This window comes from Flavobacterium chilense (assembly GCF_001602525.1).
In the GTDB taxonomy this organism is placed as follows: domain Bacteria; phylum Bacteroidota; class Bacteroidia; order Flavobacteriales; family Flavobacteriaceae; genus Flavobacterium; species Flavobacterium chilense.
In genome coordinates, this window is record NZ_LSYT01000013.1 from 1 (window position 1) to 115,343 (window position 115,343).

Annotated in this window: 86 protein-coding genes, 6 tRNA genes and 1 pseudogene (1 of these 93 running past the window's edge); 62 read left to right on the top strand and 31 right to left on the bottom strand. The window is 33.4% G+C overall.

Annotated elements, in window-relative coordinates; genetic code table 11:
• The coding region (locus A4F88_RS23230; protein ID WP_156062677.1) for a T9SS type B sorting domain-containing protein at nucleotides 1-1,434 on the top strand (1,434 nt) is incomplete at its 5' end.
• 153 nt (nucleotides 1,435-1,587) lie between these two features.
• On the opposite strand, the gene A4F88_RS23235 is transcribed toward A4F88_RS23230, so the two are convergent.
• The 4 genes from A4F88_RS23235 to A4F88_RS23250 all read right to left on the bottom strand — a co-directional run bounded on the left by A4F88_RS23235 (nucleotide 1,588) and on the right by A4F88_RS23250 (nucleotide 6,424).
• Nucleotides 1,588-2,604, bottom strand: a complete 1,017-nt coding sequence (locus tag A4F88_RS23235; protein WP_068845269.1) for a helix-turn-helix domain-containing protein — start codon at nucleotides 2,602-2,604, stop codon at nucleotides 1,588-1,590.
• Nucleotides 2,605-2,667: 63 nt separating this feature from the next.
• Nucleotides 2,668-3,648 (bottom strand): helix-turn-helix domain-containing protein, encoded by a 981-nt coding sequence (locus A4F88_RS23240; RefSeq protein ID WP_068845271.1) that lies wholly within the window; start codon nucleotides 3,646-3,648, stop codon nucleotides 2,668-2,670.
• Nucleotides 3,649-3,997: 349 nt separating this feature from the next.
• Nucleotides 3,998-5,326 (bottom strand): sigma-54-dependent transcriptional regulator, encoded by a 1,329-nt coding sequence (locus A4F88_RS23245; protein ID WP_068845273.1) that lies wholly within the window; start codon nucleotides 5,324-5,326, stop codon nucleotides 3,998-4,000.
• Nucleotides 5,327-5,332: 6 nt separating this feature from the next.
• Nucleotides 5,333-6,424 (bottom strand): sensor histidine kinase, encoded by a 1,092-nt coding sequence (locus tag A4F88_RS23250; RefSeq protein WP_068845275.1) that lies wholly within the window; start codon nucleotides 6,422-6,424, stop codon nucleotides 5,333-5,335.
• Between the two features lie 452 nt (nucleotides 6,425-6,876).
• On the opposite strand from A4F88_RS23250, the gene A4F88_RS23255 reads away from it, so the two are divergent.
• Both A4F88_RS23255 and A4F88_RS23260 read left to right on the top strand, forming a co-directional pair.
• Nucleotides 6,877-7,410: a YcxB family protein gene (locus tag A4F88_RS23255; protein WP_068845277.1), complete on the top strand. Its 534-nt coding sequence runs from the start codon at nucleotides 6,877-6,879 to the stop codon at nucleotides 7,408-7,410.
• Between the two features lie 46 nt (nucleotides 7,411-7,456).
• Nucleotides 7,457-7,909: a hypothetical protein gene (locus tag A4F88_RS23260; protein ID WP_068845279.1), complete on the top strand. Its 453-nt coding sequence runs from the start codon at nucleotides 7,457-7,459 to the stop codon at nucleotides 7,907-7,909.
• A gap of 236 nt (nucleotides 7,910-8,145) precedes the next feature.
• Here the strand turns inward: A4F88_RS23260 and A4F88_RS23265 are convergent, their stop codons facing one another.
• Both A4F88_RS23265 and A4F88_RS23270 read right to left on the bottom strand, forming a co-directional pair.
• The gene (locus A4F88_RS23265; protein ID WP_068845281.1) at nucleotides 8,146-9,240 is read right to left on the bottom strand and encodes a Ppx/GppA phosphatase family protein; all 1,095 of its coding nucleotides are present in this window, start codon (nucleotides 9,238-9,240) and stop codon (nucleotides 8,146-8,148) included.
• Nucleotides 9,241-9,582: 342 nt separating this feature from the next.
• Nucleotides 9,583-9,654, bottom strand: a tRNA-Glu gene (locus A4F88_RS23270).
• A gap of 483 nt (nucleotides 9,655-10,137) precedes the next feature.
• On the opposite strand from A4F88_RS23270, the gene A4F88_RS23275 reads away from it, so the two are divergent.
• Entirely contained in the window at nucleotides 10,138-12,150 is a 2,013-nt protein-coding gene (locus tag A4F88_RS23275) for a M13 family metallopeptidase (RefSeq protein WP_068845283.1), read from the top strand.
• Between the two features lie 143 nt (nucleotides 12,151-12,293).
• Here the strand turns inward: A4F88_RS23275 and A4F88_RS23280 are convergent, their stop codons facing one another.
• Together A4F88_RS23280 and A4F88_RS23285 are read right to left on the bottom strand one after the other, a co-directional pair.
• Nucleotides 12,294-12,773: a hypothetical protein gene (locus tag A4F88_RS23280; RefSeq protein WP_068845285.1), complete on the bottom strand. Its 480-nt coding sequence runs from the start codon at nucleotides 12,771-12,773 to the stop codon at nucleotides 12,294-12,296.
• A 231-nt stretch (nucleotides 12,774-13,004) separates the two neighbouring features.
• Nucleotides 13,005-13,412, bottom strand: coding sequence for a helix-turn-helix domain-containing protein (locus tag A4F88_RS23285; RefSeq protein ID WP_068845462.1), 408 nt, complete (start codon nucleotides 13,410-13,412; stop codon nucleotides 13,005-13,007).
• 299 nt (nucleotides 13,413-13,711) lie between these two features.
• Between A4F88_RS23285 and A4F88_RS23290 the strand changes: the two genes are divergently transcribed.
• The 3 genes from A4F88_RS23290 to A4F88_RS23300 all read left to right on the top strand — a co-directional run bounded on the left by A4F88_RS23290 (nucleotide 13,712) and on the right by A4F88_RS23300 (nucleotide 16,095).
• Nucleotides 13,712-14,257, top strand: coding sequence for a lysozyme inhibitor LprI family protein (locus A4F88_RS23290; RefSeq protein WP_068845287.1), 546 nt, complete (start codon nucleotides 13,712-13,714; stop codon nucleotides 14,255-14,257).
• 141 nt (nucleotides 14,258-14,398) lie between these two features.
• Nucleotides 14,399-15,094 (top strand): hypothetical protein, encoded by a 696-nt coding sequence (locus tag A4F88_RS23295; RefSeq protein WP_068845289.1) that lies wholly within the window; start codon nucleotides 14,399-14,401, stop codon nucleotides 15,092-15,094.
• Nucleotides 15,091-16,095: an ADP-ribosylglycohydrolase family protein gene (locus A4F88_RS23300; protein WP_082815842.1), complete on the top strand. Its 1,005-nt coding sequence runs from the start codon at nucleotides 15,091-15,093 to the stop codon at nucleotides 16,093-16,095. The genes A4F88_RS23295 and A4F88_RS23300 overlap by 4 nt, the downstream gene beginning before the upstream one ends.
• 220 nt (nucleotides 16,096-16,315) lie before the next feature.
• Here the strand turns inward: A4F88_RS23300 and A4F88_RS23305 are convergent, their stop codons facing one another.
• Together A4F88_RS23305 and A4F88_RS23310 are read right to left on the bottom strand one after the other, a co-directional pair.
• Nucleotides 16,316-16,672 (bottom strand): hypothetical protein, encoded by a 357-nt coding sequence (locus A4F88_RS23305; protein WP_068845292.1) that lies wholly within the window; start codon nucleotides 16,670-16,672, stop codon nucleotides 16,316-16,318.
• 129 nt (nucleotides 16,673-16,801) lie between these two features.
• Nucleotides 16,802-16,874, bottom strand: a tRNA-Met gene (locus A4F88_RS23310).
• Between the two features lie 116 nt (nucleotides 16,875-16,990).
• Between A4F88_RS23310 and era the strand changes: the two genes are divergently transcribed.
• The 3 genes from era to A4F88_RS23325 all read left to right on the top strand — a co-directional run bounded on the left by era (nucleotide 16,991) and on the right by A4F88_RS23325 (nucleotide 22,433).
• Complete coding sequence (era, locus tag A4F88_RS23315; protein ID WP_068845468.1) at nucleotides 16,991-17,872, top strand: GTPase Era; 882 nt, start codon at nucleotides 16,991-16,993, stop codon at nucleotides 17,870-17,872.
• A gap of 340 nt (nucleotides 17,873-18,212) precedes the next feature.
• A complete protein-coding gene (gene der / locus A4F88_RS23320; RefSeq protein WP_068845294.1) occupies nucleotides 18,213-19,520 on the top strand; it encodes a ribosome biogenesis GTPase Der in 1,308 nt (435 codons plus the stop codon).
• A 78-nt stretch (nucleotides 19,521-19,598) separates the two neighbouring features.
• Nucleotides 19,599-22,433 (top strand): outer membrane beta-barrel protein, encoded by a 2,835-nt coding sequence (locus tag A4F88_RS23325; RefSeq protein WP_317041613.1) that lies wholly within the window; start codon nucleotides 19,599-19,601, stop codon nucleotides 22,431-22,433.
• Between the two features lie 171 nt (nucleotides 22,434-22,604).
• Here the strand turns inward: A4F88_RS23325 and A4F88_RS23330 are convergent, their stop codons facing one another.
• From A4F88_RS23330 to A4F88_RS23360, 7 genes are all read right to left on the bottom strand, one after another.
• The gene (locus A4F88_RS23330; RefSeq protein ID WP_068845298.1) at nucleotides 22,605-25,151 is read right to left on the bottom strand and encodes a TonB-dependent receptor; all 2,547 of its coding nucleotides are present in this window, start codon (nucleotides 25,149-25,151) and stop codon (nucleotides 22,605-22,607) included.
• A 249-nt stretch (nucleotides 25,152-25,400) separates the two neighbouring features.
• The gene (locus A4F88_RS23335; protein WP_041517419.1) at nucleotides 25,401-25,814 is read right to left on the bottom strand and encodes an RrF2 family transcriptional regulator; all 414 of its coding nucleotides are present in this window, start codon (nucleotides 25,812-25,814) and stop codon (nucleotides 25,401-25,403) included.
• An 84-nt stretch (nucleotides 25,815-25,898) separates the two neighbouring features.
• Nucleotides 25,899-26,732: a TPM domain-containing protein gene (locus tag A4F88_RS23340; RefSeq protein WP_068845300.1), complete on the bottom strand. Its 834-nt coding sequence runs from the start codon at nucleotides 26,730-26,732 to the stop codon at nucleotides 25,899-25,901.
• A gap of 3 nt (nucleotides 26,733-26,735) precedes the next feature.
• The gene (locus tag A4F88_RS23345; RefSeq protein WP_068845302.1) at nucleotides 26,736-27,173 is read right to left on the bottom strand and encodes a TPM domain-containing protein; all 438 of its coding nucleotides are present in this window, start codon (nucleotides 27,171-27,173) and stop codon (nucleotides 26,736-26,738) included.
• A 42-nt stretch (nucleotides 27,174-27,215) separates the two neighbouring features.
• The gene (locus A4F88_RS23350; protein WP_068845305.1) at nucleotides 27,216-27,800 is read right to left on the bottom strand and encodes a LemA family protein; all 585 of its coding nucleotides are present in this window, start codon (nucleotides 27,798-27,800) and stop codon (nucleotides 27,216-27,218) included.
• Between the two features lie 33 nt (nucleotides 27,801-27,833).
• Nucleotides 27,834-28,166: a MerR family transcriptional regulator gene (locus A4F88_RS23355; RefSeq protein ID WP_041517414.1), complete on the bottom strand. Its 333-nt coding sequence runs from the start codon at nucleotides 28,164-28,166 to the stop codon at nucleotides 27,834-27,836.
• A 48-nt stretch (nucleotides 28,167-28,214) separates the two neighbouring features.
• Nucleotides 28,215-29,192: a peptidoglycan DD-metalloendopeptidase family protein gene (locus A4F88_RS23360; RefSeq protein ID WP_068845307.1), complete on the bottom strand. Its 978-nt coding sequence runs from the start codon at nucleotides 29,190-29,192 to the stop codon at nucleotides 28,215-28,217.
• A 256-nt stretch (nucleotides 29,193-29,448) separates the two neighbouring features.
• Between A4F88_RS23360 and alaS the strand changes: the two genes are divergently transcribed.
• Complete coding sequence (alaS, locus tag A4F88_RS23365) at nucleotides 29,449-32,079, top strand: alanine--tRNA ligase (protein WP_068845309.1); 2,631 nt, start codon at nucleotides 29,449-29,451, stop codon at nucleotides 32,077-32,079.
• Nucleotides 32,080-32,336: 257 nt separating this feature from the next.
• On the opposite strand, the gene A4F88_RS23370 is transcribed toward alaS, so the two are convergent.
• The gene (locus tag A4F88_RS23370; RefSeq protein ID WP_068845311.1) at nucleotides 32,337-34,082 is read right to left on the bottom strand and encodes an ABC transporter ATP-binding protein; all 1,746 of its coding nucleotides are present in this window, start codon (nucleotides 34,080-34,082) and stop codon (nucleotides 32,337-32,339) included.
• A 375-nt stretch (nucleotides 34,083-34,457) separates the two neighbouring features.
• Between A4F88_RS23370 and A4F88_RS23375 the strand changes: the two genes are divergently transcribed.
• From A4F88_RS23375 to A4F88_RS23400, 6 genes are all read left to right on the top strand, one after another.
• Nucleotides 34,458-35,231 (top strand): hypothetical protein, encoded by a 774-nt coding sequence (locus A4F88_RS23375; protein ID WP_068845313.1) that lies wholly within the window; start codon nucleotides 34,458-34,460, stop codon nucleotides 35,229-35,231.
• Nucleotides 35,232-35,337: 106 nt separating this feature from the next.
• Nucleotides 35,338-36,309, top strand: a complete 972-nt coding sequence (locus tag A4F88_RS23380; protein WP_068845315.1) for a GSCFA domain-containing protein — start codon at nucleotides 35,338-35,340, stop codon at nucleotides 36,307-36,309.
• Nucleotides 36,310-36,535: 226 nt separating this feature from the next.
• Nucleotides 36,536-41,626: a translocation/assembly module TamB domain-containing protein gene (locus A4F88_RS23385; protein ID WP_068845317.1), complete on the top strand. Its 5,091-nt coding sequence runs from the start codon at nucleotides 36,536-36,538 to the stop codon at nucleotides 41,624-41,626.
• Entirely contained in the window at nucleotides 41,610-43,928 is a 2,319-nt protein-coding gene (gene tamL, locus A4F88_RS23390; protein ID WP_068845319.1) for a translocation and assembly module lipoprotein TamL, read from the top strand. The genes A4F88_RS23385 and tamL overlap by 17 nt, the downstream gene beginning before the upstream one ends.
• Nucleotides 43,929-44,132: 204 nt before the next feature.
• Nucleotides 44,133-44,762, top strand: a complete 630-nt coding sequence (locus A4F88_RS23395; RefSeq protein WP_068845321.1) for a DUF4230 domain-containing protein — start codon at nucleotides 44,133-44,135, stop codon at nucleotides 44,760-44,762.
• A gap of 128 nt (nucleotides 44,763-44,890) precedes the next feature.
• Complete coding sequence (locus A4F88_RS23400) at nucleotides 44,891-45,400, top strand: hypothetical protein (RefSeq protein ID WP_143155083.1); 510 nt, start codon at nucleotides 44,891-44,893, stop codon at nucleotides 45,398-45,400.
• A gap of 140 nt (nucleotides 45,401-45,540) precedes the next feature.
• Here A4F88_RS23400 and A4F88_RS23405 read toward each other — a convergent pair whose 3' ends face one another.
• A complete protein-coding gene (locus tag A4F88_RS23405; RefSeq protein ID WP_068845324.1) occupies nucleotides 45,541-47,298 on the bottom strand; it encodes an aromatic amino acid hydroxylase in 1,758 nt (585 codons plus the stop codon).
• Between the two features lie 202 nt (nucleotides 47,299-47,500).
• Nucleotides 47,501-47,911 (bottom strand): group III truncated hemoglobin, encoded by a 411-nt coding sequence (locus tag A4F88_RS23410; RefSeq protein WP_068845326.1) that lies wholly within the window; start codon nucleotides 47,909-47,911, stop codon nucleotides 47,501-47,503.
• Between the two features lie 393 nt (nucleotides 47,912-48,304).
• Here A4F88_RS23410 and A4F88_RS23415 point away from each other — a divergent pair, with 393 nt between their 5' ends.
• On the top strand, nucleotides 48,305-50,710 hold the full coding sequence (locus A4F88_RS23415) for an RICIN domain-containing protein (protein WP_162268809.1): 2,406 nt from the start codon (nucleotides 48,305-48,307) through the stop codon (nucleotides 50,708-50,710).
• 88 nt (nucleotides 50,711-50,798) lie between these two features.
• Here the strand turns inward: A4F88_RS23415 and ilvA are convergent, their stop codons facing one another.
• The 4 genes from ilvA to A4F88_RS23435 form a co-directional block, all read right to left on the bottom strand.
• Nucleotides 50,799-52,043 (bottom strand): threonine ammonia-lyase IlvA, encoded by a 1,245-nt coding sequence (gene ilvA, locus A4F88_RS23420; protein WP_068845328.1) that lies wholly within the window; start codon nucleotides 52,041-52,043, stop codon nucleotides 50,799-50,801.
• 263 nt (nucleotides 52,044-52,306) lie between these two features.
• Nucleotides 52,307-52,846 carry a DUF4136 domain-containing protein gene (locus A4F88_RS23425; RefSeq protein WP_068845330.1) on the bottom strand — a complete coding sequence of 180 codons (540 nt, stop codon included), beginning with the start codon at nucleotides 52,844-52,846 and terminating at the stop codon, nucleotides 52,307-52,309.
• A gap of 103 nt (nucleotides 52,847-52,949) precedes the next feature.
• Nucleotides 52,950-54,926 carry a urocanate hydratase gene (locus tag A4F88_RS23430; RefSeq protein ID WP_068845332.1) on the bottom strand — a complete coding sequence of 659 codons (1,977 nt, stop codon included), beginning with the start codon at nucleotides 54,924-54,926 and terminating at the stop codon, nucleotides 52,950-52,952.
• A gap of 473 nt (nucleotides 54,927-55,399) precedes the next feature.
• A complete protein-coding gene (locus tag A4F88_RS23435) occupies nucleotides 55,400-55,579 on the bottom strand; it encodes a C1orf53 family protein (protein WP_068845334.1) in 180 nt (59 codons plus the stop codon).
• Between the two features lie 103 nt (nucleotides 55,580-55,682).
• On the opposite strand from A4F88_RS23435, the gene A4F88_RS23440 reads away from it, so the two are divergent.
• The 5 genes from A4F88_RS23440 to A4F88_RS23460 all read left to right on the top strand — a co-directional run bounded on the left by A4F88_RS23440 (nucleotide 55,683) and on the right by A4F88_RS23460 (nucleotide 61,797).
• The gene (locus A4F88_RS23440; protein WP_068845336.1) at nucleotides 55,683-56,018 is read left to right on the top strand and encodes a hypothetical protein; all 336 of its coding nucleotides are present in this window, start codon (nucleotides 55,683-55,685) and stop codon (nucleotides 56,016-56,018) included.
• Nucleotides 56,019-56,025: 7 nt separating this feature from the next.
• On the top strand, nucleotides 56,026-56,922 hold the full coding sequence (locus A4F88_RS23445; RefSeq protein WP_143155084.1) for a 1-aminocyclopropane-1-carboxylate deaminase/D-cysteine desulfhydrase: 897 nt from the start codon (nucleotides 56,026-56,028) through the stop codon (nucleotides 56,920-56,922).
• The gene (locus A4F88_RS23450) at nucleotides 56,915-57,817 is read left to right on the top strand and encodes a glucosaminidase domain-containing protein (protein ID WP_068845340.1); all 903 of its coding nucleotides are present in this window, start codon (nucleotides 56,915-56,917) and stop codon (nucleotides 57,815-57,817) included. The genes A4F88_RS23445 and A4F88_RS23450 overlap by 8 nt, the downstream gene beginning before the upstream one ends.
• A 37-nt stretch (nucleotides 57,818-57,854) precedes the next feature.
• A complete protein-coding gene (hemL, locus tag A4F88_RS23455) occupies nucleotides 57,855-59,141 on the top strand; it encodes a glutamate-1-semialdehyde 2,1-aminomutase (protein WP_068845342.1) in 1,287 nt (428 codons plus the stop codon).
• 184 nt (nucleotides 59,142-59,325) lie between these two features.
• Nucleotides 59,326-61,797, top strand: coding sequence for a zinc-dependent metalloprotease (locus A4F88_RS23460; protein ID WP_068845344.1), 2,472 nt, complete (start codon nucleotides 59,326-59,328; stop codon nucleotides 61,795-61,797).
• A 39-nt stretch (nucleotides 61,798-61,836) separates the two neighbouring features.
• On the opposite strand, the gene A4F88_RS23465 is transcribed toward A4F88_RS23460, so the two are convergent.
• Nucleotides 61,837-62,271: a hypothetical protein gene (locus A4F88_RS23465; protein WP_068845346.1), complete on the bottom strand. Its 435-nt coding sequence runs from the start codon at nucleotides 62,269-62,271 to the stop codon at nucleotides 61,837-61,839.
• 160 nt (nucleotides 62,272-62,431) lie between these two features.
• On the opposite strand from A4F88_RS23465, the gene A4F88_RS23470 reads away from it, so the two are divergent.
• Together A4F88_RS23470 and A4F88_RS23475 are read left to right on the top strand one after the other, a co-directional pair.
• Nucleotides 62,432-63,457 (top strand): 2-hydroxyacid dehydrogenase, encoded by a 1,026-nt coding sequence (locus A4F88_RS23470; protein ID WP_068845348.1) that lies wholly within the window; start codon nucleotides 62,432-62,434, stop codon nucleotides 63,455-63,457.
• Between the two features lie 28 nt (nucleotides 63,458-63,485).
• Nucleotides 63,486-64,082, top strand: a complete 597-nt coding sequence (locus A4F88_RS23475; RefSeq protein ID WP_068845350.1) for a hypothetical protein — start codon at nucleotides 63,486-63,488, stop codon at nucleotides 64,080-64,082.
• A 69-nt stretch (nucleotides 64,083-64,151) separates the two neighbouring features.
• Here A4F88_RS23475 and lysS read toward each other — a convergent pair whose 3' ends face one another.
• Entirely contained in the window at nucleotides 64,152-65,855 is a 1,704-nt protein-coding gene (lysS, locus tag A4F88_RS23480) for a lysine--tRNA ligase (protein ID WP_068845352.1), read from the bottom strand.
• 356 nt (nucleotides 65,856-66,211) lie between these two features.
• Here lysS and A4F88_RS23490 point away from each other — a divergent pair, with 356 nt between their 5' ends.
• The 6 genes from A4F88_RS23490 (at nucleotide 66,212) to A4F88_RS23515 (ending at nucleotide 70,823) form a co-directional block, all read left to right on the top strand.
• Entirely contained in the window at nucleotides 66,212-66,937 is a 726-nt protein-coding gene (locus A4F88_RS23490; RefSeq protein ID WP_068845358.1) for a hypothetical protein, read from the top strand.
• A 111-nt stretch (nucleotides 66,938-67,048) separates the two neighbouring features.
• Complete coding sequence (locus tag A4F88_RS23495) at nucleotides 67,049-67,774, top strand: hypothetical protein (RefSeq protein WP_068845360.1); 726 nt, start codon at nucleotides 67,049-67,051, stop codon at nucleotides 67,772-67,774.
• A 65-nt stretch (nucleotides 67,775-67,839) separates the two neighbouring features.
• Complete coding sequence (locus A4F88_RS23500; RefSeq protein ID WP_068845362.1) at nucleotides 67,840-68,598, top strand: hypothetical protein; 759 nt, start codon at nucleotides 67,840-67,842, stop codon at nucleotides 68,596-68,598.
• Between the two features lie 5 nt (nucleotides 68,599-68,603).
• On the top strand, nucleotides 68,604-69,302 hold the full coding sequence (gene lipB, locus A4F88_RS23505) for a lipoyl(octanoyl) transferase LipB (RefSeq protein WP_068845365.1): 699 nt from the start codon (nucleotides 68,604-68,606) through the stop codon (nucleotides 69,300-69,302).
• A gap of 26 nt (nucleotides 69,303-69,328) precedes the next feature.
• Nucleotides 69,329-70,150, top strand: a complete 822-nt coding sequence (locus tag A4F88_RS23510; RefSeq protein WP_068845367.1) for an AraC family transcriptional regulator — start codon at nucleotides 69,329-69,331, stop codon at nucleotides 70,148-70,150.
• A gap of 82 nt (nucleotides 70,151-70,232) precedes the next feature.
• On the top strand, nucleotides 70,233-70,823 hold the full coding sequence (locus A4F88_RS23515; RefSeq protein WP_068845368.1) for an NAD(P)H-dependent oxidoreductase: 591 nt from the start codon (nucleotides 70,233-70,235) through the stop codon (nucleotides 70,821-70,823).
• 33 nt (nucleotides 70,824-70,856) lie between these two features.
• Here A4F88_RS23515 and A4F88_RS23520 read toward each other — a convergent pair whose 3' ends face one another.
• Entirely contained in the window at nucleotides 70,857-71,525 is a 669-nt protein-coding gene (locus A4F88_RS23520; protein ID WP_068845369.1) for a ribonuclease HII, read from the bottom strand.
• A gap of 385 nt (nucleotides 71,526-71,910) precedes the next feature.
• Between A4F88_RS23520 and A4F88_RS23525 the strand changes: the two genes are divergently transcribed.
• From A4F88_RS23525 to A4F88_RS23555, 7 genes and pseudogenes are all read left to right on the top strand, one after another.
• Nucleotides 71,911-75,033: a SusC/RagA family TonB-linked outer membrane protein gene (locus tag A4F88_RS23525; RefSeq protein ID WP_068845370.1), complete on the top strand. Its 3,123-nt coding sequence runs from the start codon at nucleotides 71,911-71,913 to the stop codon at nucleotides 75,031-75,033.
• 8 nt (nucleotides 75,034-75,041) lie between these two features.
• Nucleotides 75,042-76,610, top strand: coding sequence for a RagB/SusD family nutrient uptake outer membrane protein (locus A4F88_RS23530; protein WP_068845375.1), 1,569 nt, complete (start codon nucleotides 75,042-75,044; stop codon nucleotides 76,608-76,610).
• A 182-nt stretch (nucleotides 76,611-76,792) separates the two neighbouring features.
• The gene (locus A4F88_RS23535) at nucleotides 76,793-78,778 is read left to right on the top strand and encodes a putative porin (protein WP_068845377.1); all 1,986 of its coding nucleotides are present in this window, start codon (nucleotides 76,793-76,795) and stop codon (nucleotides 78,776-78,778) included.
• Between the two features lie 48 nt (nucleotides 78,779-78,826).
• Nucleotides 78,827-80,188, top strand: a complete 1,362-nt coding sequence (locus tag A4F88_RS23540) for a pyridoxal-phosphate dependent enzyme (RefSeq protein ID WP_068845379.1) — start codon at nucleotides 78,827-78,829, stop codon at nucleotides 80,186-80,188.
• 81 nt (nucleotides 80,189-80,269) lie between these two features.
• Nucleotides 80,270-80,752, top strand: coding sequence for a 3'-5' exonuclease (locus A4F88_RS23545; RefSeq protein WP_068845381.1), 483 nt, complete (start codon nucleotides 80,270-80,272; stop codon nucleotides 80,750-80,752).
• Between the two features lie 76 nt (nucleotides 80,753-80,828).
• A pseudogene (locus A4F88_RS23550) lies at nucleotides 80,829-82,099 on the top strand (DUF2851 family protein).
• 60 nt (nucleotides 82,100-82,159) lie between these two features.
• Nucleotides 82,160-82,387 (top strand): PspC family transcriptional regulator, encoded by a 228-nt coding sequence (locus A4F88_RS23555; RefSeq protein ID WP_026985787.1) that lies wholly within the window; start codon nucleotides 82,160-82,162, stop codon nucleotides 82,385-82,387.
• A 76-nt stretch (nucleotides 82,388-82,463) separates the two neighbouring features.
• Here A4F88_RS23555 and A4F88_RS23560 read toward each other — a convergent pair whose 3' ends face one another.
• Nucleotides 82,464-83,915 carry an amino acid permease gene (locus A4F88_RS23560; protein WP_068845383.1) on the bottom strand — a complete coding sequence of 484 codons (1,452 nt, stop codon included), beginning with the start codon at nucleotides 83,913-83,915 and terminating at the stop codon, nucleotides 82,464-82,466.
• Between the two features lie 275 nt (nucleotides 83,916-84,190).
• Between A4F88_RS23560 and A4F88_RS23565 the strand changes: the two genes are divergently transcribed.
• The 20 genes from A4F88_RS23565 (at nucleotide 84,191) to A4F88_RS23660 (ending at nucleotide 102,906) form a co-directional block, all read left to right on the top strand.
• Nucleotides 84,191-85,078, top strand: a complete 888-nt coding sequence (locus A4F88_RS23565) for a ComEA family DNA-binding protein (RefSeq protein ID WP_068845385.1) — start codon at nucleotides 84,191-84,193, stop codon at nucleotides 85,076-85,078.
• Nucleotides 85,079-85,094: 16 nt separating this feature from the next.
• On the top strand, nucleotides 85,095-86,237 hold the full coding sequence (locus A4F88_RS23570; RefSeq protein ID WP_068845387.1) for an acyl-CoA dehydrogenase family protein: 1,143 nt from the start codon (nucleotides 85,095-85,097) through the stop codon (nucleotides 86,235-86,237).
• A gap of 146 nt (nucleotides 86,238-86,383) precedes the next feature.
• A complete protein-coding gene (rpsU, locus tag A4F88_RS23575; RefSeq protein WP_035684969.1) occupies nucleotides 86,384-86,578 on the top strand; it encodes a 30S ribosomal protein S21 in 195 nt (64 codons plus the stop codon).
• A gap of 145 nt (nucleotides 86,579-86,723) precedes the next feature.
• Nucleotides 86,724-87,617, top strand: coding sequence for a tyrosine-type recombinase/integrase (locus A4F88_RS23580; RefSeq protein WP_068845389.1), 894 nt, complete (start codon nucleotides 86,724-86,726; stop codon nucleotides 87,615-87,617).
• Between the two features lie 34 nt (nucleotides 87,618-87,651).
• Nucleotides 87,652-87,954 (top strand): ribosome hibernation-promoting factor, HPF/YfiA family, encoded by a 303-nt coding sequence (gene hpf / locus A4F88_RS23585; protein WP_068845391.1) that lies wholly within the window; start codon nucleotides 87,652-87,654, stop codon nucleotides 87,952-87,954.
• 90 nt (nucleotides 87,955-88,044) lie between these two features.
• Nucleotides 88,045-88,118 (top strand) — tRNA-Thr (locus A4F88_RS23590).
• A 127-nt stretch (nucleotides 88,119-88,245) separates the two neighbouring features.
• Nucleotides 88,246-88,326, top strand: a tRNA-Tyr gene (locus A4F88_RS23595).
• An 88-nt stretch (nucleotides 88,327-88,414) separates the two neighbouring features.
• Nucleotides 88,415-88,486 (top strand) — tRNA-Thr (locus tag A4F88_RS23600).
• Nucleotides 88,487-88,541: 55 nt separating this feature from the next.
• Entirely contained in the window at nucleotides 88,542-89,729 is a 1,188-nt protein-coding gene (gene tuf, locus A4F88_RS23605) for an elongation factor Tu (protein WP_068845393.1), read from the top strand.
• 60 nt (nucleotides 89,730-89,789) lie between these two features.
• A tRNA-Trp gene (locus A4F88_RS23610) sits at nucleotides 89,790-89,860 on the top strand.
• Between the two features lie 18 nt (nucleotides 89,861-89,878).
• Nucleotides 89,879-90,076 carry a preprotein translocase subunit SecE gene (gene secE / locus A4F88_RS23615; RefSeq protein WP_041517377.1) on the top strand — a complete coding sequence of 66 codons (198 nt, stop codon included), beginning with the start codon at nucleotides 89,879-89,881 and terminating at the stop codon, nucleotides 90,074-90,076.
• A 10-nt stretch (nucleotides 90,077-90,086) separates the two neighbouring features.
• Nucleotides 90,087-90,638 (top strand): transcription termination/antitermination protein NusG, encoded by a 552-nt coding sequence (nusG, locus tag A4F88_RS23620; protein ID WP_029273444.1) that lies wholly within the window; start codon nucleotides 90,087-90,089, stop codon nucleotides 90,636-90,638.
• Nucleotides 90,639-90,705: 67 nt separating this feature from the next.
• A complete protein-coding gene (gene rplK, locus A4F88_RS23625; RefSeq protein ID WP_008466923.1) occupies nucleotides 90,706-91,143 on the top strand; it encodes a 50S ribosomal protein L11 in 438 nt (145 codons plus the stop codon).
• A gap of 13 nt (nucleotides 91,144-91,156) precedes the next feature.
• Entirely contained in the window at nucleotides 91,157-91,846 is a 690-nt protein-coding gene (gene rplA / locus A4F88_RS23630; protein ID WP_012024013.1) for a 50S ribosomal protein L1, read from the top strand.
• A gap of 22 nt (nucleotides 91,847-91,868) precedes the next feature.
• Nucleotides 91,869-92,372: a 50S ribosomal protein L10 gene (gene rplJ, locus A4F88_RS23635; protein WP_068845395.1), complete on the top strand. Its 504-nt coding sequence runs from the start codon at nucleotides 91,869-91,871 to the stop codon at nucleotides 92,370-92,372.
• Between the two features lie 93 nt (nucleotides 92,373-92,465).
• Nucleotides 92,466-92,837, top strand: a complete 372-nt coding sequence (gene rplL, locus A4F88_RS23640; protein ID WP_007807437.1) for a 50S ribosomal protein L7/L12 — start codon at nucleotides 92,466-92,468, stop codon at nucleotides 92,835-92,837.
• Nucleotides 92,838-93,103: 266 nt separating this feature from the next.
• A complete protein-coding gene (gene rpoB, locus A4F88_RS23645) occupies nucleotides 93,104-96,916 on the top strand; it encodes a DNA-directed RNA polymerase subunit beta (RefSeq protein ID WP_068845397.1) in 3,813 nt (1,270 codons plus the stop codon).
• Between the two features lie 263 nt (nucleotides 96,917-97,179).
• Nucleotides 97,180-101,487 (top strand): DNA-directed RNA polymerase subunit beta', encoded by a 4,308-nt coding sequence (gene rpoC / locus A4F88_RS23650; protein ID WP_068845399.1) that lies wholly within the window; start codon nucleotides 97,180-97,182, stop codon nucleotides 101,485-101,487.
• A 10-nt stretch (nucleotides 101,488-101,497) separates the two neighbouring features.
• Entirely contained in the window at nucleotides 101,498-101,809 is a 312-nt protein-coding gene (locus A4F88_RS23655) for a DUF3467 domain-containing protein (protein WP_068845401.1), read from the top strand.
• Between the two features lie 359 nt (nucleotides 101,810-102,168).
• A complete protein-coding gene (locus A4F88_RS23660; protein WP_068845403.1) occupies nucleotides 102,169-102,906 on the top strand; it encodes a hypothetical protein in 738 nt (245 codons plus the stop codon).
• An 83-nt stretch (nucleotides 102,907-102,989) separates the two neighbouring features.
• Here A4F88_RS23660 and A4F88_RS23665 read toward each other — a convergent pair whose 3' ends face one another.
• Nucleotides 102,990-104,582: a peptide chain release factor 3 gene (locus tag A4F88_RS23665; RefSeq protein WP_068845405.1), complete on the bottom strand. Its 1,593-nt coding sequence runs from the start codon at nucleotides 104,580-104,582 to the stop codon at nucleotides 102,990-102,992.
• A gap of 147 nt (nucleotides 104,583-104,729) precedes the next feature.
• Nucleotides 104,730-106,172 carry an alpha-amylase gene (locus A4F88_RS23670; RefSeq protein WP_068845407.1) on the bottom strand — a complete coding sequence of 481 codons (1,443 nt, stop codon included), beginning with the start codon at nucleotides 106,170-106,172 and terminating at the stop codon, nucleotides 104,730-104,732.
• A gap of 539 nt (nucleotides 106,173-106,711) precedes the next feature.
• On the opposite strand from A4F88_RS23670, the gene A4F88_RS23675 reads away from it, so the two are divergent.
• The 4 genes from A4F88_RS23675 to A4F88_RS23690 all read left to right on the top strand — a co-directional run bounded on the left by A4F88_RS23675 (nucleotide 106,712) and on the right by A4F88_RS23690 (nucleotide 114,744).
• Nucleotides 106,712-108,142, top strand: a complete 1,431-nt coding sequence (locus A4F88_RS23675) for a peptidylprolyl isomerase (protein WP_068845409.1) — start codon at nucleotides 106,712-106,714, stop codon at nucleotides 108,140-108,142.
• A 78-nt stretch (nucleotides 108,143-108,220) separates the two neighbouring features.
• Nucleotides 108,221-109,174, top strand: coding sequence for an AAA family ATPase (locus A4F88_RS23680; RefSeq protein ID WP_068845411.1), 954 nt, complete (start codon nucleotides 108,221-108,223; stop codon nucleotides 109,172-109,174).
• A 410-nt stretch (nucleotides 109,175-109,584) separates the two neighbouring features.
• Nucleotides 109,585-112,356, top strand: a complete 2,772-nt coding sequence (locus A4F88_RS23685) for a bifunctional aconitate hydratase 2/2-methylisocitrate dehydratase (protein ID WP_068845417.1) — start codon at nucleotides 109,585-109,587, stop codon at nucleotides 112,354-112,356.
• Nucleotides 112,357-112,479: 123 nt separating this feature from the next.
• The gene (locus A4F88_RS23690) at nucleotides 112,480-114,744 is read left to right on the top strand and encodes an aconitate hydratase (RefSeq protein ID WP_068845422.1); all 2,265 of its coding nucleotides are present in this window, start codon (nucleotides 112,480-112,482) and stop codon (nucleotides 114,742-114,744) included.
• A gap of 160 nt (nucleotides 114,745-114,904) precedes the next feature.
• On the opposite strand, the gene A4F88_RS23695 is transcribed toward A4F88_RS23690, so the two are convergent.
• Nucleotides 114,905-115,343, bottom strand: partial view of a Kelch repeat-containing protein gene (locus A4F88_RS23695; RefSeq protein ID WP_068845424.1) — the end only. 944 nt of this gene lie beyond the right edge of the window; 439 of the gene's 1,383 nt are visible here — the last part of the coding sequence; its start codon lies beyond the right edge, outside the window — the gene reads right to left on this strand; the stop codon is at nucleotides 114,905-114,907.

Here is a 115,343-nt window from a genome sequence, read left to right on the forward strand (position 1 = left end):
ATCACAGGAACTACCACTACAGTTTTTCCAATCACAACTCAGGGTACAACAATAGTGACTTGGAAATTTGATGATGGTAACGGAAACATAACTACAGCAGATCAAAACGTCATCATCAAAGATATCACCGCACCAATTGTTCCTGTATTCGTAGATGTCACAGGTGAATGTTCAGTTACTTTGACAGCACCAACCACAACAGATAACTGTTCTGGAATTATCACTGGAACCACCACAACTCAGTTTCCAATTACAGCTGCTGGGACAACAATGGTTACCTGGATATTTAATGATGGAAACGGAAATATTGCAACAGCAAACCAAAATGTAATTATAAATACAATTGTATTAACCGAAGCAGAAATTACAACCTGTCTTATAAATAAATCAGAATATACAGTGACACTCTCTGTAAGCGGACAGGCACCTTACACTGCAACAGGAACAGGAGCACCAGGGACATGGTCAGGAAATATCTGGACATCAGGAACTATATCTTCTAATACCAATTACAATGTAAACATTCAGGATAAATATGCATGTAATACAATAAATGTATCAGGAGTCGCTCCTAATTGTTGTGTTTTTAGTGTAATTTGTCCAACTTTTACACCAACAACAGTATCATGTTATGATCAGTTGCCAAAAGCAACAAATCTCACTATTGCAGAATTTAAGACATTAGGAAAGGGAAACGGAAATATTACGAATACTTGCGGCGTAATCGAAATCACCGCTTTCAATAGTCCTGATCAAGGTTGTAATGCCAGTATAACCAGAACGTATACCATTACTGAATATGAGGATGCCAATAATAATGGAAAGCATGATATAGGAGAAACCACGATACTTAATAGTGCAGTTTGTACCCAAATAATCAATGTACATGATACCATAGCGCCGGTTTTCACAGAAACCTTACCCGAGGCTATTATAAACACAGACTGTCAAACAATTCCGGAAGCGATGATCTTAACGGCAACAGATAACTGTAGTACAGCAGTCGTTAATTATACCGAAACAAAAGAGGAAGGAGACTGCAGCAGCAGATATTCTTTGATGAGAACCTGGGTAGCTTCTGACAGCTGTGGGAATGAGAATAAATTTGTACAAACCATAAATGTTTCGTGTCTGCCAAATATTTACAATGCGATATCTCCAAATTCAGACGGATTAAATGACACTTTTAAAATTGAAGGTATTGATTGTTTTCCAAACAACACAGTTAAAATATACAATCGTTATGGTGTTGTTGTGTATGAGAAAAAAGGCTATGACAACATTACTCATCCTTTTGAAGGACTTTCAGACGGACGCTCTACCATAAAAAAATCAGATAAACTTCCAACCGGGACATATTTCTATACACTGGAATATGATGATAATGGTAAAAAGGTAAGTAAGTCTGGGTATTTATATGTAAGTAATCAGTAAGTATTTTAAGGAAAGTTGCTTATCTTCAGTGCTAATGCATGGGGGATGCAGAACAGGCGGAGAATTTATCATAATAATTTTGTAAAACTTCAAAAAAAGACCATTAAAATATTTTACTGGTCTTTTTTTGAAGTTTATGAGTAAAAATGATAATCAGTATGCGTTTTCACTTACTCGTAACTTGCTTTTTATAAAATCATCTGCTGGCTTTTTCTTGAAGAACTTAAGATACTTGGCAGAAAAATAACTTAATTTACTATAATTCAATTCATATATAACTTCAGTAAGAGAATGAAATTCTCCACTTGCCAAAAGAGTTTGTCCAAGCTTCATTTTTTCTGTAATAAAAAAATTCTGTGGTGTTTTGCCATAACATTTTTTAAATAACATTTTAAATTTAGACTCAGACATTCCTGCCATTGCTGCCAGAAAAGTTACAGAAGGAAACGGACCATATAAGTTATTAAGAAGATAAAGTTTCGTTTTAAAAATAGATTCATTATCCGCTTCAGTCATAATTTCACCTTTTTTAGTTTCCATTTCATAAAACTTATTGAAAAAATTACCTAATAATTTTAAGGAAACTCCTTTAAGAAGAGAATCGAAAGGAAGATCATGTACCGATTTATTTTTGATTGACTGAATTAAAAGGACACTATTGCTGTCAGTATGTCCATAATGAAAAAAAGTTTTTTTGCCGGAATTCGTTTTCGTTTTTAATAATACTTTATTAGAATATTTTGCTATAAAATCAGAAAGAAATTTTTTATCAACGAGTATACGTATGGCAATAGTTTTTTCATTTGTCACAGGTTCAAAAGAGCTTTCAATTACATTATCAATAATAGCGAGATCTAATTTATCATATGACCCAATTTCATAATTCTTATTATTGATCTTTATTAAATTAGTATGTTCGCTTAAATCGAAATGAAAAACATATAATTGTTCTTCTGATTTCCGCCTCATTATTTTTAAAGGTTTAGTAAGTATAAAATCGATAAACACTACTGAGATACCTGGCATGATCTGAGTAAAGTAAAACTGTCCCTGTCCAATTTCTTTCGGAATCGGAATAATTTTCTTATCGATAATTTTAACTTTTAACTGATCTGCAATCTCTTGCATCCATTCAGGTGTTAAACTATAATAATGAGTAATTCTTTTCATATGACATTCTGTTTTAATACTGGAAGAATTATTTTTGTTGTATCTGAATATATTAAAAGCATTTTATATTTGTTGAATGAATGCCTTAGGGCTTATTCCAAAATGCTTTTTGAATTTTGAAGCAAAATAAGAGTTGTTTGTAAAGTTTAATCTGTTAGAAATTTGAGATACTGTAAACTGCTTGGTTTCTAACAATTCTTTTGCATGCAACAATTTATTATCTATAAAAAAACCGTTTGGTGTATTTCCGGTAATTTTATTAAAAAGGTTTTTAAATTTAGACTCTGACATGTTTGCTTTTTCAGCCAGTAGTTTTATACTTGGGAAATGATCTTCAATATTATCAGTCAAATACATTTGAGTAGATATGATAGTGTTTAAATCCTGCTTATTTACAGTTTGAATGATAATACGTTTGGTAGCAATCTTTTTTAAATAATTAGAGATCAGCATATGCACAGTTCCAATTAAGTTTAAATCAAATATTGGTCCTCCAACCTTATATTTTCTCAGATCATCCAAGATGTGAAACGTTTCGCTGCTCATTCTGTCAAATCGTATAATAGTATTTTGTTCGGGATCTAATAATTTATCAATATGAGGTAAATCAATATTGTTTTTTTGAGCATAGGCTTCAATTATACCTTTCTTAATAAAAATGCATAAAGCAAAGGTTTTACTGCCTCTGTTTACATTATAATTAGAATCTAGTGCACCATCAATAACAGATAAATTATATTGCCATTTGCTTACATTATACATAAAGTTATGTCCTGATACTATAGCTTCTCCTTCTGTAAGATTATAATAATATCCCACAAAATCTTTTTTAAGGTTTTTTTGTATCAGATGTAGATTCTTTTTGTATTCTACATCAATATAATAAGCTACAATCCCTTCTTCACATTTCAAAAAATAACGGGTTCCTGTTTGGATATCTTCCGGAACGATGATAAAATTGCCTTCTACCTTTCCTCCAAATTGTTCTGCTAAATTTTCTACCCAATCAAGATCTGCGCTATAATAATGTTCAATTGTTTTCATAGGCTGATTTATTTATATAAAGTTAATGTTTTTTGTTAAAATGCTGAATAATAGTGAATTAAAAATTATCAGGACTACAAATCCTTTTCTTAGATAAGGTTTGTAATCGATTTGAAATAGACATATTTCACCTTTAATGCACAGTGGTTTTGCATTTTTAAGGCATTAATAAAATTATAGGATAAATCTTATTTTGTTATTTTATTGGCTTATAGTAGACAAATGACGTGCCGAATATTTTATATTTTTTACTTTGTATTGATAATCAATTTGTTAGGTTTTTTCGATTTCAATACACAATATTTAGGCATAAGGAGAATTTACTCATGAGTGGAGTAAATCCCCTTTTTTAGATTATTTTTTGATTTAACGTCTTCCTGTCAATTTGTAGAATTCTTGCAGCTTGTGTTTTATTGTTGCCAACAGCAGTCAATACTTTTAAAATTTGATCCTTTTCGTACTCCTTCAGTGATTTAAAAGAATCTTTTTTCTCTGATAAATGATATTTAAGATGTTCTGGTACATTTTGCAGTGTGATAATGTCATCACTCAAAATAATCATGCGCTGGATTATATTTTCCAGTTCACGTATATTACCTGGCCAGGAGTAACGATGTAATACTTTGTAAACTTTATCATCCATTACAATTTGAGGTTTATTGTATTCGATGCAGTATTTAGAAATAAAACTATCTGCTAACAACACAATATCATCTATACGGTCTCTTAACGGAGCTGTTTTTATATTGACAACATTAATGCGATAATATAAATCTTCTCTAAATGTACCTTTTACCACCATTTGATAAAGATCATTGTTCGTAGCTGATATTATTCTGATGTCTATTTTTTCAGGAATAGTAGATCCTATTCGGGTGATTTCTTTTTCCTGTAAAACACGCAAAAGCCTTGTTTGAACAGCCATAGGAGCATTACCAATTTCATCCAGAAAAATAGTGCCTCCGTTTGCTGCCTGAAATAAACCAATTTTAGATTCAGTTGCGCCAGTAAAAGAACCTTTTGTAAAACCAAATAATTCAGATTCCATTAAGTTCTCAGGGATACCTCCGCAGTTAACTACTATAAATGGCATTTTGGCCAACTCACCCTTATTATGTATTGCTTTTGCAATTAATTCTTTTCCTGTGCCGGTTTCTCCTTCGATTAATACATTTGCCTTATTATTGCTGACGCGCTTGATAATATCAACTAAGTCTTTAAATTGTTTAGACTGTCCAATTATGCCGGCATAACTATTCTCATCAGAAGCAGCAATAGAAAAATTTGTTGAGTCTAGACTATTTTTAATTTTTAAAAGCGATAATTGAACTGCTTTATAAAGCTCCTCTGCGGTAAAAGGCTTGATTAAATATTCTAAAGCTCCAGATTTTATGGCATCAATAGCATTATCTATAGATGGCATTCCGGTTATAACTAATTTAGGCAATAGCGGGAAATGTTCTTCGGCATATTTAAGTAACTCTAATCCATCAATTTCAGGCATATTAAGATCTGTAATTAATAGATCAATAGGATGTTCTTTTAATATTTCAGTTGCTTCCGTAACCGAAGAAGCTTTATAAGTACGAAAGTGTAAGTTTTTTATATGACGCTGAACGAGATCCAGCATTTCATAATTGTCATCTACAATAAGTATATTTTGTTTTTTTGAATTCATTCTGCATTAACTTAAAGGCAATCTAATTTTAAATATTGTTCCTGTGGGAGAATTATCCTGAACTGTTATTTCTCCGTTATGGTTTTTGATGATTCCGTGAACAACACTAAGTCCAAGTCCGGAACCTTCTTTTGTATTTTTTGTGGTAAAAAAAGGCTCGAATATTCGGGGTTTAATATTTTCCGGAATTCCGGAGCCTTGATCTTCAATAGTTATATATAAGTTCTCCTGATCATTTTCAATAATTATTTTTATAGTGCTATTTTTAGGCGATGCATGTACGGCATTTATGGTCAGATTAAAAAGAGCCTGAGTTATTTGTACCGAATCAACTTTTATAGTGCTAATAGTATTCTTAAAAATAAGTTCACCCTTGATTCCATTTTTCTGAAAATTTTGTTTTAAAAACGACCAGACAAAAATGATGATAGGTTTAATCTCTTCCACTTTTAGCTGACTCGGCATTTCGCACGAAAAAAACATTAGTTTCTTTACGATTTCACGAGTATAAATTACCGAGTTGATAATAGTTTTTATATCTGAATCGATTTCAGGATTAGTATTGCTCCGTGCAATTAATTCGGCATAACCTAAAATATTTCCCAAAGGATTATTTAGTTCGTGAGCAATTGTGGCGGCCATTTCACCAATACCAGAGAGCCGGTCCATTCGTTCGAGAGCTCTTCGTAAAGAAGCTTTTCTTTCTAAAACGAGAAATTTTTCAATATAATTTTCAATTTCAATTGCAACAGTGTCCAGAAGTTTTTGTTCATCATCCAGAAACGGATCCTCACTATATTTTTCTTTGGGATAATGCACCTTTATAAAACCCTGATCCATTTCAGCTATTGGAATAATACTAATCTGAGATATAGTGTTTTTGGGCAATTTAGAAGTTGATAAATTATAATGAAGAACCTGTATTTCTATAATAGCATCGTCATTAAATCTCCAGGCCTTTTTAACGCTGTTGATTATATTTCTTAAAACATCTGTATCTAAGCTATGAGCGAGTGATATTATTTTTGATATCTCATAAAGACAAGTTAATTCCTTTACTCTTTCTGTAAGTTTTTCGTTTAGGGCTAAAGATTTCATTTTGTAAGAAATTGTTTATATTGATTTTAAATTGCGATCAAAAGTAATTAAATATTTCAGTTGTAATACTTAATTTAGTGTTATAATTTAACTATTTGAAAATAAAATAAATATGAATTATTTTTGTGTCTTATTGTAATACTTTTTTGACTTATTGCGGTTGTTTTTTCGATTATTTTTAGATAATAAAAAACGCTTAAAAGACGATTATTTAAGTTTTGACCAAAAAATAATTCTTACAATTAAATTTATCAGCATTTGTTTTTTGTTGAGTGGGTATTTAGCAAGAAAGAGTTTTAAAAAAGCACATTAAGGTTTCTCTGCTTTTTACATTTTCGTGGTTAAATAAAAGTCTTATAATGATAGTATTATGTCTGCTAGGGATCTTTTAGAATTATTCCTTGAAGTAATTTTGCTTTTAAATCCTAAGGTAGAATTTTATACTAAATAATATGAATAGTTCTGATTTTTCATTACAATTTGGACTAAATGTTTCTGAGATACAAAAATTGAATAAAATGTATTTTGAGAATATTTATAAGGATAGAATTTTGTTAGCTTCTTGTGCCGTATTATTTTTTGTAATCTTTTTTGATTTAAGAAGTGAGTATGATTTAATCGAATGGATCATAAGAAGCCTGGCTCTGATTATATTTTTTCTAATGGTCCAGTATTCTTTTGTGAATTCAGTTTGCAAAATCATTTTTCGGCTTGCAAAACGATTTTTAAAGTCAGAGCGGTTTGTCAATAAATATAGATTCCATTTTACTGGTTCTTTTATTTGTATTCATTCGCCTTTGGGTGATTTTACTCATAAATGGAGCAAAATTGAAAAAGCAATACTAACTAAGGATTTTTTGTTTCTCTACTTCAAAGAGAGAAACGGTTACATCGTTTCTATTTCGAATAAAGGTTCTAACAAAAGAAACATGGATGAATTGATTTCTTTTGTCGAAAACAATGTAATTCATATTATAAAAGTATAGTAGTTATAGCTTAAATAAAAAGATTAAATAATAAATCTGAGGAGATATGATTAAGAAAGAAAGAGTTTTAGTTCGTGATAATAAAGGGATTTTTTTAAAAATGTTTAAAAGAAAATTCAAAAATGAATTTGATTTTTCTGAAGATTCTTTTTTACTGGAAGATGAAAATAATAAAAGTGATTTTGATAGGTCTATATTTGTAGTATATGATAATTCAGAATTATTGAATTTTTTTGAATTAGATCATAAAGGAACCAATGTCATGGTTTGTTTATTTAATAAAAATCTACACAATAGTTTCTCTTTTATAGAAGGTATTAAAGATTTGATATTAATAGACGCTTCGAAAACCAGAACTGAAGTCTTTGAAGACTTAAAAGAGTACTTTAAAAACTCTTCTAACTTAATTCCAAAATTACCTCAAATGAAATTTGGAAAAGGGAATATGCCTAAAGCACAATTTGATAATTTTCAGAAAGCTTTATATTTTATGATGTAATTTGAAAAGCTCTTTTTTTAAGAAAAGAACATTTTTAGTAATCGAACAAATTTAAAACTAGCAATGAAATATAGTTTTTGTAATTTATAAAGAAACAGATTTAAAAATTTCTCTGCTATTGTAAATACAAGTTCAGAATAAATTAAACAGCAAAGCCTCAGAGAAATCTGAGGCTTTGCTGTAATAGTTCTACAGGGCAATTCCCGAACTGTTCAAATATTTTAAAGGAGATACTTTTAAAAATTAGTATTTACTTTTTTAGAACGATCTGCAATGTATGAGATAAGCCAGATTACTTGTCCTTCTTTTACAAAATATATTTTCTTTGACTCTAAATTTGGAATACTTTCAAGACATGTTACTAATATGTTGTTTGCCGAAATTAGATACTTTTGATCATAAGTACTTAAAACTCTGGCAACCTCTTTATTTGTTTTTGCCAGGTTGCTAAACTTCGTAAAGTTGTTTTTTAGAATTGCGTCATAATCGATAACATCCTGTAAGCTCAAAGTAACATAGTGCTCTTTTACGTCTTCATTATAATAAAGAGTAGAGAATGCCCAAACCGCTCCACCAGATAAATATAATTTATCCTTTTTTTCTAAAGGAGGATTTGCAGCAAACATTTCTTTTGTTTTTTTGCGCAAAACTGGGTTAAAGTCGAATGATTTTTCCTGATACTTTGACATATCATTAACCTGACTTTTATTTACTACCGTTTTTTCAACTGCATCAGTAAGTGTCATGGTACCAAAATCAAGTGATAAAGGTATAAACTCTAATTTGTTGTCTTTAAGCTCATCGATATAACCTCCTTTTGTGGTTTGAGCTCCAATATCAAGAAGAAAAGCGTTAGCATAATCAACCGGTGGTATAGCGCCTTTTACAAGTGTTTTAGCTTCTTCGTTTACATTAAGTATTTCAAGGTCCTTGTTGGTTAGCGAAGTAATTTTATTTCTTAAAACATCAATATTACGAGCAGATGTAAAAACAGGAGCCGCTACGATAAAAATATTTTCTTCGAGAAGTTTGTAATCAGTTCTTATTTTTTTCAATTGATCAACAACAGTAATAGCAGTTTTGTTGATGTCTTCCTGAGGTAATTCACCGTAAGAAGCAATATGATCAGCAAAACTAATTCTTTCAGTCGCAAAGTAAAGAATCTTATAATCTGCTTTTTTAATGTTATTTACATCAATAACAGAAACTTTTATTGCTCTTCGTCCGATTTCAATTCCGGCATAAATACTTTTTTGAGAAAAAGAGTTAATGGAAAAAAATAAATTTAAAAGAATAAAAAATAGAATTTGGGATTTGTTTTTCTTAAACATTGGATTTAATTATTGTTATAATATAATTTTTGAATTATGATTTTACGATAAATATGTGAAAGTCATAATTTTGAATTAAAAATAAAGGGTTTCAATACGAGATCGCAAATTTATAAAAACATTTACGAATATAAACTCAGTTATTAAGAAAACATATTATTAAATTATTAAGGTCTTGTTTTGATGTAAATGGTATAGGTTTTTGTGTTTCTAAACATATAGAAGAGAATAACAATTTAACAATCAATTCAGATTTTATATTGTTTTAATTAAAAAGAAAAATCAGAAAATGATTAAAACAAAAAAAGCTCCAGATTTCTCTGAAGCTTTTGTCTTGCTAAGTAGTCCGTGGGGGAATCGAACCCCCCTTACCAGGATGAAAACCTGGCGTCCTAACCGATAGACGAACGGACCTGTTTTGCTAATGCGGGTGCAAAGGTGCAAATATTTTTGATATACACAAAAATATTTTTTCAAAAAATATTTTAAAATTAACGCACAGAGTAAGCAATTAATCAGGGATAAATGTGCTATATTCTATGTATTTATTTGATTAATAATTGATTGTTTTTACAATGAATTAAAAAATAAACAAGTTTTTTCTTTTTATGAAGAAATAATAATTTTTTAAAAATATTGAAATTTATTCGTTTTGAAAGAATATTCTTTTTTATTAAATATAGGTTTAGTTTAAAACAACAATTTTATAAGACTTTCAGTTTTCAATTCTCTGCTTATCATTCTTATTTTTAGAAGTGGTAATTCTCACAAAAAACTTTAGAATTAAAAACTGAATTCGTATATTGTTCTGCTAAAATTGATTATGCCAGACATATACATTTTTAAATAGCTACTTTCAAAATTTTTTCAGTTCATTTAATAGAAATCATCTAGATTATGAAAAATTCCTTAATGCTCTTCATTGCATTCTTAGCTTTTACAGCGTGCTCCAAACATCAAGAAAAAAAACATGTCGCTATCACTGGAATAGATTCTACATTGCGACCAGGTAATGATTTTTTTAAATATGTAAATGGCAAATGGTACGATTCTGTACAAATACCCGCATCTCAAACCGGAGTAGGTGCCTATATGTTTATGAATTTCCCACAACGAATACGCCTGCAGGGAATATTGGATAGTATTTCTAAAAGTAAGAATTCAGCAGGAAGTATAGCGCAAAAGGTAGGAGACTTTTATGCATCAGGTATGGATACTGTAACTATTAACAAACGCGGTTATGAACCTATCAAGCCACTACTGGCCAAAATTGAAGCAATTAGCGATTTACCGTCTTTAATGAACTTTGTAGTTAATGAAGAAAAAACAGGTAATTCTTCTATTATAGCTTTTGGAGTTTCACCTGATGAAAAAAACAGCAAAATGAACATTGCTCAACTCTATCAAACAGGTATCGGATTACCTGACAGGGATTATTATTTCAAATCAGATTCATCGACTGTTGCCATACAGGCATCATACAAAAAATACCTTGCTGCATTGTTTCAACAAACAGGCAGTAATGCCGAAGAAGCTAAAAAGAATGCTAATTTGGTTTACGATATCGACAAACAACTTGCCGGTGCGCATAAAACAAAAGTTGAACTTCGCGATGTGCAGGCAAATTATAATAAAATGGCTGTGGCAGATCTTGTAAAAAGACACCCCAACATAGACTGGACTACTTTTTTAAATAGTTTAGGGGCTAAAACCGATTTTATTAATGTTGGTCAGCCTGCCTATTATGATGCTCTTAATAAACTATTAAAAACCATCCCTGTTAATAATTGGAAAATTTACCTGAAAGCAAATTCTTTAGAAAGATATGCAGATGATTTAAGTAAACCTTTTGTAGATGCGTCATTTGAGTATACCAAAGTGCTTTCTGGTCAGGCAGTTCAAAAATCACGTGGCGAAAAGATGGCTAATGTTGTTGATGGTTATCTGGGCGAAGCGCTGGGTGAATTATATGTAAAGAAATATTTTTCAGAAGATGCGAAAAAACGCATGTTAGTTCTCGTGAATAATTTGCAAAAAGCCTATGCAGAAAGAATTGATAAGTTGGAATGGATGAGCCCTGTTACGAAACAAAAAGCCAAAGAAAAATTGTTTGCCATTACTAAGAAAATAGGATATCCAGATAAATGGAGAGATTATAGTAATGTACATATAGCCAGAAACACGTATTTTGAGAATATGATTTCGGCGGCTACAGCTGCATATCAATTTCAATTGGCAAAATTGGGCAAACCAGTCGATAAATCAGAATGGTATACTACAGTTCCAACAGTTACGGCATATAATAATCCTACTGCAAATGAAATTGTTTTTCCTGCAGGTATTTTACAACCTCCATATTTTGATAATAATGCAGATGATGCGCTTAACTATGGTGGTATCGGGATGGTTATAGGCCACGAAATAACCCATACTTTTGATGATCAGGGTGCTCAATATGATAAAGATGGAAACCTGAAAAACTGGTGGACAAAAGAGGATTATGCACAGTTTAAGTCAAGAATACAACAAGTTATCAATTTGTACAGCACTTATACTGTTTTAGGCGATCTACACATTAATGGCGCAATGACAGTTGGCGAAAACACGGCAGATATTGCTGGAATAGCAGTTGCTTATGATGCTTTTAAAATGACTGAACAAGGAAAAGGAAATACAAAAATTGACGGGTATACTCCAGATCAGCGTTTCTTTATTTCTATAGCCAAAATATGGAGAGTAAAAATGAAAGACGAGTTCCTGCGTTTGTGGATTAATAATAACCCGCATTCTCCACCAAACTGGCGTGTTAATGGCCCTCTAATGAATACAACACCTTTTTACGAAGCATTTAATGTGAAACCGGGTGATAAAATGTTTTTGCCAGAGAAGGATAGAATCACGATTTGGTAATTTCACTTTTTGAAATGTGACCATGAAAAACTGCGCAAATGTTCTGTGAGCTTTGCGCAGTTTTTTTGTTTCTTATAAATCTTAAAAAATATTCAAGTTTTTACATTTTAGTTTAAACCAAAACAAATTCTTGTTGAACAAAGTCAGTCTTCAGGTTTGATTTCTCCATTTGAAAAATCCTCAAGAAACTTCATAGGATCTGTAACAAATTTTAAAGCATTGCTATTTTCGATACTCTCTCTGAAATTATTTATTTGAGGCTCAAATAAATTGTCATTTTGATCTAAAATTAAAAAATCCAATTCTCTGCAAATTGCTAGAAATGGTATAAGAAAACAATTAATATCTCCTCTTAAATCGAGTCGAAATCTAATATGTACAATTACATTTTTGTCTAAATTGTAAGTAACGCCAATATCCGATTTATCGCTCGGCCCCCAACTTTGAAATTGATTCAGACTCCATGATCTTTCTATAAAAGTATCAAGTTTACCAAAGAAGAAGTCTTTATCAATACAAGAAATACTCGACCAATCATGCTCGTAAAGGTCTACTTGATTACTTTTTGAGTATTCGTAAAAACTCCTTGGAATTGCATTATAATCTGCTTGCCAAATTGCCATATAATTTATTTGAAATTTCGTGATTTAGAACGCTAGCGGAAATTTAATGAAAAAATTATAAGAAAAAACAAACTATCAACTAAACTGATTTACCTAATTATTTTAATTGAAATATTAAAGTGATCTAAAACAAAAAAGCTTCGGATTTCTCCGAAGCTTTTTTTGATATTTTTTATAAATGATTATTCCTTAATTTAATATTTCTACATATCAATAAGAATTATTCCGAAATTATTTGGTGATTAATTTTTCAAGCTTCACCATCATTTCGTCTTTTTCTTTAAGCATACGCTCGTATAAAGCAATTTTTTCTTCGTGAAGTTTTAAAACCTCTTGAATAGGGTTAAATACTGGATGTAAATTAATTGCTGAAGCTCCATCTTTAAAATCTGAAAATGTATTCGAAATAATATTAATTGCCTGTTCCTCATCAAAATTCTGAAAAGCTTCAACTGGAATTTTCAAAACTGCCGAGATTTGTTTAAGCAGGTTTTCTTCAATTACATCTTTCTGCTCCAGCATAGAAATTTTCTTTTGATTCCAGTCTTCTCCCAAATCATAAGCTAATGCTTCCTGTTTTATGTTAAGCATTTCTCTAAAACGTTTTACGTTTCTTCCCTGATGTATTTTCTGTTCCATAAATGAATTTAATTTACCGAGGCTCAAAGATAAAGCCATTCGGGTTAAAAAGACTGAATTTCAAAGATAAAAAAATATCCCATAAATATTCCTTTTGTCAGATATTATATCTAAATATAGAATAGTTTATCCATACTAGAACAACTTTCCATCAAGTCAATTTGGGTAATTGACTTGATGGAAAGTTGTTTTTTGTGTTTGGAATGATTTGGCAAATCCGAATAATGGGCTTAATTTAGTCACAAATCCCGCTGTTGTAAAGAGATGTTAGTGGCTAGCTTAGAAAAACCTAATAATATATGAAACACTTTTTTTTATCAATTATTCTTTGTTTTCTGGGAAACATTGCTCTTGGACAAAATAGTCCGAAAGAAATATCTCCGGAAATTTTAAAAAAAATAAAAGCAGAAGTAGAGGCTCAAGTTCCTAAACTAAAACTAAAGCTTAAAAAACAAGAATTAAATCCTGATGAAATAGAATTCAAAATAGATACTTTCCGAATAGAAACAATAGCTTCAAAACGAATGGAAATTGATTATTCAACTACAGGAATGAATATAACAGTTGATGAATTGACTATTGGCTATGATAAGTTACTGAATAAGTATTATGGTAAACTTATGAAATCGTTAAAGGCTGAAGACAAGAAGGTTCTTATTACGGCGCAAAAAGCCTGGTTAGTTTTTCGTGATGCTGAAATTAATTTAATTGGGACAATGACAGCAGATCAATATTCAGGAGGTGGGACAATGCAGTCAAATATACGAATGGGACAATATTCATATTTAGTAATTAAAAGAACTATTGATATTTTTAATTATTATAACGGAATTCTTAAAGATTAATAAAGCTATGTTATAAAAAAAAAACTGAGTCACGAACGGGACGCTCGCGCCAGCAGAGGTAAAAAAAATACTTACAAAATAAACAGAAAGTGACTATAAATAAAATATTAACCACGATTTCGAATTTATTTGGTTTGACCAGTGATAAACAAAAAATATATTTTAATTCCTAAAGAATTTGTTGAAAGCGAGATTCCTGAAATAGATAGCGATGAGTTATATTTATTAAATAATTCTACTGATTTTAAGGTTCAAATTTTTGAAGGAAAACTTAAAGTTGAGGAGTATAAGAGAGATGAAATATGCATATTTCTGTTGCCTAATGGTTATTTAGCAGGAAGCGATGGAGGTGAATTTGGTGGAGGTAAACTTATTTATATTCCAAATGAGAATCCGAAGAATTTCACTATAATTAAAGACGCAGCTATGAGGTATATTTTCAAATTTAAAGATAAAATTTATTTTATCGAAGGATTTTGGAACATGTCATCCCATTATGGAGATCTATATGAACTTGAGATTAAAGGTGATAAATTTACTTATAAGGAACTTGTCAGTTTTCACGATACACCGTTGGCGTACACCATATACCAGGACAAAATTCTAATAGTTACAAATGAGAATTTATATATCCTTACAGATTCTAATAAAGAATCCATTTTTAAAGATAATTTTTTAGACTATTTTTATTCAAACTCAATTGCAGCATTCGATGATGAAAATATATTTATAGGAGTAAGAGGTGGTATCGTAAAGCTCGATCTTATAAACGAAACAGTTAAGTTTTACAAGAATATAAATAAAGACTTTAAAAATATTTCTAAACTCAAGTTATGAAAAAGCGTGAATTTAATTATTCACCCACTGTAGTACTGGAACGTTCCTGCTATTATAAAAACAAAACGATTATGGATCACATTGATAATACATATAGAATTAAAAACGCTAAGAAATCACTATTAGGTGTGTCAATTGGAGATGCATTTGGTGATAGTTTTTTTGGTGATTTAGGCAAAATTTCAGAAAGTATATATTTAAGACAAATACCTGAAACTAAATGGGAGTTTACTGATGACACAGTAATGTCTATTGCTATTTTTGAGGAATTAGAAAGAAATGGTGATATCAATCAAGAAAACTTACTAAAGCAGTTTTGTATCAATCACGATTTAGATACAAATAGAGGTTATGGTGCAACTTTGAGAAGGTTATTAAGAGAAGTTCAAAACGGTGAGAATTGGCGTGAAGTATCAAAAAGAGCATTTGATGGACAAGGTTCGATGGGAAATGGAGCAGCAATGAGAGTTTGTCCAATTGGTGCTTTTCATTTTGACAATTTTCAAAAAGTGAAAGAATTATCAATAAAATCAGCTGAAATTACTCATTCAAATATTGAAGCGATTACAGGTGCTATTGCAATTGCAATTGGTACTGCATTGACAACTCAAATGAAATTGGATAGATGTATATTAACGCCAACTGATTTTATAGATAAAATTTTAAAAGAATTACCAGATAGTGATACAAAGTCAAAGATATCAAAATCTAAAAGTGTATCTTATAATTATCATATTGATACTGTAAAAAGTATTTTAGGCAATGGTCTAAATATGACTGCTCAAGATACAGTGCCTTTTGCAATTTGGTGTACTGCATATAATTTACAAAATTTTGAAGAAGGACTTTGGAAAGCAGTATCTATTTTAGGTGACCGAGATACGATTTGTGCAATTGTTGGAGGAATGTCTATAATGTCATCAGATGATTTAAATATTCCTTATTCTTGGACAAATTCGGTAGAAAGTATTGATAAAAGTATATTTAGAAGAAATGAATAATTTGATTAACAATCTTGCTATCCTAAGTGTTCTTTTAGAAAGCTGTGCGAATGTCTCTGACTTCGCACCCACAATCTAAATCAAATTTTTATAACAAAAAAAGCTTCAGACTTCTCTGGAACTTTTTTTGTTGTAGTGGGAACAGGACTCGAAGTTGTGTTCGCCGAGCTATTGGCTTTCAATAAGATTTTTAATGAACTCTCTTCTAACTCCAGTTTTTTTATTCATTTATTTTATAGACTTCATTTTTGTTCAGTGTTTTACCCCAAACAGAGAATGCCATTATGTCTTTGTTATCACCCAATATTTTCCCTCGCATTTCAAAATTATCAAAAGATAACGTTAGCGTTTCTTTTTCAGTTTCTCGGTAATGCCCTGTCAATACTGTATCTGAAACATTTCCATCATATCTTTTAGCGTTAATAACTTTCGAGCGTAATTCTACCGTGTTATCAAGTTCTCTAAATATTAGACTTTTTTGAATCAAGTATCCGTCAAAGTTTCCACCTCCAACCCAATCAATATATGGTGCTGTTATTCCTTCAAAATATTCCGAATCGTATTTTATCCCAACCATATTTTTAAATCTTTTAATTATTCGGAAATTAAAACAACTTCTCCGTTCGTGAACACAACGAAATGTTAACATAGTTTAAGATAGTTCAAAATCAAAAAAGCTCCAGATTTCTCTGAAGCTTTGTCTTAGTAGCGGGAACAGGACTCGAACCTGTGACCTTCGGGTTATGAGCCCGACGAGCTGCCTACTGCTCTATCCCGCGATGTTTCGGGTGCAAAGATACGTCGATTTTTGAGAAATCCAACGAAAATATTAAAAAATGTTTTATTTTCTCTATTGACTTGATATGACTACCTTTGCACATTAAATATTATGCAAATGTCACATAAAGCAGGTTTTGTAAACATCATCGGTAATCCAAACGTTGGAAAATCAACCTTAATGAACGCTTTTGTTGGAGAAAGATTATCCATCATAACATCAAAAGCACAAACAACACGTCATCGTATTCTTGGAATCGTAAATGGCGAAGATTTTCAGCTCGTATTATCAGATACTCCCGGAATTATAAAACCAGCTTATGAAATGCAGGAGTCGATGATGAACTTCGTAAAATCGGCTTTTGAAGATGCTGATATTTTGGTTTATATGGTCGAAATAGGGGAGCAGGATTTAAAAGATGAAGCTTTCTTTAATAAAATCATTTATGCAAAAATTCCGGTTTTACTATTATTAAATAAAATCGACAATTCGAATCAGGAACAATTAGAGGAGCAGGTTGCTTTTTGGAAAGAAAAAGTACCAAATGCTGAAATTTTCCCAATTTCGGCTTTACAGAATTTTAATGTTCCGGAAGTTTTTGGAAGAATTATAGAATTATTGCCAGAATCTCCTGCTTATTATCCTAAAGATCAATTGACAGATAAACCGGAACGTTTCTTTGTTAATGAAACCATTCGTGAAAAAATCCTATTGAACTACAGTAAAGAGATTCCGTATGCAGTAGAAATTGTAACAGAAGAATTTTTGGAAGATGATAATATTATCAGAATCCGTTCTGTAATTATGGTGGAACGCGATACTCAAAAAGGAATTATTATTGGACATAAAGGTGCGGCTTTAAAGAAAGTTGGAATGGACGCTCGTCTGGATCTGGAGAAATTCTTCGGAAAACAAATTCATATTGAATTGTACGTAAAAGTGAATAAAAACTGGAGAAGCAATGCTAATATGTTGAAACGCTTTGGGTATAATCAATAGTTTATAATTGTTTCAGGTTTCAAGTTTTGTGTTGTGAAATGTTAAACGTAAAATGTTGAATAAAAGTTCTCGAAACCCTGAAGCCTTAGCCCTGATAGAAGTGGAAATCCTTTTGTGGAGCTTTAGCGGAACAAAAGATTGAAACGGATAGCAGGAAACAGCTCCTAAAAATTATACAAATTAAAATAAAAACTTAGGTACTTAGAAACTTAGCAACTTAGCCACTTTTTTACCTACCTTTGCAAAAAATTTAAATAAAGCATTTTAGGTTTATAATTTATTGTGATTTAGTCAAAAACAAAATCTGAAATTGTAAATCTGAAATCTAAAATTCAAAAAAATGAATAACATTGTTGCGATAGTAGGAAGACCTAATGTAGGGAAATCGACCCTTTTTAATAGGCTGATACAAAGAAGAGAAGCTATTGTAGATTCTGTATCTGGGGTTACCCGTGATAGAAACTATGGTAAAAGCGAGTGGAACGGAAAAGAGTTTTCTGTCATTGATACCGGTGGATATGTTCGCGGATCTGATGACGTATTCGAAGGTGAAATCCGTAAACAGGTTGAGCTTGCTATCGATGAAGCCGATGTTATTATTTTTGTAGTTGATGTAGAAGAAGGTATTACACCAATGGATGAAACAGTGGCGAAATTGTTGCGTAAAGTAACTAAGCCTGTTTTATTGGCTGTAAACAAAGTAGATAACGCTATGCGTGAGAAAGATGCAGTTGAATTTTATAATCTAGGTTTAGGAGATTATTTTACTTTTGCAAGTATTTCAGGAAGCGGAACGGGAGATTTATTAGATGCTTTGATCGATGCGTTTCCGGAGAAACCTGAAGTTGAGGTTAAAGAAGATTTACCTCGTTTTGCTGTTGTAGGGCGTCCAAACGCAGGAAAATCAAGCTTTATCAATGCTTTGATTGGTAAAGACCGATATATTGTAACAGATATTGCGGGAACAACGCGTGATGCAATTGATACGAAATTTGACCGTTTTGGTTTTGAATTTAACTTAGTAGATACGGCCGGAATTCGTCGTAAGGCTAAAGTTAAGGAAGATTTAGAGTTTTACTCTGTAATGCGTTCTGTACGTGCGATTGAACATGCTGATATTTGTATTTTGGTTATTGATGCAACCCGCGGATTTGAAGGTCAGGATCAAAGTATCTTCTGGCTGGCAGAGAAAAACCGTAAAGGTGTTGTAATCCTGGTAAACAAATGGGATTTAGTCGAAAAAGATACGATGTCGACTCGTGATTACGAAGAGAAAATCAAAAAAGAATTAATGCCTTTTACAGATGTGCCAATCTTATTTGTTTCGGCTTTAACGAAACAGCGTTTATTGAAAGCATTAGAAGCAACGGTTCAGGTTTTTGAAAACAGAAAACAAAGAATTTCGACTTCAAAATTCAACGAATACATGTTGAAAGTAATCGAAGCATACCCGCCACCAGCAACAAAAGGGAAATATGTAAAAATTAAATATTGTATGCAGTTACCAACTCAAACACCTCAGTTTGTGTTTTTTGCTAATATGCCACAATATGTTAAAGAGCCATATAAAAGATATCTTGAAAATAAGATCAGAGAAAATTGGGATTTTTCAGGAGTGCCAATCGATATTTATATCAGAGAGAAATAAAATTAAAATCCCCGCTACAACGGGGATTTTTTTTTTGCCTTGCCGAAATGGAATAGCGTTACTTAAAAATGGAATGGCATGCTATTTGAAATAAATGTTAAAACTACAATTAAACCTTTTGACTTTTTTGGAGTCTTAACACTACTAACTAACCATTTTATGACCAAAATTTATTATCTCTTAATTTTTTCCCTCTTTTGTTATACAGTAACTGCCCAGAACGATATTACGATCAAAGGAACTGTTGTTGATATTAATACACAATTGCCGCTTGAACTGGCTACAGTTTATTTTACTACAGTTAAAGATTCTACGGTAATTGAATATGCTACAACAGATAAAAACGGAGCATTTGTTATTAAAACTAAAAAATATGATAAACCTATTTTCCTGAAGGTAAATTATATGGGATATCAACCTTATTTTGAAGAAGAAAAAGGATTGCTGGAAAGCAAAGATTTTGGTAAATTATATTTACTTGAAAATGTAAATGCCTTAAAAGATGTTGTGATCAAAAGTGAAGCTCCGCCTATTACGATCAAAAAAGATACGCTGGAATTTAATGCCGCTTCGTATAAAGTGCGACCAGATTCTAATGTGGAGACTTTACTGAAACAATTACCGGGTTTTGATGTTGGTACTGATGGTAAAATTACGGTAAACGGGAGAGAGGTAAATCAGGTTTTGGTAAACGGAAAAACATTTTTTGATAAAGATGGTGCAATAGCATTAAAGAATCTTCCGGCAGAAATTATCAAAAAAATTCAGGTTTCGGATTTTAAAACAAAGAAGGAAGAGCTTTCTAAGCAAGAATCGACTTCAGATTATTCTAGTATCAATATCACCATTGATGAAAAGAAAAACAAAGGCTATTTCGGGAAAATACTAGGCGGTTATGGCTCTGACGAACGTTATGAAAGCAGTCTTTTGCTAAACTTTTTTAATAATAAACAAAAGATAAGTGTTTTGGCTTCATCTAATAATATTAATTCTACGGGTTTTGCACAAGATGAGGTATTTGATAATATGGGCGGCGGACGTAATAGTAAAGGCGGCAGCGGCAGTTCAGGCAGCGGAAAAGGAATTACGCAATCTAACTTAGTAGGGCTTAATTATTCTGACGACTGGACAAAGAAATTAATGGCAATGGGGAGCTATAATTTCTCAAATTCTGTTAATAATAATGATAGTAAATCGGATCAGATTAGTTTTTTGCCAACAGGAAATATTGCCACTTCATCTGATTCTAAAACAAGGAATGAAAGTACAGGAAATAATGTGAATTTTGAATTAGAGTATAAAATCGATCCTACAACACGATTAGTAATTTCACCAAAACTCAATCAGTCCCGTTCGAATAGTAATATGACTTCGTTCAGTTCTTCTGAAGATCAAAACGGAGAAGCGCTGAATGAAAGCAATGCAAAATCCTATTCAGAAAGTACAAATACCAGTTTTGGAAATACGATAAACTTTAATAAAGCTTTTCAGAAAAAGTCACGCAATTTTAGTCTTGTTTTTGATAATAGTAATACTAATACAGATGCTGAAGCATTAAATCTTTCTAAAACAATTTTTTATCAGGATAGTAAACCTAATGACGACAGAAATCAGAAAAGTATAAATAACAACAGTAGCGATACTTATTCACTCGATCTGGAATATACAGAACCTGTAACAGACTCTCTAAGAATTAGATTTGGATCTGATTTTGACTGGAGTAAAGAAATAAAAGATGTCAAAACATTTGATTTTGATACCGCTTCACAAACGTATTCAGATCTAAATGAAGGTTTAACGAATTATACTACTTCAAAACAAAATTCGTTTAGTCCAAAAGTTGGAATTACCTGGCAAAAAAGCAAATTTACAGTCAACTTAAATTCCAGAACAGCAATTGTTGAATTTGATAATCACTCATTGTATTTAAATAATGCTACAGACTTGAATAAAAGATATGCTTTGCCTTATGGAGATTTTCAGATACGATATAAGTTCAGCCGTTCTAAAAACTTGTCATTTAAATATGATTATTCAAATGCGCTTCCGTCTGCAGTTCAATTAATGCCAGTGCTGAATTTAACAAATCCATTAAACACGATAACAGGAAATCCTGATTTGAATCCTATTGAAAAAAACAGTGCTAACTTTAGTTTTAGAAATTACGATTTCCGTACACGTTCAGGTTATAGTTTGTATGTAAAAGGAGATTATTATAATAACGATGTGGTTTCGACTTCAATTTATGATGACAGCGGAAAAAGAACAACTACTTATGTGAATATATCAGGTACTTATACTACTTCGATTGACGGAAACTGGAATCAGTCTATAAAAAGGGATGCTCACGTGTTACGATATGGTTTTGGGCTAAACGGAAGTTATTCATCTGATAAAGGCTTTACCAATGCTGTTTTATATAACGCCAAATCAACAGCTGTAACACCAAAAGTAAATCTGACTTATGAATACGGAGATCTTTTAGTGATTTCGCCATCGTATAGCTTGTCCTATAATGAAACGAAGTATGAAAATGTTTCAAGAGATGCAACTTCAAATGTTGTGCATAGAATTAATTTGCAAACAACAAGTTACTGGCCTGCAAACTTAATTTTTGGAAATGATTTTGGATACACCTACAATTCCAGTATTTCGAGTAACTTTAAAAAAGATTTTTATTTATGGAATACCAGTTTGTCGTATGGTTTTTTTGATAAAAAGATCTATGCCAAAGTAAAGGTTTATGATGTTCTGAATCAGAATCAAAGTGCGACCAGAACCATATCGGCAACCTCAATTCGGGACGAAGAGAATACAGTATTAAAACGTTATGTTATGTTTTCTCTAAGTTATAAAATAGGAAATTTTGCAGGTGCAGAAAAAGGAGGAAAGAGAAGGCAGAGAATGGAGTAGAAAAAGGTTCAAAGGAACAGAGGTTCAAAGTTTCAAAGGTTTTAGATAGAGATGCAAAGCAATGCGTGTTTTATCCCTGTATATTTTTTAGGATTCAGAGAAATCTAAAATAAAAAACGAGATAGGTTTTTAAATCTATCTCGTTTTATGTATTTAAAATTAACTAATTGTTTACAATGAATATTTCAAAGTAATTCCATAAGTTCTTTGATCACCAATAACTCCTGCATATTGTCCTGCATTTCCACCAGCAGGCAATAATTGCTCATAATAATCTTTGTTTAAAAGGTTACGACCCCAGAAATGAACAGACAATCCTTCTGATGCACGGAAACCTAAACGAGCATTAAAAATAGCATATCCAGGAACAACTAAGTATTTTGAAGCCGAAGGGCTTGAAGAGAATTCAGAACGTGCATACGAATCCAGGGCTACAAAAACTTTTCCTTTATTACCAAAGAATCTGGCATTGTTAGAAAGTTCCCCACCTAAAGATCCTGCCCATTTTGAAGCACCAGGCAATTCAGTTCCCGAAACATCTTTAAAAGCTACCGGAGCTCCTGTTTCTTCTAACGGAAGTGGAGCATTAGTAAATTTAACATATTTACCATCTGTATAAGTTGCAGCACCATTTATAGTTAAGTGCTGGCTTATTACAAAACTTGCATCCAATTCAGCACCTCTTACACGAACCTTGTCAGCGTTGGCCAAATATCCACGATTTACACCCAATTCAGCAGCCTGAACGTTTGTTTGGAAATCTTTAATATCGGTGTTAAAGAAAGTAAGGTTAAAAACAGAGTTCTTAAAAGGAGAAGTTTTTACACCTACTTCGTAATGATTTACTTTTTCCGGTTTAATTACTGCAAGATCAAGAAGCGGAGCACCTTTTGCATCTGTTGGAAGTCCTGCTACATTTACCCCAACCGGCTTGTAACTTTTAGCATAAGTAGCATAAGCATTGATTTTGTCTGAAACTTTATAAGTTAGTGTTAAGTTTCCGGAAAAATCAGTATTATCTGTGCTGGAATCAAATGCCTGATCAGAATAAACCAGTTTCTTTAAAGCCAATAACTGCGGATCAGTAGTTTGTAGACCACCGTATGTGGTACGGGCATAGTGCGCGTCTTTTTTATCAAAATTATATCTTAAACCCGGTAAAATATGAAAACGATCTGTAATAGCCCAGTCAATCTGACCAAATACTGCTGCACTTGAAGATCTGATGTTAGCATCAGTTTTGATTCCGTATCCTTCAAAAAGACCCGGAGTTTTCCATAAGTTACTAGTTGTACTTTGAGAGAACCTCCATTGTGCATTACCGGATTCCTCAGTTCCGTTTGTTTGTGAGGTTTGATCGATAAAGAATGCACCCACAACACCGCTTATTTTAGATGTAAGCTGACCTGCGTAACGTACTTCCTGAGTAAATTGTGTTTGTCTAGTTGGATTTTGTGATTTAGCCAATACCTGTAATCCTGTAAAATCTCTGTCATTTGACGGATCCCAGTTCCAAAAACGCCATGCTGTAGTTGAGGTAAGGGTTCCAGCTCCAATTTTAGTATCAATATTAAGAGAAAGACCTCCCATATCTTGTCCCGAACGCCATGGTGTATCATGATCAATTTTGCGGTCAAAAGCATTTAAACTTGGTAATTGGTAGTTTAAATCTTTTATAATGGCATCAAACTGACGATAAGCAGCTCTTTGAGTAGGAGCAACACCGGCAACTACCTGTGCATATCCGTCAGGACGTTGTGTCGTAATGTCTCCGGCTAAAATGATATTTGTATTTACTGTAGGAGTCCAAAGCAATTGACCTCTAATTCCCTGATTGTTTAACGTATTTGTAGGCCTTCCTGTTGCAACATTGTCAATTAAACCATCGCGTTGTGTACCAGAAAAGGATAAACGACCTGCTACTTTTTTGCCCAAAGCTCCTGTAACCGATGCTTTAGCCTGTAGAAAATTATAATTTCCGTAACTCACTTCAAAATCTGCTCCTGAAGTAAAGCTTGGTTTGCGTGTCGTAATATTGAAGGCTCCGGAAGTGGTGTTTTTACCAAACAATGATCCTTGTGGTCCTCTTAAAACCTCAATTTGTTCCACATCGATAAAATCAAGAGTTGTGGCAGCCGGGCGGGCATAATAAACACCATCCACATAAAAACCAACGCCAGGATCGATTCCGTCATTTGTAAGTCCAAAAGGAGAACCAAGACTACGGATATTTATTCCGGTATTTCTGGGATTTGAAGAATAAAGCTGTACTGATGGAACTAATTCTTTAATACGGTTAACGTTAAAAGCTCCTGTTTGCTCAGCTTGTTTACCTGTAATTACTGATATGGCAATAGGCACATCCTGTACTTTTTCTATTCTTCGTCTTGAAGAAACAACAACTTCAATAAGTTCATTTTCTTCTTTTATCGTTACCTGCAACGGAGCTGTTGGCAAATCAGTAAGTTCAATCTCTGTAGTTTTATATCCTACATATTGAATTAATAGTGTCAGAGGAAGTTTTCCTCTGCTGTCAATGGTAAATTTTCCATTGGCATCTGTAGTAGTGTTAGAAGTTGTTCCTTTAACGATAACATTAGCAGCTTCTAACGGAATGTTTTCACTTGTTTTAACTACACCTTCAACGTTTTGTGCAAATGATAATGAGAAAGTTAAAATAGATAGTATTGTAAGTATATTTTTTATCGAATTTTTCATTTTTATATTAAGTATATGTGATTAGTAGAATTTAAATTAAATTTTTTTTACCAGCACATACACATCATAGAAGAATTGTTTTTCACAGTGGTGAATTGACTATTTTGATTTTTTTGCAAAAGATTTTTTGGCACACCTGATCGATTGTAATTTACTTTCATATTGGTTAAAATTTGTAAATTGGTTTGTTGATTTTTTTGCAAATATATGTAAATTCTATAGATTTACTAGGAATTAAGAAATATTTTTTTATTTCTTTACTAGTGAGGCGATTGTAATGCCTTGCATTGCTTTAAGAGTTTCATCACGGATGATCATTAGACCGTGTCTTAAGCTGCATTCTTCCTCGGTTTTGCAATCTGAACATGGTTCGTAAAAGTTTAACGAAGCACATGGTAAAAGCGCAATTGCACCATCAAATAAACGGTGAATTTCTGCTAAAGTAATGTCATTTTTGGAGCGTATCAGATAATATCCGCCAAATTTTCCCTGCTTACTGCTCACAAAACGTCCTCGTTTTAGATCCAATAAAATTTGCTCTAAAAACTTTTTAGGAATATTGGCGCCATCAGCAATTTCTATTGTTCTTGAAATGTGATTTTCGTCCTGTTCTGCTAAATAAAGTAAGGCCTTAAGGGCGTATTTTGCTTTATGTGATAACATCTATATTGAATTATAAATTGTAAAATTATGAATGATAAATTTAAACTAAATTTTTTAGTACAAACCCGAAACCTGAAATAAAAGTTACCAGCCTCCGCTAGAACCTCCTCCGGAGAATCCTCCTCCGCCAAAACCACCACCGAAGCCTCCGCCTCCGCCAAAACCACCTCCTGATGATCCGCCGCCGAAACCTCCAAAACCTCCGCTGCCGCTTCGTCCAAGGCTGCTTAAAATAATAGCATCAAGAAGACTAGGGCCTCCGCCATTACTGCCTGAGTTTCCACCGCCGCCTCTTTTGTTTCGCGACAGTAAAATTAATACAATTACAACAATTATAATAAACGGAATTATTGGGAAATCATTTCCTTTATTTTGTTTGCGTTCTCCCTTGAATTTTCCTTTAAAAACATCAATTATGGCATCTGTTCCTTTGTCAAGGCCATTATAAAAACTTCCTGCTTTAAATTCCGGAATAATGATGTTTCTAATGATGGTTCCGCCAATTCCGGCAGTCAAACGATCTTCAAGACCATATCCGGGATTAATAGCGATTTTTTTCTCATTTTTTGCCAGTAAAATAATAACTCCGTTATCATCTTTCGCAGTTCCGCCAATTCCCCAGGTTTGCCCCCATCTTGTAGCCAGTTGGCTAACATCTTCACCTTTTAAACTTTCAATTGTAATAACTACAATCTGAGTAGTGGTAGAATCTGAATAACGAATTAATTTTTCTTCTAATTGTGATTTTTCAGAGACACTTAAAATATTTGCATAATCATAAACTGAAGTTTGCTTTTCAGGTATTTTAGGAATATCAAATTGTGCAAAAATACAAGTAGTGGTAAAAAAGGTTATTAAGAGAAAGGCTAATTGAAAAAGTCCTTTTGAGTATGATGTTTTGTTTTGGGAGATCTTCATTATTTATCCTTTTGAGATTTCGTTTGATAATTCGTTAGTATCTCCTTCAAACGAAGGAAAGTATTTCTTTAATTGTTCGCCGGCATTTAAAACCCCGTCAACAATTCCTTGCTTGAAATTCCCTGATTTAAAATGATTTACCATAATGTCTTTGGTACAATCCCAAAAATCATCCGTTACAAGATCATTAATGCCTTTATCTCCACAGATGGCAAAGCCTTTATCTGCAACAGCAAAGTAAAATAAAACCCCGTTTTTTAAATGGGTTTCATTCATTCTTAATTGATGAAAAACTTCTAAAGCTCTGTCAAAATGAGCTTTAGAAGATGTTTTTTCTATATGTACTCTTATTTCGCCAGAAGTATTTTCTTCAGCCACGCGAATAGCTTCAACAATTTCCTGCTCTTCTTCTTTGGTTAAAAAATCTTCTACTTTTGACATGGGAAAAATTTTAGAGTTTAAATTTTAGATGGTTCTAAATCTTTAGAATTTTACTTCAACTGGTTTATCAGCACCTGTAACAGCTTCGAAGTATGGTTTCTCTTTGTAATCTCCTAAGAACCATTTGTTAGGAATAGATAAAATGTATCCGTTATATACTTGTACAGCTTCGTTAAAACGGGTTCTGGCTGTTAGAATCTGGTTTTCTGTACTAGCCAATTCATCTTGCAATTTCAGGAAGTTTTCGTTTGCTTTTAGAGTTGGATATTGCTCAACAGAAACTAACAATCTTGATAAAGATGAAGATACACCGCTTTGAGCCTGGTTAAACTGTGCTAATTGCTCTGGAGTTACATTGCTTGGGTCAATTGTTACCGAAGTAGCTTTTGCACGAGCCTCAATAACTGCTGTTAAAGTCGATTTTTCGAAATCAGCGGCACCTTTTACCGTATTAACTAAGTTTCCAATAAGGTCATTACGTCTTTGGTAAGCCGTTTGTACATTTCCCCATTCTTTATTAACAGCCTGACTGTGTTGTAGAGCCGTATTTTTAATTCCAATGGACCAAAAAGCGATAATAGCGATTAGTACAACAATAATTCCTACGGGGATTAACCATTTTTTCATATCAGTTTTGATTTAAGTTTGTTTTTAATAATACTATAATTCGTTTTTAATTTCGTTTAATTGTGTTTTTATCGTCTCTAATTTACGTATTATTTCGAATTTATCTAATGTTTTCTTTTGTCCTTCCTTCAAATGTATTTTCGCACCTTCGAGTGTAAAACCTCTTTCTTTGACCAAATGATAAATTAGCTGTAAATTAGTGATATCATCAGGCGTAAACATTCTGTTGCCTTTGGCATTTTTTTTAGGTTTTAAAATGTCAAATTCACTATCCCAAAACCGAATCAATGATGCATTGACATTAAAAGCTTTGGCAACTTCGCCAATACTATAATATCTTTTATCCTTTGAAAGTTCAATATGCATGATTTTTAATTTTCTGTTTTAATTTCAAAAATACGACTTTTTGAAATATTAATCTAATGATTGGTTTTCCTGATTTGCCATTTGCGAAATTGCCACATATTCTACAGCCGAAATATTTCCGTAATAAAAGTTTAAAGGATTTACAACTTTACCGTCTTTGTGTACTTCGTAATGACAATGCGGACCTTCGGATCTTCCGGTGCTTCCCACATATCCAATAACATCACCACGTTTTACATGCTGTCCGGCTCTGCAATTGTATTTGCTTAAATGAGCATAAAGGCTTTCGTATCCAAAACCATGCCTTATTACCACGTGATTTCCAAATCCCGAAGCCGAGTTATCGGCTCTTTCAACAACCCCATCACCAGTGGCGTAAACAGGTGTGCCGGTATTGGCTGTAAAATCCATTCCGTTGTGCATTTTACGGACTTTTGTAAAAGGGTCAATTCTATAACCAAAACCGGAAGCCATTCGTTTTAAATTCTCGTTTCGAACAGGCTGAATTGCCGGAATCGCTAGTAATAAATTGCCTTTTGTGCTCGCCAGTTTCAGTATTTCATCTAATGATTTAGATTGAATTGCTAATTCTTTTGATAATCTGTCAATTCTTTTTGTGGTATTTAAAACCAGTTGCGAATTGTTGTAACCTTCTAAATCTTTATAACGTTTGGGATTTCTAAAACCTGCTTTTCGTATAGAATCCGGGATTTCGGTTTTATTAAAATAAACCCTGTATATATTATTGTCTCTTTCTTCCAGCGATTCTGTCACATCATCAATTTCGTCCATTTTTTTGTTCAAAATGGCGTATTGTAGTTTCAGGTTTTCAATTTCCCTCGCCTGTAAACGATCTTTTGGAGTTTCAAAATAAGGAGTGTTGATTAAAAGTACAAATACTAAAAATCCAAATAGTGCTGAAGCCAGCAAAAACAATAACGCGTAACCAATTTTGATCCTTTTTCTGGTTTTTATTTTCGTATAAGCCAGATTTTCTGAGTCGTAATAATATTTTACTTTCGCCATATTTTAAAATACCCTATTTTTGCAGCTTGTAAAATAGTTTGTCGAACAAATTTAATAAATGTTTCAGTTGTTCGAGGCTTTTTTTCAAGAATTAAACAAATTAGATAATGTGTCAATTTGATAATTAGATAATGTATTAAACACGAAATTTATTGTTATGAATTTTAAGTTTTTTAATTAAAAAGATCTAATGGCCACATTTTCACATGAATGAATTATCTAATTAAAACATTATCATATTATCTCATTATAAAACATGAAATCACAAGACGTACGTAAACAATTTTTAGATTTTTTTGAGAGTAAAGGACATACCATTGTTCCTTCGGCTCCTATTGTACTTAAAGACGATCCAACCTTAATGTTCAATAACTCGGGAATGGCCCAGTTTAAAGAATATTTTTTAGGTAACGGAACGCCAAAAAGTCCAAGAATAGCCGACACGCAAAAATGTCTTCGTGTTTCAGGAAAACATAATGATCTTGAAGAGGTGGGGATTGATACTTATCACCATACTATGTTTGAGATGTTAGGAAACTGGTCTTTTGGAGATTACTTCAAAAAAGAAGCAATCAACTGGGCTTGGGAATTATTGACAGAAGTATACAAAATACCAAAAGAAAATCTTTATGTTTCTGTTTTTGAGGGAAGTAAAGAGGATAATGTTCCGTTTGATCAGGAAGCCTGGGATATCTGGAAAGAATTGATTGATGAAGACCGAATTATTCTTGGAAATAAAAAAGATAACTTCTGGGAAATGGGAGATCAGGGACCATGCGGACCTTGTTCTGAAATTCATGTTGATTTACGTACTCCGGAAGAAAAAGCGCTAGTTTCAGGAAAAAGTCTGGTAAATAACGATCATCCGCAAGTAGTTGAAATCTGGAATAATGTATTTATGGAATTCAATCGTAAGGCTGATGGTTCTCTTGAAAAACTTCCTGCACAACACGTAGATACCGGAATGGGATTTGAGCGTTTGTGTATGGCATTACAAGGAAAAACATCAAATTATGATACTGATGTTTTCATGCCTTTAATTAGAGAAATTGAAACGATTACAGGAGCGAAATATACCGTAAAAGCATCAAACGAAGCCGAAGATAAAGTAAATATCGCAATTCGTGTTATTGCAGATCACGTTCGTGCAGTTGCCTTTGCTATTGCAGATGGGCAGTTACCATCCAACACAGGAGCAGGATATGTAATTCGTAGAATTTTACGTCGTGCTATTCGTTACGGATTTACATTCTTAGGTACAAAAGAGCCTTTTATTTATAAATTGGTTGAAACTTTGAGTGAACAAATGGGAGATTCTTTCCCGGAAATCAGAACTCAAAAAGCACTTTGTTCAAATGTAATTCGTGAAGAAGAAAACTCTTTCTTACGTACATTAGATCAGGGATTAATTCTTTTGGATGCTGTAATTTTAAATAACCAAGGAGATACAATCGATGGTAAAAAAGCTTTTGAATTGTATGATACTTATGGATTTCCAATCGATTTAACAGCTTTGATTCTTTCTGAAAAAGGATTGAAATTAGATGAAGCTGGATTCCAGGAACAATTGCAATTGCAAAAAGAAAGATCTCGTGCTGCATCAAAAGTAACAGCTGGAGACTGGAATGTAATTGTAGAAGATGATATTCAGGAATTTGTTGGTTATGACAGATTATCACAACAAGTAAAAATCACTAAATACCGAAGAGTTGACAGTGTAAAAGATGGTGAAATTTATCAGTTAGTTTTCAATGCGACTCCATTTTACGGAGAAAGTGGAGGGCAAACGGGGGACAAAGGATATTTAGAATCTCAAAACGGAGATATTATTTATATCATTGATACTAAAAAAGAAAACAACCAAACGATACATTTAACACAATCGTTGCCAGAAAATATTACAGCAACTTTTAATGCTGTTGTTGATGCGAATCAAAGAGCTAAAACTTCGTCAAATCACTCGGCTACGCATTTATTGCACCAAGGTTTACGTAAGATTTTAGGAACTCATATTGAGCAAAAAGGATCTATGGTTCGTAATGCTTCATTGCGTTTTGACTTCTCGCACTTCTCTAAGGTTACAGATGAGGAGTTATTAGAAGTGGAAAACTTTGTAAATGCAAGAATCCGCGAAAGTTTACCATTAATCGAAAAAAGAGCCATTCCAAAAGAACAGGCTTTAGAAGATGGAGCAATTGCTTTGTTTGGAGAAAAATATGGTGATTTGGTACGTACAATTAAGTTTGGAGATTCTGTTGAGTTATGCGGAGGAACACATGTTGCCAATACATCTGACATCTGGCATTTTAAAATAGTTTCTGAAGGTGCTGTTGCATCCGGAATCAGAAGAATTGAAGCAATTACGAGTGAAGCTGCAAAAGAATATTTTGAGACACAAGCTGTTTCTTTAAATGAAATTAAAGAAGCGCTGAAAAATGCTCAGGATCCTGTAAAAGCAATTCAGTCATTACAAGATGAAAACGCTCAGCTAAAGAAACAATTAGAAGTTTTATTGAAAGATAAAGCTAAGAATATGAAAGGTGATTTAGCTAAAGAACTACAGGAAATTAACGGAGTTCAGTTTTTAGCAAAACAAGTTGACCTGAATCCGGAAGGAGCAAAAGATTTAGCTTATGAATTAGGTAATTCTTATCATAATTTATTCATTGTTTTTGCAACTGCTCATGAAGGTAAACCAATGTTAACGTGTTATATTTCTAAAGAAATTGTAGCAGAGAAAAACCTAAACGCAGGACAAGTAGTTCGTGAATTAGGGAAATATATCCAAGGTGGTGGAGGAGGTCAGCCTTTCTTCGCAACTGCAGGAGGTAAAAATGTTGACGGAATTGCTGAGGCACTTACTAAAGCAGTAGATTTCGTTAAATAAAGATTCTAAGATACTAAGGAACTAAGGTTCTAAGTTTTTTATAAAAGTAAACCCGACAAGTTTTTGAAACCTGTCGGGTTTTGTTTTTATAGTATTTTTTTCATTTTATGTCATTTCGACGAAGGAGAAATCTCCACAACAAGAGTCCAATCTTTGTCGAGCTTCTTACGAAGATTTCTCCTTCGTCGAAATGACAACAAAATCTGTATAGAATAACTTAGAACCTTAGTTCCTTAGAATCTTAGCATCTAAAAAAACTATTTACGCTCTCCAATCTGCTGGCGCCACATAGCATAATACAATCCTTTTTCAACAATCAGATCATCATGTTTTCCTTGCTCAATGATTTTACCTTGTTCTAAAACAAATATTCTGTCAGCGTGCATCACAGTAGATAAACGGTGAGCAATTAAAACGGTGATTCTGTTTTTGTCAGATATGTTTCTGATGGTTGCGTTTATTTCTTCTTCAGTAATAGAGTCCAAAGCAGAAGTTGCTTCGTCAAAAATTAATAAATTCGGATTTCTAAGAATAGCACGGGCAATAGATAAACGTTGTTTTTCTCCGCCGGAAACTTTGATTCCGCCTTCACCAATAGTAGTATTTAATCCATCTTCAGCACGTCTTAATAGTTTATCACAGCTGGCTCTTTTTAAAGCATCGTATAAGTCTTCATCGGTGGCATTAGGTTTTACAAACAATAAGTTTTCCCGAATTGTTCCGGAGAATAACTGCGCATCCTGCGTAACAAAACCTAATTGTTTTCTAAGATCAAGTAAGTCAATTTCGGTAGAATCAATATCATTGTAAAGTACTTCACCTTCAGCGGGAGTATATAAACCAACCAATAATTTTACAAGAGTTGTTTTTCCTGAACCTGACGGGCCAACAAATGCAACGGTTTGACCTTGTTTAATTTCGAAATTGATATTTTCAACAGCCTTGAATTTAGCTGTTTTGTGTTGGAAACTTACATTCGAAAACAATAAGGACTTAATTGCACCAACATGTTTTGGGTTTTTCGGACGAAACTCTTTTGGAGCACTCAATAATGTTTTAAAGTTTTCCATAGAAACTTTAGTCTCATTCAATGCGATAATGAAATTTCCAAGTTCCTGAAGCGGACCAAAAATAAAGAATGTAAAAAATACCATTGTTAGTAAATCACCCACAATAATTTTTCCTCCAAATAAGAAATAATATAAAGTAAAAACTACACAGGTTCTTAAAAAGTGAACGGTTGTTCCCTGAATAAAACTTAAACTTCTGATAAAACGAATTTTTTCCAGTTCGAGCTGAAGGATTTTAAACGTATTTAAGTTCAGACGTTTTTCTTCCTGATAGGTTAGTCCAAGACTTTTTACAAGTTCAATGTTTCTTAAACTTTCAGTTGTTGAACCTGCTAAAGCATTTGTTTGGTTCACAATTTTTTTTGAAACAATTTTGATCTTTTTTCCCAAATACGAACTTACCAATGCAATGATAGGAGCTGTAATTAAAAAAATAATCGAAATACGATAATCAATTCGGGCAACATATACAATTACGAAAATGAACCCGATAATAGTTTGAAAAATCAAAGAAATAGAAAGCGTAATTAATTTTTCTGAATCAGAACGCACTTTGGTCAATTTGCTTAAAGTTTCACCGCTTCGCTGATCTTCAAATTCGGCATAAGGTAAATCAAGCGATTTTTTAATTCCGTCTGTATACATTTGCGCTCCGGTACGCTGAATCACAACATTGGTGAAATAATCCTGAAAGTTCTTGGTTATTCTGGAAATCATAGCAGCGCCAAGCGAAAGCCCAAGCCAGAAAGATAAAGATTTAATAAAACCAGCTGCATTTCCTTCATATTTATGCAAGCCAACGCCGCAATCCTGCATTAATTTACCGGTAATAATAGAGTCAGATAAGCTGAAACAGATGTTGATAGAAGCCATAATCAAAGCAAAAAACAAGAGCATTTTATGTTTGATTATATAAGAATATAATAATTTCATAGAGTATTTAAAAAAGTGGAAGATGCAAAAGTAAGCAATTGTTTTAGTTTGTAGAGATGCTTTTTGTTATTAAAAATGTAATTTTTTTTATAGCTGAAATAACTAGTACGCTTTTTTTAAAGTCTTGAATGTTTTAATTATTTATGAAACATATTTTTTAATACCGGAGTAATAGAAAAGTAAGAAAAAACGATGTATTTGTATGGTGCTTTACTTTTTAATAATTTTTTTTACTCTAAGTGCTTTTCTATATTGTTTATTGTTAGTGTATTAATAGACGCTTAATTATTCATGTGTTCTTTGATGTGGAATCCCGTAAGGTTTTGGTTTTGGCTTGTATTACGTTTGCACCAATAACAAATTTAACCAATAAAAATGAAAAAAATTTTATGCCTTTTTAGCGCTTTATCAATGGTGCTGATTTCTTCTTGTTCAAGTGATGATTCAACAAATGTTGCATCTGAAACATTATTACCAAAAAAAATTGTTGAAACAACTGTTGAAAATGGAAAGTCAGGCAGTATTACTTATACATTAACTTACGATGGCAATAAGTTGAAAGAAATTGCACTTTCAGATGCTTCAAAATCAGTTTATACTTATACAGGAGATGTTATCACCAAAGTTGAGTTATTTAAATCCGGGGTGTTACAATATACTGATGTTTATGCATATGAAGGAGGTAAATTAGCTTCTAAAATTACATCTAGTGCTTTTGGTTCTTCTCAGGAAAAATTAACTTTCGTTTACAATGCAAACGGGACAGTTAACGCAAATGAGTCTGAAATAATCAACAAAGTAGAAGTTAAATACGATACAACTACTCTTTACACTTTTGCAAATGGTAATATGGTTTCTTCAGAATATATCAATGGAGAAAGAGAAAAAATCACAAGTACATTTGATGATAAAAAGAGCCCTTTTACTAATATAACAGGAGTGAAATTTTTGTTGGATTTAGATAATAATTTTGATTTTGCTTCAGTAAATAATACAGTAAAAAACGTTACAGTAACTTATGATAATAAAGGTACGGTAGTTCAAACTGTAACTGAAACAAATACAAATAAATATAATGGCAATAATTTCCTTACTGAAGTATTTGCCGGAGATGCTAAAGATTCTTTCAAATTAGAGATTACTTATTAATTAGTTTTTAATACAATGATCAATCCCCAATCATCAATTATTGATGTTGGGGATTTTTTTTGATCTTTAAATGAGTTTTAAGATGTATTTTTGAATAAAAAAAGACATGCAGTTCAGAACCCAAATACCGATTTTTAAAACCAATAATCCAATCGATTATAATTCGAAGATCATTTCTCTTGGTTCTTGTTTTGCAGAAAATATGGCAGAGAAATTCGATTATTTTAAATTTCAGAATGAAACCAATCCGTTTGGGATTATTTTTAATCCGGTTTCAATTGAAAAAGTAATTCAAAGAGTTATTACGCAGGAATTTTTTACTGAAAAAGATGTTTTTTTTCATAACGAACGCTGGCATAGTTTTGAAGTACATTCGGATTTAAGCAATTCAGACCGACAGGAATTACTCGAAACGCTTAATAAAGCGATCACAGAAACAAATAAGCAAATAAAAGAAGCTACGCATATTATCATCACATTTGGAACTTCCTGGATTTATCGAAATATCGAAAGTGAGCAGATTGTTGCCAATTGCCATAAAGTGCCTCAAAAGCAATTTTCAAAAGAACTATTACCTGTTAATGTGATTGAAAAAAGCATTCAGAACACAATTGATTTGATTGAGCGTTTAAACCCAAACATAAATTTTATTTTTACCATTTCTCCTGTTCGCCATATCAAAGATGGTTTTGCAGAAAATCAATTGAGTAAATCACATTTGTTTACCGCTGTTCATTCTGTTTTAAGCAATTGTCATCCTCAGCAAAGTCAAAGGCTTTCAACGATTGAATACTTTCCGTCATACGAAATCATGATGGATGAACTTCGGGATTATCGTTTTTATGCCGAAGATATGCTGCATCCCAATCAAATTGCGATCGATTATATCTGGAAGCTTTTCAGCGAAAATTATGTTAGTGAAACCAGTATTCTGACCATGCAGGAAATTTCAGAAATTCAAAAAAGCCTGCGTCATCGAAGCTTTAATCCGGAATCTGAGCAACATCAAAAATTCTTAGCCAAACTTCAGGAGAAGATAAAAGGTGTTGAAAAAAAATGGTCACACATCAGGTTTTAAAGCCGCAATTTTTACAAAACTACCTTATGTTTTAAAGAAAGAATTTGCACTTTAATGTATTTGCAACTAAATTTAAAAGTAAGAAAATAATTATTTGTCCATAAAATTTTAGAATAATTGCGCGTAATTATGTAAATTGTTAAAGTTTAAAATTTCCAATTTTGTAAACTGTATAAATACAGCTTCATAATAACGCAACTTTAATCTAATCGTGTTTTATTGACATATGAATAAGAAACCAATTCATTATTTAAAGAAAACACTACGTATACTACTTCGGTGCGTGGTTTCTGTCATTGCACTTCTATTGCTTTTAATTGTTCTAATTCAGATTCCGTCTGTTCAGAATTATGTAAAGGATAAAGCTATAACCTATTTGCAGGGAAAGATAAAAACGAAAGTTTCGTTAGATCATATTTCGATTAAATTTCCAAAAGACATAGTTTTAGAAGGTTTTTATTTTGAAGATCAAAAAAAAGATACTTTACTGGCAGGTAGACGATTAGAACTTGATGTCGATTTGTTTAAACTGGTAAGCAGCGAATTAGAGATTAATTCAGTTTCGCTTGAAAATGTAAACGCCAATATTTCCAGAAATAAAGACGGCGTTTTTAATTTTGATTATATCATTAAAGCTTTCGAATCAAAAGAACCAAAAGTAGAAGATCCAAACAGTAAACCTTTCAAAATATCAGTTGTAAAAGTCAATCTTGATCAGGTTAAATTTAATTTTAAAGATGATTTTTCTAAAAACGACATCAAAGTTAACTTAACACATTTTGATACCAAATTCAGGAAGTTTGATTTAGATAAGATGGATTTCGATATTCCGAATATTGATCTGAGCGGATTAAAATTGGTTTTGAATCAGGATGTTGTAGAGCAAATTGCTGAAGTTTCGGTAAAAACTGTGGATACTATTTCGAAAAGAAAAGATTTCAATTTAAAATTAGGCAAAATCACATTGTCTAAAATTGATATTGCTTACGATAATAAAGACTCTAAATTAGATTCAGGGATTAAATTAGGTAACCTGAACTTAGCAGTGAACAAAATCGACCTGAACAATCAGCTTTTAGATTTCGATACTTTCGAACTAAAAAATCTAAAAGGAAATCTTCGATTAGGTGCAAAAGATAAACAAATTAAAACGCCCAATTTAGATTCAACTGCGATTAAGCAAGCAGGATGGAAAGTAAAATTGAAGGATATTGATATACAGGATATCGCATTCAAATTTGATGACATGCAATCAAAACCGATTTTAAGAGGAATTGATTACAGTCATTTAGATCTGGATAAATTCAACTTTAAAGCTGAAAAATTATACTACGGAAATGACACCATTTCTGGAAATATAAAAACATTAACAGCAAATGAAAAAAGCGGATTAGAGATTCAGTCTTTCAAAACCAATTTTTTTTACGGACCGAAAAATGCGTATCTGAACGATTTGTATTTAAAAACACCCCAAACACTTTTACAGAATAAAGTTAAAGTAGGCTATACTTCGATGGCAACGATTTCTAAAGACTTAGGAAATCTGACTTTAGATGCAAATCTAAAGCAATCGAAAATTGGTTTTAAAGATATTTTGCTTTTTGCTCCTGATTTACAAAAAACAAATCCATTTAAAAGCAATCCAAATGCAATTTTGTATTTGAATACACGTCTGAGCGGGAAAATAAAAGATCTTGCTATTCCGCAATTTGAAATGAGCGGAATTGGAACTACAAAGGTAGCTCTTACAGGAAAAATTACAGGTTTGCCGGATGCTCAGAAAGCGTATTACGATTTAAATATTAAAAAAATATCCAGTACTTCTAAAGATATATATTCATTTGTGCCAACGGGTACAATCCCCAAAAATATTCAATTGCCTTCTCAATTGAACTTGCAGGGAAAATTTAAAGGTTCGGTTCAAAACTTCAAAACAAATCTGGCCTTAAACAGTAGTTTTGGAAATGCAAAAGTAGATGCTTTATTTGATCAGCGTGTTAAGAAGAAAGAGAGATACGATGCGACCGTTTATTTATTGGATTTTGATTTAGGCAGATTAATAAAAAATGATTCGATAGGAAAAATTACGCTTAAAGCGAAAGTAAAAGGCAAAGGTTTAGATCCAAAAACAGCGCAGGCAGAATTTGACGGATTGGTTCAAAAAGCAGTTTTCAATAAATATACTTATAAAGATTTAGCACTAAAAGGGAATATAGAAAACGGATCATTTGCTGTAAAATCAGGTATGAAAGATCCTAATTTGAATTTTAATTTAACAGCAAGCGGAAATACAAAAGACAAATACCCATCGATTCAGTTAAAATTAAACCTGGATATTGCCGATCTTGAAAAACTAAATCTTCATGCAGGACCAATGAAATTACGAGGTAATATCGATGCCGATATTGCCAATAGTAATCCTGATTTTTTGAACGGGAAAGTGTTTCTTTCGAACATTCAGATTTTGCAGGAAGCAGAACCAATCGTTCTGGATTCAGTTCGCGTTATTGCTTTTGCTGATAATACCCGAAACAACATCAAAATATCATCTCAGTTTCTAAAGGCAGAAGTAGACGGAAAATACAAACTGACCACTTTAGCAGCAGCAATAAAAAAATCATTATCAAAATATATCGATTTAAAAAATCCGAAAGTAAATGGAGAATCAGATGAGCAACGATTAGCTTTTACTTTAAAAATTGATAATGATCCAATTCTATTCAAACTCGTTCCGAAATTGACAGGATTAGAACCGTTAACCATTACCGGAAAATACAATAATGTAGCAGATTCATTAGAAATAAAAGGAACGATTCCGAGAATTGTTTATGCAGATAATACAATTGCTGATGGAAAGATTAATATTGAAGCCAAAGAAAATGCGCTTGAATATTTAGTTTCTGTTGGTACAATCGAAAGCGGATCCTTAAAAATTCCGTTTACCAGTTTATCCGGAAAAGTCGAAAACAATATTTTGACTTATGCACTCGAAGTGAAAGATGCCAAAGACAAACAACAGTATTTTATTGCAGGAGAATTCCGTTCAGAAGATTCAAAAAACATCTTCAAAATTGATGCAGAAAACTTTGTGCTGAATTATGATAAATGGGATATCGATCCTGAAAATGCAATTGAGTTTGGCGGTAAAAAACTTTATATCAATAAATTTTATTTAGCCAATTCCGGAAACGAATTAAAAATCCAGTCACAAGGAGATCAGGAAAATGCACCGCTAAAAGTAGACTTTGTGAACTTTAAGATTGAGACCATCATGAATATGGTTAAAAAGGACGAACTTTTAATGCAGGGTTTAATCAATGGAAATGCTTTGGTCGAAAATGTAATGACTAAACCAACGTTTACTTCTGATTTAAAAATTGATCAGTTTGCTTTTAAAGGAGAACCTGTTGGAGATATTACTGTAAAAGTTGACAATAAAACAGATAATATATTAGCAGCAAATGTGACATTAAGCGGAGAAGATAATGATGTAAATCTTACTGGAAATTACAAGATAGATAATGGTGATCTTGATTTTAATTTAGATTTGAATAAACTCAATATTAAAAGTATTCAGGGTTTTAGTATGGGCAATCTAAAAGAAGGAACAGGATATCTGGCAGGAAATTTTAAAATTACAGGAAATGCCAGTGCACCAAAGGTAAACGGAGAATTAAACTTTAAAGATGCAGGTTTTAGAGTAACCAAATTCAACTCGTATTTTAAAACTCAGGATGAAAAAATAACACTTCAAAACGATGTAATTACATTTAATAAATTCACTTTTCATGACGAAAATGATAATGAGTTAACGATAGACGGAACCATTAAGTCTGCAGATTATACCAATTTTGATTTTGGTTTAACCGTTGTTGCAGATGATTTTAGAGCCATACATTCTAAAGAAGCAGATAACGATTTGTTTTATGGTGATTTAATTTTAGATACCAAACTAAACATAAAAGGAACACTTAAAAATCCTGTTGTTGGCGGAAACGTCAAAATAAATAAAGACACAAAGTTTACAGTTGTTTTACCACAATCAGATCCGTCTATTGCAGACAGAGAAGGTATTGTTGAGTTTGTTGATGAAGATAATATGCTGCTGAAACAAACTGTAGAAATGGAAAACAAACTAAATCAATCGCAGCTAATTGGTATGGATGTGAGTGTTGAAATTGCCATAGATAAAGAAGCAGAACTTACCTTGGTAATCGACAAAGGAAACGGAGATTATCTGAACCTGAAAGGTGAAGCACAGCTTACAGGCGGAATCGATCCATCAGGAAAAACAACCTTAACAGGTAAATATGAGTTTTCTGAAGGAGCTTATGAAATGAACTTTAATATGATTCGAAGAAAGTTCGATATTCAAAAAGGAAGTTATATTATCTGGAATGGAGAACCAACAATGGCAAGTTTAAATATAACGGCTGTGTATAAAGTAGAAACAGCACCAATAGATTTGTTAGGAAATCAATTAGGAACAGTAAGCCCGGCGGTTAGAAATACATACAAACAGAAAATTCCGTTTCAGACTTTATTGAAGATGAACGGGGAATTGATGAAACCGGAAATTACATTTGATATTGTTTTGCCTGACGGAAATTACGATGTTTCGTCAGATATTGTAACAGCTTCTCAAAATAAACTGGAACAATTACGACAAGAACCAAATGAATTGAACAAACAGGTTTTTGCCCTTTTATTATTAAACCGATTTATTGGAGAAAATCCATTTGCGAGTGAAAGCGGCGGAACGAGTGCAGAATCCCTTGCAAGACAAAGTGTAAGCAAAATACTTTCGCAACAATTAAATGATTTGGCGGGAGAATTAATTACCGGCGTTCAGTTAGAATTTGATCTGGAATCAACAGATGATTACACATCAGGAACAATGCAAAACAGAACTGATCTGAATGTGGGAGTTTCTAAAAAACTATTAGACGACAGATTGAAAGTAACCGTAGGAAGCAGTTTCGCAGTCGAAGGTCAGGAGCGTGCCAACGAACAAAGTACCAATATCGCAGGTGACGTAGCGCTGGATTATCAACTGACCAAGGACGGACGTTATATGCTTCGTGCTTATCGAAAAAACGAATATCAGGTAGCAGTTGAAGGACAGGTTGTTGAAACAGGAGTTGCCTTTATTATCACGATGAGTTACAATAAATTCAGAGAACTTTTTCATCGCAGCGCAGCAGAAAAAGAAATGATTAAAGAAGAGAAACTGCGTAAGGAAAAACAAAAGTTAAAAGACAAAGAAGAGAAGAAAAAAGAGGAAGATCAAATTGAAGGAAATGAGCAAAAAACATAGCCATATGAAAACCAGATATGTAAAATATTTTATAGCGCTATCCTTGTTTTTTGTTTTTGGATGCAGCAACACAAAATATTTACCTGAAGGAGATTTATTGTACACAGGCGGTTCTGTAACAGTAAAAGATTCTGTTATTAAAAAGAAAGAAAGAAAAGCACTGGAGAAAGAGCTCGAAGATTTATTGCGTCCTAAACCTAATAAACAAATACTGGGTTTACGTCCTAAATTGTGGATTTATAATATTGCAGGAGAGCCTAAAAAGAAAAAAGGAATCCGATACTGGCTGCGTAATAAAGTAGGCGAACCACCAGTACTTTTCAGCAAAGTCGATTTAGATTATAATGCATCGGTTTTGCGAAATTTTACAGAAAACAAAGGGTATTTTAAAACCCGTGTAAGTGCCGATTCTACAGTTAGAAATAAAAGAGTTACGGCAGAATATACAGTTGAACCTAAAAGACAATATATTATTAAAAGTGTTACTTTTCCTGATGACTCTTTAGCAATGTCGAGAATAATTGGAAAATCAAGCCGAAGAAGTTTATTAAAAGTCGGGAAACCATATGACCTGGATGTTATAAAAGCAGAACGTCAACGTATTGATGCAAGGCTAAAAGAAAAAGGATATTTTTATTTTAACCCGGATTATATTTTAGCCCAGGTAGATAGTAGCAAAGGCGATCATGAAGTAAAAATCAAGTTAGTGATAAAAGCCGAGGCTCCGCCAAAGGCACTAACTGCATATAGGATTAATAAAATTGTTGTCTATCCAAATTTTACGGTTTCAAAAGACAGTGTAAAATATACCAGTAAGGATATTGTTCAATATAAGGATTTTACGATTATTGATACAGCAGATACTTTTAAACCAAGAGTTTTTGACCGAACGATTTATTTTAAAAAAGGTGATTTGTACAACCGAAAAGATCATAATCTAACCCTGAATCGTTTCGTTAATCTGGGAACTTTTAGTTTTGTAAAAAATGAGTTTAAACCTTCAGACAGTATTAAAAACGGATTAGATTCCTATTATTATCTAACACTTCTGCCTAAAAAGTTTATTCGTGTTGAGGTTTTAGGAAAAACAAATTCAGCCAGTTATACCGGTACAGAAGTGAATGTGAACTGGAACAACCGAAACTTATTTCGTGGTGCCGAATTGCTTACCGTTTCCGTTTTTGGAGGTGCCGATTTTCAGCTTTCAGGAACCAATAACGGAAAAAACATATACAAATTAGGTACAGAAACCAGTTTAACCTGGCCAAGATTCATAGTTCCTTTTTTTCATATTGAAGGTTCCAGCGAATATGTACCCAGAACCAAAGCTTCAGTGCGATACGAATACCAAAACCGAACGCAGTTGTATGCTTTAAATTCATTTAAAACCTCTTTTGGTTATCAGTGGAAAGAAAATGTTAGAAAAGAACATCAATTGAATGTTATGGATATTACATATGTAAGTCCGAATAACGTAACAGCAGAATACAAACAGGATATTCTTGAGGATCCGTCTTTAGGAAAAGTAATAGAAAAGCAATTAATTTTTGGACCAACATATTCGTACACGTACACCAATACCATGCAAAAGCGTAAAAAAAATACGTTTTATTTTAATGGAGAATTAGATCTGGCAGGAAATATCACAGGTTTGGTCACAGGAGCAAATGTCAGAAAAAACGATACGATAAAAATATTTGATGTTCCATTTAGTCAATTTGTAAAATTGAAAGGTGATTTCAGACATTATTTAAAACTAGGAAAAGAAAGCGAACTGGCGAGCAGAATTATTGTGGGTGCCGGACTTCCGTACGGAAATTCAGGTGCATTGCCAACATCAAAACAATTTGTTGTGGGAGGAACCAATAGTATTCGCGCTTTTAGAGCAAGATCTCTGGGACCCGGAAGCTATGTTAATACAGTAACAGACAATTCGTATTTACCGGATCAGTCAGGAGATTTAAAATTAGAATTTAGTACAGAATACAGGGCGAAACTCTTTAGTATTGTTAGAGGAGCGTTGTTTGTTGATGCCGGAAACGTTTGGCTTTTAAATGCCGATCCAAATAAACCAGGAGGAGAAATTACAAAAGATTTTATGAAAGATATTGCCGTTGGAGCCGGAGCCGGATTACGTTTTGATTTGTCTTTTCTGGTTTTAAGAACCGATTTGGCATTTCCGTTAAGAAAACCTTATTTGCCTCAGGGCGAAAGATGGGTAATTGACGATATTAATTTTGGAAGCGGACCGTGGAGAAAAGATAATCTGATTTTAAATATTGCAATTGGATATCCTTTTTAATTTTTTTGCCACGAATTTCACTAATTTACACTAATACTTACTTTGCGCATAATATTCAATTTCACAAATTAAAATTCGAAAAATTCGAATTAAAGATTGCTAACATTAGTGTAAATTCGTGAAATTCGTGGCAGAAAAAAATCGCAGCAGAAAACTTTTAACCTCTTGAAAAAAAGAAGTAAATTGGTCTAATAAAATAATAGAATGCAAAATTTAATCAAAAGAATAATAGTTTTAGTTGCAGCCATACTCGTAATAGTGCTGGCTTTCAAATATTGTGAATTCAAAAAAGACGACGATTCTACCATCGACTATAATACCAATTTAATTCAGCAGCAAATTTTAAATGTTGGAAAACTGGTGGTTACCGAAGGATATTTCTCTGAAGTGATCACTTATAAAAACCAGCAGAAGTATTTGATGGATATGATTTCATTCGAAAAAAAGGCGCTTATTGTAGTAAATGCGAATGTTACTGTTGCCTACGATTTGCATAAAATGAAATACGATATCGACGAAAAAAATAAAACTATCACAATTTTAAATATCCCCAAAGAAGAAATTACAATCAATCCTGATATTCAGTTTTATGATGTTGAACAAAGTAAACTAAATCCGTTTACGGGAGACGATTACAATAAAATCAACAAATCTGTAAAAGCAAATCTGGCCAAGAAAATCGAAAATTCGACTTTAAAAACCAACGCTCAAAACCGTTTGATTACGGAACTGTCTAAGATTTTAATTCTAACCAATTCAATGGGATGGAAACTGCAGTATAATGGAAAAACCATTGAGTCTGAAACTGAGTTGACCCAGGATTTAAAATTGTAGTTTTAGAAGATAATAAAGAGACAAAGATTCAGAGGTTTTCTTCTAGTAGATTTAAATTCTCCATTAAAAAGAATATGAAAGTAAATTTATGTATTCTGATAACAATCTTAAATTTCAATTTTTTTGGAATGGATTATTATATAGAGGCAAATGTCAAAACGAATTGCAAAGATGATTTTCCTTCAGGTTTGTCTTTCTTTTTTGAACAATTAGGAGGTTTCGAAGAAAAAAGTATGGTAAGTCAGGTAGAAAAAATACTAAAAATTGACCTTTCCTCTTTTCAAGATTATGATTTTGAAGGTGAAGAAAGCCCTAATAAACATTGGAAAAATATAAAGGTTTTTGAAAAAACTATAGATGATTTATTGTCGAAAATAAAAGCAAATCCAAATTATTATAAAAAAGTAAAATACAACCCTGCTAATCCACCAGATTATGGATATTCTTCTAACAAGAAAGAAATGGAACAAATTAGGCAGAAACAAAAACAATATGAAAAAAGCCCGTGGTTTGGTTATCCAGTAGACAATGGATACTTAAGATCTAATAAATTTGTCACAGAGTTAAACCAGTTAAAAAGCATTTTAAACTGTTATAAAAAACACGGAGCAACAAAGATAAAACTAAGCTATTATTAATTTCTTCTCACAATCTTATCATTTCTCCTTCGTCGAAATGACATAAAATGAGAGAAAAACTTGGCAACTTCGAGTCTTTGCGAGATTAAAATAAATCTGAGTTTACCAAGTTTAAATCTGTAAAATCCGCGAGCAGTAAATTAAACGGCTTTCTTATCCAAAATCAAATCCAATCCGCCAGAAATCAAATGTGCCACTTCTGGACGTTTAATTTTCAATTGATCCAGATAAACCAATACTTCCTGTAAAAGCTGATCTTCATCTGAACCTTTTAATAGTTCTGCAATTTCAACAGAAAGCAACCAATCATTAGAATGATTTTTTTGAAGTTTTTCAAATACAGCTTTTAGCTCAGCTTTTGAATCTTTATTTTCTCTAATCATACGAACAGTTTGATATAGAACTTCTAAATCATCTCTTTCATCTGTATGTTTTGCTTTTATGGTAGTAGTTTTTGGAACGATATTAATCAAATCAAAACTATTCACATCGGCCGGACCGGAAAAAGCAGAAACCACTTTTTTACCAATTGCCATATCATAATTCCCCCAATCAGGCTGAAACAAAATCGTTTCGCCATGAGTAACAGTACAATTCCTAAAACTAATTAGGATGATTTCTCCGTGTAAGTTTCTTGAACCCGTAATAATTTCACCTTCAACAATAATATTGCCCTCAAATTCCAGTTTTACAGTTTCATTCTCAACGATACTGTAAGCCTGTAAATCTTTCGGACTCATATCTTCAATTGCCAGATTAAATCCTTTTAGTTTTCCAATTGGACTTCCAAATCCATGTGGATGTGTTAGCGTTCCGTGTCCAACCAGTTCTTTTTCACGATATGATAAAGCTGTTTGCCCGGTGGTTTGAATGTAAACTGGTTTTCCTTCTTCTTCTAATACGTTTGTAAAAACGCCTGAAATTTGCAAACCTGTACTCAGTTCAATTGTTCCTAAAGCATTCGACTGAATTAATTTATGAATTCCTGAAATACCTCCGGTGCGCAACGCCATTTTATTGGCAAACTCTTCTAAGATCAGGCTTAAATATGAAAAATTAGGTGTTACATACAGTTGAGGTTGTAATTGTGTAATGTCAAAGTTTTGATTCGCAGCCGAGATATCGTAAGGAATTTTCTTTACATTATCAGTCATGCACCAGGCACTTTCTCCAATAGAAGAAAGTAATCCGGCACCATATATTTTAGGGTTCTCAATAGTTCCAATTAAGCCATATTCAACAGTCCACCAATGCAGATTTCGAATTTGGGCCATTTCAGACAATTCGCCCATATTATTTTGTAAATCTGCAACTGCTTTTTCTGCTTCATCAATTTTTTCCTGAGGCGTATCTTCGGCTTCTTTCAAAATCGAAAGCAAACGAATCGCTTCATACATCTGATAATCTTTATGAGATGAAATCGCTTTACAGCCAATTTCGCCAAAACGTCTTAAATATTCGGCATATTCGGGATTAGCAATAATAGGAGCATGACCGGCACCTTCGTGAATAATATCAGGAGCTGGTGTATATTCAATATGTTCAAGCTGACGAATATCTGAAGCAATAACCAAAACATTGTAAGCCTGAAATTCCATAAAAGCATTTGGCGGAATAAATCCGTCTACAGCAACCGCAGCCCAGCCAATTTCAGTCAGGATTCGGTTCATTCCGTACATACTTGGGATAGAATCAATTTCGATTCCCGTTTTTCGTAAGCCCTCTAAATACGAACTATGAGCAACTTTTGATAAATAATCTACATTTTTACGCATAACAAAACGCCAGACTGCTTGGTTTATAGGAGTGTAATCGCTATAGTTTTGCGGTTTGATGAATTGTTTTAAATGTTTAGGCAATCGCTCTAATAACGGATTTGTTTCAATACTTGCATTCATTTCGAAAACGTTGTAGATTAGAATGTAAAATTACGAATTTAGACCGCTATTTTTTGCTGTTTGTCACAATATTTTTATTTGAAAGTATCTTTTGTTGCGTTTTTGTAGATTTAGGGCTAAACAGAAAAATAAATGTATAAACTAATATATTGGTTTATTCAGGTTTTAAACGGGTGAGTTCATTGAATTAAATTGATTATCCTTAAGATTTCTTCAATGTATTTTTCAGTTCATTTTCTGCGTTTCTGAAATATTCGATTTTATGATTAAACATAAAAGCCATGTTGGTAGCACGCATTTTAGCTTCTTCAGTAATAACTCCTGCAAATTGCGTATCAATTGTGTTGTTGAATATTTCAATCCAGCGATCAAAATGAGTTTTGTCTACTGGTAATTGTTTGTGTGGCGGAAACGGAGTTCCGGAATAAGCACGAACATCAAATAAAATCGTTTGCCAGAAACCATACATTTTTTCTAAATGAGGAGCCCAGCGATCTTGTAGTTTATCATTAAAAATTGGACCAATCAAATCATCTTTTCTGACATTATCATAAAAGCTATTTACCATTTGTTTTATGTCTTCCAGATTCGAAATATCTTTAAGTGTTGCCATATTTTTCTATTATAAAATTGAGTTGCAAAAATACGACAACTTCTCTTTTATTGGCTGATATTTATCATTTTCGTTTTTTCCAATTTATTCTAATTAGTTCTATAAAGTCAGGTTCGAATGTCAATTTTATTGCGATAAAGGATAAAATTCCGATTTTTTGAAAGGGATAATGTTTTAAGTAAGATTTTTAGTAAATAATTATTTTTTAATGCATTGGTTTTTAATTATTTAAAAAATAATTAGATAAGTTTTTGTAAAGGTAAAATTTTACAATGATGTGTATTTGTAAAGTTGTAAAAATGCTGATTTAATTAAAATTAACATAATATTGATGTGAATTATTAAAATTAATCTTAAAAAATGAGAAATGTTTAATTATTAAAAAACCAAAAAATGATGAACAAAACTACCCAAAAACTACCAAAAAGAATGATTTTAAAAATGATGGTTTATATTGTCATTTTAGTTTCATTTACTAGTAAAATGAATGGACAGACGGTTACTCCATGGATCACTACAGGAGACCAGTCAAAATTATTGCAGCAGCAGGCAACCGTTAATTTTGGAACCAATTCCGGAAGCAATCCTTCTACTGTAACGGTTAATGCAGGAACAACCTACCAAACTATGGATGGATTTGGTTATACTCTTACTGAAGGAAGTTGTGAAGTGATCAGTGGTATGGCAGCTACTCAGCAAAATCAATTATTAAATGATTTGTATAATCCTGTAACAGGTTTAAATGCGAGTGTAATTCGTATTAGTATTGGAGCTTCAGATTTAAGTAGTTCTTCGTACAGTTACAATGAAACTTCGGGAGATGTGAATATGAATAATTTCAGTCTTAACGGACCGGACTTGACGTATTTAATTCCAATTATAAAAAAGATACAGCTTATTAATCCAAACATAAAAATATTAGCCACTCCATGGTCTGCACCACGCTGGATGAAAACTAACAATTCATGGGTTGGCGGAAGTTTACAAACTCAATATTACGCTGCCTACGCAAGATATTTTGTGAAATATTTTACTGCAATGCAGGCTCAGGGAATTTCAATTTGGGGAATAACACCTCAAAATGAACCCGAAAATCCAAATAATGAACCAAGTATGTTAATGAATTCTACAGAACAAAAGAATTTTATCAACACTCAGCTTGGGCCTCAAATGGCAGCAGCAGGTTTTGGAAATATCAAAATCATAGCTTTTGATCATAACTGCGATAATACAGCTTATCCTATTGATGTTTTAAATAACAGCAGTTATGTTGATGGTGCAGCATTTCACTTGTATTTAGGAAATATCTCTGCCATGTCTACTGTACGAAATGCAACAAACAAAAACGTTTATTTTACAGAACAATACACCGGTTCAGGCGGAAGTTTTAGTGGAGATTTTGGCTGGCACATGCAAAATGTTGTTATTGGAAGTACCAATAACTGGGCAAAAACTGTTTTAGAATGGAATGCAGCAAACAATTCCAGTTTAGGGCCACGTACTCCTGGAGGATGCAGTACATGTTTAGGTGCAATTACAGTTAATAATAGTACAAGCTATACAAAAAATGTTGCATATTATATTATTGGTCAAATCTCAAAATTTGTAAAACCGGGAGCGTTAAGAATTGCATCATCAAGCACCAGCGGAACAATTCTTTCAGTAGGATTTAAGAATCCTGACGGTTCCATTGCGCTGGTTATTTACAATTCAGGAGGATCTGCTAATACCATCAGAGTAGTTTCGGGATCATCTGCATTTGATTATTCAGTGCCGGCATCAGCAGCAGTTACTTTTAATTGGGCGACGGGTGCTTCAGTTCCGGTAACGGGAGTTAGTGTTAGTCCAACTTCAGTTTCAATTGCCGCGGGATCAGCTACGCAATTAACAGCTACAGTTGCACCAGGTAATGCAACAAATAAAAATGTAACATGGAGTTCAAGTAATTCAGCAGTTGCAACAGTAAATGCAACAGGTTTAGTTTCGGGAATTTCAGCAGGAACAGCAACAATAACTGTAACAACGGCTGATGGTGCTAAAACAGCAACAAGTGCCATAACTGTAACAGGATCTTCGTCATCTTTTCCGGGATACTACAACATCATATCAAGAAATAGCAACAAAGGATTAGATGTGGCAGATAATTCAACCACAAGTGGCGGCCGTATTCAGCAATATGATGTTACCAATGGCGGAGGAAGCAATCAAAGATGGAAATTTGTTTCTGATGGAGCCGGAAACTACTACATCATTGTAAAATCGACAGGAATGTATCTGGCAACAGAAAACAATAGTACTGCGGATGGAATAAAAGTACAGCAAAAAACTTTCTCTGCTTCAAATGAGTTTAAATGGACGGTTACAAGTCTTGGCGGAGGTTATTATAAAATCATTAATCTGAATAGTGGAAAATCATTAGATGTCGAAAATGTTTCAACGGCAAATGGCGCTAATATTCAGGTTTGGGCTTATACAGGAGGATTAAATCAGCAATGGCAATTGGTACAAGTTGAAGCTTCTGCCAGTAAAAAAGCTTCGGTAGAAGAAGTTAATACAGTTTCTGATTTTTCTCTTTATATCAATGCTACCAATGATTATTTAAAGATTAATACACCAAATTCAGGTTCGGGCGAAGTAGAAATTTATTCCGCTACAGGTCAGCGTTTGCAAAAAAGAACGGTAAATTTTGTAAGCGGAAGTGAGGCTGAAATAGAAATTTCAAAACTTCCAGAAGGACTTTATATCGTGAGAGTTAACGACAGCAAAAGATCTTATTCTAAAAAAGTACTAAAACAATAAATAGGTATAAATTTGGGAATTTAATTAGTAATTTGATTTCTGATTTAAAAAGGCTGTCTGGTTTAAAATCCCGACAGCCTTTTGGCTTTTATCCTATTAGTTGGGTGAATAAGTCCTGATTATCATTTAGATATTGAAATTCAAAACCGTTTTGTGTCATATTCATTTTGATCGCCATAATATCTTTTTTGTTTTTCAATTCCAGACCAACCACTACAGATCCTACTTCGCGGCTGTTTTTCTTGGCAAATTGAAAATAAGTGATATCATCATCAGGCCCCAGAATATTATTTACAAATTCTTTTAAAGCACCGGGACGTTGCGGAAACTGAATCATAAAATAATGCATTAAGCCTTCGTAAAGTAAAGAACGTTCTTTTATTTCGGCAGTTCTTTCAATATCATTATTACTTCCGCTTACCACACACACAACATTTTTGCCTTTTATTTTATCTGCATAAAAATCTAAAGCCGCAATAGTCAATGCACCTGCAGGTTCTACCACCATAGCTTCTTCATTGTATAAACGTAAAATTGTGGTACATACTTTTCCTTCGGGAACCAGAACAATATCTTCCAGATTATAGCGACAGATTTCAAAAGTCATATCGCCAACTTGTTTTACCGCCGCTCCGTCAACAAATTTATCAATTGTTTTTAAGGCCGTATTTTTATTCTCCTCAATAGAAGTTTTCATCGAAGGAGCACCTTTAGGCTCTACACCAATAATCTTAGTGTTCGGGCTCAAATGTTTAAAAACTTCGGATAATCCTGAAGCCAGTCCGCCGCCGCCAATCGGAACAAAAACATAATCGATAGGTTCTTTAAAGCTGTCTAAAATTTCTAAACCAACAGTTCCCTGACCTGCAATTACTTTTTCGTCATCAAATGGGTGAATAAATATTTTATGATTCTTGATCGCATCGGCTGTTGCCGAAGCATAAGCGTCATCAAAAGTGTCTCCGGTAAGTACAATTTCGACAAACGATTTTCCAAACAATTGTACTTGTTTTACTTTTTGTTTTGGAGTTGTTTTGGGCATATAGATTTTTCCTTTTATCTGTAAAAGATGACAGGAGTAAGCTACACCTTGTGCATGATTTCCGGCACTGGCACAAACAATTCCAATTGCTTTTTCTTTTTCATTCAACGAAGAAATCTTGTTGTAAGCTCCTCTGATTTTATATGACCGTACCACTTGTAAATCTTCCCGCTTCAATAGAATGGTTGATTGAAATTCTTCGGAAAGATTTAAATTTTGTGTGAGTGGAGTAGCGGCAACTACATTTTCAAGTTGCTTTTTAGCATTAAGTACTTCGTTAAATAAATTCATCATGTTTTGTTTTTTGCCACGGATTCTACAAATTTTCTCGATTTTTTTGCTCAAAACGAAGAAAAATAACTTGTGTAAATTAGTGGCTATTTAATATTTTTTAAATAAAAAAAACCTCCCGATGTGGGAGGTTTTATAAATTGTATTTTGTTTACTTATTTATACAATACCTCGCCATTATTGCTGTATAGCAATAATATTAATAGAGATAATAATGTTATTTAAGTTTTTCATTTCGGATATTTGAAACGCAAATGTATTAATTATTTTTTTACTGGCGGATATTGTGCCAAAACTTTCGATACAATTTCTTTTACTCTCGCATCTTTTTTATCAATGTTTTTAGTTAAAGTTCCAATTCCTTCACCTTGCCAGATCATTTCTTTCTTTTTAGCATCAATCAAATCGATGAATAAAGTTCCTTCTGTAGAGGTTGAAACAGTAGTCTGGTTTCCGCCATACATCATGTAAGGATTCCATCCCCAACCCCAACCGTAGCCCCAACCGGCACTAAATTGGTTAACGTTTACCTGTTCTCTTGATTTGGTAAAAATATTGATTAATAAATCAGGATTTTCACTTTTGGTAAAACCTTTAGCTTGCATTTCTTCATCTATGGCATGCAGAATACGTCTTTTATCCAAATCAGATACTTCAACCTTATCAATTCCGGGCTTAAAAAAAGCATAAGTTTTATAAGGCGCAAAATCTACGTTTTTATCGTAATCAGAATAAACACTAACCGTACTGCATGACGCTAGTATTAAAAGCAAAAAAACGGGTACTAATTTGAATGTTTTCATATGTTTAAAAATTTTAATGTTCTCTTTCTTTGTCAGGCTGAGCGGGGTCTAAGCGCTTTTTTCTTCGAGAGCCTTCGATTTCGCTCGGCATAACATTACTCAGTTATAGTAGATTTTCATCTACCATATTGGGTAAAGTTACTTTTAATAAAGGCTGAACTTCCATTGCTCTTTTTATAGCAAAAATTGCTTCGTCATTTCGTGCCCAGCTTCGTCTTGAAATTCCGTTGTTAACATCCCAGAAAAGCATTGATGCTAAACGCTTTGAAGCCTCTTTAGAACCATCAAGAACCATACCAAATCCGCCATTTATAACCTCTCCCCAGCCAACTCCTCCGCCATTATGAATAGAAACCCAGGTTGCTCCTCTAAAGCTGTCTCCAATCACGTTTTGAATCGCCATATCGGCTGTAAAACGTGACCCGTCATAAATGTTAGAAGTCTCTCTGTAAGGAGAATCGGTTCCGGAAACATCATGATGATCGCGACCTAAAACAACAGCTCCTATTTCGCCTTTGGCAATTGCCTGATTAAAGGCTTCTGCAATTTTTATTCTGCCTTCTGCATCAGCATATAAAATACGAGCCTGAGAACCTACAACTAATTTATTTTCCTGTGCACCTTTGATCCATTTAATGTTATCCTGCATTTGCTGCTGAATTTCATTAGGAGAAGTTTTCGCTAATTCTTCTAAAACCTGGCTGGCGATAGTATCTGTTTTTTGTAAATCTTCCGGTTTTCCTGAAGTACAAACCCATCTAAAAGGTCCAAATCCATAATCAAAACACATTGGTCCCATAATATCCTGAACATAACTCGGATATTTAAAATCAATATTGTTTTCTGCCATTACATCTGCTCCGGCGCGGGAAGCTTCTAGTAAAAAGGCATTTCCGTAATCAAAAAAGTAAGTTCCTTTTGCAGTATGTTTGTTTATTGCTTTCGCTTGTCGGCGTAACGATTCCTGTACTTTTTCTTTGAACAATTCAGGATTATTTGCCATCATTTCATTGGCTTCTTCAAAAGAAATTCCAACCGGATAATAACCTCCTGCCCAAGGATTATGAAGCGAAGTCTGATCAGAACCTAAATCAATTTTGATGTTTTCCTGATCGAAACATTCCCAAACGTCAACTACATTTCCTAAATAAGCAATCGAAACGACTTCTTTATTGGCTTTCGCCAAAGTGACTCTTTTTACCAATTCTTCAGTCGAAGTAACAATCTCATTAATCCATCCTTGTTCGTGACGAATTTTGGTGATTTTTGGATTTACTTCGGCGCAGACCGTAATACAACCCGCAATATTTCCCGCTTTTGGCTGAGCACCTGACATTCCGCCAAGTCCCGAAGTCACAAAAAGATTGCCTTCAGGATTTAGTTTTATTTTTCTAAAACCGTTTAAAACCGTAATCGTAGTTCCGTGTACAATTCCTTGCGGACCAATATACATATAACTTCCTGCCGTCATTTGTCCGTATTGAGAAACGCCCAAGGCATTCATTTTTTCCCAATCGTCCGGTTTAGAATAATTTGGAATTACCATTCCGTTCGTAACCACAACTCTTGGAGCTTCTGTATGCGAAGGAAATAATCCCATTGGATGACCTGAATACATCGTTAAGGTTTGTTCATCTGTCATTTCAGACAAATATTGCATGGTCAATAAATATTGTGCCCAGTTCTGGAAAACGGCTCCGTTTCCTCCGTAGGTAATCAACTCATGTGGATGTTGTGCTACAGCATAATCCAGATTATTCTGAATCATATGCATAATCGCTTTTGCTTGTAATGATTTTCCAGGATATTCGTCAATTGGTCGTGCGTACATTCTGTAATCCGGACGCAGACGATACATATAAATACGCCCGTAAGTTTCTAATTCTTCGGAGAATTCCGGAATTAATACAGCGTGATGTTTAGGGTCGAAATAACGTAATGCATTTTTTAGCGCCAGTTTTTTCTCTTCTGCTGAAAGAATTTCTTTTCGCTTTGGCGCGTGATTAATTGCAGTATCGTATGTTGCCTTTGGAGGTAATATATTTGGAATTCCTTGTTGTATTTGTTCTTTGAAAGTCATTTTTTTTTAGAGATGCTAAGTTGCTAAGGTTCTAAGACGCTAAGGTATTTTAGTTAGATTAACAACAGATTAATTTTTTGTTTTTTGATTATTTTGTCCCGCTGGGACTTAAATCTATAAAAATATCACCCCTCTGGGGCTTAAATGTGACTGATGATGAATTGATAGAATGAATTGAAATTTGGAAGTTTAGAATTGGAATTTATTCAAATTATCTAATTTTCAAATTGACTCATTCGCACATTAATGATTTTCTAATTAAAAGCTAGGGATAACGGATATCCGACCTATGATAGGATTTGTGGATCGTAATCCTAAATTTTCGCAAGAGAATATCCATTTTAGATTATTAGACAGTTAGACTTCTTAGATGTTTAAATTTCTTAAAAAGAAATGAAAATCTATATTTTTACTTGTGATTTATAGTTTTTTAGACATCAAAAAAGATCTAACGATCTAAGAAGTCTAAAAATCTATTTTCTTCTTATTTCCCCTGTTCGTTTATCAAATCCATACGGACAATGACGACAACCGCTTTTGCAGCAATAACCTCTTTTTAAGTGGTGTTTTTCAGTAAAGCATTTATAACCTTCGGGCGTATAGTAAAAATCTTCGCCTTCGATTAGTTTATTTTCATTACTTTGCTCTTTCATAAATCTGTTTTGGGTTCATGTTCGTGTTATTTAAAATCAGATTGATTGTGATTTTAATGAAATCGAACATTTTTTATCTACAAATTTATAAATTTTACAGCCAATGTTTCTTATTGTTGCTAAATATTTAATTCCAAATGGATATCGGGGAATGGCTGTGTTTCCGTTTGTATTGATGAAGCATGAATTTGATAAAGCAGATAAGATTTTTGTCAATCATGAAAAAATACATTTACGGCAACAAATAGAAATGCTGATTTTACCTTTTTTTATCTGGTATTTTTTAGAATATTTAATTCGGCTTATTCAATACAAAAACGGAGCTTTGGCCTATCGCAATATAAGTTTTGAAAGAGAAGCTTACGCTAAAGAAACTGATCTGGATTATTTGAAAAACAGATCATTCTTTCAGTTTCTGCATTACATTATTTTAAAATAAAACAATTTTGAATCAATCTATTCCCATACATTTCCCAAACGATATTTCTTTGACTATAAAACGTGAAGATCTGATTCATCCGTTTGTTTCCGGCAATAAATTCAGAAAGCTGAAATACAATTTACTTCAGGCGAAAGTCGAAAAAAAAGAAACGGTATTGACTTTTGGCGGCGCCTTCTCCAATCATATTGCTGCAGTAGCTTATGCAGGAAAAGAGCAAGGTTTTAAAACAATTGGAATTATCCGTGGCGATGAACTTTTTGAAAAAATTGAAGAGAATCCAACTTTGAGATTTGCCCAGGAAAACGGAATGCAGTTTGAATTTGTTTCAAGAGAAGACTATCGTTTAAAAAGTGAAATATCATTTTTAGGAAAACTCAAAAACAAATATGGAGACTTTTATTTAGTGCCCGAAGGCGGAACAAACGAATTGGCGGTAAAAGGCTGCGAGGAGATTTTAACAACCGAAGATATTACTTTTGATTATGTTTGTTGTGCGGTTGGAACAGGCGGAACTATTTCCGGATTAATTAACAGTACATCGTCAAATCAGAAAATTTTAGGTTTTCCGGTACTAAAAGGTGACTTTTTAACCGATGAAATTCGTATTTTTGCAAAAAAAGATAACTGGAATTTAGTTTCTGACTATCATTTTGGAGGTTATGGCAAGATAAATTTAGAATTAATTGAATTTATCAATAGTTTTCTTGAAGAAACAAAAGTGCCCTTAGATCCAATTTATACAGGAAAGATGGTTTTTGGCGTTATAGATTTAATCCATAAAAACTATTTTCCTGCACATTCGAAAATTTTACTCATTCACACTGGCGGATTGCAGGGAATTGAAGGGATGAATATAAAATTGAAGCAGAAGAAATTACCAATACTCAAAACCAATGATTAAAAAAATTGTATTACTTCTCGTAATATTAGCTTTAGCAAGTTGCTCATCTAGTAAGCCTGCCATCGCGACGACTAAAAAAGCAGCAGCAGTTCAAGCCAGAACAGCAGCAGCAAAAAGAACTACTCCCGTTAAACCAATTGGTAAAAATTACCCTTCTACAAATAATACAACTGAGGTTATTCAATCTACATCCAAAACAGTTGTCACCAGCGATTTAATCAATAATTATATTTTACAATACAAGGATATTGCCATTGGAAATATGAAAACATACGGGATTCCGGCAAGTATTATTTTGGCGCAGGGAATCTTGGAGTCGGGAGCAGGAAAAGGAGATTTAGCGATTGAAGCAAACAATCATTTCGGAATCAAATGTCATAAAGACTGGCTGGGAGAAAGTGTTCGTCATGATGATGATTCGGCTCAGGAATGTTTTAGAAAATATCCTCAAGCTTCAGAATCTTACAGAGATCATGCTTTGTTTTTGGTTGGGAAAAAGCGATATGAGACTTTATTTACTTACGAAAAAGACGATTATAAAGCCTGGGCAAAAGGGTTGAGAGCTGCGGGTTATGCAACAGATCCTAATTATCCGGACAAATTAATCAGTTATATCGAACGTTACAATCTGCATCAATACGATTGTCAGGTTACGGGAAGAAATTATGTTCCGATTAATAAAACGGCTCCGGCAAGAAGTTCATCTTCAGTTGTGATTTCTGATCCAAAGATAAATATGAACTCAAATAATGATCCGAATTTGTATGAAGTTCAAAAAGGGGATACCTTATATTCGATTTCAAAAAAATTCAATCTGTTGGTTGACGACTTAAAACAAAAAAATAATTTAACTGATAATGCCATTTCAATTGGACAAAGGTTGAAAGTGAAGTAATTATCAATTAATAATTGTCAAGAAATCTAAAATAAAAATGTTATATAAAAGAAGTAGTCAGCTTTTTGCTGAGGCAGAAAAAGTAATTCCGGGAGGCGTAAATTCACCAGTAAGAGCATTTAAAGCAGTTGGCGGAACTCCGATTTTTGTAAAAAGTGCCAAAGGTGCTTATTTGTATGATGAAGACGGGAATAAACTAATAGATTATATTAACTCTTGGGGACCAATGGTTTTAGGTCATGCATATCAGCCGGTTGTGGATGCCGTGATTGAAAAAGCAAAACTGGGAACTTCTTTTGGAATGCCTACAGAACTGGAAACCGAAATCGCTGCCTTAGCAGTTTCTATGGTTCCTAATATTGATAAAATAAGATTTGTAAATTCAGGTACAGAAGCTTGTATGAGTGCGATTCGTCTGGCTCGCGGATTTACAAAAAGAGATAAAATCATCAAATTTGCAGGTTGTTATCACGGACATTCTGATTCGTTTTTGATTCAGGCCGGAAGTGGAGCTGTAACCTTTGGATCTCCAAATAGTCCGGGTGTTACAGAAGGAACTGCAAAAGATACTTTGCTTGCAAAATACAATGATTTAGAGAATGTAAAAACTTTAATCGAAGCAAATAAAGGAGAAATTGCTGCGATTATTATCGAAGCAGTTGCAGGAAATATGGGATGTATTCCGCCTCAAAAAGGTTTCCTGGAAGGTTTGAGAGCATTGTGTACTGCAAACGGAATTTTATTAATTTTTGATGAGGTAATGACTGGTTTCCGTCTGGCTCGCGGAGGTGTTCAGGAATTGTATAACATCAATGCTGATATTGTAACTTTCGGAAAAGTAATTGGTGGTGGATTGCCAGTTGGAGCTTTTGCTGCCCGTGCAGAAATTATGAATTATTTAGCGCCGCTTGGTCCGGTATATCAGGCAGGAACATTATCAGGAAATCCGTTAGCTATGGCAGCAGGATATGCCATGTTGAAAGCATTAGACAATGATCGTGAAATCTTTACCCGTTTAGAAGAAAAAACAGCTTATTTAGAAGCCGGAATCGACAGGGTTTTAAAGGCAAATAATGTTGTATTTACAATCAATAGAGTTGGTTCTATGATTTCGGTGCATTTTGATGCAAATCCGGTTGTTGATTTTCAAACTGCTGCAAAAGGAGATAATGAAACCTTTAAGAAATTCTTTCACGGTTTATTACAGGAAGGTATTTATATTGCTCCATCAGCTTATGAAACCTGGTTTATTACCGATGCACTGACTTATGAAGATTTAGATTTTACTATTAATGCAATTGATAAGGTTTCAAAGACATTTTAAATCTTATAGAATAATTATATTTTTTTTCAATTTGAAGGTTCAGTTTTTTATAAAGCTGAACCTTTTTTCATGATTTAAATGCTGAACTGTATTAGTTAATGAAAAGTTAATATAAGTGTTTTTCTGCCTATATATAGAATAAAAATTATTTTTGTTTATCAAATAACCATTAAACCCATAATAAATGAAGAAATTTTTCATTTTTATTACAATGGCAGTTTTTATGCTGTTTTCTAATAACCAATTTGCCCAATCCAACAAAAAATCTAAGAAAGATGAACCGGCTGCTACATCACCGGAAAAAAAATCAGAATCGACCATTAAAGAGTACAGTAAAGTAATTACAAAAGATGCTGTCTCTGATTCCGGACTCTTTACAGTTCATAAAGTAGATAAAAAGTACTATTTCGAAATTCCAAATAAATATTTAGACAAGGATATGCTTTTAGTGAGCAGACTTTCAAAATTGCCTTCTAATTTAGGAGGCGGATATGTAAATGCAGGTTCTGAAACCAATGAGCAATTAATAGTATGGCAGCGTTTTCAGGATAAAATCCTTATCAAATCAAAATCATATAATGCTGTTGCAAATGATTCTTTACCTATTAGTATTTCGGTAAAATCAAATAATTATGAGCCTACTTTATTTGCTTTTGATATTGTAGCTTTTAGTAAAGATTCTGCCAATACAGTTATTGATGTTACGAAGTTTTACAGTACAGATGTAAAAGCAATTAGCGGAATATCAGCAGAAATGCGTGAAACTTATAAAGTAAAAGGACTTGATGAATCCAGAAGTTTTATCAATACGATTAAAAGTTTTCCGATGAATATCGAAGTCATTCAGGATATGACTTACAATGCATCAAAACCTTCTATGTTAGAAGAAACAGAGTCTATAAGCATCCAGATGAATCAATCGATGATTTTGTTGCCCGAAGTGCCAATGAAACCAAGATTAGCAGATCCAAGAGTGGGCTGGTTTACTGTAAGCCAGTATGATTATGGAAGCAATGAATTGAAATCTGATCTTAAAACCTATATCCGTCGCTGGAGATTAGAACCTAAAGATCCTGAAGCTTATAACAGAGGAGAACTGGTTGAGCCAATAAAGCCTATTGTGTATTATCTGGATCCTGCAACGCCTGAAAAACTGAGAAAATATATCAAACAGGGAATCGAAGAGTGGCAGAAACCTTTTGAAGCTGCCGGGTTTAAAAATGCTATCATTGCAAAAGATGCACCTACAAAAGAAGAAGATCCTGATTTTAGTCCTGAAGATATTCGTTATTCTGTTATTCGATATGTTGCAAGTACAACCCGTAATGCGGTTGGACCAAGTGTTTCTGACCCCAGAACAGGAGAAATTATCGAAAGTGATGTAATATGGTATCACAACCATTTACGTTCGTACAGAAACCGTTATTTACTCGAAACCGGAGCTGCAAATCCTTCAGCGAGAACTTTGCAAACCAGTGACGAAGAAATGGGAGAGATGATGCGAATGGTAATTGCTCACGAAGTGGGACACGCTTTAGGATTTCCGCATAATATGGGAGCAAGTTGCGCTTATGATGTGGAAAGCTACAGAAATGGCGATTTTACTCAGCAAAACGGAATCTCAGCAAGTATAATGGATTATGCCCGTTTTAATTATATTGCACAGCCGGGTGATAAAAACATTCGTTTTATTCGTAAAATTGGAGCTTATGATCGATATGCTGTAAATTGGGGATACAGAGTGATTCCAAATGCAAAATCACCAGAGCAGGAAGTACCAACTTTAGACAAATGGATCCTGGACAAAGCAGGAAATCCGTTATATAAATTCGGAAAACAAAGCAGCGCATTTGATCCAACTTCACAAACTGAAGATATTGGAAATAACTCAATGAAAGCGAGTTCTTATGGACTTAAAAATCTGGAATATGTAGCAGCTCATTTAAACGAATGGACAAGTAATGTTACGAATAACTATCAGGATTTAGACGAATTGTACAAAGAAATGCTTGAGGTTTGGAGCCGATATGTAGGTCATGTTGTAACCAATGTTGGCGGAGTTTATGAAAACACGAAAAAACCAAATCAGGCAGGAAATGTATATGAAGTTGTACCAAAAGCAAAACAAACAGAAGCGATGAACTGGCTTCAGGCAAATGCTTTTGCTTCGCCAACATGGCTGGTAAATGTTACGACTTTAAAAAATACTGATTTTGCAGGTTATGCAGAAAGATTTAGAAGTTTGCAGGTTCGTCATTTGAATAGCTTATTAAGTATTGGCCGCATTGGCCGATTAATGGATAATGAAATTCTGGGTGCTGATACTTATACCGCTTTGGATTTCTTGAAAGATACACGAAAAGGAATCTGGAAAGAAGCTTCGACACCAACGAATGTAACGATATACCGAAGAAATTTACAACGTGCTTATATTGACAGAATGGGGGCTTTAATGACCGAAGAAATTAAACCTGCAGACAGATCTGTAATTTATTATAATGTAGGACAATCTGATGTTAGAGCTTTAGTTCGAGGAGAATTAACAACATTGAGAGCTACACTTTTGGCAGCAAAAGCAAAACCAGTTAATACAGAAACAAAATACCATTATGAGGATTGTATTAAAAGAATCGATTTAATACTTAATCCTAAGTAAGATATTCTAACAAAAAAGAGGCTCAAAAGGCCTCTTTTTTTAGTTTTTATCTTTACGATATTCTTTCATTCTTTCTTTTGCTTTGTCTTTATTTTCTTCTTGTATAGAAGTCCATTTTTTGTATTGATCAGCATTTAGAATAGATTTCATTTTAGCATCATTTGCATCTTTTTCTGCCATCATTTGTTTTTTGAAAGCTTCTTTTTCAGCCGCAGTAGGTTTTGTGGTACTGTTTTTTCGGTCTTCTCTAAACTTTTCTGCTTTTGCGGTTCTGTCAGCTAAAAGTTGTTTTACCTGAGCCTGTTGATTAGCATCTAAATTTAAATCAGTAGTTAGTTTTTGCAAATGTTTGTCATTTCGTTGTTCAGGAGTGAGTTTTTCTCTGCGCTCACGAGTAGGCTTTTGATCTGTTGTTTCCTGTGCAAAACTCGCTACTCCGATAAGTAACAAAACTGCGATAAATAATTTTTTCATGATGTAAGTTTTTTAATTGTTATAGCAATAAGACTTTATCAAATTCAATAGGTTTAATCTGATTGTCAGAATTATAGTTTATTTAACAAAAAGAAAAGTAATTTATTAAAATTGCTTACTTTAGTAAAAACAGAAGTTTAAATCCCAAAAAGAAGCGATTATGAGTTCAAATTCCACGTTAAGTAATAATAAAATAGCCTTTTTCTCGACGCAGCCTTATGATGAAGCTTTTTTTAATAAATACAATAATGAATTTGGTTTTAAACTGGATTTTTTTGAAACCCAGCTAAATCCTCAAACAGTCATTTTAATAGAAAATGCCTCTATAGTTTGTATTTTTGTAAATGATATTGTCAACGAAGCCGTAATTAAACAATTGGCAGAAAAAAGGGTAAAGATCATTGCTTTGCGTTGTGCCGGTTTTAATAATGTTGATCTCGAAGCGGCTAAAAAGTATAACTTAAAAGTTTGTCGTGTTCCGGCATATTCTCCTCAGGCTGTTGCAGAACATGCGATGGCAATGATTTTAACTTTAAACAGAAAAACGCATAAAGCCTACAACAGAGTTCGGGAACAAAACTTCTCACTAAACGGGCTATTAGGTTTTGATTTATTTGGAAAAACAATTGGCATCATTGGAACAGGAAACATCGGAAAAGCTTTTGCTAAAATTGCCTTAGGGTTTGGCTGTAAGGTTTTAGCATATGATATTGTCACAAATCCGGAGATGGAGAAAGACGGAGTACGATTTGTATCATTAGAAGACATTTTTCATTCAAGTGATATTATTTCCCTGCATTGCCCTTTAAATGATAAAACAAAGCATGTAATCAATAAAAACTCTATTGTTTTGATGAAAGACAGCGTAATGATAATCAATACAAGTCGGGGTGGATTAATCGAAACAGCTTCTGTTATTGAAGGCTTAAAAGAAGGTAAAATTGGGTATCTCGGAATCGATGTTTACGAACAGGAAGAAAAACTGTTTTTCAGAGATCTTTCAGCAGATATCATTCAGGATGATGCAATTCAGCGTTTAATGAGTTTTCCAAATGTTTTGGTAACAGCACATCAGGCGTTTTTTACCAATGAAGCTTTAACGCAGATTGCTTTTGTGACTTTTAATAATATAAAATCACTTTTGGAGCAAAATGATATTGAAAATAAAGCCGCATTACTGGTTTAAAAAATTTGTTTAATTATAAATGCAGATTATGAAAAATAAAATTCTAATTCTAATCGGAATTTTGGGATTGTATTCCTGTCAAAATAAAAACGAACCCAAAAATATTATTAAAACTATTGCCCAGGATACCTTATCAAAAACAGTTGCAGGAACTGCAGATTTGACTGATGCACCACCCAGAGACGATAAAGCAGTAGAACTGATCAGGAAACAATTAAATGTTTTGCTAAAAAAGGATTTGGCGGCAATGACCAAAGAAGATCGATTTTTTTATTATCAGGCTTTTGATTTAAATAATGATAAGAAAGACGAATACTTTGTTGGTTTTTCTAATCCCTATTTTTGCGGAAGCGGTGGTTGTTCAGGTTATATTTTAAACAATGACGGAAGTTTAATCAATTCTTTCACTGTAACCGATTTCCCGATTTTTGTGACCACTTCGGTAACTGAAAAATTTTATGATTTAATATTTGAAAGCGGAGGGAAGTTTCATCTTCTGAAAATGAAAAACGGAAAATATCCTTCCAATCCGTCAGTTCAGGAAGTTGTAAAAGGAAATGTTCCAAAAGAAAGCATTAAGGTTTTAGATATTACTTCTAAAAAATTAGAGAAGTACTCTTTTTAAAAAACAAAACCCGGCAGATTTTTAAAATCTGCCGGGTTTGATATATACATTTAAAAGATTTTTTTTAAACTATTCTACCAATTCCACAGTCTTAAACTCGCCGTCAACAACAACTTTAGTTAAACCATGTTTAGATAAGTTTTTCATAGACGCATCCCATTTTTTACCGCTTAAGTTAGCTGTAACTTTTAGTTGCGCCAATTCCATTTTATTTTCGTTTCCTTTCAATAAAGTAATAATTACTTTTTCTTCGTCAGAAAGTTCAATCTGCGATTGTTTTTTCTCCGGACGCATTTGCGGGAATAGTAAAACTTCCTGAATAGAAGCATTGTTTGTTAAATACATAATCAAACGGTCCATTCCAATTCCCATTCCGGATGTTGGAGGCATACCGTATTCAAGAGCTCTTAAGAAATCTTCATCGATAATTCCGTTTGCTTCATCATCACCTTTTGCAGCCAAACGCATTTGATCCTCAAAACGTTCACGCTGATCAATAGGATCATTTAACTCAGAATAAGCATTTGCGATTTCTTTACCACAAACCATTAATTCAAAACGCTCTGTAAGTTCCGGATTGTCGCGGTGCTCCTTACATAAAGGCGACATTTCTTTAGGATAATCAGTAATAAAAGTTGGCTGAATGTAATTTCCTTCGCATTTTGCTCCAAAAATCTCATCAATCAATTTTCCTTTCCCCATTGTTTTATCCACCTCAATTCCCATTCCTCTTGCAGCTTCAAACAATTCATCTTCTGTTTTACCTGAGATATCAAAACCTGTAAAATGTTTGATAGAATCTGTCATGGTTACACGTGCATAAGGCGCTTTAAAGTTGATTTGGTGTTCTCCAAAAGTAACTTCGCTTGTACCATTTACAGCAATTGCACAATGCTCCAATAAACCTTCAGCAAATTCCATCATCCAGTTGTAGTCTTTGTAGGCTACATATATTTCCATGGCAGTAAATTCAGGATTATGCGTTCTGTCCATTCCTTCATTACGGAAGTTCTTAGAGAACTCATAAACACCTTCGAAACCACCAACAATCAATCTTTTTAAATACAATTCGTTTGCAATACGCATATATAGCGGAATATCAAGCGAATTATGGTGCGTGATAAAAGGTCTTGCCGAAGCACCACCCGGAATTGATTGTAAAACCGGAGTTTCAACCTCAAGATATCCTGCATCATTAAAATAACCACGCATTGCAGTATACAACTTGGTACGTTTAATGAAGTTTTCTTTAACTTGTGGATTCACAGTTAAATCTACATAACGCATTCTGTAGCGTAACTCAGCGTCATTAAATGCATCGTGCACATTTCCATCTTCATCTACTTTTGGTAACGGAAGAGGGCGTAATGTTTTACTCAAAAAAGTAAAACCGCTTACACGAATACATTTTGCACCAACTTGTGTAGTAAACAATTCTCCTTCAATGCCAATAAAATCACCTAGATCAGTTAGTTTTTTAAATACCTGATTGTATAAAGTTTTATCGTCACCTTCACACAAAACATCGCGATTTACGTACAATTGAATACGTCCTTCGCTATCCTGCAATTCAGCAAAACAAGCTTTACCCTGATCACGAACACTCATCAAACGACCTGCAACGATCACCTTCTTACCTTCTTCAAACGACTCCTTAATTTGCTTAGAAGTATGATTTACAGGAAAAAGATTAGCCGGATAAGGATTGATTCCTAAGTTGCGTAAGTTTTGAAGTTTTTCTCTTCGAATGATTTCTTGTTCTGATAATGCCATTTTGTGCTATTTTTTAAGAGTGCAAAGATAAAATTTTTGTTTCAAGTTTCAACTCAAAGTGTTAAGGTTTTTTGAAGCAGAAATTTAAGGTGTTTTAATAACCATTTCTCCCGCTATACACTTGTATCTTTTTTGCAGAAAAAGCAAAAAAGGATACCGTTGCTATCGGGGCTATATCAGAAGATTAATTTTCAAAATGCATTCTGGGCTGAAATGTTTATTTTACAGAAAAAAAGTAATCATAACCATAAAGCTTCATGGAGTAAAAGATTAAGATCAAATAAAAATTTATGTAAGAAAATATCTTTTAATACATATCTTAGCAAACTTAAAATCTTTAGAAACTTTTTGTGCAAATGAAATATTTATCAGCCGTTTTAATTTTATTTTTGGTAACAAGTTGTCAAATTACAGAAACCATTACGATAAATCCGGACAGAGGCGGTGATATAGAAGTTATCCAGCTTCGGGATGAAAATAGTTATATGCAATTAGCCGGCGAATCGTATTCGCATGAGAATGTGTTTAAAGATACCACTTATGTTTTTAAAGATTATATCACAAAATACAATGAAACGTTTTTGAAATATACACCAGAAGAACAAAAGTTATTTCAAAAATATGCCAATGTAAAAGCGCATATTAAAGAGAGTTCTTTCGAGAAAGAATTTAAAAATGTGTTCTCACTTCATTTTAATAAAGTTTCAGAGATCCCTGATTTATATAAAACAGAACATTATGCAGATGATCTTGAGAACAATTATGCATTAACAGCAGAAAAGCACTATTATAAAATCGCATATAGTTTTGATGGCAAAATCTTTAAACGTATGGTTTCTGTCATAAATACAGCCGAATTACAAAAGGCAAAAGATGAATATAAAAATAACGAGTCTAAATTTGGGAGTTTAAAATTTACTCAGTTGTACATCTTAAAATATTATTTCCCTGAAAAAATAAAATCAGTTTCAAACAACAAAGCACAAATCAGTTCTGATAGAAAATCTTTAACCTTAGAGTTTCAGCTTTCGGCTTGTTTGCAAGATCCGGAAAGTACAAATTTAGAAGTCGTTTTGGAATAAAAAACAATTTAAAAGAAAGTATCTTCGCAACTCAAAACCTATAATTTTAAAAAACCTATGAAAAAATATCTGATTTGTTTTCTTGTCCTATTTCTTATTGTAAGCTGTACAATGAAAGAAAAAGTTGTAATAAACGAAGATGGCTCAGGAACTTTTTCATACGGATTTGATATGTCAGGTATGTTTAAAATGGGAATGAAAAGCAGTGATTCAACCAAAAAGAAACAAGTAATAGATACTGCATTTACTTTTAAAGAACTCTTTGATAAGGCAAAAGACAGTATTGCAAAATTGCCTGCAGCAGATAAAGCAATGCTTAAAGTTTTAGAGAACTTTAAAATTAGCATGAAAGTAGATGAGGAAAAAAAACAGTTTGAATACAATATGGTTATTGGATTTAAATCTTTAGACAGTATTCAAAATATGGCTTCTCCATCTGAAACTTTAGAAACCTTAGCACTTTCGGATAAAAAGAGATTAGGAGCTTTAAGTGCCGTACCAAAAACGGAAAATAAAAATACAACGAGTTTTAGTTATGATGGAAAAGTTTTTATAAAAAGCGTTGTTCCTTTAAAAGAAGATGCTAAATCAAAAACACCGACTAAAAAGAAGAAAAAGGAAAAACCGGGAGATGACCCCTTTTCAAAAAAAATGGATGAAATGCTTAAAGAATGTAAATATTCGATTGAGTATCATTTTCCGAAAAAAATAAAAACTGTTTCTCTAAAAAATGCTGTAATAGCGACAGATAGAAAAAGCTTTATTCTGGATGTTCCGCTCGAAAACCTGCCGGATAATAATGTAGAATTAGGTTTTAAAGTAATATTTGAAAACTAATCTACGGCTATAAACGCTATAATTCTTTAAAATAGAGTTCGTATCTTTGATAAAAAATTAGACAAATGAAATTATATAAATTACTTAGTTTTTGTTTTGTACTGGCAACTTTAACGAGTTGTACTTTTACCGAGAATATTACTGTAAATGATAATGGAACCGGAAAATTTTCTGTAGACATGGATGGTTCTTCCTTAATGGCTATGGCTGGTGATCAGCTTGGAGATCAAATGGGAGCCGATGCTAAAAAAAATATAGATACCACTTTTACTTTCAAACAAGTATTTGAAGAGAAAAAAGACAGTATTGCAAAATTATCACCAGAAGCTCAAAAAGAACTTAAAAAGCTCGAAAATTTTGTAGTAAACACTAAAATGAACGGAGAGAAAAAAGAGTTTTTAATGACTTTATCTACTGATTTTAAAAACGTAAACGAGTTACAGGATATATTACAAACTGCCAGTGCACTTCAAAAACTGGAAGGTAGCGGAGGAAATGCCTCAACACCTTTTGCAGGAGGTTTAGGGAATAATAATAGCAAGTTAAGTTATACTTATGATGGAAAAAAGTTTACCCGTAAAGCTACAATTGACAAGCAAAAATTAGCAGAAAAGGCAAAAGATAGTGCAGCCGATATGTCTAAAATGATATTTGCTTCTTCTAATTATATAGTGAAATATCACTTTCCTAAAAAAATTAAAAAAGTTTCAAATCCAAACGCTTTATTTAGTGAGGATCGAAAATCAATTACAATTCAATACCCTTTCACGGATTATATGGAGAATCCTGACAAACTCAACTTTGAAGTAGAGTTTGAAAAATAATAAAAATGAACAAAAAAATTCAACTTCAAGATTTAGGAAGTAAAGATTATAAATCGACCTGGGAATATCAGGAAGAGCTTTTTAAAGATATAGTCGACTTAAAAATAAGAAACAGAAGAGAAGAACTTGATCTGCCAACACCAAATTATTTATTGTTTGTAGAACATCCGCATGTTTATACTTTAGGTAAAAGCGGTGATTTTGAAAATTTGCTGTTAAACGAAAAACAGCTTGAAGCAAAAGGTGCAACATTCTATAAAATTAATCGTGGGGGAGATATTACATATCACGGACCAGGACAAATTGTAGGTTATCCAATTTTGGATTTAGAAAATTTCTTTACGGATATACATAAATATTTGCGCTTTCTGGAAGAGTCTATAATTCTAACATTAGAAGAATATGGCTTAAAATGCGGACGAAGCGAAGGTGAAACAGGAGTCTGGTTAGATGTAGGAACGCCGTTTGCACGAAAAATTTGTGCACTTGGTGTACGTGCTTCACGCTGGGTTACGATGCACGGATTTGCTTTAAATGTTAATGTAGATTTAGGTTATTTTGATAATATAATTCCGTGTGGAATTCGAGGAAAAGGAGTTACTTCATTACACGTAGAACTTGGTGTAGAAAAGGTAGATGAGGCCGAAGTAAAAGCTAAAATCATCAAGCACTTAACACAATTGTTTGAAGCCGAATTTTTTTAATAAGTTTCAAAAAAATATAAAATAGTATGAAAAATGCTGAAGAAAATAACAATTATAAAATTGCAGTTCCTTCGGCATTTGAATCTGTTTTTTCTCATTTTTATTTCGCCGAAAATAAGACGGCAAATCCTGTTACCAAAACATTATTACCAAGTTTTCAAACTATTTTGGTTTTTAACTTTGGAGCAAATTCCTCTTTAAAATCGCATCAGAACAATATCCTTGAAGTTGAGAAATGTTTGATTTTAGGTCCAATTAAACAAGCATTTGATTATACATTAGAACCTCATTCTGAAATCCTGGTAGCAAATTTTAAAGAAGATGCTTTTTACAGATTCTTTGGAAATGCACTTTTAACTCATTCTTTGCCTATTCATCCAGATGCTTTAATTCCTGATAATTGTTTCTCTGTTTTATGGGAAGAACTTAAAAACTTGTCTGATATACAAGAACGTGTTGCTTATATTTTAGAATTTTGTAAACCTTATTTGCGAGAACAAAATTCAATAACAACCTTGTTGACAGAATTTAAGGAAGAAACTCTGAATCCGATTAAAGCTATTGCTTCAAAAATAAATCAGACAGAGAGAAATGTTCAACTCAATCAAAAGAAATTCTTTGGTTATACCATAAAAGAAATTAGTCGTTATGAACGTTTTCTTAAAGCAGTTGAGTTAATTCAAAAAAGTGCCGATATTTCAGCTAAAATAGATTGGATTTTAATTGTTGAGCAATGTGGTTATTACGATCAAAGTCAACTCATTCATGACTTTAAATATTATATGAATATTTCTCCAACTAAGTTCCTTAAATTTCAAAACGATATTTGTAGCTCAAAAGCTTATTGAGTATTGGTTTTCGTTTTCTTACAATTGTCACTGAAACTTGCGTTCTACATTTGTCGTGTTCAATCTTTAAAAAATAGAAAACATGAAAAATTTAATTATTTATGCGCATCCAAATTCAGCCAGTTTAAATCATTTCTTTAAACAAACAGTAGTTGAAAGTCTCCTGCAATCCGGGCAGGAAGTTGTGGTTCGTGATTTAAACGAGATCAGTTTTAATCCGGTTTTGTCTCTGGAAGATATGAATGGACAACGAATGAGAAAAGTTACCGATGATGTCAAAACAGAACAGGATTTTATTACCTGGGCTGATCAGATTATTTTTATTTATCCCATTTGGTGGACTGGAATGCCTGCAATTATGAAAGGTTATATTGATAGGGTATTTAGTTATGGATTTGCCTATAGATATGATCAGGGTGTCCAAAAAGGTTTATTAGCCGGAAAACAAACAGTGATTATTAATTCACATGGAAAATCAAATGCTGAATATGAGACAATGGGTATGGATAAAGCTTTAGCATTAACTTCGGATACCGGAATTTTTAAATACTCCGGATTAGAAATCAAACAACATTTTTATTTTGATAAAGCAGACAGGGCTTCAAGTGAGAATATTTTAGAATGGACTAAACAGATTAAAATGTTGTTTGAGGAAAAAGTAATTTGTGATTAACTTTTCAATACAATATATAAGTATTAATATTTTTTATTCTTCAAAGAAGTTTAATTCCAATTGATCCGGCAAGAGCCTAAAACTCATTCTGTGGTATTTTGTGGTGCCATATTTTCTAATGGCATCACGATGCTCTTGGGTAGGATATCCTTTGTTCTTTTTCCAGTTGTACATTGGGAATTCTTCATGAATCACATCCATGTATTCATCACGATAGGTTTTGGCTAAAACAGAAGCGGCTGCAATACTTAAAAATTTTGAATCTCCTTTTATAATGCTTTGATTGGGAATTGATTTTAGAATTTCTATTTCCTTAGTAGAGAATTGTTTTCCAAAACTGTTCTTTAAGCCTAGCTTCGCATTTAGTGAGCGGTTCCCATCTACAATAATATATTCAGGAACCTTATTTAATTTTAAGATACATTCCTGCATTCCTTTCATCGAAGCATTCAGAATATTGATTTCGTCAATTTCTTCAGGAAATAAATGAGTAACGGCAAAACAAACTGCCTGTTCTTCAATAATTGGTTTTAAGAGTGATCTTGTTTTCTCAGATAGTTGTTTACTGTCATTTAAAATCTGATTTTCAAAATTTTCAGGTAAAATTACTGCTGCTGCAGTAACAGGTCCGGCTAAACATCCTCTTCCGGCTTCATCAGTTCCTGTTTCTAAAAGATATCCTGAGAAATTTTTTTGAAGCATTTTCTTCGTTTTTATATTCAAGTAGCAAATATTGCGATTTTTTTTGAAAGAATTTATGAGATTTTTTGATATATAGGCTTGGATTTATCAAAAAGTTAAAAAAGGATTTAAATTTCATCAGGTTTTTAAAAGTTAACGCTGTTTTTTATGGAGTTAACTGTTTATAGTGCGTAAATGTTAAAATCTTGTTAAGTGTTGAATTTACATAAATTTAAATTTAATACATAATTTAAAGAATATAGCTATTAAAAATGACGAATTATTGTCATTTTGTGACTAGTGTTAATAGATTATTAATTATTTAGATTAAAATTAAGTTAAAAACTTTTGGTGTTTTAAGAAATAATTAAGATGTTTGCCACATACTAATTCAAAATAAATTAAAATGAAATTAAAATTTAAATGGATTTTTACGCTACTAGTAGCGTTGTCTATGCAGTTTTCTTTTGCTCAGGAGAGAACTGTAACTGGAAAGGTCTCTGATAAAACAGGGGTTATTCCAGGAGTTAATGTTCTTGTTAAAGGAACTAAAGTTAATACTGCAACTGATTTTGACGGAAGTTATTCCATAAAAGCAAAAACAGGTGACGTGTTAATATTCTCATACGTAGGTATGAACAACAAACAAGTAACTGTTGGTTCATCAAACTCAGTAAATGTTCAATTGGAATCTGAGGCCCAATTAATGAATGAGGTTGTAGTTGTTGGTTACGGTGTACAAAAGAGAAAAGAAGTAACAGGTTCTATTTCTAAAATTGCTGGAAAAGACATCGCTAACTTAGTTACTCCGAGTTTTGAAGGTGTTTTGGCTGGTAGAGCAACAGGAGTTCAGGTATTGACTAATACTGGTATTCTAGGGGTTGCTCCAAAAATTAGAATTAGAGGTATTGGATCTATTTCTGGTAGTACAGAGCCATTAATTGTAGTTGATGGTGTGCCTATTTACTCTGGTGATATTGGAGGAGTTTCTTCTACAAATGGTTTGGCAGATATCAACCCAGAAGATATTGAATCTTTTGACGTTTTAAAAGATGGAGCTGCAACGGCTATTTATGGATCTAGAGCTGCAAATGGAGTTATTTTGATTACTACTAAAAGTGGTAAAAAAGGTAGTTTAAAAGTTTCTTATTCAACAGTTTTTGGTGTTGCTAGTACTGCTAAAACATACGATTTATTGCAAACACCTGATTTCTTAACAATTTCTAATGAAAAAAGAACCAACAGAGGACAAACTCCTTGGGCTATTGGAAATACATATAATACTGATTGGCAAGGTGCAATTTTTAGAAATGCACCACAAGTTACTCATAATCTTAATTTTAGTGGTGGATCAGATAAGACTAAATATTACTTGTCTTTAGGGTATTCTGATTTAGATGGTATCAATTTAGCTAACGATATGAAAAAATATTCTGTTAGAACTAATATAGATCAGGAAGTGAACAAATGGTTAAGTGTTGGTACAAATTTAAGTGTGAGCAGAACTGAATATAATGGATTAAATGTTAGTCCTAGTGGTCTGTCAGGTAATGTTTTTAATGCAATCAGACAGTTACCAAACACACCAATTTACAATCCAGCTAACCCAACAGGATATAACCTTTCGCCAAATAATGCGAATGTTGGTCAATGGGATAATACTGATCCTGCGGGAGATAATATTACAAATATTGTTTATGTTCTTAATCATAATAAATATAAGTCAACAACAACAAGAATTTTGCTTAGTGCATTTGCTAATGCAAAAATTACTTCTGATTTGAGTTATAAATTACAAGTAAGTGGTGATAATGCTATCACTGATGGTTACCAATATTGGAATCCAATTCATGGTGATGGACGTGGAACTAACGGATACTTGTATCAAGATAACACAAACCTTTTAAGATGGAACTGGCAGAATATTTTGAACTACAAGCACACTTTTGCAGAAAATCATAACATCGGTGTAACAGGTGTAGCTGAATATCAAAAATCAAGAGCGAAAAACTTCTGGGGTACTGGAACTGATATTTTAAGTGATTTCTATGATCAGAATTTAGTTACAGGTACTTATAGTACTAAAGATTCTGGTGGTGGTGCTTCTGAAAAAGGGATTATCTCTTACTTAGGACGTTTTACATACAATTATAAAGAAAAGTATTTTATACAAGCTTCTTTAAGACGTGATGGAATTTCTCAGTTTGAAAAAGATGTTAGATATCATAATTTCCCTGGAGTTTCAGCTGGTTGGACAGTTTCTAAAGAAAATTTCATGGAAGGAATTAGTAAAGTAGTTTCTGATTTGAAATTAAGAGGTTCTTATTCTGAAGTAGGTAACGTTGATATTTTAAATGGTGCAGCTTATCCTTCTAAAGGTCTTTTGGTTGGTTCTCCTTATGGACCTAATAATGGTCTTGGTTATTATCAATTTGGTAATGAAACATTACAATGGGAAACAAGTAATAAAACTGACTTTGGTGTAGATTTAGGTTTGTTCAATAATCGTTTAACTTTGGCTTTTGATTATTATAAAAATGATATTGATGGGTTAGTTTTAGCAGCACCAGTTGCTCCATCTTTAGGTATTCCTAATAGTATTATCAACTCGAACGTTGCAAAAATGTATAACCAAGGTTATGAATTCTCTGCTAGTTTTAAAGCAATAAATACAGCAAATTTTTCATGGGATGTTTCTTCTAACTTAACGCTTACTAAAAACGTAGTTACTAGTTTAGTTCAAGGACAAGATATTCCAGGTGGTTCATCATCTTTTGGTTCATCTACAGATATTGCGAACATTGCACCAAATATAATTATTAGACAAGGTGAGTCTATTAACTCTTTATACGGATATAAATATTGGGGAGTTAACAAAGCAAATGGTAACCCTGTTTATTATAAAGCAGATGGTAGTTTAGTACAAGCTGTATTGCCAGGAACTAGTTACACTGTTTTTGATCCTAATAATCCAGCAACAGCAGGTGCAGCAGCATCATTAAGTCTTGCAGATAAAGTAATCTTAGGAAACACTTTACCAAAATATTATGGATCATTTACATCTACTATGAAATATAAAAATCTTGATTTTGGTTTTATGTTTAGATTTAGTGGAGGAAATAAAATTTTCAATGCAACAAGAAGAGAGTTAATGAACCAAAACTTCAACAACAATGGTACTGAGATTTTGGGAAGATGGCAAAGTGTAGATAATCCTGGAGATGGATGGACACCAAGATTATATGCTTCTTCAAATACTTCAACTAACCTTTCAGGAAGTGCATCTTCTCGTTTTGTTGAAAAAGGTGATTTTATCTCACTTGATAATATTAGCTTAGGATATACATTACCTAAATTGGTATTAGATAAATTAGGAGTTGATAACTTTAGAATTTTTGCTCAGGCACAAAACATCTGGCTAATTTCAAAATATAAAGGTATCAATCCTGAAATGGAAACTAATGGAGTAGATATCAATGGTACTCCACGTTCTAAAGTGGTCTCAGTTGGATTAAATGTAAGTTTATAAAAAAACATATGAAAAATATAATAAAATCAATTTTACTTTCTCTAGTTGTACTCGGGATGAGCTCATGTACAGAGGAAAAACTATTGGATTTGAAACCAATAAATAATATTTCTGATGCGGATGCATTTACAACTCCTGCTTATATAGCTGCTTATATGAATGGTGTTTATAATGCTGCTGGAATTGGACAATATAACGCTGCATCAACTAGTCCAAATGGTGGTAGAGGTTATATTTGGGGAGCAGCTTTTGTTGAACAAGGTGAAGCAAGAGGTGAAGATGTTGTAAACATGGCTACTTTTTATCAGTTAACTTATACAGCAACTTATGATCCAACAACTGCTAATAATGTTTACTATTGGGTTGATGGTTACAGATTAATCAACAGATGTAATCTTATGATAGAAGGAGCTACAGGAGCTGTAGCTAAAGGTGTTATTACACAAGCTGTTGCAGATGATTATATTGGGCAAGCTAAATTTTTAAGAGCAATCACGCATTTTGAAATTCTTACCAATTTTGCAAGGCCATATAACTTTACAGCTGGTGCAACGCATCCTGGTATACCATACAGAGAAGTTGGAATTAATACAGTTGCAGAAATAAATTCTGAGCTACTAAAACCTAGAAATACAGTTGCAGAATGTTATACAAAAGTTTTGGCTGATTTAACAGATGCTGAAAAATTAATTTCTTCAAATGGTTTTACAGGAGGTAGAGTAGTTGCTAAAGCAACAAAATCTGCTGCAATAGCTTTCAAAACAAGAGTTTATCTTCAAAAAAGAGACTGGGCAAATGTAATTGCTGAAGGAATTAAATTAAACGGACTTTATACTTTAACAACTGATCCTTATGGTCCTTTTGTATTAGCTAATAATTTAACTAACTCTGAGTCTATTTTCTCTATTCAACATTCTTCTACATCTAATCCTGGTGTAAATGCATCTTTGGCTAGTATTTTGAAAAATAGAGCATTGGTTTGTATTAGTCCAATTCTTTGGAGAGACCCACAATGGTTGGCAGATGATAAAAGAAGAGAAGATGGTAAGTTTATCTATACTGCATCTGGTATTAAATATACAAATAAATACACAGATGTTGTTAATCAGTCAGATGCTGCACCAATTATTAGATATGCAGAAGTAGTATTAAATATGGCAGAAGCTCAAGCGCGTTTATCAAACTTACCAGTAGCTTTAACGTTATTAAATTCTGTTAGAAATAGAGCTTTAGCTAATCCAGCTACTCAAGCATACACTGCTGCGTCTTTCACTACTGATGCAACTATGGTTGCAGCTATTTTGAAAGAAAGAAGAATTGAGTTCTTACAAGAAGGACGTAGATGGGCTGATATTCACAGATTACAAGGGGATCCAATTGCTTCTGTTGCGATAAATGGAATTCCAGCTAAAGTTGCTAATGCTACTCCTTCTACTACAGCTTTTGTACTTGGCAATAGTTATGTTATTACTACTCCAGTGGCTGCTGTTCCTGGTTCTGATTATAAATTCTTATGGCCAATACCACAAACTGAATTAAGTACTAATCCAAATGTAGCTCAAAATACAGGCTGGTAGTATAAAAATAAATATTTTGATTTTTTTGAAAACCCTCAACCACTTTTCTGGTTGGGGGTTTTTGCTTGTATGATATGACCTGAAAAATAGTCTCAATAACAATGATTTGTTTTTTTATACGTTTTTATCTTTTACCTTTGCCTGACAAATTTTGTCGAAATAATTACATATAAAGCCATCAAATGAGAATATTCTTTTTTCTATATCTATTAGTTGTACCAGCGTTATTGTTTTCTCAGGAAAAAAACGTTCCTAAAAAGAATTTAGATATGAATACAAAATATTCAAGTATAACAGATACTGTAAAAAAGAAAAAGGCAAAAATTGCAACTATAGATCAGTATCAGATTATTACATTAGAGCATGATACTACTTATGTTGACACATCTTTGACACTAAAAAGTGCTTATAAGCAAAATCATATTAGAAAAGATGAATTTGGACTTTTACCTTTCTCAAATATTGGACAAACCTATAATACATTACAATATAGTTTAACCAGTTTTTCACCTTATCCGGAAATTGGTTTTAATGGAAAACATTTTAACTATATGCAGGCTGATGAAATTCGATATTATTCGGCAGCAACACCACTAACAGAATTGTTTTTCAATACAACAATTAATAAAGGTCAGAATGTAGATTCGTTTATTACCTTAAATACTTCAAAAAATCTTAATTTTTCAATCGCATATAGAGGTTTACGTTCAGAAGGAAATTATATAAACCAGTTAGTTAGTGCAGGAAATTTCAGGTTTACAACCAGTTATTTTACAACTGACAGAAGATATGCCATAAATGCTCATTATACTTATCAGGACAATTCAAATGAAGAAAATGGCGGAATTACAAGACCATCTGATTTTGAAAGTGATAATAAAGATTATAAAAACCGTCAGAGATTACAAGTGTTTTTGACAGATGCAAAATCATTTCTTAAAGGAAGACGTTTGTTTTTTGATCATGCCTTTAGAGTAAATCCAAATGGAGGAAATAATAATTTGTATATAACACATCAATTTAACTACGAAAATAAATATTTCGAGTATAATCAGCCAACAGTAGCGTCAACAGTAACAACATCGACAGGTGCTAATCTGACTGTTAATAGATTTGGTAATTCCTATGTTACCAGCGGTATAAATGATCAGACAAAATATGAAAGGCTTTACAATAAAGCAGGCCTTACCTATGAAAATGTTCTTCTAGGGAAGTTTAATTTTTTTGTAGATGATTACAGATCTAATTATGAGTATGGAAGAATTATCGTAAAAGACAGTGGGAAAACAATTATTCCTAATAACTTATTTGTGCAAATTAATAATGTAGGAGGGCAATATGAATATCAAAAAAATAAATGGAATGGTCGTTTTTTATATTCAAGATCAATTACAAATCAGTCACTTTCTGATTTAGATGCAAAGTTGCGTTACGAAATGAATGATAAAATTCAATTTGATTTTAGATATCGTAACATTAATAAACTGCCAAATAATAATTATAACTTATATCAAAGTAGCTATATAAAATACAATTGGTCGAATAATTTTAAGAATGAAAAAATTAACTCTCTAGGAGCTAATGTTTATACCCCTTGGTTAAATGCAGAAGTTCAATATACCATTTTAAAAGATCATTTATATTTTGCAGATGTTTCATCTCCAACAGAAGCACAGAATTATACCCAAATTATAAACCCTGCTCAATATGGAAATGCGATTAATTACCTGGAATTAAAAGTAAGTCGTGAGTTTAAATTTGGTCATTTTGCTTTAGATAATACTTTATTATATCAGAAAGTAGATCAGTCAGATTTGATTTTAAATGTGCCGGATTTTGTAACAAGAAATACATTTTACTACTCAGGTCATTTTTTTGATAAAGCATTGTTTTTGCAAACTGGAGTCGTTTTTAACTATTTTACAAAATATTATGGTAACGATTACAATCCTGTTATTGGGGAATTTTTTGTTCAAAAAACAAAAGAAATTGGGGGGTATCCTTTGTTTGATCTTTTTCTTAATGCCAGAATTCGCCAGACTAGATTTTATGTAAAAGCTGAACATATAAATGCTATTTTTTCTAAAAGCGATTATTATTCCGCGCCTAATAATCCTTATCGTGATTTTGTTATCCGATTTGGTTTGGTTTGGAATTTCTTCCAATAAAAATCAAACCTTTATTACATTAAAAACCAAATATTAAAATTAAATAAAATGGACTTTTCAAATAATATTTTAGAAACAATTGGTAATACACCATTGGTAAAACTCAACAAAATTGTTGCTGAAATTGATGCACTAGTATTGGCAAAAGTCGAAACTTTTAATCCCGGAAATTCTGTAAAAGACAGAATGGCCGTAAAAATGATTGAAGATGCAGAGGCAGATGGCCGTTTAAAACCTGGAGGAACTATTATCGAAGGAACTTCTGGAAACACCGGAATGGGGTTGGCACTTGTAGCTATTATAAAAGGGTATAAGCTGATTTGTGTAATGTCAGACAAACAGTCAAAAGAGAAAATGGATATTTTGCGTGCTGTAGGGGCAAAAGTAGTAGTTTGTCCTACAGATGTTGAGCCAACAGATCCACGTTCTTATTATTCTGTTTCAAAACGATTAGCAAGTGAGACACCAAATTCATGGTATGTAAATCAGTATGATAATATGTCAAACTCTTTAGCACATTACGAACAAACGGGACCGGAAATCTGGAAACAGACAGAAGGGAAAATTACTCATTTTGTGGTTGGAGTAGGAACAGGTGGAACTATTTCAGGAGTTGGAAGATACTTAAAAGAAAAAAATCCAAATATTAAAATTTGGGGAATTGATACCTATGGTTCTGTCTTTAAAAAATATCATGAAACAGGAATTTTTGATGAGAATGAAATCTATTCCTATATTACAGAAGGAATTGGAGAGGATATCTTACCAAAAAATGTTGATTTCTCTTTAATCGATGGATTCACCAAAGTAACGGATAAAGATGCAGCTGTTTATACAAGAAAAATTGCCCTTGAAGAAGCTATTTTTGTTGGAAATTCAGCAGGAGCCTGTATAAAAGGATTATTACAGCTTAAAGAGCATTTTAAGCCGGATGATGTAGTTGTAGTACTTTTTCATGATTCAGGGAGTCGCTACGTAGGTAAAATGTTTAATGACGATTGGATGCGTGAACGTGGATTCCTAGATGAAAACGTTACTAAAGCCGAAGATGTTATCAAAGATCATATTGATAAACAATTGATCGTTGTTCGTACGGAAGAATTAGTTTCGCATGCTATTGAAAGAATGCGTAAGTACAAAATTTCGCAAATTCCGGTAGTAGATATCAACGGATTTGTTGGTTCTGTAGATGAGACAGATTTATTTAGAAGTTACGTTGCAGATAAAAATGTAGCTGAAAAACCTATTAAAGAAGTAATGGGAAAACCTTTTCCTATTGTAAAATTAGGTACACCAATCGAAGAAGTTTCTAAATTATTCACTAAAGAAAATGACGCAGTTTTAGTTGATCTTGAGAATGGAAATCATCATATTATTACAAAATATGACATCATTGGATCAATAAAATAAGTTAATAAACAACTTTATACATCCATAAATCTAGTTTTCAGGAATTAGGTTTATGGATTTTTTTAATCAATATATTTGAAAATGAATTTTACAGCCATAGATTTTGAAACGGCAACTGGATATCATCCTTGCTCAGTTGGTATTGTTACTGTTGAAAACGGATTGATTGTAGATGAATTTGTTACTCTCATAAAGCCGCCAAACAATGAATACAATTCATTTACAATTCAGGTACATGGCATCTATCCTCGTGATACAGTTAATGCAAAGACATTTTTGCAAGTCTACCCTGAAATTGAAAAGAGATTAAAAAACAGAGTGATTGTAGCGCATAATGAAAGCTTTGATCGGAATGTTTTGATGAAATCAATGATGCTAAATGGATTAAATTATGAGGATCTTAATATTGCTGCTAAATGGGAATGTACAGTAAAAATTTATAAAGCAAAAGGGCTGAAGCCTACAAAATTGAGTGATTGCTGTCGCGAAATGAAGATCCAGTTAAGTCACCACGAAGCATTATCTGATGCAAGAGCATGTGCCAAATTATATTTGTTAAAATAAAAAAGATAAAAATATTGTAAGATTAATATTATTTTAATTATTTTAGGCTTTTATAAATCGTTGTATAAGCCTAAGCATGAAAGAAGATTTTCTTCATTATATCTGGAGATTCAAGAAGTTTGAAACACTAAATTTACGAACAACCAGAAATGAGCAAGTAACTATTATTAAAGTTGGAGATTATCTGGAGCTTTCCGGTCCGGATTTTTTTAATGCCCAAATTAAAATCGGAAAACAAAAATGGGCGGGGAATGTAGAAATTCATTTAAAGTCTTCTGATTGGTATTTACATAATCATGAAAAAGATTCTGCCTATGAGAATGTGATTTTGCATGTAGTTTGGGAACATGACGCTGAAATATTCGATAAAAGCAATACAGAAATCCCTGTTTTGGTGCTAAAAGATTACGTCTCCTTAGAAATTATTTCGGCTTACCATTCTTTGATAACTCCTAAATCATGGATATTTTGTGAGAAAAATATCAAAGAGGTTGATGGTTTTGTGTTTCAGAATTGGCAAGAACGCTTATTTTTTGATCGTTTAGAGCGAAAATCAAAATTTATATATGATTTATTGAAAGAAACCAATCAGGATTGGGAAGCAGTTTTGTTTTTGTTATTGGCAAAGAATTTTGGGTTAAATACAAATGGAAATTCATTTTTTCAAATTGCGAAGTCAATCCCATTTTCGGTTATAAGGAAAGAAAGCTTTGAAGTAGAAAATCTTGAAGCTCTATTTTTTGGGAGCTCTGGTCTGTTAGATCATGATAAGGAAGATGTTTATTTTACAGATTTAAAAATTAGGTATTATTATCTTCTGAATAAATATCAATTAGAGAAAAGTCATGTCGATCAGATTCAGTTTTTTAAACACCGACCGGATAATTTTCCAACAATCCGACTTTCGCAATTGGCTAATTTGTATGGGAAACATCAAAATTTGTTTTCTAAAATTATTACTTTAAAATCAGCTGAAAAAGTTTATAATATATTGACAGTTTCTTCTGGTTTATATTGGCAAAACCATTATCAGTTTGATAAAGAGAGTCCGAAGAAGCCTAAAATATTGTCTAAATCATTTCTCGATTTATTATTATAAACACCATAATCCCTCTTCAATTTGCTTATTCGCATATAAAAGGAGAATCGATTTCTGATGATTTAATTGAATTTCTAAATGAAGTTTCTCCTGAAAAGAATGCAATTATTGATAAATTTCATTCATTTGGGATTTTCTCAAAAAATGCTTTTCAAACACAAACATTATTGGAGTTAAAAAATGAATATTGTAATAAAAAGGCTTGTCTTCAATGTGCATTAGGAATGGAATTGTTAAAGAATAATTAGTGATTAGAAATGTCTCAGATTATTTTTTGTATTTTTAACCAAAATCTAATATCAAAAACAATGTCAGCTATTTTAAAATTAAAATTCTTCTTTGAAAAATACGGTTTTCATGTATCTTCAAGATTAGCAGATAAATTGGGAATGCGGGTAACAAGTGTAAGGTTGTTTTTTATTTATATCTCGTTTGTCACTGCTGGATTAGGTTTTGGAATTTATTTAACCCTGGCTTTTTGGATTCGGCTTAAAGATTTAATTCGGGCAAAAAGAACTTCTGTTTTTGATTTATAAAGAAGATTAATGAAATAAAAAAGGATCATAAAATGTTTAGTTTTATGATCCTTTTTTTATTATGTATTATAGAATATTATTTTTCAGGATTATTTAATTTACTGTTTTTCTTACCGTAAAGAAAGTAAATAGCAATACCTAGTGCCATCCAGACAACAAGTCTTACCCAGCTTTCGTTAGGTAATGAATACATTAATGCCAAACAAATTACGATACCAGCAATAGGTACATAAGGAACTAGTGGTGTTCTGAAAGATCGCGGAGCATCCGGCATTCTTTTACGCATCACCATAACTCCAATACAAACTAATACAAAAGCTAATAAAGTTCCAATACTTACCATATGTCCTAAATCACTTACCGGAACAAGACCAGCAAATAAACTTACAAACACTAAAAAGAAAAGGTTTGTTTTCCAAGGAGTACGGAATCTAGGATGAATCGAACTAAAAAATGGAGGTAATAAACCGTCTTTACTCATTGTGTAAAACACACGGCTTTGCCCCATAAGCATAACTAATATTACTGATGTATAACCAGCTAAAATAGCTACAATTAAACCAGTTTGTAAAAAGTCGTATCCGGTTTTAGCAAAGGCAGTAGCGGCTGGTTTAGCATCTCCTGCAAACTCTTTATAATTAACAAGACCTGTCATTACGTGAGCAAAAAGCACATATAATAAGGTGCAGATTATTAGAGATCCTAAAATTCCAATCGGCATTCCTTTTTGTGGATTCTTAGCTTCTTGTGCAGCTGTAGATACAGCATCAAAACCAATAAAAGCAAAAAATACAGTTCCGGCTCCTGCAGCAATTCCAGACCATCCAAATTCTCCAAATACACCTGTATTTTGTGGTATGTAAGGCGTATAGTTAGAAGTGTCAATATAGCTCCATCCTAATACAATAAAGACAAGAACAACCGCTACTTTTACAACAACTAATAAGTTGTTTAATGTAGCTGACTCTTTTGTGCCTCTAATTAATAATAGGGATAACATAGATACAATGAAAATGGCAGGTAGATTTACAATTCCGCCTTCGATAACTGTTCCATTACTTAATTTCAGGGTTTCCCAGGGTGAACAAATATATTCATGCGGAAGATGTATTCCGTATTTATTTAATAATTCTAACAAATAACGAGACCAGCTTACACCAACGGTGGCGGCTCCCAAAGCGTATTCTAAAACTAAATCCCAACCGATAATCCAGGCCATAAATTCTCCCATTGTAGCGTAAGAATATGTATATGCGCTACCTGCAACCGGAATCATTGAAGCGAATTCTGCATAACAAAGACCTGCAAAAGCACATCCAACTGCTGCTAAAATAAAAGAAAGTGTAACTGCTGGTCCGGCATGTTCTGCTGCGGCAATTCCTGTTAACGAGAATAATCCGGCTCCAATAATTGCACCAACTCCAAGCGCAACAAGCGACCGTGAAGATAAGGTTCTTTTTAAGCCTTTTTCAGATTCGGATGCTTCGTCAAGCAATACCGAAAGTGGTTTAGTTTTCCAAATTGACATACTATTATATTGGTTTATTGTTATTAAGCTCCAAATGTATCGTTTTTTGTAAAAAATAAAAACATTTATCATGTTTTAAGTTATAAAATATTTAAATTTTTTATAAAACTCGCAATGATTATTCTTTAACCTCTGAGATTCATTAAATTAATTCAGCTTTAATCAGAGAATAATTAATTTACCTGAATAGCTTATTTTTAATATTTTTCTTAATAAATCAATATGTTTTTGCTTTATTTGTTGTTTTAAATTTAAAATATAAGTTCTGATTAATAATGAAAAATAGAATTATTACATCGCATTTAAAGTTTACAAATCATCAGCGTACAGGGATTTTTTTACTTTTTCTGGTTATTGTTGTTTTACAGGCGGTTTACTTTTTTGCAGACTTTAGCTTTTCTGAGAAAACCTTTCCTGAAAAGCAACAATGGATGGCTTTACAATCGGATATTGATTCGCTAAAATTGGTTAGGTCAAATGAAAAGCAGGGGATGCGTACTTTTAATCCCAACTTTATTTCAGATTATAAGGGATACAAGTTAGGAATGACGATTGAGGAAATAGACAGGTTGTTAGCGTTTCGTAAAGAAAATAAATATGTAAACTCTGCTAAGGAGTTTCAGGAAGTGACAATGATCTCAGATTCTTTATTAAGTGTTATTTCTCCATTTTTTAAATTTCCGGATTGGATTCAGAATAAATCTAACTTCAGGGCAGAAAAAAAAGAGTTTGTTAAAAATGTTTATCCAAAAAAAGAAAAGATAATTGTTTTGGATATCAATCAGGCTACTCAGGAAGATCTCATTAAGATTTATGGGATAGGTGAAGCTTTGTCATTGCGAATTTTAAAACAAAAGGGAATTTTAGGTTGCTTTGTTTCCATGGAACAAATGAATGATATTTGGGGGCTTTCGCCAGAAGTAATAGCAGAATTAAATAGTCATTTTAAAGTTTTACTGCCTTCGGGTTTCAAGAGGATAAATGTAAATGATGCTTCTTTAAAAGAGTTGTCGCAATTCCCTTATTTTAAATATTTACTGGCAAAAGAAATAGTGACTTATCGAAGTATGAACGGAAATTTTAATAATATTGAGGATTTAGCAAAAATTAAAGGTTTTCCTGTTGAAAAAGCAAAAATAATTAGTTTATATTTGGAGTTCTAAAAAAAGGGAAACAAAAATGAATTTTGATTACAACGAAATGCAATCTATGATTGCTCAGTCTATAAAAGATTTTGCAGAGAAAAATATTAAGCCATTTATAATGGAATGGGATGAAGCTCAGATTTTTCCAATTTCCTTATTTAAAAAATTAGGAGAAATGGGATTTATGGGGGTTTTGGTTCCTGAAGAATATGGAGGATCTGGTTTGGGTTATCATGAATATATTACAGTGGTTGAAGAAATTGCAAAAGTAGATCCTTCAATTGGTTTATCAGTTGCGGCTCATAATTCACTGTGTACAAATCATATCTTGACTTTTGGAAACGAGGAACAAAAGAAAAAATGGTTGCCAAAATTAGCTACAGCTGAATATATTGGAGCTTGGGGTTTGACAGAACACAATACGGGTTCTGATGCCGGTGGGATGAATACAACAGCAGTAAGAGACGGAGATCATTGGATCGTAAATGGAGCTAAAAATTTTATTACACATGCTATTTCTGGAGATGTTGCTGTAGTGATTGTTCGTACAGGCGAGAAGGGTGACTCTAAAGGTATGACCGCCTTTGTTTTCGAAAAAGGTATGAAAGGGTTTACTTCAGGTAAAAAAGAAAATAAGTTAGGAATGCGCGCCAGTGAAACTGCTGAATTGGTTTTTGATAGTTGTAGGGTTCCGGATGCAAACAGATTAGGAGAAGTTGGCCAGGGATTTATTCAGGCCATGAAAATATTAGACGGAGGACGAATTTCAATAGGGGCTTTGTCTTTAGGAATCTCAAAAGGAGCGTACGAAGCTGCTCTTAAATATTCAAAAGAAAGATATCAGTTTGGGCAGCCAATCAGTAATTTTCAGGGAATTTCGTTTAAGCTGGCTGATATGGCTACAGAAATTGAAGCTTCTGAGTTATTGTTACATAAAGCTGCATTCTTAAAACAGCAGCATAAACCTGTAACAACATTGGGAGCTATGGCGAAAATGTATGCATCAGAGGCTTGTGTAAAAATTGCAAATGAAGCTGTTCAGATTCACGGAGGTTACGGTTATACAAAAGATTTTCCAGTTGAGAAATTCTACAGAGATTCTAAATTGTGTACAATTGGGGAGGGAACTACTGAGATTCAGAAAGTAGTTATTTCCAGAAATCTGCTTAAAGAATAAACGAAAAGAAGTTTTGATTTATTCGCTTGTAGTTTTAAGTCTGCATCCTCATTTTTGTTCAAGTGAAAAATAATTTACAATTTATGGCTCATAATTCATAATTAATATATACTTTTGCAGTCTTAACGAGAGGAGGTGTCTATATTATGTTAATTATACCAATTAAAGACGGAGAAAATATCGATAGAGCATTAAAGCGCTATAAAAGAAAATTTGATAAAACAGGAACTGTTCGTCAATTAAGAGCACGTACTGCTTTTATTAAGCCATCAGTTATTAAAAGAGCTCAAATTCAAAAAGCAGCTTACATTCAAAACTTGAGAGATAGTTTAGAGAGTTAGTATTTAGCTTTTCAAAAATAATTACCGTTAGTTGTCGAAATTTTGACGCTAACGGTTTTTTTATGCTTAATTTTGAGGTGGGCAAGTAAGGAATTCGGGTTGTTTTTTTTATGTTGTGTAATGTAGGGAGAAAAGAGTTTGTTTTATGAAATCAAATAAGGAAGCATTTCGTGATTATCTTCAGTTGGAAAAAAAATATTCAACTCATACGGTTAATGCTTATTTGAGAGATATTTTGTTTTTTGAAACGTTTAATAAAGAACATTTTGAACAAGAGAATGTTGAGTATGTTAATTATAGTCAGATAAGGAGTTGGATAGTTTTGTTAGTTGATGCAGGTGTTTCTAATGTATCTGTTAATAGAAAAATGGCTTCTTTAAAATCTTTTTATAGATTCCTTTTGAAAACGAAGCAAATTGAAGTTAGTCCAATGCTGAAGCATAAAGCATTGAAAACTTCTAAAATTGTTCAGATTCCTTTTTCTGAAAAAGAACTGGCGGATTTGATGCAAGAAGTGGGTGATCCGGTTGGTTTCGAGGAGGTGCGTGATAAGCTTATTGTTGATTTGTTTTATACTACCGGAATGCGGAGAGCTGAATTGATTCATTTGATGAAAGCGAATGTTGATTTGTCTTCTAATGTGGTAAAGGTTTTAGGTAAGCGTAATAAGGAGCGTATCATTCCTGTTTTACCGATAATTGCTGAGCAGTTTAGTTTGTATTTGGCAGAGCGTGAATTGCTTGAAGAAATCGTTGATGGGGATTTCTTTTTTATTTCTCGAAAAGGGTTAAAATTGAGTGAATCTTTTGTGTATCGATTAATAAATTCTTACTTTAGTAAAGTCTCTGAAAAAGTAAAAAAGAGTCCGCATGTGCTCCGGCATACTTTTGCGACTCATTTATTGAATAATGGGGCAGATTTAAATTCAGTTAAGGAATTATTAGGGCATTCAAGTTTGGCGTCTACGCAGGTTTATACTCATAATAGTTTAGCAGAGCTTAAGAAAGTGTATAATAATGCGCATCCAAGGGGTGAATGATAATTCTGAAATGTTTAACCCAAAAATTTGTATTATGAAGGTAGATGTTCATGCAGTTAACTTTACTGTTGACAGAAAATTGGTAGATTTTATTCAGGAGAGAATGGATAAGCTAGAAAAGTATTATGATCGAGTTGTTTCGGCAGACGTTTTTTTAAAAGTAGAAAGAACAAGTGATAAAGAGAATAAGGCAGTAGAGATTAAGATTAATGTTCCGGGGGATGATTTTTTGGTTAAAAAGCAGTGTAAAACATTTGAGGAGGCAATTGAGCTTTCGGCGGAATCTTTAGAACGTTTGCTTGTAAAAAGGAAAGAAAAAATAAGAGCACATATATAATTGAAATTTTTTTTAAAAAATGTTTTGATTCAAAGATAAAATAGCTACATTTGCAGTCCGTTAGAAATAGCGGACTTTTTTAATGCATTCGCCGATGTAGCTCAGCTGGCTAGAGCAGCTGATTTGTAATCAGCAGGTCGTGGGTTCGAGTCCCTCTATCGGCTCAAAAAAAAGTTTCAAATGCGATTTGAAACGAGTTCTTTTAAAATATTGAAAAGAAATATTTGTGATATTAAGGAGTGATTTTGAGATTTAATCTGAAAATTATAGTTTTAAGTCATGAATTATTTAGGGGAGATACTCAAGCGGCCAACGAGGGCAGACTGTAAATCTGCTGTGTGAACTTCGCAGGTTCGAATCCTGCTCTCCCCACAAAAAAAGAAGTTAAGATTTCGGATTGTAGATTTTGGGTGTCAAAAAACTAAAGTCTAAATTCAAAAATCTAAAATCAGAACTCTCTGCCGGTGTAGCTCAGGGGTAGAGTGCTTCCTTGGTAAGGAAGAGGTCTCGGGTTCAAATCCCGACATTGGCTCAAGTAAGTAGGAAATTGAAAATTAATATATAACTAAGATTAAAAATTAAGTAAAATGGCAAAGGAGAATTTTAATCGTTCCAAACCGCACTTAAACATAGGTACAATTGGACACGTAGATCACGGAAAAACTACATTAACTGCTGCAATTACAAAAGTATTGTCAGATGCTGGTTACTGTCAAGCAAAATCGTTTGATCAAATCGATAACGCTCCAGAGGAGAAAGAAAGAGGTATTACTATTAATACATCACACGTAGAGTATGAAACAGCTAACCGTCACTACGCTCACGTTGACTGTCCAGGTCACGCGGATTACGTAAAGAACATGGTTACTGGTGCTGCTCAAATGGACGGAGCTATCTTAGTAGTTGCTGCTACAGATGGTCCAATGCCACAAACTCGTGAGCACATTCTTTTAGGTCGTCAGGTTGGTATTCCAAGAATCGTTGTTTTCATGAACAAAGTGGATATGGTTGATGATGCTGAATTGTTAGAGCTTGTTGAAATGGAAATTAGAGATTTATTATCTTTCTACGAATATGATGGAGATAATGGTCCTGTAGTTCAAGGTTCTGCTTTAGGAGGATTAAATAATGATCCTGCTTGGGTACCAAAAATCATTGAATTAATGGATGCTGTTGATGCTTGGATCGAAGAGCCAGTGCGTGACGTAGCTAAACCATTCTTGATGCCGGTTGAAGACGTATTTACAATTACTGGTCGTGGAACTGTTGCTACAGGTCGTATCGAAACAGGTATTGCTAATACAGGAGATCCAGTTGAAATCATTGGTATGGGAGCTGACAAATTAACTTCTACTATTACAGGAGTTGAGATGTTCCGTAAAATCCTTGATAGAGGTGAAGCTGGAGATAACGTAGGTTTATTGTTAAGAGGTATTGATAAAGAATCTATCAAAAGAGGAATGGTTATCATTAAGCCAGGATCAGTAAAACCACACGCTACTTTCAAAGCAGAGGTTTATATCTTGAAAAAAGAAGAAGGTGGACGTCATACTCCATTCCATAATAACTACCGTCCACAGTTCTACGTACGTACAACTGACGTAACAGGAGTTATTACTTTACCAGAAGGAGTAGAGATGGTAATGCCAGGAGATAACTTGACTATTAATGTTGCTTTATTAAGCCCAATCGCAATGAGCGTAGGTTTACGTTTTGCTATCCGTGAAGGTGGTAGAACAGTAGGAGCAGGTCAGGTGACTGAAATCATAGGATAATCCTATAAAAATTATAAAAAGCCAGTTGATTTTCTTAACTGAGATCACTGGCTTTTAATTACGGGCGTAGTTCAAGGGTAGAATAGCGGTCTCCAAAACCGTTGATGGGGGTTCGAATCCCTCCGCCCGTGCAATAAAAAATATATCAAATGACAAAAGTTACTAATTATTTATCAGAGGCTTTCGAAGAGTTAAAGTCAAATGTTACTTGGCCTGCTTGGGCTGAGGTTCAAAAATTGACAATTGTTGTGGCTGTATTTTCGGTTTTATTCGCTTTGGCAACATGGGGAGTAGACGAATTTTTTGCAAAAGCTTTGGCTGGATTTTTTAACTGGTTAAAAGGATAATTTTTTTGTGATGGCAGATAATAATGTGAAAAAATGGTATGTGGTTAGAGCTGTAAGCGGACAAGAAAATAAAGTCAAAGCTTACATTGAAACTGAGATTGCCAGATTAGGTATGGGTGATTATGTTTCCCAGGTTTTGGTACCTACTGAAAAAGTAGTTACAGTAAAAGAGGGAAAAAAAATGTCTAAGGATAAAGTTTATTTCCCTGGATATGTTATGATTGAAGCTAACTTAGTTGGTGAGATACCTCATATTATTAAGTCTATTACTAGTGTAATTGGTTTTCTGGGAGAAATCAAAGGAGGAGAACCTGTTCCTTTGAGACTTTCTGAAGTAAACAGAATGTTAGGTAAAGTAGATGAGTTAGCTGTAAATACAGATACTCGCGCTATTCCTTTCAACTTAGGAGAAACTGTTAAAGTGATCGATGGTCCTTTCAATGGTTTTAACGGTACAGTTGAAAAAATCAATGAAGAAAAGCGTAAACTTGAAGTAATGGTTAAGATTTTCGGAAGAAAGACTCCATTAGAATTAAGCTTTATGCAAGTTGAAAAAGTATAATTTTTTGTTACACATATAATATCCATTGTAATCGCTTCCATTGATTACAATGTTAAATTTTTTAAAAATGGCTAAAGAAATTAGTAAGGTAGTTAAACTACAAGTTAAGGGAGGTGCTGCGAACCCGTCGCCACCGGTTGGACCTGCTTTAGGAGCTGCTGGGGTTAATATCATGGAGTTTTGTAAGCAATTTAATGCTAGAACTCAGGATAAACCTGGCAAAATTTGTCCAGTGCAAATCACTGTGTACAAAGACAAATCATTCGATTTTGTTGTTAAGACTCCTCCAGCAGCAGTTCAGTTAATGGAAGCTGCAAAGCTAAAATCTGGTTCTGGTGAGCCTAATCGTAAAAAAGTAGCTAGTGTTACTTGGGAACAAATTAGAACTATTGCTGAAGACAAAATGCCGGACTTAAACGCTTTCACTATTGAGAAAGCAATGAGTATGGTTGCTGGAACAGCTAGATCTATGGGTATAACTGTATCAGGAGATGCTCCTTTTTAATTAAGAAAAAGACATGGCAAAATTAACAAAAAAGCAAAAAGAGGCTGCTTCAAAAATTGAAAAGAACAAATTATACTCTCTAAAAGATGCTGCGGCATTATTGAAAGTTGTTGCTTCTGCAAAATTTGATGAGTCTGTTGATATCGCAGTTCGTTTGGGTGTAGATCCAAGAAAAGCGAATCAAATGGTAAGAGGTGTGGTAACTTTACCTCACGGAACAGGAAAGGATGTTAAAGTATTAGCATTGGTTACTCCAGATAAAGAGGCTGAAGCAAGAGAGGCTGGAGCAGATCATGTTGGTCTTGATGATTACCTACAAAAAATTAAAGATGGTTGGACAGATGTTGATGTAATCATCACTATGCCGGCTGTTATGGGTAAATTAGGTCCATTAGGTCGTATTTTAGGACCTAGAGGTTTAATGCCAAACCCTAAAACAGGTACTGTAACTATGGATGTTGCAAAAGCTGTTCAAGAGGTTAAAGCTGGTAAAATTGACTTTAAAGTTGATAAAACTGGTATCGTTCACGCAGGAATTGGTAAAGTTTCTTTTGGAGCTGAGCAAATTGTTGACAACGCACACGAAATTATTCAAACATTAATAAAACTTAAACCAACTGCTGCTAAAGGTACATACATCAAAGGTATTCACCTTACAAGCACTATGAGTCCTGCTATTGCATTAGACCCAAAAGCAGTATAATTGGTAGTTAAAAATTTTTAGTATGACTAGAGAAGAAAAATCAATCGCGATTGAAAATTTAACTGCGCAGTTAGCTGGTACAAATATCATTTATGTATCTGATATTTCTGGTTTAAACGCAGAAACAACTTCAAACTTACGTAGAGCTTGTTTTAAAGCTGGTATCAAATTAGAAGTAGTAAAAAACACTTTGCTTGCAAAAGCAATGGAAGCTTCTTCTACTGATTATGGTGATTTACCTTCAGTTTTGACTGGTAATAGTGCTATATTCATTTCTGATGTAGCTAATGCTCCTGGAAAAATCATTAAAGATTTCCGTAAGAAATCTGATAAACCAGTTTTAAAAGGTGCTTTCATTAACAATGAAATTTATATTGGAGATAACCAATTAGATGCATTAGCAACTATTAAATCTAAAGAAGAGTTACTTGGAGAACTTATTGGATTATTACAATCTCCAGCTCAAAGAATTATTTCTGCTTTACAAAACAAATTCGCAGGTAGCGAAGAAGAAACTGAAGCATAATAATCAAAGCAGGGGAGCTTGCTTCCTTGTTGCTTAATTAGCGCACAATAATTAAATTATATTTTTTACAAATCATTTTAAACGATAGAGAAAATGGCAGATTTGAAACAATTCGCAGAACAATTAGTTAACTTAACAGTTAAAGAAGTTAACGAATTAGCAACAATATTAAAAGACGAGTATGGTATCGAGCCTGCTGCTGCAGCTGTAGTAGTTGCTGCTGGTGGTGGAGAAGGTGCTGCTGAAGAAGCACAAACTGAATTTACAGTTGTATTAAAAGAAGCTGGTGCTTCTAAATTAGCTGTTGTAAAATTAGTTAAAGAACTTACAGGTTTAGGTCTTAAAGAAGCTAAAGATGTAGTTGATGGTGCTCCAAGCAACGTAAAAGAAGGTGTTTCTAAAGAAGAGGCTGAAGGTCTTAAAAAATCATTAGAAGAAGCTGGAGCTGTTGTTGAGTTAAAATAACAAAACACAGTTTAGAACTAGGTTTAGACCTTGGACGGAATCGTTCAAGGGTCTAAACCATTTTTCGTATAATAAAATATATCAAGTTTTATTATCAAATAGTTTAAAATACGAAAAAGTTTTTGATCAATACGAAGAAAAAAAATTGAACTTACTTTTACCGGTTTATTTTTAAAGATGTATTGATTATAATAAGAAAGTATAGATTAAACAGTGTGTTTTTACACAAAAAAATTACTTTTTTTTAATCAAAATTTTGTCCATTGATGATAACAAATCAGACTGAAAGATTGAATTTTGCCTCTACAAAAAATATTCCTGACTATCCAGATTTCTTAGATGTTCAGGTTAAATCTTTTAAAGATTTCTTTCAATTAGAAACGAAATCTGACGAAAGAGGCAACGAAGGGTTATACAACACCTTCATGGAAAACTTTCCAATCACAGATACAAGAAACAACTTTGTATTGGAGTTCCTAGATTATTTTGTTGATCCGCCACGTTATACAATTCAAGAATGTATAGAGAGAGGTCTTACTTATAGTGTGCCTTTAAAAGCCAGGTTAAAACTATACTGTACAGATCCAGAACACGAAGATTTTGAAACTATTGTACAAGATGTTTATCTTGGAACAATACCTTATATGACTCCAAGTGGTACTTTTGTTATCAATGGTGCCGAGCGTGTAGTAGTATCACAATTACACCGTTCTCCTGGGGTTTTCTTTGGACAATCATTCCACGCAAATGGAACTAAACTTTATTCTGCCAGAGTAATTCCTTTTAAAGGATCTTGGATAGAATTCTCTACTGATATCAACAGCGTAATGTACGCATATATCGATAGAAAGAAAAAATTACCTGTAACAACTTTATTCCGTGCAATTGGTTTCGAAAGAGATAAGGATATCCTTGAAATTTTCGACTTAGCAGAAGAAATTAAAGTGTCTAAAACAGGTATTAAAAAATATATTGGAAGAAGACTTGCTGCACGTGTTTTGAATACATGGCACGAGGATTTCGTTGATGAGGATACTGGTGAAGTAGTTTCTATCGAACGTAACGAAATCATCCTTGATAGAGATACTATTATCGACAAAGATAATGTTGAAGAGATCATTGATTCTAACGTAAAATCTATTTTGTTACACAAAGAGGATAATAACCAAGCAGATTATGCTATTATCCACAACACGTTACAAAAAGATCCAACAAACTCTGAAAAAGAAGCTGTTGAGCATATCTACAGACAATTGCGTAATGCAGAACCGCCTGATGAAGAAACTGCTCGTGGTATTATAGATAAATTGTTCTTCTCTGATCAACGTTATAACTTAGGTGAAGTTGGTCGTTACAGAATGAACAAAAAATTAGATTTAGATATCCCTATGGATAAGCAGGTGCTTACCAAAGAAGATATCATTACAATCGTAAAATATTTGATTGAGTTAATCAACTCTAAAGCAGAGATTGATGATATTGATCACTTATCTAACCGTCGTGTTAGAACAGTTGGAGAACAATTGTCTCAACAATTCGGTGTAGGTTTAGCACGTATGGCTAGAACTATTAGAGAGCGTATGAACGTTAGAGATAACGAGGTGTTTACACCAATTGATTTGATCAATGCTAAAACATTATCATCAGTTATCAACTCTTTCTTTGGAACTAACCAGTTATCTCAATTTATGGATCAAACGAATCCATTAGCTGAGATTACACACAAAAGAAGACTTTCTGCACTTGGACCAGGTGGACTTTCGAGAGAGAGAGCTGGTTTCGAGGTTCGTGACGTTCACTATACGCACTATGGTCGTTTATGTCCGATCGAAACTCCTGAGGGACCAAACATTGGTTTGATTTCATCTCTTGGTGTTTATGCAAAAGTTAACGGAATGGGATTCATCGAAACTCCATACCGTAAAGTAACTAATGGAGTAGTTGATTTAGAAAGTACTCCAATTTACTTAAGTGCTGAAGAAGAAGAAGGTAAAATGATTGCTCAGGCAAACATTGAAATGGATGAAACTGGTAAAATTACAGCTAGCAATGTTATTGCTCGTGAGGAAGGTGACTTCCCGGTTGTTGAACCATCTGTAGTTCATTATACAGACGTTGCTCCTAACCAGATCGCTTCGATTTCTGCGTCATTGATTCCTTTCTTGGAGCATGATGATGCGAACCGTGCGTTGATGGGATCGAACATGATGCGTCAGGCAGTTCCTTTGATCCGTCCTGAAGCACCAATTGTAGGTACAGGTTTAGAGCGTCAGGTAGCTTCAGATTCAAGAGTATTAATCAATGCTGAAGGGCATGGAACTGTTGAATATGTTGATGCTAATATCATTACTATTAAATACGATCGTACTGAAGACGAGAGAATGGTTAGTTTTGATGCTGATGAGAAAACATACAACCTTATTAAATTTAGAAAAACCAATCAAGGTACAAGTATCAACTTGAAACCAATCGTAAGAAAAGGTGACAGAGTTGTTCCTGGACAAGTATTGTCTGAAGGTTATGCTACTCAAAATGGAGAATTAGCTTTAGGTAGAAACCTAAAAGTTGCGTTCATGCCATGGAAAGGGTACAACTTCGAGGATGCGATTGTAATTTCTGAAAAAGTAGTTCGTGATGATATTTTTACATCTATCCACGTTGATGATTATTCATTAGAGGTTAGAGATACTAAGTTAGGAAACGAAGAGTTAACAAACGATATTCCTAACGTTTCTGAAGAAGCTACTAAAGATTTAGATGAAAACGGTATGATCAGAATTGGAGCAGAGGTTAAACCTGGCGACATTTTGATCGGAAAAATTACACCAAAAGGAGAATCAGATCCAACTCCGGAAGAGAAATTGCTTCGTGCAATCTTTGGAGATAAAGCAGGTGATGTAAAAGATGCTTCATTAAAAGCTTCTCCATCTTTACATGGTGTAGTTCTTGACAAAAAATTATTTGCAAGAGCCGTAAAAGATAAACGTAAACGTACTCAGGATAAAGATGCTTTAGGCGCTTTAGAAATGGAATTCGAAACTAAATTTGTTGAATTAAAAGACAGATTAGTTGAGAAATTATTCCTGATCGTGAACGGAAAAACATCTCAAGGTGTAATGAATGATTTGGGTGAAGAAGTTTTACCAAAAGGTAAAAAATATACTCAAAAAATGCTTTACGCAGTAGAAGATTTTGCTCACTTAAGCAAAGGTCAATGGGTTGCTGATGATGCTACAAATAAAATGGTTAATGATTTAATTCATAACTATAAAATTAAGCTGAACGACTTACAAGGATCTTTAAGAAGAGAGAAATTTACTATTACAGTTGGAGATGAATTACCATCTGGAATCTTGAAATTGGCTAAAATCTATATCGCTAAAAAACGTAAGTTAAAAGTTGGTGATAAAATGGCGGGACGTCACGGTAACAAAGGTATTGTTGCAAGAATCGTTCGTCATGAAGATATGCCTTTCTTAGAAGATGGAACACCGGTAGATATCGTATTGAATCCACTTGGGGTACCTTCACGTATGAACATTGGTCAGATTTATGAGACCGTTCTTGGATGGGCTGGTATGAACTTGGGTAGAAAATTTGCTACTCCAATTTTCGACGGTGCTTCTCTTGACGAGATCAACGCTTTGACTGATGAGGCTAATGTACCACGTTTCGGACATACATACCTTTATGATGGTGGAACTGGAGAGCGTTTTGCACAAAAAGCAACTGTGGGTGTAATTTACATGCTTAAATTAGGACACATGGTTGATGATAAGATGCACGCACGTTCTATTGGACCATACTCATTGATTACGCAACAACCACTTGGAGGTAAGGCTCAATTTGGAGGTCAGCGTTTTGGAGAGATGGAGGTTTGGGCACTTGAGGCTTATGGAGCTTCTAGTACACTGCGTGAAATCTTAACTGTTAAGTCTGATGACGTTATTGGTAGAGCTAAAACTTACGAAGCAATCGTTAAGGGAGAAACTATGCCAGAACCAGGTTTACCAGAATCATTCAATGTATTAATGCACGAATTGAAAGGTCTAGGTTTAGATCTTCGTTTAGAAGAATAATAAAAAGTTTTGTAATCAGTCTCATTTTTTAATGGGACTGATTACTCATTTATAAAAGTTTTTAAAGATTTATACCCGTAAACCGTTCCGATTTTTTATAACAATGCAAGGCATTTTATAACTAGCACTTCAAATTTAGTTTTTGAGGTTTAGAGAAGTAACCCGAGGTAGTAGCTGAATGATTAACTCTTTATTTTTAAAAGAGTAGATTATAAATCTAAATTCAATTTTTTTAATTGCAAAATAAATCAATAGTAAAAACTATGATGAATAACAGAAACAATAAAGATAAAAATCCAGTAAAAAGATTTAACAAAATTTCTATTGGATTGGCTTCACCAGAATCTATCCTGAAAGAATCAAGAGGAGAGGTTTTAAAGCCAGAAACAATTAACTATAGAACTCACAAACCAGAGCGTGACGGACTTTTCTGCGAAAGAATCTTCGGACCAGTAAAAGATTTCGAATGTGCTTGTGGTAAGTATAAAAGAATTCGTTACAAAGGTATCATCTGTGACCGTTGTGGTGTTGAAGTTACGGAGAAAAAAGTACGTCGTGACAGAGTAGGACACATCAACCTTGTTGTGCCAATTGCTCATATCTGGTACTTCCGTTCTCTTCCAAACAAAATTGGTTATATTCTTGGTCTTCCATCTAAGAAATTAGATATGATTATTTACTACGAAAGATACGTAGTAATCCAAGCTGGTATTGCTAAAAATGCAGACGGAGAATCTTTACAAAGATTAGACTTCTTAACAGAAGAAGAATACCTAAACATTTTAGATACTCTTCCGCAAGAAAACCAATATTTAGATGATTTAGATCCAAATAAATTTGTTGCCAAAATGGGAGCAGAGTGTATTATGGATTTATTAGCTCGTATTGATTTAGATGCTTTATCTTATGAATTAAGACACAGCGCTAACAACGAAACATCTAAACAACGTAAAACTGAAGCTTTAAAAAGATTACAAGTTGTTGAGTCTTTCCGTGAGTCTAACTTAAACCGCGAAAACCGTCCTGAATGGATGATTATGAAAGTGGTTCCGGTTATCCCGCCAGAATTACGTCCGCTTGTGCCGCTTGATGGAGGTCGTTTTGCAACTTCAGATTTAAATGACTTATACCGTCGTGTAATCATCCGTAATAACCGTTTGAAAAGATTAATGGAGATCAAAGCTCCTGAAGTTATCTTAAGAAACGAGAAACGTATGTTACAAGAATCTGTAGATTCATTATTTGATAACACTCGTAAAGCTTCTGCTGTTAAAACAGAATCTAACAGACCATTAAAATCATTATCTGACTCATTAAAAGGTAAACAAGGACGTTTCCGTCAAAACTTACTTGGAAAACGTGTGGATTATTCTGCTCGTTCGGTAATTGTTGTTGGTCCTGAATTAAAATTATTCGAATGTGGATTGCCAAAAGATATGGCATCTGAATTATACAAACCTTTCGTTATCCGTAAATTGATCGAAAGAGGTATTGTAAAAACAGTAAAATCTGCGAAGAAAATCATTGACAAAAAAGAGCCAGTAGTTTGGGATATTTTAGAAAATGTAATTAAAGGACACCCAGTATTACTGAACCGTGCTCCTACTTTGCACAGACTTGGTATTCAGGCTTTCCAGCCAAAATTAATTGAAGGAAAAGCGATCCAGTTACACCCATTAGTTTGTACGGCTTTCAACGCCGATTTCGACGGGGATCAGATGGCGGTTCACTTACCTTTAGGACCAGAAGCTATTTTAGAGGCTCAATTATTAATGTTGGCTTCTCATAATATCTTAAACCCTGCAAATGGTGCACCAATTACAGTACCATCTCAGGACATGGTTTTGGGTCTGTATTACATGACCAAAGAACGTATTTCTACAGAAGATCATAAAATTATAGGTCAGGATTTGACTTTTTACTCTGCTGAAGAAGTAAATATTGCATTAAACGAAGGAAGATTAGAATTGAATGCCCGTGTGAAAATCCGTGCAAAAGATTTTAATGATGCTGGAGAATTAGTGTATCAAATTATTCAAACAACTGCAGGACGTGTATTATTTAACGAAGTAGTACCTGAAGCAGCTGGATATATCAATGACGTATTGACTAAGAAAAACCTTAGAGATATTATCGGACACATTTTAAGTGTGACTGATGTACCTACAACGGCAGCTTTCTTGGACAATATGAAAGACATGGGGTATAAATTCGCATTTAGAGGAGGTTTATCATTCTCTTTAGGTGATATTAGAATTCCAGAACAAAAAACGAAGTTAATTGCAGATGCCAGAGAGCAAGTTGAAGGTATCTCAACTAACTATAACATGGGTCTTATCACAAATAACGAGCGTTACAATCAGGTTATTGACGTATGGACTTCAGCAAATGCTCAGTTAACAGAATTAGCAATGAAAAATATTAGAGAAGACCAACAAGGTTTCAACTCTGTATACATGATGCTTGACTCTGGGGCGAGGGGTTCTAAGGAACAGATTCGTCAGTTAACTGGTATGCGTGGTTTGATGGCTAAGCCTAAAAAATCTACTGCTGGTGGTGGTGAGATTATTGAAAACCCGATTCTTTCTAACTTTAAGGAAGGTCTTTCGATCCTTGAGTACTTCATTTCTACTCACGGTGCTCGTAAAGGTCTTGCGGATACGGCTCTTAAAACGGCCGATGCTGGTTACTTAACAAGAAGGCTTCATGACGTTTCTCAAGATGTTATTGTTAACATCGAAGATTGTGGAACTTTAAGAGGTGTTGAAGTTGCTGCATTGAAGAAAAATGAGGAAATCGTTGAGTCATTAGGAGAAAGAATTTTAGGACGTGTTGCATTACAGGATGTTATAAATCCACTTACTAATGAAGTAATGGTTCAGTCAGGTCAACAAATTACTGAAGCAATTATGAGAACTATCGAAGCTTCTCCAATTGAAAAAGTAGAAGTTAGATCTCCATTAACTTGTGAGGCTTTAAAAGGAATTTGTGCTAAATGTTACGGTAGAAACTTAGCTACCGGAAAAATGACACAAAGAGGTGAAGCTGTCGGAGTTATTGCAGCTCAGTCTATTGGAGAGCCTGGTACACAGTTAACACTTCGTACGTTCCACGTTGGAGGGGTTGCTGGAGGTATCTCTGAAGAATCTAGTATTATTACAAGATTCAACGGTAGACTTGAAATTGAAGACTTAAAAACAGTAAAAGGAGAAGACAGCGAAGGAAATTCAGTTGATATCGTGGTTTCACGTTCAACAGAATTGAAATTAGTTGATGAGAAAACCGGAATTGTTTTAAATACACACAACATTCCTTACGGATCTAGTATTTTCGTAAATGATGGCGATGTAGTTACTAAAGGAACTGTAATCTGTAAATGGGATCCATATAATGGTGTAATTGTTTCTGAATTTACTGGTAAGATTGCTTACGAAGATTTAGAGCAAGGACAATCATTCATGGTTGAAATTGATGAGCAGACAGGTTTCCAGGAAAAAGTAATTTCTGAGGCTAGAAATAAAAAATTAATTCCAACTTTATTAGTTTATGGTAAAGAAGGTGAATTAATTCGTTCTTACAACTTACCAGTAGGTGCACACTTAATGGTTGAAAACGGTGAGAAAATTAAAGCAGGTAAAGTATTAGTAAAAATTCCACGTCGTTCTTCTAAAGCAGGCGATATCACGGGAGGTTTACCAAGAATTACGGAGTTGCTTGAGGCTCGTAACCCTTCAAACCCGGCAGTTGTATCTGAAATTGATGGAGTTGTTTCTTTTGGAAAAATCAAAAGAGGTAACCGTGAGATTGTTATCGAGTCTAAATTTGGTGAAATTAAAAAGTATTTAGTTAAACTTTCAAGCCAAATCTTAGTACAAGAGAATGACTTCGTAAGAGCGGGAGTTCCATTGTCTGATGGTGCAATTACACCAGATGATATTTTAAGAATTCAAGGACCGGCTGCTGTTCAACAGTACTTGGTAAATGAAATTCAGGAAGTTTACCGTTTACAAGGGGTAAAAATTAATGACAAGCACTTTGAAGTAGTTATTCGTCAAATGATGCGTAAAGTAAGAGTTCAGGATCCGGGAGATACATTATTCTTAGAAGATCAATTAATTCATACTAAAGATTTCATCGTTCAAAACGATAAATTATATGGTATGAAAGTAGTTGAAGATGCTGGAGATTCTGCTGTATTAAAACCAGGTCAGATTATTACACCTCGTGAATTGCGTGATGAAAATTCATTATTGAAACGAAATGATAAAAATCTTGTTGTAGCAAGAGACGTAATTACTGCAACTGCAACGCCAGTTTTGCAAGGTATTACAAGAGCTTCGTTACAAACTAAATCATTCATTTCTGCGGCTTCATTCCAGGAAACAACAAAAGTACTTAACGAAGCTGCTGTAGCTGGTAAAGTAGATGATTTAGAAGGCTTGAAAGAAAATGTAATTGTTGGACACAGAATTCCTGCCGGAACAGGTATGAGAGAATACGATAACACTATCGTAGGTTCTAAAGACGATTACAATGAAATGATGGCTAATAAAGAAGAATATATTTATTAATTAGGAAACTATGAGTAATCCGAAACAACAACAGGAACAAATTAATATCGAGTTAGATGAAACAATTGCAGAAGGAATTTATTCCAATCTTGCAATTATCAATCACTCATCATCTGAGTTTGTTTTAGATTTTGTGAGCATTATGCCTGGTATTCCTAAAGCTAAGGTAAAATCAAGAATTGTCTTGACACCACAACATGCTAAAAGATTATTGCATGCTATAGGTGAAAATATCCATCGATTTGAAGCAGCTCATGGCGAGATCAAAGAGACAGAACAAGCACCAATACCGCTTAATTTTGGTCCAACAGGACAAGCATAAATTTAGAAAGCCCCATTTTAATGGGGCTTTTTTTTGATATTCAATTTAGAATTAAGTGTAGTTTGTCTGATTTAATCTACTTTAAACGATTAAATTTCTTTTTGCTCTTATATTATTTTAAATTGGTAGTTCCTATGAAAGATTAATTTTTGAAATATAATAACTTAGTAAGGTTAATTAATTCAAAGTTTAAAAAAGCGCTAATCAAATTAGCGCTTTTTTTATTTTTATAAATGAATATCAATTAATTAGAGATTAATACTAAAATATCTTATTTGCTTTCCAACCTTTTTATTAAAAACATACTCTATGTAAGTAAGAACCTTTTTTGAAGGATTTTAACTTAAATAAAGTATCGTATGAAAAAGAAATTCACCTTAAAAATAGCAAATCCTTGTTCTGAAAATTTTGATAAAATGATTCCAAATATTAGTGGCTCGTTTTGTAATTCCTGTGTGAAAAACGTAATTGATTTAAGTAAAAAAACAAATTCTGAAGTAGCCAAATTCATTACAGAAAATAAAGACAACAATATTTGTGCGAGGCTTAAAGCAACACAACTCAATGAACAGTTTGAATATAATGAAGCATCTAAGATTAATACTTTAAAATATGCGGCAGTTGCAGCATCAGTTTTGTTGACATCGAATCTAACTGCCCAGGGAAAAGAACCTGTTAAAACTGAAATGAACTGTCCCAAACCAAATACTTATACAATAGGTAAGATAGCTTACAGCCAAACTATAGATAAAGAAACACTTATAACAATAAAAGGAAAATTATTAGAAGCAAAAACAAACAGGCCATTTGATCAGGAATTATACCAAAATTTAATGCTTGCTGTAAATGGCTCACCAAATGCAGTGAAAGTAAACCCGAGAACTGGAGAATTTTCTATAACGACAGAAATACCAAAAGGTAGTAAAAGTCTAATGATTACTATTACAGGAAATGATTATTACCTTTTAAAAGAAATACCTTTTACTATTAAAGCAATAAAGAAAAATATATTGTTGCAAAATATAATAATAGGTGCTGAAGAACTTACTAAAATATATATTGCTGGTGGATTAGGAATTAATTATAAAAGTCAATGACGTAGTTATGATATTGTATAATAAAGAAATAGGCTGTCTAATGATTAGACAGCCTATTTATATTTTTTCTCTACGATATTAAATTAATCAAATTCAGAAGTAAAGAATAACTTCACGCTTGGATATTTATTTTGGGTCATTTGAATTGTAAAATCAGAATCGGCTAAAAATACCAATTGACCATATTTATCATGAGCAAGGAATTTTTGTTTGATTCGTTTAAATTCTTTGAACTCCTCATTTTTAGCATCATCAGGTTTTACCCAACAAGCTTTATGAACGGGGAAGTTTTCATAAGTACATTTTGCACCATATTCGTGTTCCAGGCGATACTGAATAACTTCATATTGAAGTGCACCAACCGTTCCGATAACTTTACGATTGTTCATTTCCAGTGTAAACAACTGAGCGACACCTTCATCCATTAACTGATCGACACCTTTTTCTAATTGCTTCGCTTTCATTGGATCAGCATTGTTGATATATCTAAAGTGTTCAGGAGAGAAGCTTGGAATCCCTTTGAAACTCATTATTTCACCTTCAGTTAAAGTATCTCCAATTTTAAAATTTCCGGTATCATGCAGACCAACAATATCACCAGGATATGAAATATCAACAATCTCTTTCTTCTCAGCAAAAAAGGCATTCGGGCTAGAAAATTTTAAATTTTTCTTTTGGCGAACGTGATAATAAGGTTTGTTTCTTTCGAAAGTTCCCGAAACAATTTTAATAAAAGCTAAACGGTCTCTGTGTTTTGGATCCATGTTCGCATGGATTTTAAAAACAAAACCGGTCATTTTTTCTTCTGCAGGATCAACCAAACGAGTTTCAGAATCTTTTGGTCTTGGAGACGGAGCGATTGCAACGAAACAATCTAACAATTCACGAACTCCAAAATTATTTAAAGCAGAACCGAAGAATACAGGCTGGATTTTTCCGTCTAAATAATCCTGACGCTCAAATTTTGGATAAACTTCATCGATTAATTCTAATTCTTCACGAAGTTTTTCGGCTGCTTTCTGACCCACAATTTTATCTAGTTCCGGATTATTTTGAACATCAGAAAAAGCGATAGTTTCTTCAATATTTTTACGGCTGTCTCCACTAAAAAGATTAATGTTTTCTTCCCATAAATTATAGATTCCCTGAAAATCATAACCCATTCCAATAGGAAAACTTAAAGGAGTAACTGTTAAACCCAGTTTTTGCTCCACTTCATCCATCAAATCAAAAGCATCTTTACCTTCACGGTCTAATTTGTTGATGAAAACAATCATCGGAATGTTACGCATTCTACAAACAGCAACTAATTTTTCTGTTTGTTCCTCAACCCCTTTTGCAACGTCAATAACCACAATTACACTATCGACTGCAGTTAAAGTTCTAAAGGTGTCTTCTGCAAAATCCTTGTGTCCCGGAGTATCAAGGATATTGATTTTTTTATCTTTATAATTAAAAGCAAGCACAGAAGTTGAAACCGAAATACCTCTTTGGCGTTCGATTTCCATAAAGTCACTCGTTGCTCCTTTTTTAATCTTATTGTTTTTTACAGCTCCTGCTTCCTGAATTGCACCTCCAAACAACAATAATTTTTCTGTCAAAGTTGTTTTACCAGCATCAGGATGCGATATAATTCCAAATGTTCTTCTGCGTTGTATTTCTTTTAAAAAGCTCATATTTCGTATAAATAGGTTGCAAAAGTACTATTAAATACGGCTTTATAAAAATATTCACTTCTTAAATTTGGAAGTCTTTCTTCATTAAGATGTTTTTTAGAAAAAAATAAGGCTGTTTTGCAACAGCCTTAAATAGTCATTTTAAAATTACTGATTAATTGACCAAATTGAATATCCTTTTGGAGGACATTGTATTTTTACCCATTTGTCTGCCTGAGTAGTTGGATACCAGGTTGAGTTTCCTGTAAAATCTTTAATTTGCGTATTCGCCCAATTTGTCTGAATCCATCTTTCCTGCCATGCGTCAGAATTATTAATGTAGACCACTAATCCTGGGTTCCCATTATAACCATTTCTTCTGGCAACATATTCATCATTGTCAGAATATAAAATAGAAGTTGTTCCCGTTGCTTTATTATTGTGAATCCAGATTAAATTGTTCAGTTTACTTTTATCCAGCCATTCTTCATAATCTCTGTAGAAAATAGTTGGGTATCCTTCGTGGGTTAAAATATAAGAGTAAGCCAGCATTTTGCTCCAAATTTCATCAGTATCATGATTCGTTACAAAAGTTACCGCTTTGTACGGATTTCTTTTCCACATCATATCATCATTCAAAAGAGCAAGATTATTTCCGTCAAAAGCATCATTCATTTTGTAATAACAGGCAAAATCAAAAACAGAACTATTAGCCGCGTTTGCCCAGTCATTTAATACATTTACATTCGAATCCCATAATTCCCCAACCGAAAAGCCTCCTACATTTGCATTCCATGCATTTACTACCCACGGACCAAATCCTTTTACATAATCAAATCTCCAGCCGTCAAACTTCATGGTATTTTTGTAATATTTACCAACTCCATCTGCTCTTAACCACAGCCAGTCCTGTACATGCGGATTTGCATGACATAAATCCGGAAAACCTCCAAAAGATCCTTCGTCATTATTACCATAGCTGTTTTTATAAAAGTCATTATAATTACGAGTAAATTTTCCCGATGCAACACCGCTAAAATTTGTCCAGGTATTTGTTCCGGTAAAAGGATTAGCTTCAGATTGTCCGCCGCTGTTATGATTGATTACAATATCTGCATATACTTTCATGTTTTCGTTGTGAGCAGCTGTAATTAAACTTACCAATTCAGTTTTTGACCCAAATCGGGTTTCAATGCTTCCGTTTTGATTATAATCTCCAAAATCAAAATAATCAGTAGGATCGTAGCCCATAGAAAAAGCTCCATTTTGAGCTTTTGAAGCAGGAGGGAGCCAAATAGACCCAATTCCGGCATTTGACCAGGCTGTTACTTTACTACTTACGGTATTCCACCAGTTTCCGCCAGCAGGAACATCCCAATAAAAAGCCTGCATCATTACTCCACCGCCTGGATTGTCAACATATTTTCCTGTTGGAGAAGATGAAGATCCACCCGTACTGAAAGGTTTTCCGTCATGATGTGTAACATTAATAATTTCAAATTTTTGGCTTTCGGCCTTTGAATCTACTTCGTTCGTTTCATTTTGCGAGCATGAATACAATAATGTTGTAAAAGCTGCAAGTAAATAAATCTTTACAATAGGTTTTTTCATAGTTTAGATTTGGTTAAGGGTTAGAAGTTAAAGTTGTAATTGTGTATTTATACGGCTTAAAAAAAGAGCTATTCGTAATTTTTTAGCCTTTAAATTATTAATTACGCATCTAAAGTATGTGTTTTTTGAATCGATTCGTTTTTATAAGAAAATATTTATTTCACGAAAACGTTGTAGTGTTGAGAACTTTTTTTATTTACATATAAATTCCTTGCTTGGATAAAGAAAGAATAGTGATAAAAGTAAACTCAGGGTTTTTCTATGTTGTTACCTTGAACTTTTCAGGCATATTTGTAATGTAAATCATTGCTGCTTTACGGAATTTAAGTGCGATCCATATAATTTTTTGTTAATAGTATAGCTGATAGTTGTATTATGTAATTGAATTGTTATTTTTGTTCGTTATAAGTCAAAATGAACTAGATCTTAATTATTTAGTGTTTTCATGCCAGCGTCCTGGAAATGCATTTTAAAAATGATTTTAGTTTAAAAAAGAAATTTTAAAACAAGATCTTTACATTCAAATTAAATTTAAAATAATGTTATTAAAAAAATTACAACTAAAAACAATTGATTACAAGTTAGTGTTGACAATGTGTTTTTTATTTTTTTTCAACTCCATCATTTCAGCTCAGGAAGTAATTAAGGATGCAGTAGCTGAGAAACCAGTAGAGAAACCATCTGGGCAGAAACAAAAAGTTGATGGTATTATTGCTACAGTTGGAGACTATATTGTTTTAGATTCAGATATTGATAAAGGTTTTTTAGAAATTACAGCACAGGGAGGTTCTATAAAGGATATTACCAGATGTCAGATGCTGGGTAAACTTTTAGAAGATAAACTATACGCACATCAGGCAATTCAGGATAGTATTGTAGTAAGTGATGCCGAAGTGCGAAGCATGATGGACGAGCGTTTGAATTACATGACACAACAAGTTGGTGATATCAATAAAGTTGTAGCCTATTACAAAAAGAATTCAGTAGAAGAATTTAAAACTTATTTTGCAGATATCTTAAAAGAGCAAAAACTGGCTCAGGAGATGACAAAAAAAATCGTTGATGCTGTAGAGATTACTCCGGAAGAAGTTCGTAATTTCTTTAAAAAAATACCAAAAGATGAATTGCCAACTTTTGGAGCAGAAATGGAAGTAGCTCAAATTGTAGTAGAACCTAAAGTTTCAAAAGAAGATGAGCAAAAGGTAATTGACAGGTTAAATGCTATTAGAAAAGATGTTCTGGAAGGATCAAGTTTTGCTACAAAAGCAGTTTTGTATTCACAAGATCCAGGATCGTCGCCAAATGGAGGTTTTTACAAAATGACAAGAAAAACTCCTTTTGTAAAAGAGTTTAAAGATGTTGCTTTTAGTTTAGGAGAAGGAGAAGTTTCTGAACCTTTTAAAACTACTTTTGGATACCATATTATCATGGTAGAGAAAATAAAAGGACAAGAGGTAGAATTACGTCATATTTTAATTGCGCCAACAGTTTCTGAAACAGCCTTGAAGGATGCTAAAGAAAGAATTACAAATATTAGAAATAAAATAGTAAACAAAGAGATCGCATTTGCAGAAGCTGCCAGAACAGAATCTGATGAAAAAGAAACCAGAGCAAACGGAGGGACTTTAGTAAATCCAAATACTCAGGATACCCGTTTTGAGTTGACTAAAATGGATCCAACTTTATACAGCCAGGTTTCTAACTTAAAAGATGATGAAGTTTCTCAGCCACTTTTAAATACAGATGATAAAGGAAAAAAGACATACAAATTGATCACTGTAACTAATAGAATTGATGGACATACCGCAGATTATGCTAAAGACTATACAAAAATTAAAGAATTAGCCTTAAAAGAAAAGCAGATTACTACAATCTCAAAATGGTTTGACACCAAAATTAAAGATACTTATATTAAAATTATTGGAGAGTACAGAGATTGTAATTTTGTATACAATTGGTTGAAAAAATAATTTTTATTAAATAAATAAAAAGAGTTAGTTTTATGAATTCATAACGCTAACTCTTTTTAATTTAAAAAATATATCTAAATGTCTGACGTAGCAGCAATTCATAATTTAGTTCAAAAACGAAACGAATTAAAAAACGAAATAGCAAAAATCATAGTAGGCCAGGATGCGGTTGTAGATCAAATTTTACTTTGTATATTTTCTGGAGGACATGCTCTTTTAATTGGAGTTCCAGGATTGGCAAAAACTTTAATGATAAATACTTTGGCGCAAGCTTTAGGTTTAGATTTTAAAAGAATTCAGTTCACGCCTGACTTAATGCCTTCTGATATTTTAGGAAGTGAAATTCTGGATGAAAACCGACATTTTAAATTCATAAAAGGACCAATTTTTTCTAATATTATCCTTGCTGACGAGATTAACAGAACACCACCTAAAACACAGGCCGCCTTACTTGAAGCAATGCAGGAACGTTCTGTTACAATTGCAGGACAAAACTATAAATTAGATTTGCCTTATTTTGTTCTGGCAACACAAAATCCAATTGAACAAGAAGGAACTTATCCTTTACCGGAAGCTCAATTAGATCGTTTTATGTTTGCTATTAAATTAGAATATCCCACTTTTGAAGAAGAAGTAAAGGTGGTAAAGCAGACAACATCTGATAATAAAGTAGAAATTAAACCATTATTTACAGCTCAGGAAATTATCGATTTTCAGCATTTAATCCGTAGAATTCCAGTGGCTGATAATGTAATTGAATATGCGGTAACTTTAGTAAGTAAAACACGTCCTGATAATAGTTTGTCAAATGATTTTGTAAAGAATTATCTGGATTGGGGAGCAGGGCCAAGAGCATCTCAAAATTTAATATTAGCTGCAAAAGCTCATGCTGCTTTTAATGGTAAGTTTTCACCAGACATTGAAGATGTAAAAGCGGTTGCAACCGGAATTTTGCGTCACAGAATTATCAAAAATTATAAAGCAGATGCGGAAGGAATTACAGAAGAGATTATTATTCAAAAATTGATGTAAATTATAAAAATAGATATGATAAAAGCCTGACAGATCTTGTCAGGCTTTTCTATTTTAATTGAAGACTTAGTTTTAAATAATAATTCAATTTTTAGATTTTAAAAAGAAGTAAAATTGATCTCAAAACGACAACTATAACGTTATAATAGCTTATTTAGAACTGTTCTTTGTGGAAATAGAGGTAAAATCTCACTTACTTTATAACATTAAATTTCGACTTTGTTAATGAAAAGATTTTAAAATATCAATAATTCATTTTTTTAATACAAAATTGATATTTTGGTAAAAACAAGCAGTGAAAATCGTTTTTTAGCAATAATAATTTTTGAAAAGGCGACTTCTGTTATATTTTTTTTAATTATCGCCTTTAATGCTTAAATTTGCGTAAAAAAAATAAATCTGCCTTTATTATGAATATTTATAAGGATTATATCCAGGAAATTGAAGAACGTAAAAATCAGGGACTTCACCCAAAACCAATTGATGGAGCTGAATTATTAAGCGAAATTATTGCACAAATTAAAGATTTAGATAACGAGTATCGAGAAGATTCTCTTAAGTTTTTTATTTATAATACCTTACCGGGAACCACAAGTGCTGCTGGTGAGAAAGCTAAGTTCTTAAAAGAAATTATTCTTGGTCAGTCTGAAGTGAAAGAAATCACTCCGACTTTTGCTTTTGAGTTATTATCACATATGAAAGGCGGGCCTTCTATTGAGGTATTACTTGATTTAGCTTTGGGTAATGATGCTGATATTGCAAAAGAAGCTGCAAAAGTTCTTAAAACGCAGGTTTTTCTTTATGAAGCGGACACAGACCGCTTAATAGAGGCTTTTAAAAATGACAATCAAATTGCTAAAGAAATTCTTGAAAGTTATGCTCAGGCCGAGTTTTTTACAAAGCTTCCAGAAGTAGCAGACACAATTAAAGTAGTAACATTTATTGCTGGTGAAGGTGATATTTCAACAGATTTACTTTCTCCGGGTAATCAGGCTCACTCGCGTTCAGATCGTGAACTTCACGGTCAATGTATGATTACGCCTCAGGCACAGCAAGAAATTAAAGCATTACAAGCACAGCATCCTGATGCAAGTGTGATGTTAATTGCTGAAAAAGGAACTATGGGTGTAGGATCTTCCAGAATGTCTGGTGTAAATAACGTGGCACTTTGGACAGGAAAACAAGCAAGTCCATATATTCCATTTGTAAACATTGCTCCAATTGTTGGAGGAACAAACGGAATTTCTCCAATTTTCCTTACTACTGTTGATGTTACTGGTGGTATTGGTTTAGACCTTAAAAACTGGGTTAAAAAAGTTGATGCAGAAGGAAATGTTATTCGTAACGAAAACGACGAACCAATTCTGGAGCAAACATATTCTGTTGCTACAGGAACGGTTTTGACAATCAATATTAAAGAGAAAAAACTTTATAATGGAGATCAGGAATTGATTGATATTTCTAAAGCATTTACTCCTCAAAAAATGGAATTTATCAAAGCTGGTGGTTCTTATGCTATCGTATTTGGTAAAAAACTTCAAACATTAGCAGCTAAAGTTCTTGATGTAGAAGCTCCTCTTGTATATGCTCCTTCAAAAGAGGTTTCTCACGAAGGACAAGGTCTTACTGCAGTAGAAAAAATCTTCAACAAAAATGCAGTTGGAATTGCTCCAGGAAAAGTATTGCACGCTGGTTCTGACGTTCGTGTAGAGGTTAACATTGTAGGTTCTCAAGATACTACAGGTTTAATGACTGCTCAGGAATTAGAGTCTATGGCAGCAACGGTGATTTCTCCAATCGTTGATGGAGCATACCAATCAGGTTGTCATACTGCTTCAGTTTGGGATAAAAAAGCTCAGGCAAACATTCCTAAATTAATGAAATTCATGAACGATTTTGGTTTGATCACAGCTCGTGACCCAAAAGGTGTTTATCATGCAATGACAGACGTAATCCACAAAGTACTTAACGATATCACTATTGATGAGTGGGCTATCATTATTGGTGGTGACTCTCATACCAGAATGTCAAAAGGTGTTGCTTTTGGTGCTGACTCAGGAACTGTTGCCCTAGCATTAGCTACTGGTGAAGCTTCAATGCCAATTCCGGAATCTGTAAAAGTTACTTTCAAAGGAGATATGAAAGGGTATATGGATTTCCGTGATGTTGTTCATGCTACTCAGGCGCAAATGCTTCACCAATTTGGAGGAGAAAATGTTTTTCAGGGTAGAATTATCGAAGTGCACATCGGAACTCTTACAGCTGACCAGGCATTTACATTTACTGACTGGACTGCAGAGATGAAAGCAAAAGCTTCTATCTGTATTTCTGAAGATGATACTTTAATCGAATCATTGGAAATTGCAAAAGGCAGAATCCAGATCATGATCGATAAAGGTATGGATAACGAGAAACACGTTCTTCAAGGATTGATCAACAAAGCAGATAAGAGAATTACTGAAATTAAATCAGCTGAAAAACCAGCTTTAACTCCGGATGCAAATGCTAAGTATTATGCTGAAGTTGTAGTAGATCTTGATTTGATTGCTGAGCCTATGATTGCCGATCCAGATGTAAATAATGCTGATGTTTCTAAAAGATATACGCACGATACAATCAGACCTTTATCTTTCTACGGAGGTGAGAAAAAAGTTGATCTTGGATTTATCGGATCTTGTATGGTTCACAAAGGAGACATGAAAATCCTTGCTCAAATGTTGAAAAACGTAGAAGCACAAAAAGGAAAAGTTGAATTCAACGCTCCGCTTGTTGTTGCTCCTCCAACTTATAATATTGTTGATGAGTTGAAAGCCGAAGGTGACTGGGAAGTTTTACAAAAATACTCAGGTTTCGAATTCGACGATAATGCTCCAAAAGGTGCTGCACGTACAGAATACGAAAACATGTTGTATTTAGAACGTCCAGGATGTAACCTTTGTATGGGGAACCAGGAAAAAGCAGCTAAAGGAGATACAGTAATGGCAACTTCAACGCGTTTATTCCAGGGAAGAGTTGTAGAAGATACTGAAGGCAAAAAAGGAGAGTCATTACTTTCGTCTACACCAGTTGTAGTCTTGTCTACAATTTTGGGTAGAACTCCAACATTAGAAGAATATACAACTGCCGTAGAAGGAATCAACTTAACTAAGTTTGCACCTTCTAATAAACAGTTAGTTATGTAATCATATGATTATTAATATTTCAAAAGCCCGAGTGATAAACTCGGGCTTTTTCTTTTATAGCTCCTCTATTTTTTGTAACTTGTGATGTTCTAAATAAAATAAAAAAACAAAAACAATTATAATATGGCTTTTGATATCGAAATGATTAAAAAAGTGTACGAAAACATGCCAGGCCGTGTTGACAAAGCACGCGAGATTGTTGGTCGTCCACTTACCTTAACAGAGAAAATTTTATACAATCACCTTTGGGATGGAAATCCAACAAAGGCATTTGGAAGAGGAGTTGATTATGTTGATTTTGCACCAGACCGTGTTGCATGTCAGGATGCGACTGCTCAAATGGCATTATTGCAATTTATGCATGCAGGAAAGTCTAAAGTTGCAGTTCCTACAACGGTACACTGCGATCACTTGATTCAGGCAAAAGTAGACGCTGCAACTGATTTGGCCAGAGCAAAAACACAAAGTAATGAAGTTTTTGACTTCCTGTCTTCAGTTTCTAATAAATACGGAATAGGCTTCTGGAAACCGGGAGCTGGAATCATTCACCAGGTAGTACTTGAAAACTACGCTTTCCCTGGCGGAATGATGATTGGTACAGATTCTCATACTGTAAATGCAGGAGGATTAGGAATGGTTGCCATTGGAGTTGGTGGAGCTGACGCAGTGGACGTAATGTCCGGAATGGCGTGGGAACTTAAATTTCCTAAATTAATTGGAGTAAAACTAACTGGTAAATTATCAGGATGGACAGCTCCTAAAGATGTTATTCTTAAAGTTGCCGGTATTTTGACCGTAAAAGGTGGTACAGGTGCTATCGTGGAATATTTTGGAGAAGGCGCAACTTCGATGTCTTGTACAGGGAAAGGTACGATTTGTAATATGGGAGCTGAAATTGGTGCTACTACTTCAACTTTTGGTTATGATGCTTCAATGGGACGTTACCTGCGTTCTACAAACAGAGCAGATGTAGCCGATGCTGCAGATAAAATTGCGCCGTATTTAACCGGAGATCCGGAAGTTTATGCAGACCCGGAAAAATATTTTGATCAGGTAATCGAAATTAACCTATCTGAATTAGAGCCGCATTTAAACGGTCCTTTTACTCCTGATTTAGCTACTCCAATTTCTAAAATGAAAGAAGAAGCAATCAAAAATAACTGGCCATTACAAATTCAGGTTGGTTTAATTGGTTCTTGTACCAACTCTTCTTACGAAGATATCTCTCGTGCAGCCTCTTTGGCAAGACAAGTTGCAGATAAAAACTTAAAAACAAAAGCCGAGTTTACGATTACTCCGGGTTCTGAAGTAGTTCGTTCAACTATTGAAAGAGATGGGTTTATTGATACCTTTCATAAAATTGGGGCAACTGTTTTTGCTAATGCCTGCGGACCATGTATTGGTATGTGGGATAGAGAAGGAGCAGAAAAAGAGGAAAGAAATACAATTGTTCACTCCTTCAATCGTAACTTCTCTAAACGTGCAGACGGTAACCCAAATACGCTAGCTTTTGTTGGTTCTCCGGAATTAGTAACGGCAATGGCAATCGCTGGTGATTTAGGCTTTAATCCCTTAACAGATAAATTAATCAACGAAGATGGAGAAGAAGTAATGCTGGATGCTCCAACAGGAGACGAACTTCCTGCTAAAGGTTTCTATGCCGAAGATCCGGGATTTCAGGCTCCGGCTGCAGATGGTTCAGGTGTTCAGGTAGTAGTAAATCCTGCATCAGAACGTTTACAGTTATTAGCTCCGTTTGATCCATGGGACGGGAAAAATATTACTGGCGCAAAACTATTGATCAAAGCCTTCGGAAAATGTACAACCGACCATATTTCAATGGCTGGGCCTTGGTTACGTTTCCGCGGACATTTAGATAATATTTCGAATAATATGTTGATTGGAGCAGTAAACGCTTACAACCAAAAAACAAACGCTGTTAAAAATCAATTAACAGGACAATATGATGCCGTTCCTGCTGTTGCCCGTACATACAAAGCTGCCGGAGTTCCGTCTATTGTTGTAGGAGATCACAATTACGGAGAAGGTTCTTCTCGTGAGCACGCTGCTATGGAACCACGTTTCTTAGGAGTTAAAGCGGTATTAGTGAAGTCTTTTGCTCGTATTCACGAAACAAACCTTAAAAAACAAGGGCTTTTAGGATTAACCTTCGCTAATGAAACAGATTACGATAAAATTCAGGAAGATGATACCATCAACTTCTTAGATTTAACGGAGTTTGCACCAGGAAAACCATTAACATTAGAGTTCGTTCACGCAGATGGTACTAAAGATATAATTCTGGCAAACCATACTTATAATGAAGGACAGATTGGCTGGTTTGTTGCAGGTTCTGCACTAAACTTAATTGCTGCCGGAAAAGCTTAAACTTTTAAAATTCAATTATACTAAAAAACGCGCTGTGTAAACAGTGCGTTTTTTTTATTAGAAGCTCATCCGGCTGTTCGCTGTATCTTTTTATTTTTAAAGAAAAAATAAAAAGGATGCCGCTTCCATCCGGGCTAAGGCATTTGTTTTCAAAAGAAAATTATCCATTAGTTTTTACTGTATTCACTTCTTGTGATAAAATTTTAGTTCTGGTAGGTTTTGTGGTTTCAAATTCTTCAATGTCAATACTTAAAACATCAGCAGAAGCAGTTTTAGAATAGTTTTTGTCATTAACCCCTCCTAAAATATATAATTTATCATTGTCAAAATACATGGCACTATGTTTTAATGGTAACTCAATTTCATATTCTTTCAATTGCTTCGTGTTTAGATTATAAACATACATTTTTCGGGCTTCAAAAAAATAAAGAATACTATCATGATAAGCAATGGCAGGTCTTTCTATTCCTGAAAACAATTCGCCTTCTGTTTGCCATTTTTGTGTGTTTAAATCAAAAGTTTCAATTTCTGATACAGGGTTTCCATTAGTGCCTCCAATCAGATAAATTTTGTCATTTATTGTGATTCCGGTAGTTTCT

Bases quoted from the DNA above. Each gene is read 5' to 3' on its own strand.
- A4F88_RS23235 (WP_068845269.1), bottom strand. From the start codon at position 2,604: ATGAAAAGAATTACTCATTATTATAGTTTAACACCTGAATGGATGCAA.
- A4F88_RS23240 (WP_068845271.1), bottom strand. From the start codon at position 3,648: ATGAAAACAATTGAACATTATTATAGCGCAGATCTTGATTGGGTAGAA.
- A4F88_RS23245 (WP_068845273.1), bottom strand. From the start codon at position 5,326: ATGAATTCAAAAAAACAAAATATACTTATTGTAGATGACAATTATGAA.
- A4F88_RS23250 (WP_068845275.1), bottom strand. From the start codon at position 6,424: ATGAAATCTTTAGCCCTAAACGAAAAACTTACAGAAAGAGTAAAGGAA.
- A4F88_RS23255 (WP_068845277.1), top strand. From the start codon at position 6,877: ATGAATAGTTCTGATTTTTCATTACAATTTGGACTAAATGTTTCTGAG.
- A4F88_RS23260 (WP_068845279.1), top strand. From the start codon at position 7,457: ATGATTAAGAAAGAAAGAGTTTTAGTTCGTGATAATAAAGGGATTTTT.
- A4F88_RS23265 (WP_068845281.1), bottom strand. From the start codon at position 9,240: ATGTTTAAGAAAAACAAATCCCAAATTCTATTTTTTATTCTTTTAAAT.
- A4F88_RS23275 (WP_068845283.1), top strand. From the start codon at position 10,138: ATGAAAAATTCCTTAATGCTCTTCATTGCATTCTTAGCTTTTACAGCG.
- A4F88_RS23280 (WP_068845285.1), bottom strand. From the start codon at position 12,773: ATGGCAATTTGGCAAGCAGATTATAATGCAATTCCAAGGAGTTTTTAC.
- A4F88_RS23285 (WP_068845462.1), bottom strand. From the start codon at position 13,412: ATGGAACAGAAAATACATCAGGGAAGAAACGTAAAACGTTTTAGAGAA.
- A4F88_RS23290 (WP_068845287.1), top strand. From the start codon at position 13,712: ATGAAACACTTTTTTTTATCAATTATTCTTTGTTTTCTGGGAAACATT.
- A4F88_RS23300 (WP_082815842.1), top strand. From the start codon at position 15,091: ATGAAAAAGCGTGAATTTAATTATTCACCCACTGTAGTACTGGAACGT.
- A4F88_RS23305 (WP_068845292.1), bottom strand. From the start codon at position 16,672: ATGGTTGGGATAAAATACGATTCGGAATATTTTGAAGGAATAACAGCA.
- era (WP_068845468.1), top strand. From the start codon at position 16,991: ATGTCACATAAAGCAGGTTTTGTAAACATCATCGGTAATCCAAACGTT.
- der (WP_068845294.1), top strand. From the start codon at position 18,213: ATGAATAACATTGTTGCGATAGTAGGAAGACCTAATGTAGGGAAATCG.
- A4F88_RS23325 (WP_317041613.1), top strand. From the start codon at position 19,599: ATGCTATTTGAAATAAATGTTAAAACTACAATTAAACCTTTTGACTTT.
- A4F88_RS23330 (WP_068845298.1), bottom strand. From the start codon at position 25,151: ATGAAAAATTCGATAAAAAATATACTTACAATACTATCTATTTTAACT.
- A4F88_RS23335 (WP_041517419.1), bottom strand. From the start codon at position 25,814: ATGTTATCACATAAAGCAAAATACGCCCTTAAGGCCTTACTTTATTTA.
- A4F88_RS23340 (WP_068845300.1), bottom strand. From the start codon at position 26,732: ATGAAGATCTCCCAAAACAAAACATCATACTCAAAAGGACTTTTTCAA.
- A4F88_RS23345 (WP_068845302.1), bottom strand. From the start codon at position 27,173: ATGTCAAAAGTAGAAGATTTTTTAACCAAAGAAGAAGAGCAGGAAATT.
- A4F88_RS23350 (WP_068845305.1), bottom strand. From the start codon at position 27,800: ATGAAAAAATGGTTAATCCCCGTAGGAATTATTGTTGTACTAATCGCT.
- A4F88_RS23355 (WP_041517414.1), bottom strand. From the start codon at position 28,166: ATGCATATTGAACTTTCAAAGGATAAAAGATATTATAGTATTGGCGAA.
- A4F88_RS23360 (WP_068845307.1), bottom strand. From the start codon at position 29,192: ATGGCGAAAGTAAAATATTATTACGACTCAGAAAATCTGGCTTATACG.
- alaS (WP_068845309.1), top strand. From the start codon at position 29,449: ATGAAATCACAAGACGTACGTAAACAATTTTTAGATTTTTTTGAGAGT.
- A4F88_RS23370 (WP_068845311.1), bottom strand. From the start codon at position 34,082: ATGAAATTATTATATTCTTATATAATCAAACATAAAATGCTCTTGTTT.
- A4F88_RS23375 (WP_068845313.1), top strand. From the start codon at position 34,458: ATGAAAAAAATTTTATGCCTTTTTAGCGCTTTATCAATGGTGCTGATT.
- A4F88_RS23380 (WP_068845315.1), top strand. From the start codon at position 35,338: ATGCAGTTCAGAACCCAAATACCGATTTTTAAAACCAATAATCCAATC.
- A4F88_RS23385 (WP_068845317.1), top strand. From the start codon at position 36,536: ATGAATAAGAAACCAATTCATTATTTAAAGAAAACACTACGTATACTA.
- tamL (WP_068845319.1), top strand. From the start codon at position 41,610: ATGAGCAAAAAACATAGCCATATGAAAACCAGATATGTAAAATATTTT.
- A4F88_RS23395 (WP_068845321.1), top strand. From the start codon at position 44,133: ATGCAAAATTTAATCAAAAGAATAATAGTTTTAGTTGCAGCCATACTC.
- A4F88_RS23400 (WP_143155083.1), top strand. From the start codon at position 44,891: ATGGATTATTATATAGAGGCAAATGTCAAAACGAATTGCAAAGATGAT.
- A4F88_RS23405 (WP_068845324.1), bottom strand. From the start codon at position 47,298: ATGAATGCAAGTATTGAAACAAATCCGTTATTAGAGCGATTGCCTAAA.
- A4F88_RS23410 (WP_068845326.1), bottom strand. From the start codon at position 47,911: ATGGCAACACTTAAAGATATTTCGAATCTGGAAGACATAAAACAAATG.
- A4F88_RS23415 (WP_162268809.1), top strand. From the start codon at position 48,305: ATGATGAACAAAACTACCCAAAAACTACCAAAAAGAATGATTTTAAAA.
- ilvA (WP_068845328.1), bottom strand. From the start codon at position 52,043: ATGAATTTATTTAACGAAGTACTTAATGCTAAAAAGCAACTTGAAAAT.
- A4F88_RS23425 (WP_068845330.1), bottom strand. From the start codon at position 52,846: ATGAAAACATTCAAATTAGTACCCGTTTTTTTGCTTTTAATACTAGCG.
- A4F88_RS23430 (WP_068845332.1), bottom strand. From the start codon at position 54,926: ATGACTTTCAAAGAACAAATACAACAAGGAATTCCAAATATATTACCT.
- A4F88_RS23435 (WP_068845334.1), bottom strand. From the start codon at position 55,579: ATGAAAGAGCAAAGTAATGAAAATAAACTAATCGAAGGCGAAGATTTT.
- A4F88_RS23440 (WP_068845336.1), top strand. From the start codon at position 55,683: ATGTTTCTTATTGTTGCTAAATATTTAATTCCAAATGGATATCGGGGA.
- A4F88_RS23450 (WP_068845340.1), top strand. From the start codon at position 56,915: ATGATTAAAAAAATTGTATTACTTCTCGTAATATTAGCTTTAGCAAGT.
- hemL (WP_068845342.1), top strand. From the start codon at position 57,855: ATGTTATATAAAAGAAGTAGTCAGCTTTTTGCTGAGGCAGAAAAAGTA.
- A4F88_RS23460 (WP_068845344.1), top strand. From the start codon at position 59,326: ATGAAGAAATTTTTCATTTTTATTACAATGGCAGTTTTTATGCTGTTT.
- A4F88_RS23465 (WP_068845346.1), bottom strand. From the start codon at position 62,271: ATGAAAAAATTATTTATCGCAGTTTTGTTACTTATCGGAGTAGCGAGT.
- A4F88_RS23470 (WP_068845348.1), top strand. From the start codon at position 62,432: ATGAGTTCAAATTCCACGTTAAGTAATAATAAAATAGCCTTTTTCTCG.
- A4F88_RS23475 (WP_068845350.1), top strand. From the start codon at position 63,486: ATGAAAAATAAAATTCTAATTCTAATCGGAATTTTGGGATTGTATTCC.
- lysS (WP_068845352.1), bottom strand. From the start codon at position 65,855: ATGGCATTATCAGAACAAGAAATCATTCGAAGAGAAAAACTTCAAAAC.
- A4F88_RS23490 (WP_068845358.1), top strand. From the start codon at position 66,212: ATGAAATATTTATCAGCCGTTTTAATTTTATTTTTGGTAACAAGTTGT.
- A4F88_RS23495 (WP_068845360.1), top strand. From the start codon at position 67,049: ATGAAAGAAAAAGTTGTAATAAACGAAGATGGCTCAGGAACTTTTTCA.
- A4F88_RS23500 (WP_068845362.1), top strand. From the start codon at position 67,840: ATGAAATTATATAAATTACTTAGTTTTTGTTTTGTACTGGCAACTTTA.
- lipB (WP_068845365.1), top strand. From the start codon at position 68,604: ATGAACAAAAAAATTCAACTTCAAGATTTAGGAAGTAAAGATTATAAA.
- A4F88_RS23510 (WP_068845367.1), top strand. From the start codon at position 69,329: ATGAAAAATGCTGAAGAAAATAACAATTATAAAATTGCAGTTCCTTCG.
- A4F88_RS23515 (WP_068845368.1), top strand. From the start codon at position 70,233: ATGAAAAATTTAATTATTTATGCGCATCCAAATTCAGCCAGTTTAAAT.
- A4F88_RS23520 (WP_068845369.1), bottom strand. From the start codon at position 71,525: ATGCTTCAAAAAAATTTCTCAGGATATCTTTTAGAAACAGGAACTGAT.
- A4F88_RS23525 (WP_068845370.1), top strand. From the start codon at position 71,911: ATGAAATTAAAATTTAAATGGATTTTTACGCTACTAGTAGCGTTGTCT.
- A4F88_RS23530 (WP_068845375.1), top strand. From the start codon at position 75,042: ATGAAAAATATAATAAAATCAATTTTACTTTCTCTAGTTGTACTCGGG.
- A4F88_RS23535 (WP_068845377.1), top strand. From the start codon at position 76,793: ATGAGAATATTCTTTTTTCTATATCTATTAGTTGTACCAGCGTTATTG.
- A4F88_RS23540 (WP_068845379.1), top strand. From the start codon at position 78,827: ATGGACTTTTCAAATAATATTTTAGAAACAATTGGTAATACACCATTG.
- A4F88_RS23545 (WP_068845381.1), top strand. From the start codon at position 80,270: ATGAATTTTACAGCCATAGATTTTGAAACGGCAACTGGATATCATCCT.
- A4F88_RS23555 (WP_026985787.1), top strand. From the start codon at position 82,160: ATGTCAGCTATTTTAAAATTAAAATTCTTCTTTGAAAAATACGGTTTT.
- A4F88_RS23560 (WP_068845383.1), bottom strand. From the start codon at position 83,915: ATGTCAATTTGGAAAACTAAACCACTTTCGGTATTGCTTGACGAAGCA.
- A4F88_RS23565 (WP_068845385.1), top strand. From the start codon at position 84,191: ATGAAAAATAGAATTATTACATCGCATTTAAAGTTTACAAATCATCAG.
- A4F88_RS23570 (WP_068845387.1), top strand. From the start codon at position 85,095: ATGAATTTTGATTACAACGAAATGCAATCTATGATTGCTCAGTCTATA.
- rpsU (WP_035684969.1), top strand. From the start codon at position 86,384: ATGTTAATTATACCAATTAAAGACGGAGAAAATATCGATAGAGCATTA.
- A4F88_RS23580 (WP_068845389.1), top strand. From the start codon at position 86,724: ATGAAATCAAATAAGGAAGCATTTCGTGATTATCTTCAGTTGGAAAAA.
- hpf (WP_068845391.1), top strand. From the start codon at position 87,652: ATGAAGGTAGATGTTCATGCAGTTAACTTTACTGTTGACAGAAAATTG.
- tuf (WP_068845393.1), top strand. From the start codon at position 88,542: ATGGCAAAGGAGAATTTTAATCGTTCCAAACCGCACTTAAACATAGGT.
- secE (WP_041517377.1), top strand. From the start codon at position 89,879: ATGACAAAAGTTACTAATTATTTATCAGAGGCTTTCGAAGAGTTAAAG.
- nusG (WP_029273444.1), top strand. From the start codon at position 90,087: ATGGCAGATAATAATGTGAAAAAATGGTATGTGGTTAGAGCTGTAAGC.
- rplK (WP_008466923.1), top strand. From the start codon at position 90,706: ATGGCTAAAGAAATTAGTAAGGTAGTTAAACTACAAGTTAAGGGAGGT.
- rplA (WP_012024013.1), top strand. From the start codon at position 91,157: ATGGCAAAATTAACAAAAAAGCAAAAAGAGGCTGCTTCAAAAATTGAA.
- rplJ (WP_068845395.1), top strand. From the start codon at position 91,869: ATGACTAGAGAAGAAAAATCAATCGCGATTGAAAATTTAACTGCGCAG.
- rplL (WP_007807437.1), top strand. From the start codon at position 92,466: ATGGCAGATTTGAAACAATTCGCAGAACAATTAGTTAACTTAACAGTT.
- rpoB (WP_068845397.1), top strand. From the start codon at position 93,104: ATGATAACAAATCAGACTGAAAGATTGAATTTTGCCTCTACAAAAAAT.
- rpoC (WP_068845399.1), top strand. From the start codon at position 97,180: ATGATGAATAACAGAAACAATAAAGATAAAAATCCAGTAAAAAGATTT.
- A4F88_RS23655 (WP_068845401.1), top strand. From the start codon at position 101,498: ATGAGTAATCCGAAACAACAACAGGAACAAATTAATATCGAGTTAGAT.
- A4F88_RS23660 (WP_068845403.1), top strand. From the start codon at position 102,169: ATGAAAAAGAAATTCACCTTAAAAATAGCAAATCCTTGTTCTGAAAAT.
- A4F88_RS23665 (WP_068845405.1), bottom strand. From the start codon at position 104,582: ATGAGCTTTTTAAAAGAAATACAACGCAGAAGAACATTTGGAATTATA.
- A4F88_RS23670 (WP_068845407.1), bottom strand. From the start codon at position 106,172: ATGAAAAAACCTATTGTAAAGATTTATTTACTTGCAGCTTTTACAACA.
- A4F88_RS23675 (WP_068845409.1), top strand. From the start codon at position 106,712: ATGTTATTAAAAAAATTACAACTAAAAACAATTGATTACAAGTTAGTG.
- A4F88_RS23680 (WP_068845411.1), top strand. From the start codon at position 108,221: ATGTCTGACGTAGCAGCAATTCATAATTTAGTTCAAAAACGAAACGAA.
- A4F88_RS23685 (WP_068845417.1), top strand. From the start codon at position 109,585: ATGAATATTTATAAGGATTATATCCAGGAAATTGAAGAACGTAAAAAT.
- A4F88_RS23690 (WP_068845422.1), top strand. From the start codon at position 112,480: ATGGCTTTTGATATCGAAATGATTAAAAAAGTGTACGAAAACATGCCA.